This window comes from Corynebacterium sp. KPL1995, from assembly GCF_000477935.1.
Lineage (GTDB): Bacteria > Actinomycetota > Actinomycetes > Mycobacteriales > Mycobacteriaceae > Corynebacterium > Corynebacterium pseudodiphtheriticum.
The window spans coordinates 1414479-1529821 of the sequence record NZ_KI515715.1; the positions used below are offsets into that span (position 1 = coordinate 1414479).

Annotated in this window: 107 protein-coding genes and 1 pseudogene (2 of these 108 cut by a window edge); 84 read left to right on the forward strand and 24 right to left on the reverse strand. The window is 55.2% G+C overall.

Translation table 11 applies throughout. The features are described 5' to 3' along the window. A protein-coding gene (locus HMPREF1292_RS06245) for a leucyl aminopeptidase (RefSeq protein ID WP_023019202.1) crosses the window boundary here: on the reverse strand, positions 1-503 show its 5' end (the start). 1048 nt of this gene lie to the left of the window's left edge; only the first 503 of its 1551 coding nucleotides appear in the window; the start codon lies at positions 501-503; its stop codon lies beyond the left edge, outside the window. Between the two features lie 149 nt (positions 504-652). On the opposite strand from HMPREF1292_RS06245, the gene HMPREF1292_RS06250 reads away from it, so the two are divergent. Further along, complete coding sequence (locus HMPREF1292_RS06250; RefSeq protein ID WP_023019203.1) at positions 653-1741, forward strand: branched-chain amino acid aminotransferase; 1089 nt, start codon at positions 653-655, stop codon at positions 1739-1741. 3 nt (positions 1742-1744) lie between these two features. On the opposite strand, the gene HMPREF1292_RS06255 is transcribed toward HMPREF1292_RS06250, so the two are convergent. Then, entirely contained in the window at positions 1745-2872 is a 1128-nt protein-coding gene (locus tag HMPREF1292_RS06255) for a nicotinate-nucleotide--dimethylbenzimidazole phosphoribosyltransferase (protein WP_023019204.1), read from the reverse strand. 56 nt (positions 2873-2928) lie between these two features. Next, positions 2929-3684 carry a DUF3043 domain-containing protein gene (locus HMPREF1292_RS06260; protein WP_023019205.1) on the reverse strand — a complete coding sequence of 252 codons (756 nt, stop codon included), beginning with the start codon at positions 3682-3684 and terminating at the stop codon, positions 2929-2931. A gap of 195 nt (positions 3685-3879) precedes the next feature. Between HMPREF1292_RS06260 and HMPREF1292_RS06265 the strand changes: the two genes are divergently transcribed. Beyond that, positions 3880-4224 (forward strand): iron-sulfur cluster assembly accessory protein, encoded by a 345-nt coding sequence (locus tag HMPREF1292_RS06265; RefSeq protein WP_021353808.1) that lies wholly within the window; start codon positions 3880-3882, stop codon positions 4222-4224. Between the two features lie 145 nt (positions 4225-4369). On the opposite strand, the gene asnB is transcribed toward HMPREF1292_RS06265, so the two are convergent. Further along, complete coding sequence (gene asnB, locus HMPREF1292_RS06270) at positions 4370-6292, reverse strand: asparagine synthase (glutamine-hydrolyzing) (protein WP_023019206.1); 1923 nt, start codon at positions 6290-6292, stop codon at positions 4370-4372. Positions 6293-6715: 423 nt separating this feature from the next. Between asnB and HMPREF1292_RS06275 the strand changes: the two genes are divergently transcribed. From HMPREF1292_RS06275 to HMPREF1292_RS06335, 14 genes are all read left to right on the forward strand, one after another. After that, positions 6716-7807, forward strand: a complete 1092-nt coding sequence (locus HMPREF1292_RS06275) for a cytochrome c oxidase subunit II (protein ID WP_021353810.1) — start codon at positions 6716-6718, stop codon at positions 7805-7807. Between the two features lie 20 nt (positions 7808-7827). Further along, positions 7828-8259 (forward strand): cytochrome c oxidase subunit 4, encoded by a 432-nt coding sequence (locus HMPREF1292_RS06280; protein ID WP_021353811.1) that lies wholly within the window; start codon positions 7828-7830, stop codon positions 8257-8259. 525 nt (positions 8260-8784) lie between these two features. After that, entirely contained in the window at positions 8785-9405 is a 621-nt protein-coding gene (locus tag HMPREF1292_RS06285) for a heme-copper oxidase subunit III (protein WP_021353812.1), read from the forward strand. 64 nt (positions 9406-9469) lie between these two features. After that, positions 9470-10363, forward strand: coding sequence for a c-type cytochrome (locus HMPREF1292_RS06290; protein WP_024272904.1), 894 nt, complete (start codon positions 9470-9472; stop codon positions 10361-10363). After that, positions 10363-11583 (forward strand): ubiquinol-cytochrome c reductase iron-sulfur subunit, encoded by a 1221-nt coding sequence (locus tag HMPREF1292_RS06295; protein ID WP_023019207.1) that lies wholly within the window; start codon positions 10363-10365, stop codon positions 11581-11583. Before HMPREF1292_RS06290 ends, HMPREF1292_RS06295 begins: the two co-directional genes overlap by 1 nt. Further along, positions 11583-13208, forward strand: a complete 1626-nt coding sequence (locus tag HMPREF1292_RS06300; protein WP_023019208.1) for a cytochrome bc complex cytochrome b subunit — start codon at positions 11583-11585, stop codon at positions 13206-13208. The genes HMPREF1292_RS06295 and HMPREF1292_RS06300 overlap by 1 nt, the downstream gene beginning before the upstream one ends. A gap of 700 nt (positions 13209-13908) precedes the next feature. After that, positions 13909-14502, forward strand: a complete 594-nt coding sequence (locus tag HMPREF1292_RS06305; RefSeq protein WP_023019209.1) for a C40 family peptidase — start codon at positions 13909-13911, stop codon at positions 14500-14502. Between the two features lie 90 nt (positions 14503-14592). Continuing rightward, a complete protein-coding gene (locus tag HMPREF1292_RS06310; protein WP_023019210.1) occupies positions 14593-15630 on the forward strand; it encodes an NlpC/P60 family protein in 1038 nt (345 codons plus the stop codon). 175 nt (positions 15631-15805) lie between these two features. Then, a complete protein-coding gene (locus HMPREF1292_RS06315; RefSeq protein WP_021353818.1) occupies positions 15806-16762 on the forward strand; it encodes an ROK family protein in 957 nt (318 codons plus the stop codon). Positions 16763-16826: 64 nt separating this feature from the next. Then, complete coding sequence (locus HMPREF1292_RS06320; protein ID WP_034645965.1) at positions 16827-17567, forward strand: 1-acyl-sn-glycerol-3-phosphate acyltransferase; 741 nt, start codon at positions 16827-16829, stop codon at positions 17565-17567. 13 nt (positions 17568-17580) lie between these two features. Continuing rightward, the gene (locus HMPREF1292_RS06325) at positions 17581-18678 is read left to right on the forward strand and encodes an acyltransferase family protein (RefSeq protein ID WP_021353820.1); all 1098 of its coding nucleotides are present in this window, start codon (positions 17581-17583) and stop codon (positions 18676-18678) included. A gap of 45 nt (positions 18679-18723) precedes the next feature. Continuing rightward, positions 18724-18879: a hypothetical protein gene (locus tag HMPREF1292_RS11115; protein WP_021353821.1), complete on the forward strand. Its 156-nt coding sequence runs from the start codon at positions 18724-18726 to the stop codon at positions 18877-18879. A 43-nt stretch (positions 18880-18922) separates the two neighbouring features. Further along, entirely contained in the window at positions 18923-19438 is a 516-nt protein-coding gene (locus HMPREF1292_RS06330; RefSeq protein WP_021353822.1) for a polyadenylate-specific 3'-exoribonuclease AS, read from the forward strand. Between the two features lie 32 nt (positions 19439-19470). Beyond that, positions 19471-20859: a class II 3-deoxy-7-phosphoheptulonate synthase gene (locus HMPREF1292_RS06335; RefSeq protein ID WP_021353823.1), complete on the forward strand. Its 1389-nt coding sequence runs from the start codon at positions 19471-19473 to the stop codon at positions 20857-20859. A gap of 165 nt (positions 20860-21024) precedes the next feature. Here HMPREF1292_RS06335 and HMPREF1292_RS06340 read toward each other — a convergent pair whose 3' ends face one another. Beyond that, the gene (locus HMPREF1292_RS06340) at positions 21025-22365 is read right to left on the reverse strand and encodes a protein kinase (RefSeq protein ID WP_021353824.1); all 1341 of its coding nucleotides are present in this window, start codon (positions 22363-22365) and stop codon (positions 21025-21027) included. Between the two features lie 128 nt (positions 22366-22493). Between HMPREF1292_RS06340 and HMPREF1292_RS06345 the strand changes: the two genes are divergently transcribed. After that, positions 22494-22877: an Rv2175c family DNA-binding protein gene (locus HMPREF1292_RS06345; protein ID WP_021353825.1), complete on the forward strand. Its 384-nt coding sequence runs from the start codon at positions 22494-22496 to the stop codon at positions 22875-22877. On the opposite strand, the gene HMPREF1292_RS06350 is transcribed toward HMPREF1292_RS06345, so the two are convergent. The 3 genes from HMPREF1292_RS06350 to HMPREF1292_RS06360 are packed head-to-tail and all read right to left on the reverse strand — an operon-like array spanning position 22874 to position 26136. Continuing rightward, positions 22874-24406 carry an alpha-(1->6)-mannopyranosyltransferase A gene (locus HMPREF1292_RS06350; RefSeq protein WP_023019213.1) on the reverse strand — a complete coding sequence of 511 codons (1533 nt, stop codon included), beginning with the start codon at positions 24404-24406 and terminating at the stop codon, positions 22874-22876. The two genes, HMPREF1292_RS06345 and HMPREF1292_RS06350, sit on opposite strands and share 4 nt — an antisense overlap. After that, entirely contained in the window at positions 24406-25518 is a 1113-nt protein-coding gene (locus HMPREF1292_RS06355; protein ID WP_023019214.1) for a polyprenyl synthetase family protein, read from the reverse strand. Before HMPREF1292_RS06355 ends, HMPREF1292_RS06350 begins: the two co-directional genes overlap by 1 nt. Before the next feature lie 48 nt (positions 25519-25566). Beyond that, a complete protein-coding gene (locus HMPREF1292_RS06360) occupies positions 25567-26136 on the reverse strand; it encodes a GNAT family N-acetyltransferase (protein WP_023019215.1) in 570 nt (189 codons plus the stop codon). 213 nt (positions 26137-26349) lie between these two features. Between HMPREF1292_RS06360 and HMPREF1292_RS06365 the strand changes: the two genes are divergently transcribed. From HMPREF1292_RS06365 to HMPREF1292_RS06460, 20 genes are all read left to right on the forward strand, one after another. After that, on the forward strand, positions 26350-26793 hold the full coding sequence (locus HMPREF1292_RS06365; protein ID WP_034645179.1) for an SAV_6107 family HEPN domain-containing protein: 444 nt from the start codon (positions 26350-26352) through the stop codon (positions 26791-26793). Positions 26794-26993: 200 nt separating this feature from the next. Continuing rightward, a complete protein-coding gene (locus HMPREF1292_RS06370; RefSeq protein ID WP_023019828.1) occupies positions 26994-27449 on the forward strand; it encodes a DUF3040 domain-containing protein in 456 nt (151 codons plus the stop codon). Positions 27450-27910: 461 nt separating this feature from the next. Beyond that, positions 27911-28345: a division/cell wall cluster transcriptional repressor MraZ gene (mraZ, locus tag HMPREF1292_RS06375; RefSeq protein WP_021353831.1), complete on the forward strand. Its 435-nt coding sequence runs from the start codon at positions 27911-27913 to the stop codon at positions 28343-28345. A 144-nt stretch (positions 28346-28489) separates the two neighbouring features. After that, on the forward strand, positions 28490-29668 hold the full coding sequence (gene rsmH / locus HMPREF1292_RS06380) for a 16S rRNA (cytosine(1402)-N(4))-methyltransferase RsmH (RefSeq protein WP_023019218.1): 1179 nt from the start codon (positions 28490-28492) through the stop codon (positions 29666-29668). Between the two features lie 2 nt (positions 29669-29670). Next, positions 29671-30651: a hypothetical protein gene (locus tag HMPREF1292_RS10505; RefSeq protein WP_023019219.1), complete on the forward strand. Its 981-nt coding sequence runs from the start codon at positions 29671-29673 to the stop codon at positions 30649-30651. Positions 30652-30757: 106 nt separating this feature from the next. Next, positions 30758-32668 (forward strand): penicillin-binding protein 2, encoded by a 1911-nt coding sequence (locus tag HMPREF1292_RS06390; RefSeq protein ID WP_034645975.1) that lies wholly within the window; start codon positions 30758-30760, stop codon positions 32666-32668. 121 nt (positions 32669-32789) lie between these two features. Beyond that, positions 32790-34376 (forward strand): UDP-N-acetylmuramoyl-L-alanyl-D-glutamate--2,6-diaminopimelate ligase, encoded by a 1587-nt coding sequence (locus HMPREF1292_RS06395; protein WP_023019221.1) that lies wholly within the window; start codon positions 32790-32792, stop codon positions 34374-34376. After that, complete coding sequence (gene murF / locus HMPREF1292_RS06400) at positions 34376-35899, forward strand: UDP-N-acetylmuramoyl-tripeptide--D-alanyl-D-alanine ligase (RefSeq protein WP_023019222.1); 1524 nt, start codon at positions 34376-34378, stop codon at positions 35897-35899. The genes HMPREF1292_RS06395 and murF overlap by 1 nt, the downstream gene beginning before the upstream one ends. A gap of 74 nt (positions 35900-35973) precedes the next feature. After that, the gene (mraY, locus tag HMPREF1292_RS06405) at positions 35974-37071 is read left to right on the forward strand and encodes a phospho-N-acetylmuramoyl-pentapeptide-transferase (protein ID WP_021353838.1); all 1098 of its coding nucleotides are present in this window, start codon (positions 35974-35976) and stop codon (positions 37069-37071) included. 7 nt (positions 37072-37078) lie between these two features. Continuing rightward, entirely contained in the window at positions 37079-38596 is a 1518-nt protein-coding gene (gene murD, locus HMPREF1292_RS06410) for a UDP-N-acetylmuramoyl-L-alanine--D-glutamate ligase (RefSeq protein WP_023019223.1), read from the forward strand. Between the two features lie 2 nt (positions 38597-38598). Then, a complete protein-coding gene (locus HMPREF1292_RS06415; RefSeq protein WP_231892400.1) occupies positions 38599-40143 on the forward strand; it encodes an FtsW/RodA/SpoVE family cell cycle protein in 1545 nt (514 codons plus the stop codon). Next, complete coding sequence (murG, locus tag HMPREF1292_RS06420; protein ID WP_021353842.1) at positions 40116-41258, forward strand: undecaprenyldiphospho-muramoylpentapeptide beta-N-acetylglucosaminyltransferase; 1143 nt, start codon at positions 40116-40118, stop codon at positions 41256-41258. Before HMPREF1292_RS06415 ends, murG begins: the two co-directional genes overlap by 28 nt. Positions 41259-41369: 111 nt before the next feature. Continuing rightward, on the forward strand, positions 41370-42887 hold the full coding sequence (gene murC / locus HMPREF1292_RS06425) for a UDP-N-acetylmuramate--L-alanine ligase (RefSeq protein WP_232218040.1): 1518 nt from the start codon (positions 41370-41372) through the stop codon (positions 42885-42887). Between the two features lie 2 nt (positions 42888-42889). Next, complete coding sequence (locus tag HMPREF1292_RS06430; RefSeq protein ID WP_023019226.1) at positions 42890-43546, forward strand: cell division protein FtsQ/DivIB; 657 nt, start codon at positions 42890-42892, stop codon at positions 43544-43546. Positions 43547-43747: 201 nt separating this feature from the next. Beyond that, the gene (gene ftsZ, locus HMPREF1292_RS06435) at positions 43748-44998 is read left to right on the forward strand and encodes a cell division protein FtsZ (RefSeq protein WP_021353845.1); all 1251 of its coding nucleotides are present in this window, start codon (positions 43748-43750) and stop codon (positions 44996-44998) included. Between the two features lie 90 nt (positions 44999-45088). Next, entirely contained in the window at positions 45089-45778 is a 690-nt protein-coding gene (gene pgeF, locus HMPREF1292_RS06440; protein ID WP_034645981.1) for a peptidoglycan editing factor PgeF, read from the forward strand. 13 nt (positions 45779-45791) lie between these two features. Beyond that, a complete protein-coding gene (locus HMPREF1292_RS06445) occupies positions 45792-46598 on the forward strand; it encodes a YggS family pyridoxal phosphate-dependent enzyme (protein ID WP_021353848.1) in 807 nt (268 codons plus the stop codon). 56 nt (positions 46599-46654) lie between these two features. Continuing rightward, on the forward strand, positions 46655-47236 hold the full coding sequence (locus HMPREF1292_RS06450) for a cell division protein SepF (protein ID WP_021353849.1): 582 nt from the start codon (positions 46655-46657) through the stop codon (positions 47234-47236). Positions 47237-47270: 34 nt separating this feature from the next. Further along, positions 47271-47561 (forward strand): YggT family protein, encoded by a 291-nt coding sequence (locus HMPREF1292_RS06455; RefSeq protein WP_024272910.1) that lies wholly within the window; start codon positions 47271-47273, stop codon positions 47559-47561. Positions 47562-47767: 206 nt separating this feature from the next. Then, a complete protein-coding gene (locus HMPREF1292_RS06460; RefSeq protein WP_023019228.1) occupies positions 47768-48844 on the forward strand; it encodes a DivIVA domain-containing protein in 1077 nt (358 codons plus the stop codon). 305 nt (positions 48845-49149) lie between these two features. Here the strand turns inward: HMPREF1292_RS06460 and HMPREF1292_RS06465 are convergent, their stop codons facing one another. The 3 genes from HMPREF1292_RS06465 to HMPREF1292_RS06475 are packed head-to-tail and all read right to left on the reverse strand — an operon-like array spanning position 49150 to position 52063. Further along, positions 49150-49785 (reverse strand): LUD domain-containing protein, encoded by a 636-nt coding sequence (locus tag HMPREF1292_RS06465; protein ID WP_021353852.1) that lies wholly within the window; start codon positions 49783-49785, stop codon positions 49150-49152. Then, positions 49785-51260 (reverse strand): LutB/LldF family L-lactate oxidation iron-sulfur protein, encoded by a 1476-nt coding sequence (locus HMPREF1292_RS06470; protein ID WP_023019229.1) that lies wholly within the window; start codon positions 51258-51260, stop codon positions 49785-49787. The genes HMPREF1292_RS06465 and HMPREF1292_RS06470 overlap by 1 nt, the downstream gene beginning before the upstream one ends. Beyond that, positions 51260-52063: a (Fe-S)-binding protein gene (locus HMPREF1292_RS06475; protein ID WP_021352257.1), complete on the reverse strand. Its 804-nt coding sequence runs from the start codon at positions 52061-52063 to the stop codon at positions 51260-51262. Before HMPREF1292_RS06475 ends, HMPREF1292_RS06470 begins: the two co-directional genes overlap by 1 nt. A gap of 224 nt (positions 52064-52287) precedes the next feature. On the opposite strand from HMPREF1292_RS06475, the gene HMPREF1292_RS11120 reads away from it, so the two are divergent. The 13 genes from HMPREF1292_RS11120 (at position 52288) to HMPREF1292_RS06535 (ending at position 66441) form a co-directional block, all read left to right on the forward strand. Then, entirely contained in the window at positions 52288-52440 is a 153-nt protein-coding gene (locus HMPREF1292_RS11120; RefSeq protein ID WP_021352258.1) for a hypothetical protein, read from the forward strand. A 345-nt stretch (positions 52441-52785) separates the two neighbouring features. Next, a complete protein-coding gene (ileS, locus tag HMPREF1292_RS06480; RefSeq protein ID WP_051137456.1) occupies positions 52786-55935 on the forward strand; it encodes an isoleucine--tRNA ligase in 3150 nt (1049 codons plus the stop codon). Between the two features lie 461 nt (positions 55936-56396). Next, entirely contained in the window at positions 56397-57404 is a 1008-nt protein-coding gene (locus HMPREF1292_RS06485) for a hypothetical protein (protein ID WP_023019231.1), read from the forward strand. Positions 57405-57603: 199 nt separating this feature from the next. Continuing rightward, on the forward strand, positions 57604-58638 hold the full coding sequence (locus HMPREF1292_RS06490; RefSeq protein WP_023019232.1) for a hypothetical protein: 1035 nt from the start codon (positions 57604-57606) through the stop codon (positions 58636-58638). A 35-nt stretch (positions 58639-58673) separates the two neighbouring features. Then, entirely contained in the window at positions 58674-59276 is a 603-nt protein-coding gene (locus tag HMPREF1292_RS06495) for a hypothetical protein (RefSeq protein ID WP_023019233.1), read from the forward strand. 632 nt (positions 59277-59908) lie between these two features. Further along, positions 59909-61090, forward strand: a complete 1182-nt coding sequence (locus HMPREF1292_RS06500) for a DMT family transporter (protein ID WP_021352263.1) — start codon at positions 59909-59911, stop codon at positions 61088-61090. 100 nt (positions 61091-61190) lie between these two features. Further along, the gene (locus HMPREF1292_RS06505) at positions 61191-61493 is read left to right on the forward strand and encodes an urease subunit gamma (protein WP_021352264.1); all 303 of its coding nucleotides are present in this window, start codon (positions 61191-61193) and stop codon (positions 61491-61493) included. 45 nt (positions 61494-61538) lie between these two features. Then, positions 61539-61850, forward strand: coding sequence for an urease subunit beta (locus HMPREF1292_RS06510; RefSeq protein WP_021352265.1), 312 nt, complete (start codon positions 61539-61541; stop codon positions 61848-61850). 53 nt (positions 61851-61903) lie between these two features. Further along, entirely contained in the window at positions 61904-63616 is a 1713-nt protein-coding gene (ureC, locus tag HMPREF1292_RS06515) for an urease subunit alpha (protein ID WP_021352266.1), read from the forward strand. Between the two features lie 48 nt (positions 63617-63664). Next, a complete protein-coding gene (gene ureE, locus HMPREF1292_RS06520) occupies positions 63665-64138 on the forward strand; it encodes an urease accessory protein UreE (protein ID WP_023019234.1) in 474 nt (157 codons plus the stop codon). Next, positions 64119-64868, forward strand: coding sequence for an urease accessory protein UreF (locus HMPREF1292_RS06525; RefSeq protein ID WP_023019235.1), 750 nt, complete (start codon positions 64119-64121; stop codon positions 64866-64868). The genes ureE and HMPREF1292_RS06525 overlap by 20 nt, the downstream gene beginning before the upstream one ends. A gap of 81 nt (positions 64869-64949) precedes the next feature. Then, entirely contained in the window at positions 64950-65564 is a 615-nt protein-coding gene (ureG, locus tag HMPREF1292_RS06530) for an urease accessory protein UreG (RefSeq protein WP_021352269.1), read from the forward strand. 1 nt (position 65565) lies between these two features. After that, positions 65566-66441 (forward strand): urease accessory protein UreD, encoded by an 876-nt coding sequence (locus HMPREF1292_RS06535; protein ID WP_023019236.1) that lies wholly within the window; start codon positions 65566-65568, stop codon positions 66439-66441. A 69-nt stretch (positions 66442-66510) separates the two neighbouring features. Here the strand turns inward: HMPREF1292_RS06535 and HMPREF1292_RS06540 are convergent, their stop codons facing one another. Continuing rightward, a complete protein-coding gene (locus tag HMPREF1292_RS06540; protein WP_021352271.1) occupies positions 66511-66816 on the reverse strand; it encodes a helix-turn-helix transcriptional regulator in 306 nt (101 codons plus the stop codon). Between the two features lie 234 nt (positions 66817-67050). Between HMPREF1292_RS06540 and HMPREF1292_RS06545 the strand changes: the two are divergent. From HMPREF1292_RS06545 to HMPREF1292_RS06555, 3 genes and pseudogenes are all read left to right on the forward strand, one after another. Next, positions 67051-68074 (forward strand): annotated as a pseudogene (locus HMPREF1292_RS06545) (FecCD family ABC transporter permease). Then, positions 68071-68862, forward strand: coding sequence for an ABC transporter ATP-binding protein (locus HMPREF1292_RS06550; RefSeq protein ID WP_023019239.1), 792 nt, complete (start codon positions 68071-68073; stop codon positions 68860-68862). Before HMPREF1292_RS06545 ends, HMPREF1292_RS06550 begins: the two are co-directional and overlap by 4 nt. Next, on the forward strand, positions 68783-69436 hold the full coding sequence (locus HMPREF1292_RS06555) for an ABC transporter substrate-binding protein (RefSeq protein WP_051137381.1): 654 nt from the start codon (positions 68783-68785) through the stop codon (positions 69434-69436). The genes HMPREF1292_RS06550 and HMPREF1292_RS06555 overlap by 80 nt, the downstream gene beginning before the upstream one ends. A 71-nt stretch (positions 69437-69507) precedes the next feature. Here HMPREF1292_RS06555 and HMPREF1292_RS06560 read toward each other — a convergent pair whose 3' ends face one another. Then, complete coding sequence (locus HMPREF1292_RS06560) at positions 69508-70581, reverse strand: hypothetical protein (RefSeq protein ID WP_023019241.1); 1074 nt, start codon at positions 70579-70581, stop codon at positions 69508-69510. Positions 70582-70874: 293 nt separating this feature from the next. Between HMPREF1292_RS06560 and HMPREF1292_RS06565 the strand changes: the two genes are divergently transcribed. From HMPREF1292_RS06565 to HMPREF1292_RS06575, 3 genes are all read left to right on the forward strand, one after another. Further along, positions 70875-71198, forward strand: coding sequence for a hypothetical protein (locus HMPREF1292_RS06565; RefSeq protein ID WP_034654985.1), 324 nt, complete (start codon positions 70875-70877; stop codon positions 71196-71198). 213 nt (positions 71199-71411) lie between these two features. Then, positions 71412-71732, forward strand: a complete 321-nt coding sequence (locus HMPREF1292_RS06570; RefSeq protein WP_023019243.1) for a hypothetical protein — start codon at positions 71412-71414, stop codon at positions 71730-71732. A 79-nt stretch (positions 71733-71811) separates the two neighbouring features. Then, entirely contained in the window at positions 71812-73251 is a 1440-nt protein-coding gene (locus HMPREF1292_RS06575) for a DNA polymerase IV (protein ID WP_023019244.1), read from the forward strand. On the opposite strand, the gene HMPREF1292_RS06580 is transcribed toward HMPREF1292_RS06575, so the two are convergent. Then, entirely contained in the window at positions 73248-74204 is a 957-nt protein-coding gene (locus HMPREF1292_RS06580; RefSeq protein WP_023019245.1) for an asparaginase, read from the reverse strand. The two genes, HMPREF1292_RS06575 and HMPREF1292_RS06580, sit on opposite strands and share 4 nt — an antisense overlap. 107 nt (positions 74205-74311) lie before the next feature. Here HMPREF1292_RS06580 and HMPREF1292_RS06585 point away from each other — a divergent pair, with 107 nt between their 5' ends. Further along, positions 74312-74935 carry a hypothetical protein gene (locus tag HMPREF1292_RS06585; RefSeq protein WP_023019246.1) on the forward strand — a complete coding sequence of 208 codons (624 nt, stop codon included), beginning with the start codon at positions 74312-74314 and terminating at the stop codon, positions 74933-74935. Between the two features lie 120 nt (positions 74936-75055). Here HMPREF1292_RS06585 and HMPREF1292_RS06590 read toward each other — a convergent pair whose 3' ends face one another. Next, positions 75056-76717, reverse strand: coding sequence for an L-lactate permease (locus tag HMPREF1292_RS06590; RefSeq protein ID WP_275434889.1), 1662 nt, complete (start codon positions 76715-76717; stop codon positions 75056-75058). Between the two features lie 384 nt (positions 76718-77101). Next, positions 77102-78301 (reverse strand): hypothetical protein, encoded by a 1200-nt coding sequence (locus HMPREF1292_RS06595; protein WP_051137382.1) that lies wholly within the window; start codon positions 78299-78301, stop codon positions 77102-77104. Between the two features lie 64 nt (positions 78302-78365). Here HMPREF1292_RS06595 and lspA point away from each other — a divergent pair, with 64 nt between their 5' ends. From lspA to HMPREF1292_RS06640, 9 genes are all read left to right on the forward strand, one after another. Next, positions 78366-78947 carry a signal peptidase II gene (lspA, locus tag HMPREF1292_RS06600; protein ID WP_369707191.1) on the forward strand — a complete coding sequence of 194 codons (582 nt, stop codon included), beginning with the start codon at positions 78366-78368 and terminating at the stop codon, positions 78945-78947. Continuing rightward, complete coding sequence (locus tag HMPREF1292_RS06605; protein ID WP_023019250.1) at positions 78937-79872, forward strand: RluA family pseudouridine synthase; 936 nt, start codon at positions 78937-78939, stop codon at positions 79870-79872. Before lspA ends, HMPREF1292_RS06605 begins: the two co-directional genes overlap by 11 nt. 91 nt (positions 79873-79963) lie before the next feature. Beyond that, positions 79964-80596, forward strand: a complete 633-nt coding sequence (locus tag HMPREF1292_RS06610; protein ID WP_126925820.1) for a hypothetical protein — start codon at positions 79964-79966, stop codon at positions 80594-80596. A 10-nt stretch (positions 80597-80606) separates the two neighbouring features. Then, positions 80607-80798 (forward strand): hypothetical protein, encoded by a 192-nt coding sequence (locus tag HMPREF1292_RS06615; protein WP_021352291.1) that lies wholly within the window; start codon positions 80607-80609, stop codon positions 80796-80798. 23 nt (positions 80799-80821) lie between these two features. Next, positions 80822-84400: a DNA polymerase III subunit alpha gene (gene dnaE, locus HMPREF1292_RS06620; protein WP_023019252.1), complete on the forward strand. Its 3579-nt coding sequence runs from the start codon at positions 80822-80824 to the stop codon at positions 84398-84400. Between the two features lie 85 nt (positions 84401-84485). Next, the gene (gene ilvA, locus HMPREF1292_RS06625) at positions 84486-85787 is read left to right on the forward strand and encodes a threonine ammonia-lyase IlvA (protein WP_023019253.1); all 1302 of its coding nucleotides are present in this window, start codon (positions 84486-84488) and stop codon (positions 85785-85787) included. A gap of 13 nt (positions 85788-85800) precedes the next feature. After that, positions 85801-86448, forward strand: a complete 648-nt coding sequence (locus tag HMPREF1292_RS06630) for a YigZ family protein (RefSeq protein ID WP_023019254.1) — start codon at positions 85801-85803, stop codon at positions 86446-86448. Between the two features lie 6 nt (positions 86449-86454). After that, the gene (locus HMPREF1292_RS06635; RefSeq protein WP_023019255.1) at positions 86455-86691 is read left to right on the forward strand and encodes a hypothetical protein; all 237 of its coding nucleotides are present in this window, start codon (positions 86455-86457) and stop codon (positions 86689-86691) included. An 8-nt stretch (positions 86692-86699) separates the two neighbouring features. After that, a complete protein-coding gene (locus tag HMPREF1292_RS06640; RefSeq protein ID WP_023019256.1) occupies positions 86700-87098 on the forward strand; it encodes an RNA-binding S4 domain-containing protein in 399 nt (132 codons plus the stop codon). A 56-nt stretch (positions 87099-87154) separates the two neighbouring features. Here the strand turns inward: HMPREF1292_RS06640 and HMPREF1292_RS10510 are convergent, their stop codons facing one another. From HMPREF1292_RS10510 to HMPREF1292_RS06660, 4 genes are all read right to left on the reverse strand, one after another. Beyond that, complete coding sequence (locus HMPREF1292_RS10510; protein ID WP_023019257.1) at positions 87155-87838, reverse strand: hypothetical protein; 684 nt, start codon at positions 87836-87838, stop codon at positions 87155-87157. 152 nt (positions 87839-87990) lie between these two features. Further along, on the reverse strand, positions 87991-90912 hold the full coding sequence (locus tag HMPREF1292_RS06650) for an FAD-binding and (Fe-S)-binding domain-containing protein (protein WP_023019258.1): 2922 nt from the start codon (positions 90910-90912) through the stop codon (positions 87991-87993). Positions 90913-90966: 54 nt separating this feature from the next. Beyond that, positions 90967-91740 (reverse strand): glucosamine-6-phosphate deaminase, encoded by a 774-nt coding sequence (locus tag HMPREF1292_RS06655; RefSeq protein WP_023019259.1) that lies wholly within the window; start codon positions 91738-91740, stop codon positions 90967-90969. Positions 91741-91779: 39 nt separating this feature from the next. Then, positions 91780-92967, reverse strand: a complete 1188-nt coding sequence (locus HMPREF1292_RS06660; protein WP_232218015.1) for an N-acetylglucosamine-6-phosphate deacetylase — start codon at positions 92965-92967, stop codon at positions 91780-91782. A 150-nt stretch (positions 92968-93117) separates the two neighbouring features. On the opposite strand from HMPREF1292_RS06660, the gene HMPREF1292_RS06665 reads away from it, so the two are divergent. The 3 genes from HMPREF1292_RS06665 to HMPREF1292_RS06675 all read left to right on the forward strand — a co-directional run bounded on the left by HMPREF1292_RS06665 (position 93118) and on the right by HMPREF1292_RS06675 (position 95933). Then, positions 93118-94059, forward strand: a complete 942-nt coding sequence (locus HMPREF1292_RS06665) for a dihydrodipicolinate synthase family protein (RefSeq protein WP_023019261.1) — start codon at positions 93118-93120, stop codon at positions 94057-94059. Between the two features lie 2 nt (positions 94060-94061). Continuing rightward, on the forward strand, positions 94062-95066 hold the full coding sequence (locus HMPREF1292_RS06670) for an ROK family protein (protein WP_023019262.1): 1005 nt from the start codon (positions 94062-94064) through the stop codon (positions 95064-95066). Positions 95067-95201: 135 nt separating this feature from the next. Further along, positions 95202-95933: an N-acetylmannosamine-6-phosphate 2-epimerase gene (locus tag HMPREF1292_RS06675; protein ID WP_023019263.1), complete on the forward strand. Its 732-nt coding sequence runs from the start codon at positions 95202-95204 to the stop codon at positions 95931-95933. 46 nt (positions 95934-95979) lie between these two features. On the opposite strand, the gene HMPREF1292_RS06680 is transcribed toward HMPREF1292_RS06675, so the two are convergent. Then, on the reverse strand, positions 95980-96681 hold the full coding sequence (locus HMPREF1292_RS06680) for a FadR/GntR family transcriptional regulator (RefSeq protein WP_023019264.1): 702 nt from the start codon (positions 96679-96681) through the stop codon (positions 95980-95982). A 358-nt stretch (positions 96682-97039) separates the two neighbouring features. On the opposite strand from HMPREF1292_RS06680, the gene HMPREF1292_RS06685 reads away from it, so the two are divergent. The 5 genes from HMPREF1292_RS06685 to HMPREF1292_RS06705 all read left to right on the forward strand — a co-directional run bounded on the left by HMPREF1292_RS06685 (position 97040) and on the right by HMPREF1292_RS06705 (position 103338). Further along, positions 97040-98683, forward strand: coding sequence for an ABC transporter substrate-binding protein (locus HMPREF1292_RS06685; RefSeq protein ID WP_021352306.1), 1644 nt, complete (start codon positions 97040-97042; stop codon positions 98681-98683). Positions 98684-98694: 11 nt separating this feature from the next. Beyond that, positions 98695-99660, forward strand: coding sequence for an ABC transporter permease (locus HMPREF1292_RS06690; RefSeq protein WP_023019265.1), 966 nt, complete (start codon positions 98695-98697; stop codon positions 99658-99660). Next, complete coding sequence (locus HMPREF1292_RS06695; protein ID WP_023019266.1) at positions 99660-101711, forward strand: dipeptide/oligopeptide/nickel ABC transporter permease/ATP-binding protein; 2052 nt, start codon at positions 99660-99662, stop codon at positions 101709-101711. Before HMPREF1292_RS06690 ends, HMPREF1292_RS06695 begins: the two co-directional genes overlap by 1 nt. A 5-nt stretch (positions 101712-101716) precedes the next feature. Further along, on the forward strand, positions 101717-102550 hold the full coding sequence (locus tag HMPREF1292_RS06700) for an ABC transporter ATP-binding protein (RefSeq protein ID WP_023019267.1): 834 nt from the start codon (positions 101717-101719) through the stop codon (positions 102548-102550). 98 nt (positions 102551-102648) lie between these two features. Further along, on the forward strand, positions 102649-103338 hold the full coding sequence (locus HMPREF1292_RS06705; RefSeq protein WP_023019268.1) for a S1 family peptidase: 690 nt from the start codon (positions 102649-102651) through the stop codon (positions 103336-103338). Between the two features lie 36 nt (positions 103339-103374). Here HMPREF1292_RS06705 and HMPREF1292_RS06710 read toward each other — a convergent pair whose 3' ends face one another. The 3 genes from HMPREF1292_RS06710 to HMPREF1292_RS06720 form a co-directional block, all read right to left on the reverse strand. Beyond that, positions 103375-105120 carry a BCCT family transporter gene (locus HMPREF1292_RS06710; protein ID WP_023019269.1) on the reverse strand — a complete coding sequence of 582 codons (1746 nt, stop codon included), beginning with the start codon at positions 105118-105120 and terminating at the stop codon, positions 103375-103377. 99 nt (positions 105121-105219) lie between these two features. Next, positions 105220-106596, reverse strand: coding sequence for a hypothetical protein (locus HMPREF1292_RS06715; protein ID WP_023019270.1), 1377 nt, complete (start codon positions 106594-106596; stop codon positions 105220-105222). Between the two features lie 83 nt (positions 106597-106679). Next, positions 106680-107351, reverse strand: a complete 672-nt coding sequence (locus tag HMPREF1292_RS06720; RefSeq protein WP_034645992.1) for a TetR family transcriptional regulator — start codon at positions 107349-107351, stop codon at positions 106680-106682. 207 nt (positions 107352-107558) lie between these two features. On the opposite strand from HMPREF1292_RS06720, the gene HMPREF1292_RS06725 reads away from it, so the two are divergent. The 10 genes in view from HMPREF1292_RS06725 to HMPREF1292_RS06765 are tightly spaced (at most 56 nt apart) and all read left to right on the forward strand, a layout consistent with a single transcriptional unit that may run on beyond the window. Beyond that, a complete protein-coding gene (locus tag HMPREF1292_RS06725; RefSeq protein WP_023019272.1) occupies positions 107559-108266 on the forward strand; it encodes a hypothetical protein in 708 nt (235 codons plus the stop codon). Positions 108267-108269: 3 nt separating this feature from the next. Beyond that, positions 108270-108806, forward strand: coding sequence for a hypothetical protein (locus tag HMPREF1292_RS06730; protein ID WP_021352416.1), 537 nt, complete (start codon positions 108270-108272; stop codon positions 108804-108806). A 22-nt stretch (positions 108807-108828) separates the two neighbouring features. After that, positions 108829-110154: a histidinol dehydrogenase gene (gene hisD, locus HMPREF1292_RS06735; protein ID WP_021352415.1), complete on the forward strand. Its 1326-nt coding sequence runs from the start codon at positions 108829-108831 to the stop codon at positions 110152-110154. A 3-nt stretch (positions 110155-110157) separates the two neighbouring features. Then, positions 110158-111252: a histidinol-phosphate transaminase gene (locus HMPREF1292_RS06740; RefSeq protein ID WP_023019273.1), complete on the forward strand. Its 1095-nt coding sequence runs from the start codon at positions 110158-110160 to the stop codon at positions 111250-111252. Beyond that, the gene (gene hisB / locus HMPREF1292_RS06745; protein ID WP_023019274.1) at positions 111249-111854 is read left to right on the forward strand and encodes an imidazoleglycerol-phosphate dehydratase HisB; all 606 of its coding nucleotides are present in this window, start codon (positions 111249-111251) and stop codon (positions 111852-111854) included. Before HMPREF1292_RS06740 ends, hisB begins: the two co-directional genes overlap by 4 nt. Continuing rightward, positions 111854-112021, forward strand: coding sequence for a hypothetical protein (locus HMPREF1292_RS11270; RefSeq protein WP_021352412.1), 168 nt, complete (start codon positions 111854-111856; stop codon positions 112019-112021). Before hisB ends, HMPREF1292_RS11270 begins: the two co-directional genes overlap by 1 nt. 56 nt (positions 112022-112077) lie before the next feature. After that, complete coding sequence (locus HMPREF1292_RS06750) at positions 112078-113460, forward strand: MFS transporter (RefSeq protein WP_023019275.1); 1383 nt, start codon at positions 112078-112080, stop codon at positions 113458-113460. Positions 113461-113475: 15 nt separating this feature from the next. Next, positions 113476-114108, forward strand: coding sequence for an imidazole glycerol phosphate synthase subunit HisH (gene hisH, locus HMPREF1292_RS06755; RefSeq protein WP_021352409.1), 633 nt, complete (start codon positions 113476-113478; stop codon positions 114106-114108). Positions 114109-114149: 41 nt separating this feature from the next. Beyond that, positions 114150-114911, forward strand: a complete 762-nt coding sequence (gene priA, locus HMPREF1292_RS06760; RefSeq protein ID WP_023019276.1) for a bifunctional 1-(5-phosphoribosyl)-5-((5-phosphoribosylamino)methylideneamino)imidazole-4-carboxamide isomerase/phosphoribosylanthranilate isomerase PriA — start codon at positions 114150-114152, stop codon at positions 114909-114911. Between the two features lie 12 nt (positions 114912-114923). Then, positions 114924-115343: the 5' portion of an inositol monophosphatase family protein gene (locus HMPREF1292_RS06765; RefSeq protein ID WP_023019277.1), read on the forward strand. The gene runs 402 nt beyond the window's last position; 420 of the gene's 822 nt are visible here — the first part of the coding sequence; it begins with the start codon at positions 114924-114926; its stop codon lies off the right edge, out of view.

The window sequence follows — 115343 nt, forward strand, 5'->3', positions numbered from 1 at the left end:
TTTTTCTCGTCCGGCTGGGTGGCACCCTCGTCTTTGCTTCCACGGATGCCCGGGTAGGCATATCCGCCTAAGATCAAGCCTTCTACGATAGCGGCGAGGCGATCACGGTCACCGGAAAGAGCAACGGCGACCGAATTTAGATCCTTGACCGCGCGGGAAACAGTACCAGCCGCGCGACGCAGAACCTCGTCGTCAAGCTTGTCCTGCGCACCCAAACCCACCGCGATGACTACGTCGACGCCCAGCTTCTTTGGAGCCGGCAAGCGGGTGATTTCGTTTGCTTTGCCCGTGGCTTTGACTGTTTGCAAGCCCTCGACCACTTCGCGTAGTTGGCCACCGGAGAGCCAATCTGTGTCGAGGATTTCTATGCCGTTCTCGTTAGCTGAATCCTTCGTGCGGAACACGCTGACGACGAGAGCATCGGCGTTTTTAGGCAACTTTTTCTGCAACTCCACTGGGCTAATCTTGCCGCGGGCTGGAAGTTCGAACTTTGGGGCAGCCATAATATCCTTTCTTGTCACATGACAATGGTCGCGCAATTTAGTTGAAATTCGCTCTAGGCCTTCCCAGCCTAGCGAGATTTACCGCAGAACGCCGTGTAAGGGTGTGCCCTAAGTCTCTATTAAAAGGTGGAAAGGGTACATTAGCTACCATGAGCGACTTCAAATTTTCCGTGACCCGCAATGACACTCCGACGCCCGCAGCTGAACGCGAGGAAATCCTGGCGAATCCAGCTTTCGGTAAAAAATTCACGGATCACATGGTGGTTGCCGACTGGAATGCAGAACAAGGCTGGCACAATCTATCGGTGCAGCCATACGCGCCATTGACCTTAGATCCGGCGACGACCGTTTTTCATTACGGGCAAGCAATTTTTGAAGGCATCAAGGCATATAGGCAGAGTGATGATTCAATCGTTACTTTCCGTCCTGAGAAGAATGCGCAACGTATAGCGAGCTCCGCGCAGCGCATGGCAATGCCGGAAATCCCAGAACAATTATTTATCCAAGCATTGAAAGAATTAGTTGCTGTCGACAAGGATTGGGTCCCAGCAGCCGGGGGAGAGGGATCCTTGTATCTTCGTCCATTCCTGATTGCAACGGAAATAGGGCTCGGCGTCGCGCCATCGCAGTCTTATCGATTCTTGGTTATTGCCTCGCCAGTCGGTGCGTATTTTCAGGGTGGCGTGAAACCGGTATCTGTGTGGATTTCCGAAGACTATGTGCGCGCCGCTCCGGGCGGAACCGGGGCCGCCAAATTCGCCGGTAACTACGCTGCTTCGCTAGTTGCTCAGCAAGAATCCATCGCACATGGCTGCGACCAAGTGGTCTTTTTAGATGCTGCAAAACGCCAAAAAGTCGAAGAGATGGGCGGCATGAACGTCATGTTTGTCATCCAGGGCAAGCTGGTCACTCCCGAACTGACCGGCACTATTTTGCCTGGTGTGACGCGAAATTCACTGTTGCAACTAGCGCGTGAGATGGGCATTGAAGTGGTGGAAGAAAGCATCACTCTGGAGCAATGGCGGGAAGCCGCCGAATCCGGTGCCATGAGTGAGGCCTTTGCGTGCGGGACGGCAGCGGTAATCACGCCAATCGGCACCGTGAAAACTACCAGTGGCACGTTTAGCATCGGTGGCGGTCACCCCGGCGAAATCACGATGCAACTGCGTGAGAAACTAACCGGAATCCAACGGGGAGAAGTTGCCGACACGCACGGCTGGCTACAAAAGCTCGCCTGATGATCACGCGCCGTGGTTATGCGCGTTGATCGCATCAGTGATCGCATAAACCTCATCGGCTACTAGCTCAATCGCTGCGTTGAGTGCAGATAATGCTAGTACGCCACCGGTTCCTTGCCCGGTTGTGAGATCGAAGGCAAGTAGGGGCGTTAATCCCAATTGTTGGACGGCTTGGATATGCGCAGGCTCCGGGGACAGCTGTGCCGAGCGCAGCCATGGCTGGGTTCCTGGAACAATTTTTTCTGCTATCAGGCCACACACAGTGGCAAGGCAGCCGTCGACAAGCACTGGAGTGCGTCGGGAAGTTGCTTGCAGAATAAAACCAACCAATGACTGTACCGTCGGCATTTGGCATTCGCGCACAAGGTCCAACAAATTAGCGGGATATCGTCGGAAGCGGAACATGTGATCCCGGATAGCCGTGACGTCGGCTTGCCATTGTTTCGTCGTAAGCGAAGCTTCCAAGCTAGCTAGTGCTACCGGTTCTGTCTTCGTTATTGCGCCAAACAAGGCAGCAGCCTCGACGGAGAATCCCTCAGTGAGCTCGCCTGGGATCAGTAGATCTGCGCCAGCATCGATTTCAGAATCAGCGATAGAGCGGCCAAATTCTAGCGCGGCTCCGTCGGTAGGGATCTCCTCTAGGCGAACGCCAGCACCATGGGTACGGGCCAGTGTCGTCACGGGGGCAGAACCAGCGGCAATATCGTCGGCTGCAGTCTGGGACTCGGGCGTGCGCAAAGATGACGCACCATTGCTACTAGTTGCAGAGCTCCGGGGGACAGAAACGCTGGGGTCAGAACTGCCGGGGGCAGGGCTGGCGAGGGCAGAATGGAAAATGACGACTCGGGGCTGCCGCAACGGCTCCGCGGGAACTTTCCCTTGGCACGCGGCCATGAAAGCTGCTGCATCAGTAAGCCGACCAAAACTCCGGCCCCGCTGTGTCGACGACATAGCTGCAACCACCGCGGCGGCAGCCTCAGTATCAATCTCCGCGGGAGCCCCAAGATCAGCAAACTCAGCACTGTCGGCTTGGGCATTGGAATCCGCGTTAGCGGCAGCGTCAGCACTCTGCTTGGGTGCGGAATCAGGCTCGGGCTGAGGGAAGGATTCGGGCTCGTGCGGCATTGGCATTGTGAAAACCTAAACTGTAACTATCTAGGGCCTAGAAGAATGAAGAATAGGGGCGGTTAGACCTTGGCACCGCGTTGCACCTGGGGCTTTGGTGAACGCCACTTACGCGGCTGAGTGGCACGAGAATAAGCGTAAAAGCCCAAGCGGAATCCAGCTTCGGTGGAGTCTGGGAATTTCTTGCGCACCGCGTTATTGCAACGTTTGCCCAGGATAACCCCTTCGATTGCGAGAATAACAATAATCGCCATGCCGATGAGTGAAATGATATTCGCTGCGTGAGGGTTAATTCCGCCGAGCAAGGTAGCACCAAGAATCATAAGGGCAATAAGCATCACCCAGTTGGTCAAGAAAGCGCGGGAATCCACCCAGTCCCGTGCGTAGCGTCGCTCCGGTCCAATATCGCGAGCCAAGAGGTAGCGCTCATCGCCAGCATCCATGCGTTCTTGCTGTTCCTTACGGCGACGCATGTTTTCTTGGCGTTCTTCGCGTTTGTATTCTTTCCATTCTTGCTTGGACATGGATTTCTTGAGCTCTTTACGACGCTCCCGGGCCTGGGCGGGGGATGCACCGTTAGGATCGCGTCGTACACCGCGACGAATCTCTTGCTCTTTGCGCGAAGGAGTAGGTTTATTTTTCTTAGGGGTATAGCCCTTCGGTAAATCTGTTTGCTCTGGGGAAGCGGAATTGGCCTGTGCAGGGCTAGATTGTGCCGAGTTTGATGGTGCAGATGAGCTCTTATTGTCCGCACTGGTAGTGGAGTTGTCGGAATTATCTGCTTTGGTGTTTTGAGGTTTTTGCCACGGTAGTTTCACAGTTCTACAGGGTACAACTTTGTATGCCGGTAACAAGAATAAGTACTTGTCGGGTATGTCCGGCGTAGGTGGCGCAAACAGCCTTGGGGCGGTTAAATTAACTGTCGAACGGACTGCGGATCCAGGGGTTTCGTCTCGCACGAAAGGCGAGTACTCTGGACGCAAACGACGCGTTCACCACGAAGGAGAACTATTATGACCGCCCCAACTTCGTCGACCGGCGTAATTTTGACTGACGCTGCAGCTGAGAAAGCTAAGTCTTTGCTAGAGCAGGAAGGCCGTACGGACCTGTCTCTGCGTATTGCCGTTCAGCCAGGTGGTTGTGCAGGTTTGCGCTATCAACTGTACTTTGACGACCGCGAGCTCGATGGTGACAAAAGCGATGAGATCGGCGGCGTTACCTTGGTCGTCGACAAGATGTCGGTGCCGTACCTGATGGGTGCGAAGATTGACTTCGCTGACACCATTGAACAGCAAGGTTTTACTATCGATAATCCGAATGCCGGTGGATCCTGCGCTTGCGGCGATTCTTTCAACTAAAACTATAGTTAGGATTCCAAACAGCTCGACGGATATTAAAAGCCCCTGGTTCTCGTTACTAATCAGTACAGAGAGCCAGGGGCTTTCGCATTGCGTGCGGCCGGGCTACATCAATAGTGCTGTCCCCGGCCGTGTCAGTATGCAGTTATAGTCGGACTGGGTAATCCCGGTGCTCGATATTTGGGTCGATACGTTTCTCCACAAAAATTCCGTGCCAGACCATGAAGGCCAGCACTGTCCACAGACGACGTGAGTGATCTGATTGGCCTGCACGGTGTTCTTGCAACATCTCCAGGACAGCTTTCTTGTTGAAGATGTCTTCTGTTTGGGAGGCGTTAATTTGCTCTTGTGCCCATCCGTGTAGTTCATCTCCTGCTAACCAGTGCCGCATTGGTACTGGGAAGCCCAATTTCTTTCGGTGCAGCACATGTGGGGGAACGATTTGTTCCATAGCCTTACGTAAGGCATATTTCGTGGTTCCGTGGGAGATCTTCAGTTCGTGCGGGATGGTTTCGGCAACCCGGAAAACTTCCTTGTCGAGGAATGGCACGCGGAGTTCTAAGGAGTTCGCCATATTGATCTTGTCCGCTTTCACGAGGATGTCGCCGCGCATCCAGGTAAACAAGTCTAAATGCTGCATACGCGCAACGGGGTCCATGTCTTCAGAACGCGCATAAATATCTTTGGTCACATCACGGTGATCCCAATCTTTACGGGCCCAAGGGATCACGCGTTGCATTTGCTCGAAATTGAAAGAGCGAGCATTACCGTAATAGCGCTCTTCCATGGACATCGATCCGCGTTCGAGAAGAGATTTCCCCTTCATGCCATCAGGCAAGATACGGGAAAGAACGCCTAGGCCCCGACGTAAAGGGCTTGGAATTTTTTCGAATGGCGCGAGGGAGAGGGGCTCTTTGTAAATAGTGTAACCGCCAAAGAGCTCGTCGGCGCCCTCACCAGAAAGCACGACCTTGACGTGTTTCCGAGCTTCTGCTGCAACAAAATGCAGCGGAACGAGGGAGGGGTCTGCCACAGGGTCGTCCAGATACCACATGATTTTCGGAATGGCGTCGGCATATTCTTCTGGGCTGACAATCTTAACTATATGCTCAGCGCCAATCGCTTCTGCCGACTCTGCTGCGACGTCGACCTCAGAATAACCTTCGCGTTCGAAACCGGTGGTAAATGTTAAAAGATTTGGGTTGTGTCGTTTCGCCAATGCAGCGATCGCGGTGGAATCAATACCACCCGACAAGAATGACCCAACAGTGACGTCTGCGCGCATGTGCTTTTCGACGGAATCCTCGAGGGCATGGGCGATTCGGTCAAAAAGCTGTTGTTCCTGGCCTGCCGGAACGGCTTTGGTCCGAAAGCGAGGCTGGAAATAACGTTCCGCTTTGACCTGACCGCCTGGCGAAAGAATTGCAGTGCAACCCGATTCCAGGCGACGAATGTCTGCGTGTAAAGATTCCGGCTCTGGGACATATTGCAGGTCCACATAATGTTCGATGGCTCTGCGGTCAAGGCCTAGCCCTAGATCGATAGCGTCGGCAAGCTCGAGAATGGATTTTTTTTCGGATGCAAAAACGGTTCCTGCCGAGGTTGTGGCATAAAACAGCGGCTTGATCCCAAACTGATCGCGGGCGACGAACATCTGTTTCCGGCGGGTGTCCCAGATGGCGATGGCGAACATTCCACGAAGATGCTCGACGACGGAAGGTCCCCAATGGTGGAAACCGACAACAATTGGTTCACCATCGCCGGATGTCTGAAAGTGATATCCCGCCTCTTTGAGCTCGGCACGAAGTTCAACGTAGTTATAAATTTCCCCATTGAACGTCATCGCGTAGCGTTCAGGATCGTCCTCTGGACCCCAGCGTAAAGGCTGATGAGAATGCTCCAGGTCGATGATTGACAGCCGGTTGAATCCAAAAACTGCGTGTTCATCGTTCCAGGTGCCAGCGGCGTCAGGGCCACGATGGCGCATGCAAGGGAGCGCTTCTTCCATAGCGGTAACGTAAGAAGGGGCATCGCTTTGGGCGCTCAACATAGCGAGAAGTCCGCACATTGTTTATTTCTCCTCAGGGTGGTGATCTGCCACGACTACTTTACGGCCAAGTATTCGTCAGCGGTTAATCATTTAACGGAGAGTTTCGCGCAGATTGGACTTCAATCCCATGGGCTTATCCGTTTACCTCAATGTGAGTGAAACTTTGGGATGATAGGGTCGATATCCAGTGTGAGATGGCTAATACTTTTGGCATTTCGTGTGTGGTCAATTTTCGTCGGTGGGCCAAATGGTTGCCCATTGTCCAGCGCGTATCGGGGTGGCTGGAGCGTCGCGGTGCTTCTTAATGTGCAAGCCTTTATTTGCCTGGAAATAGGTTCATGCAACCCTGATAAGAAGATGGCGTATTTGAGTTATGCTGCTTGAATAGGAATGCTTATAAAAGTAGGCAGACAATTGTGTGCAAAGAAAGGCAGAACACACGTGGGACAGCGTAAAGAACGCAGCTTGAGCCGGAAGCTGGGCCTTGGTGGCGTCTTGGGCCTCGCAACGGTCGGTCTGGCCGCTTGTGAGGTCGAGCCACCAGCAGCGGCATCGAAATTCCTGCACATGGGTTGGCCTGAGGGAGTTACCCCTGAGGCGAACTCAATGTTTAATTTCTGGATCTGGATTTGGGTCCTTGCCTGGTTTATCGGCATTATCATGTGGGCGCTGTTCCTGACGGCCATTTTCCGCTGGAGTGCCAAGCGTGCAAAAAAGAATGGTCGAGGAGAATTCCCTCGTCAGCTCCAGTACAACGTGCCCGTTGAGTTGGTTTTGACGATTATTCCCGTCATTATCGTCATGGCGCTATTCTTCTTTACCGTTCAAGTCCAGCAGAAAGTTGTCGCGAACGACAAAGAGCCTGAGGTTGCCGTAGACGTCACTGCCTTCCAGTGGAACTGGAAGTTTGGTTACGCAGAGGTTGGCGGAAACTTCACCCCTAATGGTCAGGATTATCTAGGCGAAGACGAAGAGCGTACCGCTATCGCCGAGAAGTCCAAGCATGACCCTGAAGACGTTAAGAACGCTAACCCTGTTCACGGACGTTCCAGCGGTGACAACTCGTATTTGAATTACAACGAGATCGAGACGCTGGGAACCACAGATGAGATTCCTGTTTTGGTTCTGCCTACCAACACCGCAATCGAATTCCGTCTTGCTTCCGGCGACGTTTCTCACTCCTTCTGGGTCCCTGAATTCTTGTTCAAGCGTGACGTTTATTCTCACCCAGAAAACAACCAGCAGGAGCGCGCATTCCAGATCGAGGAAATCCAAGAAGAGGGTGCCTTTGTAGGTCGCTGTGCTGAAATGTGCGGTACTTACCACGCGATGATGAACTTTGAGATCCGCGCGGTTTCCCCGGAGAAGTTCGCTCAGTATATGGAATTCCGTATGGCTAACCCGGATGCCCCTAACTCAGAGGCACTGGCATCCATCGGTGAAGCCCCATATGCAACCTCCACCAAGCCATTCAACTCCGCTCGCGAGACCGCCGATGGCGATAACGCGGCAGATCCGAACACCGCTCTGTAAAGCCAAAGGAGAATACAGACATGCGCGCCAGTGCGAAACTCTTTTACGCAATCGCCGTCTTCCTCGGAATCTCCGGTGTTGTCTACGTCTTCGGTACCGTATGGATTGAAGATGACGGTTGGAAGTACCGCTACGACTGGGCTGGTGGCATCCCGTTGCTCTTGTCGTCCCTTATGGCGATTATGCTCGGTGCCTACCTGCATATAACCGAATCCCGATCCGATGTCCTTCCAGAGGACTGGGAGGAAGCGGAAATCTCTGACTCCGCGGGAGTCCTCGGATTTTTCTCCCCGGGATCCATGTGGCCATTCTGGATGTCGATCTCCATCTTTGTATTCGGCCTTGGTGTTATCTTCCTGTACTACTGGCTGATCCTGGTTGGTGGCGTAATGCTCATTTGGGCATGTACGATGCTGAGCCTGCAATACGGATTGCCTAAGGAAAAGCACTAGTTTCAATCCCTGATCTGGTTTCGACGCAACCTTCAACCCCTAATTGTTCTTTGTTTGAGCAATTGGGGGTTTTGTTGTGCCGCGGGGCGAGGGTGGGAAGGGTAAATGAGAGTGTAAAGACTCTGACCGAATATCGACTAGTGACGAAAAAAATGATTGAGTTCCAAGCTGTTCGAATCATGAATTAGTTGGCGCAATTTTAGGGGCAATCAAAAGTTGCAATCATCGGAAAATGGCAGTTTTGCCTTGTGAGTTAGGGCACTTTGGCGGGTGGGGTGCGAAAAGTAATACCCCCGATTTGAGTTAAGGCAGCAATCTACTCTCGCTAATGATCGAGGCTATCGGGGGTGTAATTGCCGGTTGACCTGCTAATTAAGTTAGTCGGAATTTGCGGCAAAAAGTTCCAAGGTAGGTATAGATACTTTAGCTACCCCCGTATGGTGTGAGTGTCGCTTTTGGCCTTATGGTGACCTGGGAAAACGGCTAAGAATTGAGATGAAATTCGAGAAAGGACGGTGCATACTTATGAGCGTGACGAGCGCAGTAACTAACCCAGGAATGACAGCACCACAACGTGTTGTGTCGCTGAACCGACCAAACATGGTCAGCGTAGGCACGATTGTGTTCCTGTCGCAGGAATTAATGTTCTTCGCCGGACTGTTCGCGATGTGGTTTACCTCGCGCGCAAACGGACAGGCAGGGGACTGGACTGAACAGACCGAGCACCTTAACGTGATCTACGGTCTCATCATTACAGCTATCCTTATTACTTCGTCTGTGACCTCGCAGTTCGGTGTTTTCGCGGCCGAGAAAGGTGACGTCTTCAAGCTTCGCTTGTGGTACGTAATCACTATTGCCCTTGGTGTTGTTTTCTTGGGCATGGTCGCATTCGAGTATTACGAGATGATCTCGCACGGCGTAACCATTCAAGCCAGTGTGTTTGGCTCGGTGTTCTTTATCATCACCGGCTTCCATATGCTGCACGTGACGGCGGGCCTTATCGCATTCGCCATCGTGCTTGGGCGAATTTGGAAGTCTAAATTCACCCCCGCACAGGCAACTGCTGCGATGGCAGTCTCGTATTACTGGCACTTCGTTGACGTCATCTGGATCGGCGTCTTCATTGTTATTTATCTCGTTCAGTAGGCCGTAGCTCGCCGTAATCCGGCCTACAGCCCTTCACTTTCCGTTCTCGACATATTTAAGGGAAATGATGGATTCCAACCCGAACACAGAGCCGCAGTCGGAGAACCCTACTGCTGCCAACGCGAGCGCTTCGCGCCGCAAACGCAAGATGCGCCGGACGCTCGCCGGTGCAGCTGCTTTGTCTGTGGGACTTACCGGTGCAGGCATCTTGGCCAGCGCATTGACTCCAGACGCTCAGGTAGCAACCGCACAGCGTGATGACCAAGCCCTTATTCAAGAGGGTAAGGACATTTATGAAGTTGCTTGCATTACTTGTCACGGCACAAACCTGCAAGGCGTACCTGACCGTGGGCCATCACTGATTGGTGTCGGTGAAGGTTCCGTTTACTTCCAGGTTCACTCTGGCCGCATGCCGATGATGTCTAACGACGCCCAGGCGGAACGTAAAACTCCTCGCTATACGGAACAACAAACTCTTGCGTTGGCTGCTTACGTTGCAGCCAACGGCGGGGGACCCGAACTGGTGTATAACGACGATGGCACCATCGCAATGGAAGAGCTGCGCGGTTCTTCCTACGATGGAAAAATCCATCCAGAAGATATCGCCCGTGGTTCGGAATTGTTCCGTATGAACTGTGCTTCTTGCCATAACTTCACCGGTCGTGGTGGCGCTCTGTCGTCAGGTAAGTATGCGCCTCCACTGGATCCGGCGAACGAGCAAGAGATTTATCAAGCCATGTTGACTGGCCCGCAGAACATGCCGAAGTTCTCTGAACGTCAACTTACCCACGACGAGAAAGCAGACATCATCGCGTTTATTAAGGACGCGAAAGAGTCTCCATCCTCAGGCGGTTGGTCTGTAGGCGGATTGGGCCCTGTCGCTGAAGGCTTGGCCATGTGGATCATCGGCATCACCGCTTTGGTTGGTGCAGCTATGTGGATTGGATCGCGTACCTAATGTCGAACGAGAAAAAAAATTACACGGAACAAGAGCTTCGGGGCATGAGCCAGGATGAATTGGCTCAACTTGGTACCGAGCTCGATGAAGTGACAGTTGCTTATCGGAAAGAGCGCTTCCCGGTAGAGAACGATCCTGCTGAAAAACGTGCCTCCATTTCCGTTGGCATCTTTTTTGCAATTGCAGTCGCCGCCGCCATCGCGTTTTTAGGCGTGTACCTTTTCTGGCCATGGGGCTATAAAGGGCATGGGGAAGACGGACAGTGGTTGCACGCGGTATACACCCCGTTATTAGGTCTTACCTCCGGTTTGGCCATCCTTTGCTTGGGCATCGGTGTGGTCATGATCGTCAAAAAGATGGTGCCGGAAGAAATTGCCGTACAGAATCGTCACGACGGACGTTCTGATGAGGTTGACCGCCAGACCGTTACCGCGTTGCTGAATGACGCTTGGCAGACTTCCACCCTCGGTCGTCGTAAAGCACTGCAGGGGCTGCTTGGCGGCGCGGGTATTCTTGCAGGTCTTGTAGTGATTGCACCACTGGGCGGAGCTATCCGCAATCCTTGGAAGCCACGCCACGAGCTCAACTACAACGGAGACGGAACTCTGTGGACATCAGGGTGGACGCTTCACGATAAAGGTGTAAAACTTTACCTTGCCCGGGATACCGGAGCGATTGCCGAATACCACGAAGGGCAGGCCGGGAACCACTGGGAGACTAAAGGCGTTACCCGCCTAGTCCGCGTTCGGCCCGAAGACCTGTCTGCAGCCGCGATGGAAACCGTTTTCCCATTGGCAGAAGACGATGTGAACGATGGAGATCGTTACGATCCACAGCGCGACGTATACGAAAACCATATGCACTCTATCCACGGACCACGTAACGCCGTTATGCTCATTCGCTTGCGCCATGACGATGCCAAAGCTGTCGTCGAGCGCGAAAACCAGGAAGATTTCCACTACGGCGATTACTACGCGTACTCCAAGATCTGTACGCACGTTGGTTGTCCAACCTCTCTATTTGAGGCACAGACTAACCGCATCCTGTGCCCGTGCCACCAATCGCAGTTCGACGCTATGCAATACGCAAAGCCTGTTTTCGGACCTGCGGCCCGTGCGTTGCCACAGTTGCCCATCACCGTTGACGAAGAGGGGTACCTCATCGCTCGCGGTAACTTCATCGAGCCAGTTGGCCCGGCTTTCTGGGAGCGTGAATCCTAATGAGCAATAAACTCGGACAAATAGCAGACAATGTTGATTCGCGTTACACCATCTCGGGGATGGTGCGCACCCAGATCAACAAAGTCTTCCCAACCCACTGGTCCTTCATGTTGGGTGAGATTGCCTTGTACAGCTTCATTATCTTGTTGCTTACAGGCGTGTACCTAACCCTGTTTTTCGACCCATCAATCACCAAAGTGATCTACGACGGCGGATATCTGCCGTTGAATGGCGTCGAGATGTCACGCGCATACGCAACCGCACTTGATATTTCTTTCGAGGTTCGCGGTGGCCTGTTCGTGCGTCAGATGCACCACTGGGCAGCGCTTATGTTCATGATGTCGATGGTTGCTCACATGCTCCGCGTGTTCTTCACTGGTGCATTCCGCCGCCCTCGTGAAGCTAACTGGATCATCGGTTGCGCATTGATCATGCTCGGCATGGTTGAAGGCTTCATGGGTTACTCTTTGCCGGATGACCTGCTCTCCGGTGTCGGGTTGCGCATTATGTCGGCCATCATCCTCGGTGTGCCTATCATCGGAACTTGGATCCACTGGGCCATCTTCGACGGGGACTTCCCATCGGACCTGATGCTAGACCGTTTCTACGTGCTGCACGTCCTAATCATCCCAGGAATTATTCTTGCGCTAATCGCTGCCCACCTGATGCTAGTTTGGTACCAAAAGCACACCCAATTACCTGGGCCGGCCCGCACTGAAAACAATGTTGTAGGCGTCCGCATTATGCCAGTATTCGCTACTAAGGCGATTGGCATGGGTTTGATCGTTGCCGGTGTTCTCGCATTGATGGCGGGGCTACTGACCATCAACGGTTTCTGGACTATTGGACCTTACAACCCATCTCAGGTGTCCGCAGGTTCGCAGCCTGACGTTTATATGTTGTGGACCGACGGCGTTGCCCGCATTATGCCAGCTTGGGAACTGTACATCGCTGGCTACACGATCCCATCAGCATTCTGGGTCGCGTTGATGTGTGGTGTGATGGTAATGCTGCTCTTCGCTTACCCTGCCTTGGAAAAGAAGGCAACTGGCGACGACGCGCACCATAACCTGCTGCAACGTCCACGCGACGTTCCAGCGCGAACCGCGATCGGCGCAATGGCGATCACGTTCTTCCTGCTGGTAACAATTTCCGGTGGTAACGACCACATCGCCCACTTCTTCAACATCTCGTTGAATGCCATGACCTGGTTCGGCCGCATCGGCTTGGTTGTGCTCCCACCGTTGGTTTACTTCTTGACCTACCGCATTTGTGTCTCGTTGCAGCGCTCTGACCGCGAGGTGCTGGAACACGGCATCGAAACCGGCACAATCAAGCAGCTGCCGAATGGTGCATTCATCGAAGTACACCAGCCACTTGGACCGGTCGACGATCATGGTCATCCTATTCCGCTGGAGTACGCCGGCGCGGCCGTGCCGAAACAGCTGAATAACTTGGGTTATGCCGATCAGAATGCGTCCGGCGTCTTTAGTCCGGATTCAGATGACGTAGCATCTCGTCGACGTCAGATCGAACATGACAACCATGCTGAAGAGGCTGAAATGCTGCGTCGCCTCAATGAGGCCAATCGCGAGGCTGACCGTCGCAAAGGCCACTTAGACTAAGGCAAAAGACACTTAGACCAAGTGAGCGCACAATCTGGCCTCGAAAGCTAGATGCGACGCCTTAATCAAGTAGCAAAGGCTCGGTATTGGATAAACCAGTACCGAGCCTTTGGCATTTCAAGGTGTAATCTTCTGGCCGCTAGGAGATCATTGGCTACGTAGGCCCAAGTCGATTTCTGGTTCCTGCCTATCATCGAGCACATCTAGAGTAGGTCCGTTGTCTAAGTGGGCCCCGATTAAGGATTCATGATCGTTTCTGTCCCGGCTTAGTTTTAGCGTTGAGCTTTCCCAGCCCTGTGGTTTATGGGCGGGAATTTAGCAACCACCTGGTTCCTGTGTTTGATTTCACATATGACTAGTTTTTTCAGTCTCTGCTCGACTCCTAGGCGCTTGCGCTTCCACTGTAACGGGCATCCTTCCCTATGAAACGCCAGGCAAGAGACGGTTTCTTGGGTGCTGTAGTGATCTTCATAGTGTCGGCGGCTTGCGAACAAGTCGTTGATGTATATCTGACAACAGCAAGATAACGGGTAGATAACGGAAGTAATCACAGGCCTTGATTCGACAACGTTTGTTGTCATTTCGTAACCTATTTGAGACATTGCGTCGCACCAGTTGCATGAGTTCAGGCGGACTCGATCGGTACGGGGCAAACTACGAAAACTGTAGTGCATACTCAATCTGATTTGGAGAAGATTTCGTGGCTAAACACCGTAAGCAGAATGTGTCCACCAAGCGCCGCGTCGCTGCAGCCTCCGCTGCTGTTGTTGGTTCGACGATGATGGCCCCGGGCATGGCGTCCGCAGCCCAATTCACAATTCCAAACACAAACTTCACCGTTGACGTTCCTGGCGTGGAAAACATCCCTGGGGCGGACCAACTACTCGGTAGCTCCCAGGCGCCCGCACCTCATGCAAACCCAGTACAGGTGGCTCACGCTCCCTTGGTATCGAAGGGACAGCAGATCGTAGATGCCGCTCGTTCAGCAATCGGCAGCCCTTACGCATGGGGAGCGGCAGGGCCAGGCTCTTTTGATTGCTCTGGTTTGACGAGTTGGGCTTACCAGCAGGCTGGCGTGAACATCCCGCGCACGTCACAAGCTCAGGCAGCTGGCGGTACGCGTGTGTCGCTCGACGCCTTGCAACCAGGCGATATTATTGCCTACTACGGCGGTGCATCTCACGTCGGAATCTACACTGGTCATGGCACTATCATTGACGCCCTAAACGCCGGTAGCCCTGTCGGTGAGCGCCCACTGCATTTCCAGCCAATCCATTCTGCAGTCCGTTTTTAGCTTTTTTGGGGCAGGACTAGCCAATTGACTGTGTAGGGCGCTAGTATTGCCGTTGGTCTACTCGCTTCATCCAGAAAGTCATTTCCACGCATGTCTTCCGCCGCTTTTCGGTCGCGCCACCGCTTCCTAGCTATCGTCACCTCCAGCGCACTTGTTTTTGGTGCGATTGGTGTCAACCCCTCCATTGCCTCGGCAGATGATGTTGAGATCGCTACTCAGCAGATTCAAGAGTCTGGCTTTGAGCTGTCCCGTAAACACGAAGAGCTGAAGAATATCGAGGAGAAGCTGAATAAACGCGCCCAGAACGTTGCGCATCTCGACGTCCTCAGCACTGATGCCAACCAGAAGGCTGCTAACGCAGCTGAAGCACGCGCGCAGCTGCAAGCCACCGTGGACCAATTAGCGAAAGCTCAGTACACCGGAACGGGCTTGGATAAAGCCGCCTCTGTCATGTCGTCGGGAAGCCCACAGGAGCTTATCGACCGGCAATCGTTCATGGGGGCGCTTTCTCGTGATGCCGAGGCTGATATCGCCCGTCTGCAGCAGGAGGTCCGCGAGTCCGCTCGTGCAGCCAGCAAGGCGAATGCGTCGTTGCAAGAGGCGATCTTCCACAAAACCGATTTGGAAATTCAGCGCACTAAACTGCAGGAAGAACGTGACGCACTTGAGGCAAAAATCGGCGACCTTGAAGCCCGCGTCGAAGCGCTAAGCGATGAGGAGCGCATTTCTTTGGCGGGCGGTGCTCCTGCGGACTTTGCTAAAATCGGCGATGCCTTGCTTAGCGCAGCGGGTTCAGGCGCTTCCGGTGCGGCCTTAACTCGGCTGGGTATGCCTTATAACTGGGGGGCTGCGGGGCCGGATTCCTTCGACTGCTCGGGTCTTATGCACTGGGCTTATCAGCAGCAAGGGAAGAGCATCCCTCGCACTTCACAAGCGCAGCTAGCCGGTGGCACTCCGGTTTCCCTGAATGCTTTGCAGCCCGGAGATATTATTGGTTATTACCCTGGCACCACTCACGTAGGTATGTACATCGGTGATGGCAAAGTAGTCCATGCTTCGACCTATGGCGTGCCCGTGCAGGTTGTCCCTTATGATTCGATGCCTATCACTGGTGCTTCTCGGTATTAAATAGCCGCCTACCACACGGAACCCAACCCGCGTCTCAATACGAGCCGCGGGTTTACTGGTGCCATGCCTAACAACCAAAGCGATATTTAGTTCGGCGACCATAATTCAGGTGGCGGTAAAGCATTTCGGAACGCACCGTAGCATAGGCGAGTGGATGGAGTATAGTAACTACGTTATGTCTATTGCCCCTAATGCCTTGACGATCGGTGTGGATATTGGCGGCACCAATATGCGTGCGGCGGTCGTTGACGCGCACGGTGAAATCCTCGATCGTGCAGCCACACTCACACCAAACAGTGAAGACGTTCTGGTCGACAAATTGGTCGCACTTGTCAACACTCTTCGGGACCGTCATGAAATTGCAGCTGTCGGACTGGCAGTCGCGGGCTTTTTGGACCCTGACTGCACTACCGTTCGCTTCGCACCGCATTTGCCTTGGCGCGATGCCCCTGTTCGAGAGATCATGACTGATCGTTTGCAACTTCCCGTGCGCTTAGAACACGATGCCAATTCTGCAGCATGGGGAGAGTACGTTTTCGGCCAAGCACGGGAAGCTGGAACCTGGGTGTATTTTTCGGTAGGTACCGGTATCGGGGCAACAATTATGCACCGCGGAGAAATCTTCCGTGGTTCTTTTGGTATGGCGCCAGAATTCGGTCACGTCACGGTAGTGCCTGGTGGTAGGCAATGCTCATGTGGAAAACGGGGATGTCTGGAGCGTTATGCGTCCGGTACGGCATTGGCGGACACAGTCCTGGAACTTGCTGACGACTGCCCGGAGTATCGCAGAAGTCCTTTGCTGCATACCGCGTCAACAGGCGAAGAGATCATGAACGCCGCGCGTGATGGTGATGCGCTTGGGCAGGCGGTGGTTGGTGAGTTTGCACGTTGGCTTGGGATCGGCCTGTCGTTCGTTGCGGATGTCATTGACCCGGAATTAATTGTCCTCGGAGGTGGGGTAGTTGGTAATCACGATTTATTTTTGCCAGCTGCAGACCGGGTGCTCAGACAATCAATGGTGGCTGCGACACATCGGCCACACCCAGAGGTTTCTGTCGCGAAACTAGGTTCTGCGGCAGGTATGGTCGGAGTTGCACATTTATCGCGTTATGCTGAGAATTTTCCTAATTAGGCGTCTCCATAAATCAAGCTAGGAAGGCTGGTTAAGGGCTGTGGCACACGTAGAAACCAAGAGCATGAACAACGGCTGGTACCACTTTTTCAAATACGTTTTGATTGGCCCATGGTTACGGTTGTGGAATCGCCCTTTTACGGAAGGTTTAGGCAATGTTCCGGAGCAAGGGGCTGCGATGATCGTCTCGAATCACCAAGCGGTGATGGATTCATTCTATTTGCCTTTGGTTTGCTCTCGACAATTTACATTTCCGGCGAAAAAAGAGTACTTCACAGGTAAAGGAATTGTCGGTTCTCTGCAGTGTTTCTTTTTCACCTCTGTCGGTCAGGTCCCTATTGACCGTAAGGCGAAAGGCGCGGGTGGAGCGCTCGTAGACACTGCAAAGAGCGTCTTCGCAAGGGGAGATCTACTAGGTATTTACCCAGAAGGTACCCGTAGTCCTGATGGCCGGGTTTACCGGGGCCGCACTGGCATGGCACGCATTGCTATGGAAACTGACGTGCCTGTTATCCCTGTCGCGATGATTAATGTCGCCAAAGCGAACCCCATCGGTACCTGGATTCCGCGCCCAGTTAAGGTCGGAGTTCGCTTTGGCACACCTGTTTCTCCCCACGAATGGGCGCGGAACCGTGGCTTAGACCCGAAAGAACACCAAACGATGCGTGAGTTTACGGACTTCATCATGCATGAGCTTGCGGAATTAACCGGAGTTGAATACGTCGATCATTATGCCTCTGAGGTGAAAGAGTCGCTAGCTGCCGGAAATGGATACCCGGAAGGTGCCGAGCCAAACCAGACATAATTGCAGGAGTATCGTGGCGCAGCAAAGACTCAAGTGGCCCGATATCGCCCGGGGTGTATCGATTCTAGGCGTGATCATTCTGCACGTATCGCTGGCAGTTCCTGAGGCACGTGATACCTGGCTTTCTCAAGCAAATGAATTTCTGGATCCACTGCGCATGCCGCTATTCTTTTTAGTCAGCGGGTTGTTCTCGGCGAAAGTATTCCGGTTTAGTTTTCAACAACTTTTCACGCGTAGACTGTGGTTTCTCCTGGTCCCTTATATCTTTTGGGTGCCACTCGAACTAGCGGCATACCAGGTCGTACTCGTTAATGATTATGGCGCGGAGTGGCCACCTGCACAATACTTTCTCAAACAGGTAATCACAGGTTCAACTTTGATCTGGTTTTTGTACGCGTTGGTGCTTTTTAACATCGCTTTGTGGGCACTTCGCGCATTGCCAGGCTGGGTAGCAGTTCTAGTGTCTTTCATCGTGCCGGTGTTATTGCTTCCGTTTCACGAGCACTGGCATATGATCGCTAAGTCGGTTATATATCTGCCGGTATTCGTTTTTGCCGCATATTTTGCATCCTCCATCCACCGCTTTACCGCTCATGCGAAGCGAATTCCGGTGGTAATCAGTGCTCTGGTGGCTTATTTGCTCGGTTATGCCGGGGCACAGTTGTGGGAAAGCGTACGCGGTGAACAGGCTTACTGGAGTGGTCCGGGGTCTATTGAGTTTGGACCTTTTGAGTTGGATTTATTCTTCCGCATTATCCAGCATGCGTTTTCTTTGCCTGCCGCGATAGTGTTGTCGGTATTACTGACCTATCTTCCGCGAGTTAGCACCGTGTTATTAAAACTTGGTCGGAATACTTTGCCACTGTATATCGGCCACCACTTCGGCATCATGGCGCTGTTTCACTATCAGCGCTTGTGGGTGGTGGATGTCGAATTGGAAGATATCACCCGCTTTGGCCGTTTTCCGTTTGAAAACTCCCTGTTCTGGGCATTTTGCGGTCTGCTCGGTGCTTTAGCTACGGGTGCGGTGCTGAAATATCTCACACGCGTCAAATCTTTGCGGTGGTTGTTATACCCGCCCCCGTTGTCAGCCCTAGGTAGGCGCGAGTAAGATCAGTGCCGAATGCGCAGGACGCTAAGCAGAAAGAAGCTTTTCGTGGATAAACTCACCATTTTTCGACTGGTTGCGGTCACTGCCAGTATCGTTGGCTACGTCGTTTTAGCATCGATTGGTGTAGACGCCACCATCGTCGGTCCCATCTCGGTGGTGTTGATTCTCCTGCTGTTGTTCGTTCCGCTACGCCGCCGTTGACTAGGCTGCCGTCGATATTGATTTAGGAAGAAGCAAGCATTTCGTGCGCTATTTTTATGACACCGAATTCATCGAAGACGGCACCACCATTCAGCTGGTCTCGATCGGCATTGTCTCAGAACGCGGTGAAGAATACTATGCCGTGTCTACAGATTTTGAACCGCAACGTGCAAATTCTTGGGTGCGTAAAAATGTTCTGAGTAAGTTGCCACCCCGCAACGCCAGTGTCTGGAAAACCAATTCGCAGATTCGTCGGGAGGTTCTTCAATTCCTTACCGCGGAGGGGCGCCCAGACCTTTGGGCGTGGGTCGGTGCGTATGACCATGTGGTGCTTGTGCAGTTATGGGGTGATATGAGTGGATTACCACAAGCAATTCCGAGGTTTACCCATGAGCTGAAACAGTTGTGGGAAATGGTCGGAAGGCCGAAATTACCGGATGTGCCGAAAGGTAACCATGACGCGCTTGTCGACGCCCGGCACAACCTGGAAAAATTCAAGGTTTGCCAAAAACTGGCCCGTTTAGACCGGGATAATCGAGGGCAAAGAATGCTATCTTAGCTCTCTTCAATTACTTCTGCTTTAATGGAAGTGTGAGTTGGACAGTAGATATCCCCAAAGACGCGCTACCTGATCTTCCACCGCTTCCGGATGGCATCCGTGAGCGGTTTGAAGATGTCATTGCTCGTCCAGCCTTTCAGCAGCCCACGTGGGACCGTGCGCAAGCCGATAACGTACGCAAAATTTTGGAATCGGTCCCACCGATTGTTCTGCCACCAGAGGTTTACAACCTGAAGTCGCAGTTGGCTCAGGTTGCTAACGGCGAAGCTTTCTTACTGCAGGGTGGAGACTGTGCGGAATCGTTTGAAACCAATACCGAACCGCATATCCGGGGCAATATCAAGACTTTGCTGCAAATGGCAGTGGTGCTGACTTATGGGGCCTCGACGCCCGTCGTCAAGCTTGCTCGTATAGCCGGCCAGTACGCCAAACCGCGTTCATCAGATCGAGACGGCAATGGTCTGCTGAATTATCGCGGTGACATCGTGAATGGCGTCGAGCCGACCGAAGAAGCTCGTAGGCACGACCCGGCTCGTATGATTCGCGCTTATGCTAACTCCTCAGCCGCGATGAACCTCGTTCGTTCACTTACTTCATCGGGGACCGCCGATCTGCACCGATTGAATGAATGGAACCGTAAGTTTGTCGCCACGTCTTCCGCCGGTGCACGTTACCAGGCTTTGGCAAACGAGATTTCGCGTGGTCTGCGTTTCATGGATGCGTGCGGCGTCAATGACAGTGTGCTGAAGACTGCCGATATCTACTGTTCGCACGAGGCTCTGCTTGTTGACTATGAACGTGGCATGCTGCGTTTGGGGCAAGACGAAAATGGCGAAACCAAGCTGTACGATTTATCGGCGCATCAGGTTTGGATCGGTGAGCGCACACGTGGCTTGGACGATTTCCACGTTAATTTCTGCTCGTTGATTGCGAACCCAGTGGGAATCAAGATCGGCCCATCGGTTACCCCAGAAGAGGCACTAGCTTATGCCGAGAAACTGGATCCGAATAAGGAACCAGGTCGGCTGACTTTCGTCGCACGCATGGGGCATGACAAGATTCGCAGCGTTTTGCCGGGTGTGATTAAGGCAGTGGAGGAAGCTGGACACAAGGTTGTTTGGCAGTCAGATCCGATGCATGGCAACACATTTACTTCTTCCAATGGCTATAAAACCCGCCATTTTGACAAAATCATTGACGAAGTGCAGGGATTTTTCGAAGTACACCGCGCGCTGGGGACTCACCCGGGCGGTATTCACATTGAGCTGACCGGCGAAGATGTCACCGAGTGTCTCGGTGGTGCAGAGGATATTACGGATGTCGATTTGCCTGGACGTTATGAATCAAAGGTTGATCCACGTCTGAATACGCAACAGTCTTTAGAGCTGGCGTTTCTGGTCGCTGAAATGCTTCGTAATTAGTACAAGCCGATCCCAACCAACATTAGATCTGGTTGGGATGTCTCCCTGCGTGCGTGCTGTAGGAGCGCGACGTGATACTGCTGCCGTGCTCCGTATTCGGCAGCTAAAAGCAGGAATGTGTGTATTTGAGCCTCCATGGCGGAGCACAGCGCACCACGCGGACCGTCAGAGCCATAATTGCGGCATATAACCGTAGCCACCCGAACCAAACCACCAGCTGGCTACAGCGACGGCTCCGGTTGCCAATGCCATCAAGAAAACCACCAGAAACAGCTTTACTCGAGAGCGGTTGCTGAGCGGTTTTTCCTTTGGTGCAGGGCTTGCCGACGCAGGTGGTTGCATCGCCGGGGCTGCGGGCGGTCTTGGCCCAGTAACTGGTGCAATAGGTGCTGAAGGCGCTGCTGGTGTAGGCAGTGCGATTGCTGGTTCAACGGCCCCCGGGTTAGCGGATGCAGACGGAATGGCGATGTCGGCGGAGTCAGCAATGGTGCCGTCGGCAAGTGTTTCCGGTGCTTCTTCGCGTTCGGAATCGCTAGCTGCCGGTGCCCCGGAAGCTTCGTCCATCACAGGTAAATGGGCAGTAGCTTCGGGGAGTGGAGATTCTGCGAATGGTGCTAGTACTGCAGCCCGGTGCGCGGCAGCATTCTCGGGCACGGGCACGGCGATGTGCGGCAGTAGGAGCTCACTGGCGACGTCGTCCAGAGCATCCAAAAATTCTTGTGCATCGCGGAAGCGCTCGTCGGGATTGCGGGTGGTTGCCGAGGCTACCAATGCATCAAATAGTGGCGGGATACCATCGATCAGATCTGATGGCGCTGGAACATCATTATGCAGGCGAGCGAGCGCCCGGCCGAGGGAAGTTTCCCCCTCAAAGGGAACCTTGCCGGTTAATAGCTCAAACAATACGATTCCGGCGGAGTACACGTCGGTTGCCGGTGTGATGCGGCCACCGTCGACTTGTTCTGGGGAAATATACGAGACAGTGCCGACGATTTGGTTAGAGGTTTTCTGTGGGTTGTTCATCGCCCGCACCAAACCAAAATCGGCGAGTTTGATGCCACCATCAGCGTCGATAAGCACGTTGTGGGGCTTGATATCACGATGCACCAAGCCTTTGTCGTGCGCCACCACCAGCCCCTGCAACACGGAGCGCAGCAAAACCGTGGCGGTGGCCGGATCCAGGGGGCCAGTTTCTGCTAAGAGCTCACCTAAAGTACCGCCGGTTATCAGCTCGGTGATTAAGAAGATGTGTTCGCCCGCGGACGAAAAATCATAAACGCCCAGGATATTGGGATGGCGCAGTTGTGCCATTGCGCGAGCTTCGCGGGTGAAACGTTCCCTGGAAATAGGATCGTCGAGGTAATCGCCATCCATGACTTTTGCTGCGACTGCGCGCCCAAGCCGGAGGTCTAGGCAGCGGTAGACGGTGGACATGCCGCCACGAGCAATCGTGCGGTCTATGCGGTAGCGGTCCTCAAGTACCTCACCTGGTTCCAGCCTAGTCATGGTTTCCAGTATGACTGATGACCCGGAATAAGTGTGTACAAGGCGCGGGAAAATCTTGTCAGTGAAACTCTCAACTGAAACTCTTAGCTACGCGCTTCGATCGTCGGCCTGGGTAGTAGAGTGGTGGCGTGTTGGATAATGAAGAACAGTTGAGTGAAAGAGCACTAGCCCAGTTGCTTGCCGACGATGAGCTGCTAACGCTACCGCAGGTTGCAGAAAAACTCGGGCTGCGCATCACGCGTGTGCATGACTTATTGTCTGCAAAGCAGATCATCGCGGTAGAGCTCGAAGGTCACCGCTATGTCCCAGCAGCCTTTTTTAATGACAAGGGCGCGATCAGCAAACACGTCTCTGGCGTGATTACCGTGCTTGCCGACGGAGGGTTTAGTAACAGCGAGATTTTCGCACACCTGTTTACCGCTGATGAGACTCTGCCGGGCCGTCCGATTGACGCGCTGCACGGGCACCTGGCGCGGGAGGTTATTCGCCGCGCGCAGGCTCTAGCGTTTTAGCACTGTGCTCGGGCTTTCTGGGGTGCGTTTTCGTTAGCGCTTGCCCCGCCGGGGGTATTACCAGGGTAGCTAACTCGGGTTCCGAGTGGGAATACCAGGATGGTCAGTGCCCAGGCAACAGCGCCCGTCGCCAATACCCATACCAGGTTGTAAAATTGGTGGTTTCCCCCTGCTGCAAAGCCGAGCGCGATAAACACCGAACCGCCCGTCGCTAGTTTCCATACCCACATTGGCGGGCGCCCCACCCCAACTAACGAGATGAGTGAGGCGTAGTACCAGGGCAGGGTGACTGAGTTCGCGACAAACGCGACGGAGTACGCCGCGGCAATTCCGTGTACAGCGGCTCGTTGTGTTTTTCGGAATACCAACCAGGTAACCGCCAACCCAGCCAGCATGAGCACTGAGCCAATTGTTCGAGTTAGTGTCAAAACTTGGTTATAGGTGAGGTCGATATCGGCGAGCCCCAAAACCCCACTGACGAGCACGTCGGTTACCAGCGTTGGCAATGCCAAAGGGTTTACCACCTTCGAATTGCCGGTTATCTCTGTCAGCCAGCCCCAGGAAGAGCCAGACGCTAGCGTGACCGCTGCAATCACTAGGATCGTTTCTGCAACCGCACTGATGCCCAGCACCAGCAAAGCCACCTGGCGCCGCCACACTGGATCGTGCAGCGCGGTGTAGTGACGCAGCATCATCCAAACAACGAATGGCAGCGCGATTCCCGCCGTTGCTTTTAGCGATACTGCGACCGCGATCAGGGCAATTCCAGAAACAAAGCGTTTGCGTAGAGACAACAGCAGGCCCAGCGAAACCAGGCCGACCATCACCGATTCGTTGTGCATGCCCCCAATCAGATGCAAAATCAACACCGGATTCGCGGCACTAATCCATAGCGCAAGTTCGGGGTTGCCACCCAGGTACTGAGCGATCCGCGGTACCGCATAGATGATGCCGGCGAAACCCAACACCGATAGCAACTTGTAAACAACGATGCCCGCTGTGACGTTATCGCCCACGAGACCAGTAATGATTTCCCCTGTCCATAAATGCAGCGGGCCATACGGGGTAGTGGTATTGCGCCAGTCATGGGAAACTTCCAGCAAATACGGTCCTGGGTTGACTGCCGCACCGTCGTTGTAAGGGTCGAAGCCATCGCGAAGCATCGCGCCCTGCATCAAATAGGAATACACATCCCGTGATGCCAGCGGCCCTGCGAATAACAGAGGCGCGGCCCAAACCACAATGTGCTTGCCGACGGAACTTCCGGTTTGTGAAAGATCACTCTTCTGCTTTTCGACGAGCTGACGCCCCAGAAGCGCCCAGGCTGTTACCAGCAAGAATAGCGCTATCCAGTAGATTACGCTTGCGAGTCCGCGTGCGTGGCCGAAGCTGAGAAAACTCAACCCGAGGTCATGTAATATTCCGCCGCGGTTTCGGACAGCACCCGCACCGAAGGACGAGAGAGTCAGTAGCACAGTTGCGGCTAGTCCGAGCCATAACGGGCGAGGGGCGTGCAGTTGAACCGTCATCAGCTATGACGCCTCGTGGCTTTGAGCGCAAGTGCTTCCAAACTGTTCCGCACGTCGTCGGCAAGGGGTACCGCATGGAGGTGTGCTAACCCAGACTCATACAGATTGTCGATGGTGCTTTCTATTTCTTCAACTGCACCAGACTTGGTGATTATTTCTCGCATGTGATTGATCTCGTCTGGGTCGGCAGTATTACCCAGCAGCTTCCGAAGATCGGCCGCTGCTGATTGATCATGTTTATCAGTGCGGGTGAGCGTAAGGGCGATAAGCTCGGTGCGTTTGCCTTCGCGGAGGTCGTCGCCAGCGGGTTTGCCTGTGATCGCCGGATCGCCGAAGACTCCGAGTAGATCGTCGCGCAACTGGAAAGCGATACCAATATCGTGTCCATATCCGCGGAAAGCTGAAATGAGTTCCTCGGAACCGCCACCGATAGCTGCCCCCAAATGCAGTGGACGCTCAATTGTATAGGCGGCAGTTTTGAAGCGGTTTACATTGGCGGCCAAAGCGCGGGATTCGTCGGCATGAGCTTCGATGGAAATATCAAGCATCTGTCCACCGATGACTTCTTGGCGCATATGGTGCCAAGGTTTTTGCGATCGTAGTAAAGCGTGCGTGCTGATTCCTGATTCGTGGAACATATCATCGGCCCAAGCCAATGCCATATCGCCCAGCAAAATCGCGACGGAAGTCCCGAAATGTTGCCCGTCGCCGAGCAAGTCCTGCACTTGGTGGCGTTGTGCGACCTGCCGGTGTACAGCAGGCTTGCCGCGTCGGGTTTCTGAAGCATCGAGAATGTCGTCGTGTATCAGAGCGCAGGCTTGGATGAGTTCCAAAGAGGCAGCGGCCCGAATGACGGCAGCATGATCTTCGAGGGAGGTTGATTCTGCGGTGGCCCCACAAAAACCTGCCCACAAGTAGAGCGGGCGGATGCGCTTGCCACCTTCGAGGACGAAGCGTTCCAGGTATTCGGCGGCTTCCGTCACGGGGGTGCCAATACTGTTGAGCTCACTACGTCGAGAAGCAAAAAATTCTTCTAGTGCACGCTGTACGGCGCCGGGAAGTTCCTCGAGGGGTAGCAATGGCTCGTTGTGATCACGCAATTCGAATGCCACGGAAAAGTCCTTGCATGGGTGGTTGGGAAGCTTGTAGTACCTGTGAGCCTACTGGGTTTCGGTTCCAGGTAGCGGTAGTGGGGCTGCCAAAATCGCATAATCGCGACGATCGCCAGGGTAGTGGACGTGCCTGGCGACATCGCGGAACCCTAAGGAACGGTACAGACCAAAAGCACGATTGGCTTCACCAGCAACTTCGGGGGTGGAAAGCAATAAATAATCAGCAGGTAGGTTCCATGCCAGTTGGGTGAGCAGATGCTTGCCGACGCCGTGTCCTTGCATCTGTGGCAAGACATGCAGTTCAGCCAGCTCTACATAGCTGGCGAGCTTTTCGTGATGTTCGGCAGTGGTTCCGGCCTGTTCTAGAAAAGCGCGTAAATGGTTGTCCCACCAATATCCGCGGTGCCCCAAAAAGCCGTACGCAACCCCAATGATGGTGTCTCCGACTACTGCAATGATAGCGCTGAAACCTGGATGAAAAATATCGCGTCGCCAGGAGTTTATTCGACTGTTGGCAATGTTCGCTGGGTAGTCCATAGCGCGCAAGTAGATGCTCACTAGATCGGGTGCCAAAAGGGAAAATTCCTGTGGCGATAGGCGTCGGTATTCGATCTTCATGCAGGTCACCGCCATTCTTTCGAACTAATTTTCGTTTGATCTGGAGTGGGTGTGAGTTTCCAGGCGTAGTTTCAAATTCCACACGCTGAATGCAGTGCTAAAAGCGGCGAAAACGCAAAGCGATGACAGTCCGCAAAGGTGCTGTGGGGCAGTGAGGTAATTGGATAAACGAGGCAATCGGAAACGAAACAATCGGAAACGAAAACGAGGTAGATGATGACGTCACAGGTTATTTCTGCAACAACTAAATTTAACCACACGGCTGATGTCTCGCGTGCGCGTCATCAGAAGCTGTTGGATAGTGCTGTGTTGCTTGTAGAGCAGGCGCGTGAACAATTCCGCACGGGGGAAGATGTGCGCGCTTTTGAGCTTGCTTATATGGCTGGTTTGCGTCTGGCTGGAGCTCGGGTGGCGCTTTCTCCCGTGGAGCGCAAGAGGCGTAAACCATCTAGTGCTTGGGGTCAGTTGGCGCTTGTTGATGCTGAGGCCGAGCGTTGGGCGCAGCGGTTTCAGCAATTTTCTGGAATCCGCCGAGATATAGACCTCGGTCAGGCAGTGGAGGTTTCCCAATTGCAGGTCATTTCTCTAATAAAACTAGTTTCGGAATTTTTGGCTGAAGTGTCTTCTGTTGCTCTGGTTGCGCGCAGTGCGGCTTAACTGCTCGCGCAGCGCGGCTTAACTGTTTCTGAGGGCTTACGTCTAGGGCGACTTGTTTGTTGGGCGAAGACAAAAGTAGAAATTCCGGGAACAATAGCGATACTCTGGGCGTTGATTAGATAGAAAACAAGTGAGAATTGTCCATGCGTGCTGTTGGCGGGCCGTGTGGGATGCCAATTGCCCCACCAGGAGGAATCACCGTGTCGCTGTCTGAGCAAGAGCAGCAAGCACTCCGTCAGATTGAGGAGTCGCTGCTTGCTGAAGACCCTAAGTTTGGCTCTTCAGTTTCCGAAGATGACTCGTCTTTCACTGGTTTCGGTGAAGGTGGGGGAATCACCTTGCGTGGAGTCGCGCTAGCAGTAGTTGGGTTGGTGGCGGTTATCGGCGGCGCCGCGGCTGCGCAATTCAGTCTTTGGTATATCGCTATCAGCATTGTCGGTTTCTTGGTTATGTTTGGCGCCGGTGTTTGGATGCTCCGGGGTGGTGGAAATTCCAGTGGTCAGCTTTCGTCGGCTTCGCTTACGAACACTGTTGCCTCACCCTCTGCACGCGGGAAATCTTCTAATGCTTTCAAGTCCTCTCGTGGTAACGATGGCAAGCGCACATTGGGGGACAAGATGGAGGAGCGATTCCGCTCGCGCTTCGATGAGAATTAGTCCTGGGGGTGTTCGCCCGTAAATAGCTCTATTAACCCCATGGTGGTCCTTGTGATCACCATGGGGTTTCTTGCATTGTGTATCCCCCACTTTGCCCCACCTTTGGGTGCAATCGCCTAGAAAGGTTAATTTTCCAGGTATTCCGATAGGCAAATTCGAGTTGAGGGCCGGGAAATAGGCTGGCAGGTAGTGGAATGACGTCACGATAGGTTGATTTTAGTGTTGGAAATCTGAGCTCTCTGGAAAAATCTCCCACCCGTTTTTATGTGTTTCACCTGCATGAATGTTCTATCTGTGGTGGTGTGTTGCTTTCTGGTGTGATGTTTGGGGTTGATTGTGGGGCAAAGTGGGGTAGAGTGGGCTTAGCCGACATGACAGGTCTTGTGTATCCGCAAGGCTGACGTGGTGGCACAGAGAAAACCCGTGTACCGGAGGAGTTGAGCGACAGGAGGTCACCGAGAATGTTTCTCGGCACGTACACTCCCAAGCTCGACGACAAAGGGCGCCTGACACTACCGGCGAAGTTTCGCGATGAACTTGCTGGTGGGTTGATGGTAACGAAGGGGCAGGATCACTCTTTGGCGGTCTATCCCCGGGAGGAGTTCGCTGCGCGCGCTCGCAAAGCGGCGGCGGTCTCACGTACCAATCCGGAAGCCCGTGCATTCATTCGCAACTTGGCAGCAAGTGCAGATGAGCAGCGGCCAGATGGTAACGGTCGTATTACCTTGTCAGTGGCGCACCGCGAGTACGCAAACCTTTCGAAGGAATGCGTCGTCGTTGGTTCCGTGGATTTTCTCGAAATCTGGGACAAAGAGTCCTGGGCCGCATACCAAGAACAGACCGAAGCTGCATACTCTGCAGCCGACGCTGATGAAGTGCTGGCTGGCCTTCTCTAAGGCAGCGCACGGAGTGTGCATAAGGACTCTGTTTGAGGCGGATGCCTCTGGTGTACTTCCCCGACATCAGAAACCTGCCTCAAACAGAGCCCTATATACACCCCATCACCACAGAGCTTTTTGCGCGAGGGGAGGACAGTCGCCATGGCAAACCCGACAGAACCAGTGGACGCAGCACAATCCACTTCGGAACAGTCGCAGCACGGGCACGTCCCAGTGATGCGCGATCGGATGGCTGAGCTTTTGGCGCCAGCTGTAGAAGCAGCGGGGGCACACGGAATTCTTGTCGACGGCACCCTGGGTGCTGGCGGGCACACCGAGTATTTTTTGCAACGCTTTCCTGACGTCCGCGTGATCGGTCTCGATCGAGATAGCAACGCACTGCGGTCCGCGACTAAACGTTTAGCCCCGTATCGAGATCGGTTTTGCGCAGTGCAGTGCCGGTTTGATGAATTCGCAGACAAACTGGCTACCAGTGTTGCAACTGCGGCAGTGTCTAGTGCGGATGCCGATGGTGTCGATGTCCCGAAGTCCCAACTTGTCGATGCTGAGACCTGGAATGCAGAATCCCAGACCGTTGCGTATTTTGGAAACACTGAGATTCTTGCCGACGCTTTTCATGCCGGTATAAGTGGCGCGTTGTTTGATCTTGGGGTGTCTTCGATGCAGCTGGACCAACTTGAGCGTGGTTTTGCGTACAAGGCAGATGCTCCGTTGGATATGCGCATGGATAGTGCAGCACCGATCACAGCGGCAGATATCCTGAACACCTATTCCCACGGGGATCTTGCGCGAGTTTTGAAGACTTATGGTGATGAGAAATTCGCTGGAAAAATTGCTTCGGCGGTGCTGCGCGAACGTGAAAAGCAACCTTTTTCTACTTCGCAGCGGTTAGTAGAGCTTTTGTATGCCACCATTCCGGCTCCAGCGCGTCGTAGTGGCGGACACCCAGCGAAGCGCACATTTCAAGCGCTGCGCATTGAGGTTAATCAAGAACTCGCTGCGATAGAGAATGCGTTGCCGATGATCACGAACATGCTGCGTGACGGTGGACGAGCGGTGTTCATGAGCTATCAGTCCTTGGAAGACCGGCTGGTAAAAAAGCACTTCCGCGATATTTCACAGTCGAAAACACCGGCGGGTCTGCCAATGGATTTGCCTGGTACTGCTGCCAAATTTCGCGTTATCACCCGTGGCGCGGAACAAGCGAGCGAAGAAGAGATCGTGGAAAATCCTCGTGCCGCATCGGTGCGAGTGCGCGCCGTTGAAAAGTTGCAAGAAGAAAAGACCGCATGTGCGGTGGACTCGGAAGGTCGTAGCTAGAGATGTACACCAGCACTGATGAGCGCCAGCGCCGTACCACGAATTTCAGCCAGGCCAACACCACCAGCAATGGCACCACAACGCTACCGCGGCGCGCCGAATACACCCGTTCGGGAAATCAACCGGGTGCCGGTGGTGGAGTACGGCAATCTTCTGTTCCCCATAACTTCCGTGAGCGCCAGCACCCAGGTGACGGTACCCACGGCTACGCTGCCCCCTCGCGGCGCAGTGGTGGCTACAAGGCAACACACGCTGGAAAAGGCCCGCACCGTTTGGGATCGCAACAGGTGGTCAGCGTGCGCGGTCGCCGGGTTAACCCGGTTAAGCGGGTGACAACCCGGGCACGATTGTCTGTTCTCGCGATCATGATGATGATTGGCGGTATCGTGTTTGCCATCTGGCTGTCGGGTATTGCTACCCAACAGACCTTTCGAGTACAGGTGCTGACGGCGGAAGAAAGCCAGTTGAATAATGAGCTGGAAACGCTACACCGCGATTTGGAAAACGTGCGCTCAGCTGCGGAAGTAGCAGGCCATGCGGTTGCTGAAGGTATGCAAATTCCGGTGGAACCGGGAATTCTTCGGCGTGAAGAAAATGGCGACATCGTGGAAGATCGCCCAGCTTCGTCAGAAACGCGGCCTATTATTGATGTGAACGGAGAGCCTGTTCGCCCGGGGCAGGCCTCCAGTGACCCAGATGGTATCGGTGAGCTGCGCCATCGTCTGGAATCGATTCCGGAAGGTCGCCGAGGTATTCCGTATCCGCATGCTGGCGGACCACAGGCTCCAGAAAGCGCAGCTTCTGAGGTCGGTGAACGACCTGCTTCGGCTCCGGAAGGTGCTGCGGGTAGCCCTGCACCGCACGCCGGCGAGCCAGGATTCGTGGACTCTGAACCAGCCGGTCCGGATGCCAACCCGGACGCGGTGGCCCCGCAAAATAACCAAGTCCCGTTACAGGCGCCGTACCAGCCCAATCTTCGCTAATTAGGAAGGTGACATTCCCACCGTGACATCTTCTGCTCAGCGCGGTCCACGTGGTTCGGCACGACCGCAGACTCCACGCACGCCACACCAGGAACAGCGAATGTTGATGCATAAACGCCTCCGGCTTATCGCTGCGCTGCTGCTAGTTTTTTCGGTGGTGCTCGCAGGACGGCTTGCATGGGTGCAAGTGGTGTGGGGGCCAGATCTCTCCGCACGTGCAGAAGACCAGCGCGCCCGCATTTATGTTGATCCAGCCCGGCGGGGCGGTGTAGTGGACCGTGAAGGCAAACAGATCGCCTACACGATGCAAGCACGATCGTTGACAGTATCGCCCACAACCCTACGAAAAGAACTTCGTGAACAGGCACAGCTGGAATCAGATGAACGGCTGGACGACGAGCAAAAAGACGAATACGTCGATGCCACATTGTTGAAGATGTCGCGAGAAATCCCGAAGATGATCGAGGAAGCTTCGGAAGACAAACAGGACCTAAAATCGAAGGATCTGCTAGATAAGCTACGTGCCGATACACAATACGAGGTGCTGGTGCGGAACGTCGATCCTGATATTGCCGCAGAAATTTCTGAACGGTTCCACGGCGTTGCAGCCGACCACCAGGACATCCGCCAATATCCCAACGGGGCGATCGGCGAAAATGTTGTTGGTCGCGTGTCGATGGATGGCACAGGGCAGTTCGGCCTGGAAGCTTCTCGCGACTCCACCCTTTCGGGAATCAATGGTCGCTCCACTGAAGATGTTTCTACTAATGGTCAAGTTATCCCTGGGACGTTGCGCGATGAAACCCCGGCTGTCGATGGCAAAGATATCCAGTTGACTCTGGATTTGGACTTGCAGACTTTCGTGCAGCAGCAACTTGAACAAGCCAAAAACAATTCGCGAGCAGAGTCTGCTGAGGCCGTAGTGCTCGACGCCACCACGGGGGAAGTGTTGGCTATGGCAAATACCGATACGATTGACCCAAACGGAGACATCGCAAAACAATTAGAGGACGGCAAACACTTTGACAACCGCTCCATCTCGTTTCCTTATGAACCAGGTTCTGTAGCCAAGATCATTACCGCAGCTGCGGCGATTGAAGAAGGCATTACCACCGCAGATGAGGTACATACAGTGCCTGGCAGCATTCAAATCGCTGATGTCACCGTTAATGATGCATGGCCGCACGGTCCGTTGCCGTATACCACTGCTGGTATTTTCGGCAAGTCTTCCAACGTCGGTACGCTGCAATTGGCGGAAAAACTGGGGCAAGACAAGTTTGACGAATATCTGAATAAATTCGGTATCGGCGCCACAACTGGAATCGAGTTGCCTAACGAATCTTCGGGGCTACGTCCGGCACGCTCGCAGTGGTCAGGCTCGACGTTTGCCAATCTGCCAATCGGGCAGGGCATGTCGTGGACGACGTTGCAGATGGCTTCAGTTTTCCAGACGCTGGCTAATGGTGGAGAGCGCGTAGAACCACGCATCATCAAATCCAGCGCGGAAGACGATGCGAAGAAGAACGCTGGTGAGGGTAACGGAGCCAACGACAATAAAGTCAAAGACAGCCACGACGCGGATGGGGCTGGAGCTAGCGACGATGAACCAGAAAAAACGCGGGTGGTAAGTAAAGAAACTGCCAAGACCGTCGTCGACATGTTCCGTGCCACCGTGCAAGCAGACCCGGTGGGAGTGAATAACGGTACCGCACCGGATGCGAACATCGAAGGCTACAACATCAGCGGTAAGACTGGCACCGCCCAGAAAGTGGATCCGAATACCGGGGCGTACTCCAATTCAGCGTATTGGATTACCTTCGCAGGTATCGCCCCCGTCGACGATCCACGTTTTGTCGTCGCCATTATGTTAGACGAACCAGAGCGTGGCGTCCTTGACGGTGGTGGCGGAGGCGGTAGCGCCGGGCCACTGTTCCACCAGATCGCATCGTGGTTGCTGGACCGGGATAATGTGCCGCCATCGCCGCCTGCACCTGAGCTAACTTTGCAAGCACCGTAACCATGGTGTCTGCCTTTTCGACGCCAACTACTGGTGCTGATTCTTTGCCGTAGACCCTTTGCCACCGACCATTAGCCGACCAACACTTTGCCACCGACCTTTAGACAAGGAGCATGTTCCTATGAGCACAACACTGGCCACACTGCTGGAAGAATTTGGTGGTGAGCTTGCTGGCGCTATGAGCAGCTCGACAAGCGGTATCACGATCTCCGGAATTGGGTTAGATTCTCAGCACATAAAGCCGGGAGAAATCTTTGCCGCATTGCCAGGCAATAGGGCGCATGGAGCGGAATTTGCCGAAAAGACTGTAGCCACAGCGATCCTGACGGATACCGCCGGTGCAAGCATTCTCAAGGACCGTGGCGAGCAGCGTCCCGTCTGGGTGATAGACAACTTGCGAAGCGTGTTGGGGCTGATTGCCGCAGAAATCTACGATCACCCTTCGCAGAAAATGCAGGTTATTGGCATAACTGGCACTTCCGGGAAAACTACGACGAGTTATATTTTAGAAGCTGGCCTGCGCGAAACCGGTGCCAAAGTCGGCATCATCGGTACCACCGGTACGCGGATCAACGGGACCAAGGTTCCCACCAGTTTGACCACCCCAGAAGCACCAAAGCTGCAAGAGCTTTTCGCGATGATGGTGGAACAAGGAGTCAGCCACGTCGTCATGGAAGTCTCCTCCCATGCTCTGGAACTAGGACGGGTTACAGGTACGCGTTTTGCGGTCGCAGGTTTTAGCAACTTATCCCAGGATCATTTGGACTTCCATCCGACCATGCAAGATTATTTCCAGGCGAAGGCACGGTTATTCCGGGGAGAGCTAGCTGCGCGCAATGCAGCAGTTGTTATCGATGATCACTGGGGCCAAGAGATGGCCGATATTGCAGAAGGTAATACGCAGGAATGCTGGCGAGTCCGTACGCATCTTGCCGACGTTGACAGCTCTTCCCAGCAAGCCAGCGCCGTGGATAAGGCCACTGACGCCGAAGTTGTCGTCACTGCTGCGCAACTTGCGCCGAGCGGTAACCAGCAGGTGAATGTGCAGATAACTGGAGAAAAAGTAGAGATAGATTTGCCGTTACCGGGCAGCTTCAATGTCGCAAACGCAGCCCTAGCCTGTGCAATGGCGAAGCTCGCTGGTGTGGAACTGAGCGCATTTATACGCGGCGTGGAAAAAGTTGCTGTGCCAGGCCGGATGGAATCGTTGGCACAAGGCCAGGATTTTGTGGCTGTGGTTGACTACGCGCACAAGCCTGGTGCGCTGGAGGCGGTACTCGCAACACTGCGTGGCCAGGTCAGCGGAAGAGTCGGTGTGGTCGTTGGCTGCGGCGGTGATCGTGATTCTTCGAAACGTGCCATTATGGGGCGGATTGCAGCCGAACAAGCCGATTATGTCGTCATCACGGATGACAACCCGCGTACGGAAGATCCAGCACCGATCCGCGCAGCAATGATGGAGGGTGCGCGTGCGGAGTTGCTAAAAGCAGCCGGGGAGGCTGGCCTAGCGGATGAATCTGCCCATTTGGTGGAGGAAGGTGATCGTGCGCAGGCTATCAAGCTTTTGGTCGAGTGGGCACGCCCTGGCGATGCCATCGTTGTGGCTGGAAAAGGGCATGAAACTGGGCAAATAGTAGGGGATACGGTGTACGAGTTTGATGACCGGAAAGTTCTTGCCGAAGCACTCGCTGGAAAAGGGGCGAAATAATGATTCAACTGACTATCGCAGAGATTGCTGAGATTGTCGGGGGGCGGCTAGACAACGTTGCAAACCCGCAAGCCAAGGTTATCGGCACCGTCGAATTTGATTCCCGACAGATTAGCCCTGGAAGTCTGTTTCTCGCGTTGCCGGGCGCCAAGGTCGATGGCCATGACTTTGCAGAAAAAGCCCATGCAGCAGGGGCAGTGGTTACACTTGCAGCCCGCCCGGTAGGGACCCCGGCGATTATCGTGCCTAGCCAGGCCAAAGCTGAAGCTGGTTCGCAAGCCTATGTGTTCGCGCACGACGAAGATGGTTCCGTACGTGCGCTGTTAACTGCGCTCGCGAAACTTGCACGCGCTGTGGTCACGAGGCTGACCAGCAGGTGGGGGCTCAGCGTGGTTGGGGTGACTGGTTCAGCCGGCAAGACCTCAACGAAGGATATGTTGGCGGCGCTTTTGTCGACGGCAGGGCCGACAGTTGCACCCCCGGGGTCGTTTAACAATGAAATTGGCCATCCTTACACCGCGCTTCGTTGCCACGAAGATACGCAATTCTTGGTGACCGAACTTTCAGCTCGCGGCCTTGGACATATCGCACAGTTGGCGGAGATCGCGCCTCCGCAAATCGGTGCGGTGCTTAACGTGGGCACTGCGCACCTGGGTGAGTTCGGCTCAAAAGACACCATCGCCCAAGCGAAAGGTGAGCTAATAGAAGCTGTGCCGGAAGCTAGCGCAGGTGGTGTCGCGGTGCTTAATGCCGATGACCCCGCTGTTGTGCAGATGGCCACGCGTACGCAGGGCAAGGTCGTGACGTTTTCGGCGAATGGGGACACTCAGGCTGATTATTATGCGACTGATGTCAGACTTGACGAGCTTGCACGCGCGTCATTCCTGCTCCATAGCCCGGAAGCGCAGCCAGTTCAGGTTCGGTTGCAGGTGGCGGGCAAACATCAGATCGCTAATGCCTTGGCTGCTGCAGCGGTGGCTGCTGCTGCCGGTGTGCCATTGGAAACCATTGGAACGACGCTTTGTGATTACGTTGCAGTGTCCGCGCATCGGATGGATATAAGGCAGCGTGGTGCGAATGTCACCATCATCAACGACGCGTATAACGCGAATCCAGAATCGATGCGCGCAGGTCTTGCGGCTTTAGCCGCGAGCGCCGGCACTACCACGCAGTTGGAAGACACGCAGCTGGAAGATTCCGGACAGGCCGTCGCGGTGCTAGGCGAGATGAGTGAATTAGGCACCGACGCTGTTGCTGCGCATCGGGAGTTGGGCACGCAATTGGCAGCCTATGGCGTACATACGCTTGTGGCCGTCGGCAAGACTGACAATATTGCTGCGCTCACGGAAGGTGCCCAGGAAGTAGGCGTTCTTACCCACCATGTTGCGGATGTGACTGGTGCGACGCGTACAGTGGAAGAGATCCTAGGTTCGGCACAGCGCCGCGTGGTTGTCTTGGTGAAAGCCTCGAACGCGTGGAGGCTGTGGCGAGTCGCTGATCAGCTCGTGAATTCTGAGCTGTAGTGTGCAGATGCTCGCAGTAAACCGAAGCGCTTTCGATTAAAAGTATTGAGAAAAAGCATAAGGAATAGTAACCAGTGACTCAGATTATTCTCTCCGGCGTTATCAGCTTCCTGGTCGCAATCTTCACGACTCCGGTGCTGGTTCGGTATTTCACCAACGTGGGCCGGGGCCAGGAGATCCGCGAAGATGGGCCACGTTCGCATATGCGTAAACGTGGTACGCCCACCATGGGCGGTATCGCGATCGTGCTGGGGATCACGATTGCTTATGTCTTGGTCAACATATACGGCTGGCTGACTAATGCGGGCTCCTTCACTGCATCCGGTTTATTAGTTCTTGGCTTGATGCTTGGCCTCGCCGGTCTTGGCTTTATGGACGACTCAATCAAGCTGTTTAAGTCGCGGAATTTAGGGCTAAATAAGACCGGCAAGCTCGTCGGGCAGTTATTTTTAGCGATCGCCTTCGCTGTTTTGGTGCTGCAGTTTCCGAACGATGAGGGGCTGACTCCAGGCACCACCAATCTGTCATTTATCCGCGATATTGAGACTTTCGACATCGCAGCCGGCGGGATCATCATCGGAACGATTGCTTTTGTGATCTTCATGTATATCCTGATCTCTGCGTGGTCCAACGCAGTGAACTTCACTGATGGTTTGGACGGGCTGGCTGCGGGTTCCACCGCACTGGTGATGGGCGGATACACGCTGATTACCTTCTGGCAATTCCGAAATTCTTGCGCCCATGCGGTCGACGCCGCTTGTTACCAGGTGCGTGATCCACTCGATATTGCGATTTTGGCCGCTGCAGGATTAGGCGCGAGTTTGGGCTTTTTGTGGTGGAATGCAGCCCCGGCGAAGATTTTCATGGGGGATACTGGATCGCTCGCCCTGGGTGGATTGGTGGCTGGCATTTCGGTCACCACGCGGACTGAATTGTTGATGATTATCATCGGTTCTATTTTCGTCATCGAAGCAGCATCGGTGGTTATCCAGATCGTGGTCTTCCGTACCACCGGCAAACGTTTCTTCCGTATGGCACCAATCCATCACCACTTCGAAAATGGTGGCTGGGCCGAAACCTCGGTGGTTATCCGATTCTGGTTGCTCTCCGCCATGGCAGTGATTTTTGGTACCTCGCTGTTCTACGGCGAATGGCTGCTTCTGACAGGTTAGGACGCTAATGAAAACGCAACTCAAGCGCGTGCTCGTCGCGGGTGCAGGTGTCTCGGGTGCTGGTTGTGCACGTGCCCTGGTGCAACTCGGCGCAGACGTGATCATCGCCGATAACAATCTGGCTGCAGCTTCTGCGCTTGCTGAGGAGTTGAAACAATTTCTCACCCCTGACAAAGGGGTACATGGCTCTGCAGACCGCGCACCACGGGTGATACCGGTTGCAGCTACTGCAGTAGATTTCGAAGATGATCGCGAACTTGCTGCTTTAGATCTCGTCGTCACTAGCCCTGGTTGGCCCCCACATGCGCCGCTATTGATTGCTGCGAAACGGGCGGGCTTAGAGGTCATTGGCGACGTCGAACTTGGTTTCCGGTTGGACCGAGCCGGAGTTTATGGGCCCTGCCGTGATTGGTTAGTGGTCACCGGGACCAATGGCAAGACAACTACTACTGGGATGCTGAGCTCCATCATGGATGCTCATGGTGCGCGCGTCGGTAAGCGCGCGATGGCCACCGGCAATATTGGTGCTTCTGTTTTCGAAGCACTGGCAGCTCGCCCGCGCGTAGACATCTTGGTGCTGGAAGCGTCTAGTTTCCAGCTCCATTGGGCGCCAACCCTGATTCCAGATGTGGGGGTGTTGCTGAATATTGCAGATGACCACATTGATTGGCATGGCAGTTTCGCCGCTTATGCTGCAGACAAAGCTACCGTTTTGCGTGCTGCCAAGCGCGTGGTGGGCATTGATGACACGGTAGCGCGCCGCATTTCCGATGAGCGAGATGCTGCAGCCGAGGACGGCGGGACTGGGACCACCCGTGGTTTCACCCAATATGCGCCGATAACTGGGCAGGTAGGAGTACGGGACCGCGCTTTAGTTCTGGCAGAAGAGGCTTTAGTCGGAGAAGGCCTAGATAGCGAGAACGCTCAAGAATCCACCATGACGGAATTAGCCCAAATCGAAGGTTTGCAACCACCAGGGGCTGCCGGAATCTTGGACGCTGGAGCTGCTGCAGCAGCGGCGTATGACTATGGAGTGGCACCGCACGATATTGCGGCTGGACTGGCACGATACCGGGTGGCTGCCCACCGCGGAGCTGTGGTCGCCACTATTGCAGGAGTCGACTATATCGATAACTCCAAAGCTACGAATCCGCATGCAGCCCAAGCTGCCATGGCTGGGTTGGAGTCTATTATCTGGGTTGCTGGCGGCCAGTTAAAAGGAGCCAGTGTGGAGGAGCTCGTGCGTGCAGAAGCGCACCGGCTGAAAGCAGTGGTGCTCATTGGTGTTGATAGGCACGCCATCGCTGAGACATTGCACAGGCAAGCGCCGGGTATTCCGGTAGAGCTAATTTCTGAGCAGGATCCGCAACGTTGTATGGATTTGGCTGTTGCCGCAGCGCATAAGCAGGCGAGTGCTGGGGATACTGTACTGCTTGCTCCAGCCGCAGCCTCCCTCGACATGTTTTCTGGGATGGCACAGCGTGGCGATCTGTTTGCTCGTGCCACATCCGACTACTCTGGTTAACTATGGCCACACAGACCCCGCAACGCCGTCGACGTTTATTGCGTAACTGGAAATTCAGCATGCCTAAGCATCCAGGCTTGGATTATTTAATGCTGCGTATTTCCATTTTCGTGTTGGTGGGCATCGGAGTCGTCATGGCGTTCTCTGCGACCATGACCTGGTCTGTCATTGAAGGCAATACTGTCTGGGCGCAAGCGATAAGGCAAACCTTTTATGTGGTGTTGGGGCTGGCGGTTTTCTGGGCTGCATTGCGCACGCCTTTTGCTAAGGTGAAGAAGCTCACGCCATGGTTTCTAGCTTTCGCAGCCATTTTGACCATGTTGGTCTTCGTTCCCGGCATTGGCGTTGGACGTAATGAGGTTGGCTCGCAGTCTTGGATCGTGTTGGGACCGATTCGCCTGCAACCGTCGGAGATTGCTCGTATTGCCGTAGCAATGTTTGGCGCGTTGAGTCTGGCGAACAAACGACCACCGCGCACTCTGAACGAAGTGAAGCTCACTAACCCGTTTGTGATTTACATCTTGGTCTCTGTGTTGTTTTTCGGGGCCATGCTTGCTGAAGGAAACCTGGGCGTAGCGATGACGTTCGCCGTCATCGTCGGTTTCACTCTGTTTTTTGCGGGAATTAACTGGCGGGTGATTGCTCTGGCGGTCCTCGGCCTTGTGGTTGGGCTAGTTTTCGTCTTCCTTGGTGGGGGCTACCGAAGTGATCGCTTTACGACGTTCTTCGGGGCATTCACGGGTAACTTCTCAGACACTCGGGGCTCAGCGTTTCAGACTTACCAGGGCTTCTTGTCGCTTGCCGACGGCTCTATGACAGGTGTTGGAATCGGCCAGTCGCGCGCTAAGTGGTTCTATTTGCCGGAAGCCAAAAATGACTTCGTGTTTGCCATTATCGGCGAAGAACTCGGATTGTTTGGCGGAGTTTTGGTCATCGTGATGTTCGTATTGCTGGGAATTTTTGGCCTGCGCACCGCCATGCGTGCCCAAAATCAGTTTCAGTCGCTGCTGGCAGCAACGTTGACGGCTACCGTCGTCTCACAGGCGTTTTATAACGTCTCCTATGTCATTGGCTTGATGCCGATGACTGGTGTGCAGCTGCCACTGATTTCTTCCGGCGGTACCTCAACCGTCGTTACGCTCGGTGCCATGGGGCTGCTTGCTTCTGTGGCGCGGCATGAGCCGGAAGCAGTGTCGTATATGCAAAGCTATGGGCGACCGTTGTTTGATCGCGTGTTTATGATTCCAGAACCAACTGTCGACGTTCGATCTTCTCGCGCCGCAGCTGGTGGCCAACGTTCGCGTGAGCGCGCCGGCCGGCGCCAGCCCGCACGCGGACCGGAAAAATCGCGCCCGGAACGTCGACGGACGGAGCAGCGTCGTACAGAACAGCGCTTCGGCGCTGCAGTAACGTCGCGTTCGCGGAGTGTGACACGTGCAGCGCACACGGCCGTAAGCTCGAAACACGGTATGCACGATAATCTAAATTCGTACCCGAACCAGAAAGGCCAATCAGGAACATGGCGTCAACCACCGATTCGGCACTGACCATTGTCCTCGCTGGAGGGGGAACCGCCGGGCACATTGAGCCGGCCTTGGCCGTTGGTGAGGTGTTGCGAAACCGTTACGGCGCGCAGGTTCTGGCATTAGGTACCTCGCGGGGGCTAGAAAGCGATATCATTCCGGCGCGCGGTTTTGATCTGGAATTGATTACGCCCGTGCCGGTGCCGCGCCGGATTAACGCCGACTTGTTTGCACTGCCGTTTAAGGTAGTGCGTTCCATCCGGCAAGCCCGAAAGATTTTGAAGAAAAACCGTGCGGATGCTGTGTTTGGCACTGGTGGTTACGTTTCTGCATCAGCTTATTTAGCTGCGAAATCGCTTGGTATTCCGTTTTATGTCCTAGAGACCAATGCTTTGGCGGGCATGGCCAACAAAATGGGGGTGCGGCTGGGCGGAACCGGTTTCAACGCGATTGCTGGGTCTGGGATGCCAGGCGATATCGTCGGTGTTCCCGTGCGTCCACAGCTGGCTGGGGGAGATCCGAGTGGCGAAAAAACCGCCCGGGCCCGGGAGATTTTTGGTCTTGTCGAAGACCGGCCGACCATTTTGGTTACCGGGGGCTCCCAGGGAGCTGCTTCGATAAATGCTGCGGTAGCTGGGAGCGTCGACAGGCTTGTCGACGCGGGCTACCAGATTTTGCACGCCTATGGAAAGAAAAACCAGCCACCGCATGAACACCCGCACTATGTGTCTCTGCCGTATATCGAAGACATGGCTGCTGCGTTGGCTGTAGCGGACTTGGTCGTATGTCGTTCTGGTGCGATGACCGTCGCCGAAGTCTCCGCTAGCGGTTTACCTGCTGTCTATGTTCCGCTGCCGCATGGTAATGGCGAACAAGGCTTGAATTGCGAAGCCGTGGTAGCAGAAGGTGCAGCGCGTAAGATTGACGACGCTAAATTCTCTCCAGATACGATGTACAACGAGGTGTCTTCCATTCTGGGTGATAGTGGCACCTACCAGCGGATGCGCACTGCGGCTGCTGCCAGCCAACAAGGTGATGCTGCGTGGCGACTAGCTGAGCGTATCATTTTCGATAATTCGGTTAATCCTTCTCCTTTTACCTCCGCGGAAGGTACTAGCCACGAAGCCAGCAGCACATAAGAATCTCAGAGCTAGGAGACTGTCGTGTCAGAACAGCACGCTGAATTGAATACTGATCCGGATACGGTTGATTTGTCGCGAGTGCACTTAGTCGGTATCGGCGGCGCGGGAATGTCGGGTGTGGCTCGAATCCTCTTGGCGCGTGGGGCGAAAGTGTCTGGTTCCGATGTGAAAGACTCGCGCCCAGTGCGTGCGCTGCGCTCAATGGGGGCTGAGATCGCAGTAGGCCACAAGGCCGAAAATTTACAGTTAACGGGTAGCTTGCCGACGGTGGTGGTTACCTCATTCGCTGCAATTCCGAAAGAAAACCCGGAGTTGCAGGCTGCATCCGAACATGGAATCCCAGTCATCCGGCGTTCAGATCTGCTAGCCGAGCTTATGGAAGGCTATACCCAGGTACTGATCGCGGGCACACACGGTAAGACTTCGACTACGTCGATGGCTGTTACTGCTTTGCAGGGTGCCGGTGCTGACCCTTCCTTTGCGATCGGTGGCCAGCTTAATCGTGCCGGCACCAACGCCCATCACGGTAGTGGAGACATTTTTGTCGCGGAAGCGGATGAATCCGACGCCTCGCTACTTCGTTACCGCCCGTCTATCGCGGTAGTAACCAACATAGAGCCGGATCATTTGGATTATTTTGGCAGCCCGGAAAATTATTTCCAGGTCTTTCAAGACTTTGCTGAGCTCATCGAAAACGACGGAGTGTTAGTGGCTTGCCTGGACGATAAGCACACCGCCGACCTGGCAGTAGCATGCGCGCGTCGTGGAATCACGGTTTTGGGGTACGGAACTTCCTCACAAACCAGAGCGCCAGAAGTGGCAGATTTGCTGGTGGCAGAGGTAACCGGAACACAAGTTTTGGCCGCCGGTACTCGCGTGTGGGTGCAGGTGCGTGTCCCCGACGCTGTAGCACTTCAGAACAACCAGTTTGTAGCAGCGCAACGGGATATTGTGTTGGATTATTTAGTGCAGACACCCGGATATCACATGGTGTTGAATTCGGTTGCAGCGGTGTTGGCTGGTGCCGCTGCAGGTGCGGACCCGCAAAAATTGGCAGAAGGCGTTGCTAGTTTCGCAGGCGTCCGTCGTCGTTTCGAATACCATGGCGATGTGTCTTCCGGTGCGTTGCATGGTGCGAAGGTGTACGACGATTATGCGCATCATCCGACCGAGGTTATGGCGGTGCTGACAGCTGCTCGTGAACAGGTCTTAGCGGAGGCTAATGGCGGGAAAGTTATTGCTTGTTTCCAGCCTCACTTGTATTCGCGTACTAAAGAGTTTTATCAAGAATTTGCACAGGCGCTCTCGCTGGCCGACGCATGCGTGGTTCTCGATATCTTCGGTGCGCGTGAAACTCCGGTGGAAGGGTTGACCTCAAGGATCATTACCAACGCCATGGAAGAATCGGTCACGGTGCGTTATGAACCAGACATGGCGGCTGCACCGGCGACAGTCGCATCGTTGGCTGGGCCTCATGATCTGGTGTTGACAATGGGTGCCGGTTCCGTGACCGTACTTGCTCCTGAGATTTTGCAGCATTTGCGGTTGGTTAACGCTGGCGAGGCTGTGGAACCTCATGGTGAAGAGCTCAAGCCCCACGCTGTCGAGGATCAGGCTGGGCGCTAACCGTGGCAAAGAAACCGATCACGATTACTACAGCCGCGATCGTCGTGGTACTCGCCCTCACGGCAGCTGTTTTTTGGTTTATTCCTGTACTGCGCGTCAGTTCGGTCGAAATTAGTGGTACCGAACGTGTTGCAGAGGCGAGTATCTTGGACGACAGTGCTATTCAGGAGGGCGACAACCTGTTACGAATAGACGCTTCTGGGGCCGCCGCTCGTATAGCGAAGCAGCCTTGGGTACGTGGGGTTACTGTTTCCCGGCATCTGCCGTCGACTGTGGAAATTGAGATCACGGAGCGGGAAGTTGTCGGCTTTATTGAGCATGATGATGGCCCACATTTGATTGATCACCAGGGGCATGCCTTTTTTATTGACACTCCGCCGGACGAAGCCGTAGAAATCTCCGGTGCAATCGAAGATGAAGGGGCTGTGAATGCAGCCGTATCGGCGATTGCGACCATACCTGCCGAAATGCGACGTGACATTGCATCCGTCGAGGTGAAAGCGTCTCATGCGATGGAGTTACACTTGCATGATGGGCGCACGATTTACTGGGGCGTTGACGAAATCAATGAACAGAAAGCTGCCGCGTTGGAGCATGTTCTCCACCGAGACGGGGAGCATTGGGATATTTCGAATCCAGGGCTGGTTACCGTCCGCTAACTCGGGGGTAATCCCGGGGGTGATCACCTGAACGTTTGGGTTAAAAGCCCAGTTCAATACCCTAAAGTAAAGGTTTAGGTGTTCGACACGCGCGCGGATATGCGCCAAAATTACACAAGTGTCACTCAAGATAGTCGAGTAACGCGCCCGCGAAAGTCGACAAGCAAAACAAGCAGAACCTGAAAGGCCGGAATTCCTCTTATGACCTCACCTAACAATCACCTTGCTGATATCAAGGTCGTTGGCGTTGGCGGCGGCGGCGTCAACGCAGTGAACCGCATGATCGAAGAGGGCCTTAAGGGGGTCCAATTCGTTGCGATTAACACGGACTCGCAGGCACTGCTGTTTTCGGACGCTGACGTCAAACATGACATCGGCCGTGAAGCGACCCGTGGCCTGGGTGCCGGAGCCAACCCGGAAGTTGGCCGCACTTCCGCCGAAGATTCCAAGTCAGAGTTGGAAGAAACCCTTCGTGGTGCCGACATGGTATTTGTCACCGCTGGAGAGGGCGGCGGGACAGGTACCGGGGCAGCTCCAGTGGTAGCCAATATCGCTAAAAAGATGGGTGCACTGACCGTCGGTGTTGTCACCCGTCCGTTCAAGTTCGAAGGCGCACGTCGCTCCCGCCAGGCAGAAGCAGGCATCGCAGAGCTGCGGGAAGTCTGCGATACCTTGATTGTCATTCCCAACGACCGTCTCTTGCAGCTGGGTGATGCAAATCTATCCATGATGGAGGCATTCCGGGCAGCCGACGAGGTTCTGCACAATGGTGTGCAGGGTATCACTAACCTGATCACCATTCCGGGCATGATCAATGTCGACTTTGCTGACGTTCGCTCGGTTATGGCAGAAGCGGGTTCAGCATTGATGGGCGTTGGCTCTGCGCGTGGCGATGACCGCGTCATGTCCGCTGCTGAGCAAGCCATAAATTCGCCATTGCTTGAATCGACGATGGAAGGCGCAAAGGGCGTGCTGTTGTCGATTGCCGGTGGTTCTGATCTTGGACTGCAAGAGGTTTACCAGGCTTCGACCATGGTGGAAGAAAAAGCTGATCCTGACGCCAACATCATCTTCGGCACGATCATCGACGACAACCTCGGTGATGAAGTGCGCGTGACTATCATTGCAACTGGTTTCGATGCGCAAGCTAACTTGCAAGACGAATACGGCTCACATGCCGCGCAAACCGAAGGGCAGGGGCAGTCTGCACAGTCAGCACAGCGCGGTCCTGCCGCAGAAAGTGCAGGGCGCACCCAGCGAGCTGAGCCTCGTGCCCCACGCACTGAACGCGGATCGTTGTTTAGCGAGCGCGAAAAACCTCGTACTCCTAGCAGTCGCTCTGGTGGTTTGTTTACTACCTCGGACAGGTTCCAGGAGGCACCAGAACCACGTCAGCCGCACCGCGATACGGATCCGGATGATGACCTCGACGTGCCAGATTTCATGCGCTAAGGCCTGAATATGGCTTCTACAGAATCTCCGCATTCATCGGTCGGGACCGGAGCTGCGGGCGGCAGCAACGTCGACAAGCGCCGTGTGCGCATGGTGTTTACCACGCGCAAAGGTGGGGAATCGCAAGCACCGTATGATTCCTTTAACTTGGCGAACCACGTTGGTGATGACTCGCTAGCGGTCGCGCACAACCGAGAGCGGTTGGAGCGCGTGTTGGGGTTGCAAAAAATTCAGTGGATGGAACAGCTCCATACGAATACGGTCACCGTAGTGACTGCCCCCAGCGAAAGTCCGGTTGAAGCTACCGATGCTTTAGTGACTACGTTGCCAGGCCTGGCACTAGGGGTCCTAGTGGCAGATTGCGTACCGGTTTTGTTAGCTGATACCAGTGCCGGGGTCTGTGCAGCGGTACACGCCGGCCGCATCGGGGCACGCAACGGGATCGTCTCGCGAACCGTCAAAGCCATGGTCGAACTCGGTGCGCAGCCTAATAAGATACAGGCACTGCTGGGGCCGGCAGCTAGTGGAAAAAATTATGAGGTACCTGACGCCATGGCGATGGACGTCGAGCGGCACCTTCCAGGTTCCCGAACCAAAACTGCGAATGGCACTGCGGGCCTGGATATTCGGGCCGGGCTAGTTCGCCAACTTATGGCGTTGGGAGTAACCGCAATTGAAGCCGACCCGCGGTGCACGATCGATGATGAAGAATTTTTTTCCTACCGCCGAGAAGGTACTACCGGACGTCAAGCAGGCGTTATCTGGTTGACCGGGCAATAACAGGGCAGGGAGTATGGCTGACAATAAACCTTCTGCGCACCAGGAGGATTCGCAAAAACTTCCTTCGCAGGCCGGGGTATCCAAACGCGATGGTTCCGGATTAAGCGAAGACGAGTCCGTGCATGTTTTGCGCCGGAATCTTCAGAAAACCACACAGCGTATAGCGACAGCTGCCAGGGCCGCTGGGCGTGATCCTGAAGAAATTACATTGCTCCCGGTGACCAAGTTTCATCCAGTAGAGTCGATCTCCAGCCTGGCCGACCTTGGTGTGACAGATGTGGCCGAAAATAGAGCACAGGAAGCACACGATAAAGCGGAGAAACTTCCGGGAATGCGGTTCCACATGATTGGGCAGGTGCAAACGAAGAAAGCCAACGCGGTAGCTCGTTGGGCATCGAGTGTGCATTCGGTGGATTCGCGTAAGCTTGCCGACGCCCTCGACCGAGGGATCGCACTGGCAATTGAGCGTGAACAACGAACCGAAGGCTATGCGCTGCCGGTGTTCCTGCAGTATTCCGCCGATGGAGATACCTCGCGTGGCGGAATCCAGGACGATGCACTGATGCAACTTGCCGATCACGTCGAAACGCTGAAGAACGTAACCTTGGCCGGGGTGATGGTTGTGCCTCCTTTGGATTCTGCAGCGGAGCCGGTGTTTCGGCATGCTCGTATGATGTGCGATTCCCTTGCCGAACGTGTAGGTAGACGGCTGCAGCTGTCGGCCGGAATGTCAGCTGACCTGGAGAAAGCCATCGCCGCAGGCAGTGATATCGTGCGTGTCGGTACCGATATAATGGGCCCGCGACCAGTAGCTTTTTAAACAACTACTTAGTGCTGAAGTTTTATACCAATTACAACTAATTCAAGGGGAAGCCAATGTCTATCATGCGTTCTGCCAGAGAATTTTTCTTTGGGCCAGATGACGAGGCATATTACGAATACGACGAGGCCTCGGACTACGACCGTCGCGAAGGTTACCGTGAACCAGGCGCGCGTGATGACGTTCGCGATGGGGGGTACCGGGATCTCCCGCCACGTCGCGAAGCTGTTGCGGCCCGCGATTACGGCTATGATCGTGAGCCACTGCGTGAGACTGGCGGAGCCCGTGGGCGTGAGTACGACGGCTATCAGGCTGCAGTCGCTCCACAGGTAGCCTCGGCACCTGCAGTGAACCCGAATCCTACGGTGGTAGCTTTGTCTCTGGTCAGCTATGACGAGGCCCGCAAAATGGGTGAGGCTTTCCGCGACGGCGATGTTGTGGTTTTTGAAATCACCGATGCAGAGCGGAGCGTGGCCAAGCGCATTATTGATTTCTCTGCGGGGCTGTGCTTTGCCCTTCGTGGGCAGATGAAAAATGTGACCGCTAAAATCGATACGGACCGTAAGATTTTCGCGATTGTTCCCGAACATGCTCAAGTTACTAGCATTGATCTGGAACGTGCAGCAGGTTTGCGCTAACCACGGTTGTGGGGATCAGGTAAGGTAGACGCCCGTGAGTATGCTCGGAGTAATTCTTCTCGTTGCCATTCGCTTGTACACTCTCGTACTTGTGGGGCGGATCATTATTGAGATGATTCAGTCCTTTGGCCGTACCTTCCAGCCTCCGCGGTGGTTCATCATGATCGCCGAAGTGCTGTTCATGTTGACAGATCCGCCAGTGAAAGCGCTGCGCCGGGTTATCCCGCCGCTGCGGACCGGCGGTGTGGCTGTTGATATGTCCGTACTGGTGCTGTTTTTGCTGCTCATGGTGGCCGGCATGTTGGTCCGTGCGGTTTTCCTATAGTCGCCGCTCCCATCGAAGCGACTGGCTCGCGGGGCTTAATCGCCCCCGAGGCTAATCGGTGGCTATAGGTGACTGTGGGCAAAGATTGATAGAAGACTGCAAGTCAGATAAATTTAATACCGTTAATACAACGCGTGAGATTTTCGTAACTAACAGGTCTCGCCCGCATACGCGGGGCCGTCACTTGACTAAGAAGGGGAGTGCCAATGCCACTTTCACCAGCAGACGTCCATAACGTCGCGTTTAACAAGCCTCCTATTGGTAAACGGGGCTATAACGAGGACGAGGTGGATCAGTTCCTCGACTTAGTTGAAGACACTCTTGCACAGCTGCAAGATGAAAACGATGAGTTGCGTGCTCTTCTAGATGAAGCCGAGACCCAGGGGTCTTCGGCGAACACCTCCAGCGCAACTGGTGCTTCCGCGCAGTCTGCTTCGGTGGATGAATCTAAGCTCCGTTCGGAAATCGAATCTGATCTGCGCGCGAAGATTGAAAAAGAAATTCGCGCAGAATACGACGAAAAGCTTAATGAGTCCCGCAAGGCCGCTTCCAAGGCACAGAGCGAGGCAAACCAGGCTAAAGCTGAGCACGAGTCGACCAAGAAAGAACTGGCACAGGCTCGTCAGTCTGCGGAATCGAGCGCGAAGAAGGCAGACACTAGCAAGTCCGCAGGCTCGGCAGCCGCCACGGCGGCTCCTGCTGCTAATGCTCCAGCTCAGGCCACCGCAGATGCCAGTGGCATGGCTACCCCTGCCACCCACATGCAAGCAGCTAAGGTCCTGGGCTTGGCCCAGGAGATGGCGGACCGTTTGACCGCCGACGCACAGGCAGAATCCAAGGCTATGTTGGATGATGCCCGGTCCACTTCGGAAAAGCAGCTTAGCGATGCACAATCCGAAGCTAAACGTCTGGTCGATGACGCTGAACAGAAGTCTTCGAAGCAATTGCAGGATGCTGAGACTCGTTCGCGCACCATGATTCAGGATGCAGAGAAGAAGGCTGCACAGACCACTTCGGATGCGGAATCCCGCGCGGAAGCTCAGGTGCGACAGGCCAACGAAAAGGCAGCTTCGCTGCGCGCTGACGCTGAGAAGAAGCACACCGAAGTTATGAACACCGTGAAGCAACAGCAGGCAGCGCTGGAAGCACGGATCGAAGATCTTCGTACTTACGAGCGTGAGTACCGTACCCGCTTGCGCACCATGCTGGAATCCCAGTTGGAAGAGCTGGAAGCACGTGGTTCCGCTGCCCCGAGCGGCGATATTAAAGGCACTAACAAATAGTTCGAAGGACACCATCTGCCGCGTTGTTTAGCGTTCTGCGCTGATGCAGCGCAGTGAAAGTTAAGTCCAGAAAACGCCTGCAGGAGTAGTTCCTGCAGGCGTTTTCGTCTTTGGACTGGTTTTCAGAGAGCGTGCTGTATTAGGGCTAGCAGGTGCTGGGGATTTTTCGTCTGAATCTGCCACACGAAAAAGGGGTTAGGCTGGTATGTGATCTACTAGCGATGCAGACCACATACCAGCCTAACCCGCAGTTAGGAAGCGCCTGTGAAGGGCTAATAATTGGTTGGGAAAGTTGTCTGCTGGGGTTATGTGGCGACGATGATGATGTCTAAACGCCGCGGTCCATGGACGCCTTCGACGCGCTCAAGCTCGATATCTGATGTCGCTGACGGGCCGGAGATCATGGTGATGGGCTGGGTACTTTCAATAGCTTCGAGCGCCTGCGGCACCAAATCCACAACGTCCTTTTCGAAGACGACGCACACGTGGTGGTCCGGGACCAATGTGATCGCGCGGCGGCCCTCGTTTGGTTGTGCAGATAGGAATATGGTTCCGGTATCTGCGCAAGCGACGGTGGAACCAGTAAGAACTGCATCGATGGAATCGAGGTCAGAGATGGTTAGGGGTTGATCATCGAGATCCACAATGAAGTCGCGATCCGGTAACCATTTTTCATAAAGCCCGGATGGGATAACACAGCTGCGCTCTTCCAACAGAGCGCCGATGCGTTCTGGCAAGGAGTCTAGGTTTTCACGGTAGACGTTGGCTTTGTAGTCTTCCAAGCGGTCAATCAGTACGTCAACGACTTCCGCTCCGGTTCGTCCGCCGACACGTCGGTATTCACGCGGCACGGCGGGCGGGGTGGGGTGGTCGCTCAATGAATTGCGCAGGCGTGCGAAGATTTCTGTCTTCGCGTCATCGTATTGATATTTCTGGTCCATTAGGAATCCGCCTTTGTAGTGTTTCCGCGGTTTTTCGCCCACCAATGACGGAAGGCTTGCTTCGGTGGTTTCGGAATATCGCGTTGTGAGGTCCATGCGCCCGCGATGCCTGGTAGCCAACCGATGGTTCCGGAACGGCCGGCGACAATCCGGCTCAGCGGCAATCCGCGCTCTACGAGCTTCATAACTTGACCCGACCCCATGACAAAGCTAGCGGCTTTCATCAGCGCGGCCATCTGTGAAGGCCCAGATTGTTCGTCTACAGCCTTGGAACGCAAATGCACCAAGATGTCAGGAATATTGATTTTCACAGGGCAGACGTCGTAGCAGGCGTTGCACAGGGAAGAAGCGAAAGGCAGGGTCGCGTTTTGTTCTGAAGTGATACCGGTGAGCTGTGGTGACAGGATGGCGCCAATAGGTCCTGGATAGACCGAGCCATAGGAGTGGCCGCCGGCTTGCTCGTAAACAGGGCAGACGTTCAAACAAGCAGAACAACGGATGCAGTGCAGCGCAGAACGGCCATCTTCGTCGTCTAATACCGCGGAGCGACCATTGTCTAGCAACACTACATGCACGTTTTTGGGCCCGTCGCCCTCAAATGCGCCGGTCCACAAAGAGGTGTACGGGTTCATGCGTTCTCCGGTGGAAGAACGGGGAAGCAATTGTAAAAAGACTTCGAGGTCGGAGAACGTCGGGATGAGTTTTTCGATACCCATCACGGTGATGAGAGTTTCCGGCAGGCTTAGGCACATGCGACCATTGCCTTCGGATTCTACGACAGACAGCGTCCCGGTATCGGCGACACCGAAGTTGGCGCCAGAGACCGCGACTTTGCGTGATAGGAAGCGCGTGCGCAGGTGACGACGGGCAGCTTCAGCTAGCACGGCTGGCTCAGAGGTGAGGTCATCGCCGGCTTCTGGCATAGTCTTTTTGAAAATCTCGCGAATCTCATCGCGGTTGCGGTGGATTGCAGGAACCAGAATGTGCGAAGGTTTGTCCTCGCCAAGCTGCACGATCAGTTCAGCTAAGTCGGTTTCTGTAGCGGTGATTCCTTGTTCTTCCAAGTACTCATCCAGGCCGATTTCCTGGGTAGCCATGGATTTGATCTTGTTTACTTCGGTTTCACCGGTCTCACGAATGAGCTCCGTGACTATTTTATTTGCTTCCTTAGCATCCCGTGCCCAGTGCACGTGGCCGCCCGCTGCTTCGAAGTTATGCGCAAATTGCTCCAGCAGTTCCGGAAGGTTCGCCATGACGTTGGATTTGATCGCGGAACCGGCGTTGCGCAGCTGTTCCCAATCTGGAACTTCGCCGACGACGTTATTGCGTTTGGCGCGAATCGCGTGGGTGGCATGGTGAATGTTTTTGCGCATCTGCTTGTTTTGCATTTGCTGCTTAGCAGAGGCCGGGAATGGGGTGGATAGGTTGATATTGCCCTGGCCATAGGCGGGCATTCCCAAAGCGACGGTGCTCATTATTTCGCCTCCTGCGGGATGGAAAGTTCGTCGGCAGTTTCTGGATTCCACGGATTTTCGCGGGTAGATGCCAGAATTTCCGCTAAGTGCAGCGTGCGAGTCTTCGAACCTTGGCGGTGCAAGATGCCACCGAGGTGCATGAGGCAAGATGCGTCGCCGCCGGTGCACATTTCCGCGCCAGTGGACTCGATATTGCGTACTTTTTGTTCACCCATGGCACCGGAAACACCGGGGTCTTTAATGGAGAATGTACCTCCGAAGCCGCAGCATTCTTCTTTATCCGGTAGCTCTACCATGTTGATGCCGCCGACGGTTTCGAGCAGGTCGGGTTGGCGGGTGCCCAAGCGTAGTAGGCGCATGCCGTGGCAAGACGGGTGGTAAGTCACGGTGTGTGGGAAATAGGAGCCGAGTTGTTCGGCAGCGTTGGTGATGCCTTCGATATCGCGTAGGAACTGCGAGAGCTCGTAAGTGTTGCCGGCGATTTCGCTAGCGTGCTTCGCGAGTTTCGGGTCACCATTTTTCTGCGCAACCATGGGCTGTTGGTGCCGCAGGGAGGCTACGCAGGAACCGGATGGAGCCACGGCGACGTCGTAGTCTGCCTTGCTGAACGCAGAGACGTGGTTACGGACCACGGGCAGAGCGTCTTTGAGATAGCCACTATTGACGTGCATCTGGGAGCAGCATGCTTGGCCTTCGGGGAAAATAACCTCGTGGCCGAGTCGTTCCAAGATGTTTGCCGTCGCTAGTGCCACTCGCGGATACATCGCGTCGACGATGCAAGTAGCAAATAATGCAATTTTCATGGGAATTGTCCTTAGTGACGCAGTGACGCAAAAATAAGATCGTATAAAATTATCGGACCGCCGGGGCGATTTCTGCAAAACTGCTGGTCTGGTCTAGAGCGCTGCGATGGTGCGCGTGTAATTACACGGTGCCATAACAACGTCTCGGTGGCATAATGGAGTTATTGCTAAAAAAGTCACACAGGTAATGCTTAGTAAGCAGGAAGGTCGGGGTTACAGACACCATGATGCTCGCGGTGCTTATATTGGCGTTTCTTGCTTTCCTGGGGCTCGTATTGTTTTTGTCGACGGGCGCGGCTGGCTGGTTGACATTGCTGTTTGGGGGAGCCGGTGTGGCGTTGGTGCTGTTGCTTGTCGACGTTGTCCGTAAAAAATAGTAGGCTTAGTTTTCGTTGCTATGATCCGGCCATCACCGGGGAGCTTTCCGGAAGAACGGCGCTTGTTTTTCTTATAGAAGATACGGGCGCTCATTAGAACCGGGCCACAAGGTGAAACCTTCACCACAATGAAGTGGGAAGCGTAGTTGGTGTTGATCAGCTCCGCCTCCAAGCAGGGTGGTACCGCGCTATCAGCGTCCCTGCGTCGCGAACATTCGTGTGTGAAGGAGATTAACCGTGGCTGCGAGAAACCAGGATGCAAAAGGCCGAGCTGTAGAGAGACAGACAGAGGCAATTCCTGCTAATGACCACACCGCTGTCGGTAGCGTCTACCCGAAGGTCGACATGACCGATGGCACTAATAGTTTCCCGGCGATGGAATCCATCGTTCAGGATTATTGGAATAAGGACCAGACTTTCCAGGCTTCGCTGGACCAGCGTAAAGACGCTCCGGAATATATTTTTTATGATGGTCCTCCGTTTGCCAATGGTCTACCGCATTACGGGCACCTGCTCACCGGCTATGTGAAAGATATCGTCCCGCGGTACCGCACCATGGCTGGTAATTATGTCCCTCGCGTTTTTGGCTGGGATTGCCATGGCTTGCCTGCCGAGCTGGAAGCTGAAAAGCAGTTGGGCATTAACCAGCGCCATGAGGTTGAGGAAATGGGGCTGGAGAAGTTCAATGAGGTTTGCGCTACGTCTGTGTTGAAATACGCCGATGAGTGGGAAGCCTACGTTAACCGGCAGGCTCGTTGGGTCGATTTCGAGAACGGCTACAAGACTATGGACATCGAGTTCATGGAATCTGTCATGTGGGCGTTCAAGGAACTGTATGACAAGGGCTTGATTTATCAGGGCTTCCGTGTCTTGCCGTATTCCTGGGCTGAGCACACTTCGTTGTCTAACCAAGAGACACGCTTGGATGATTCTTATAAGGAGCGCCAGGATCCGTCGTTGACGGTTTCTTTCCCGCTGACTGGTGCGCGCTCGGGCTCGGCTGCAGAAAAAACTCTGCAAGAAAACCCGCTCTTCGGCGATGTTGAGGCCGTTGCCTGGACGACGACGCCGTGGACGTTGCCCTCGAACTCGGCGTTAGCGGTAAACCCGAAGGTCACCTACACGGTTGTGCGGGTAGGAGAGAGTGGTGCTGATGGTTTTGCGGGCAAGCTGTTGTTGCTTGCCGACGACCTCCGCGATGCTTATCTCAAGGAGCTGGGCAAAGACCACGAGGTGGTGCTGTCTCTGCCGGGCGCTGACTTGGTGGGCTTCACCTATGAGCCAATCTTTGGCTACTTCCCGGAATTGAAAAACGGCTACCAGATCTTGGCTGCTGATTACGTCACCACCGACGGCGGTACTGGCGTGGTTCACCAAGCGCCTGCTTTTGGTGAAGACGATATGGCTACCTGCCAGGAAGCCGATATTGAGCTGGTTATTCCGGTGGATGCCGATGGTGAATTCACCGCGGATGTCCCGGATTATCAAGGCCAGTTGGTTTTTGATGCCAACAAGAACATCATCCGTGACCTGAAACAGACGGGCCGGGTTCTGCGGCACCAAGTTATTGTCCACTCCTATCCCCACTCTTGGCGTTCTGGCCAACCACTGATTTATCGCGCGATGCCAGCGTGGTTCGTCGCTGTGACCAAGATTCGTGATCGCATGGTGGAGCTGAACCACAACGAGATTGAGTGGATTCCTGAGCATATCCGTGATGGCCAGTTTGGCAAGTGGCTAGAAGGCGCTCGGGACTGGAATATTTCGCGGTCCCGTTACTGGGGTGCGCCGATTCCGGTGTGGATCTCTGACAATGAGGAATACCCGCGTATCGACGTCTACGGTTCGCTGGACGAGCTGGAGCGAGACTTCGGGGTGCGTCCTACCTCGCTGCACCGCCCGGATATTGACGAGTTGACGCGTCCGAACCCTGATGATCCAACTGGTCAGTCCACCATGCGTCGTGTTCCGGACGTGCTGGACTGCTGGTTTGAGTCCGGCTCCATGCCGTTTGCGCAGAAGCATTACCCATTCGAGAACAAGGACTGGTTTGAATCGCACAACCCAGCGGACTTCATCGTTGAGTATTCCGGCCAGACCCGTGGTTGGTTCTATCTGTTGCATGTACTGTCTACGGCGCTGTTTGATCGCCCGGCGTTTAAGAAGGTGGTTGCGCACGGCATCGTGCTGGGCGATGATGGGCTGAAGATGTCGAAGTCCAAGGGCAACTACCCGGACGTTAATGAGGTCTTTGACCGCGACGGCTCGGATGCGATGCGTTGGTTCTTGATGTCCAGCCCGATCCTGCGTGGCGGCAACCTCATTGTCACTGAGCAAGGCATTCGCGATGGTGTGCGGCAGGCAATCTTGCCAATCTGGAATGCGTATACCTTCTTGCAGCTGTATTCCAGCAAGCCAGCGCAGTGGTCGGTGGATTCTACCGATGTGCGGGACCGCTACATCTTGGCTAAGACCCACGATCTTGTCGACGCCGTCGACACGGCATTGGCTAATACCAACATTGCCGATGCCACCGAGGCCGTGCGTGTCTACGCCGATGCGCTGACCAACTGGTATGTGCGCCGTTCTCGCGAACGTTTTTGGGAGGGCGACGAGGCGAACCCGGAAGCTTTCAACACCTTGTACACGGTGTTGGAGATCGTTTCCCGCACGGTAGCCCCGCTTTTGCCGCATGTTGCGGAGGTCATTTACCGCGGTCTGACTGGTGAGCGTTCGGTGCACCTGGCTGATTTCCCGGCTGCCAGTGATCTGCCTGCCGACGACGAGCTGGTGCACGCCATGGACTACACCCGTGCGGTGTGTTCGGCTGCATCGTCGGTACGCAAGGCGAATAAGCTGCGTAACCGTTTGCCATTGCCGAAGCTGCTGGTGGCTATGCCGGAGTCTGCACAACTGGCAGATTTTGCGGACATCATTCGTGATGAGGTGAACGTCAACGAAGTTGAGCTGACAGATGATGTGGATTCTGTGGGGCGTTTCGAGGTCGTCGTCAACGCGAAGGTGGCAGGCCCTCGTTTGGGTAAGGACGTGCAACGCGCAATCAAGGCTGTGAAGTCCGGTAATTACGAGCGCTCAGGCGGCCTGGTGCTTGCCGACGGTGTCGAGCTGCGTGAAGGCGAATACACCGAACGTTTGGTCGCTGCGGATGCAGATTCCACTGCACAGATTGCTGGCCGAGAGGGCTTGGTAGTGCTGGATATGACGGTGACCGAGGAGCTGGAAGCCAAAGGCTGGGCAGCTGATGTGATCCGCGGTATCCAGGATGCGCGTAAGGCGGCTGATTTTGCGGTGAGTGATCGCATTACCGCCACGTTGTCGGTCCCCGCGGACAAAGAAGAGTGGGCGAAGCGCCATCGCGAACACATTGCAGCTGAGGTATTGGCAATGGACCTGCAGGTGGTCACCGAACCACAGGAAGGCGACAATGTCTACCGCGTACTCGATGGCGTGAGCGTTGCTGTCCAGCTTGCTTAGGTAAACAACGAGCTCGCAAAAGGTTGCCATACTGAGATAGTCCTGGTTACCTTCCCGGTAAATTGGGTCTGAGTGCTAGTGGTTTACCGTAGACGGTGAAACTTCCCGGAGCGCCTCATTGAATGGGGCGCTCCGGTTTTGTGTTTTTTGGGGAGGGTGCGCCGGGGTGTCCTATTTTGTATGGTTGCTTAACTTCTCCGACGGTTCAGTAAACCCCAAGCTTAACGATGGAGTTTTAATGAACCATTCAGATTATTTTTAGCAGCAAAAGCACTGGTGGTGACCTTGTTTTGACAACCAAACAAATAATGGACTAGTTTTCTGCGATCGATCAACCAAGTGATTCGATGACAATGCCTTCTGGCAGAAGCCTGGGAATATCTGAGTCCAGTGCTCGCGCTAGCGGAATCGAACTTTGACGATCAGTTTCCGTTTTGTTGTTTACTGTGAAAGGCCCTCTCATGCTTAACAAGCGCGTTCTGGCTACAGCTATCTTGTCCCTGTCCATCGTGGCACCCACTGTCTCCACTCTTTCGCCAATTGCCCAGGCAGCGCCGTCGCACCTGGGATGCGGCAAGCAGGTCGTCGAAGACGCAGGTTTCAAGGGGGACGTCTCGATTGTCGTCGCCAAGCATTTGAAGGTCTCGTGTGGGTTGTCGGTCCAGCAAATTGCTCAACTGTCGGATAGCGACTTGACGCAGGTTATCGAAGAATTAGGTATCTCCAAAGCCGGGCTCAACCTAGCTTTGGTGCGAGCTGCAGCTGGCACCATTGACCAAAACACTGATAAGCCAGGAAACGGTGGAGGAACGGGCGACCTGGATCGTAACTACCAGACCGGCGTGAGCGTAGACCGCATCAAAGCTGGGGCCCGGACCGTGACCGGTACGGTGTATCTCCAGGCAGACCAGGACGAGCAGAAAATTAGCGCAGCACTTCCGCGCCGTAACTTTGTCACGGTTACTGCGAAGAAGAAAAACCCGGGCAAAGCTGAATTGGTGAAATTCGAAATCCCGGTTCCGGACGGCCTGCAACTGCGGGAACACCACCAGGTGTTTGTATACACGGGGGAGGGCGCACCGACGCCACAGCGCATACGTAACGGTGGTGCTATGTTGCTGGTGGAAGCGGAAGGCTCAGGTGGCGGGGAAGGTAGCGCGGATGGCGCAGATAATGGTGCACAAACGCAGCAGACACAGATTCTTGTCGACGAGATTGCTGCTGGAGCTCAGACAATAACCGGGAAAGTGAAACTGCCCGAGGGTGTTTCGGAGCAGAAGATTGCAGCCTTCTTCCCCCGGTCGCTGTTTGCGCAGGTGAGTGTGCAGAACGCACAGAAAGATGCGCAAGGTTTTGTGAATTTCGAGATTGCGGTGCCGGAGAGCCTGAACCTACAGGTAGGCGAGCAAGTCAAGATCGGACCGGTCGGCAAGTTGGCGGAAGTCCAAACCGTCGTGGTGAAGGCTTAAGTTAAAAATTCGCCTGATTGTCGGAAGGCAAGGCCGTTGGCGGTGTCGGAGCAGTCAGCTAAGCACGCCAGCGGTCGAGAACCATATTGGGACGTTAACCCCAGAATTCTCCCACCCTTTTTCAAGCAGTTATTACAAATTTTGGTTAAAGATAAAACCAAGTATTTTGTTCCCGCCGTCTTCTGAAAGGCTTTTTACTATGCTTAACAAGCGCGTAGTCGTTGCTATTGCAGTCATGGGAACGCTGGCCGTTCCTGCCGTTTCCGTTATTACCCCAGTTGCTCAGGCGCAGGTCGTGCCGGCTGCGGCTGACGTCAACGACGCTTCGAAACAAATTGTCGTAGACCAGCCCAGAGTTGGTGATGCCAAGATCACGGGTAAAGTACTTATTGTAGACGGTGAGAATTCTCAAAAAGTTGCGGTTTTGTTTGTTTCAAATGTGCACCGTGACGAAATTCAAGTAACTCGAGACACCACCATGGGCGCAGATCTGGTTTCCTTTGAATATACTGTTCCGACGTCGCGCCCTCTGCAGGAAGGCGAGGCAATCACCGTAGGAATTCCTGGGAATCAAAACACCTTCCAAACCGTCACCGTGCAAAAAGCTCTGACACCAGAAACGAGCCCGGCACCAGTTCCGGATCCGGGGAATGAGCACAAGCCAGAAGTAGAGCAACCGACGCCACAACCGCAGGATAAAGAACAGCAGCCGGAGGGCGGGAACAAGCAAGGGGAGAACCAGCAGTCCCCGATGCCGGAAGATGAGAAAAAACCGGAAGGTGAGGCTAAGCCAGAACGCGAGCAGCCAGAGGGTGAGGCTAAGCCAGAGGGCGAACAGCAAGCCCCGAATCCTGAAACAGAGAAGAAACCAGAGGCTGATGAACAAAAGCCGACAGAGCCTAAGACTCCCGAAAACGAAGGCATGAAACCTGGCGACAAGAAGCCAGAAGGTCCAAAGCCTAGTGAAGAAAAGAAGCCAGAGGCTCCGAAGGCACCAGAAAAGAAACCAGAGAGTCCAAAACTTCCTGGTGAAGATAGTAAAAAACCAGAGATTGACAAAGGTGCGTTGCAGGGAAGCTCGAATATTGGTGACTTCTTCAGGACCCTCGCAGCCATCGGTGGAGTAGTTGGAGTTGTCTCTGGCGTCGTTAAGCTCTTCACCCAAGGTTTCAGTGGTGCACACTTCCTACAACCACTGCGTGGTTTCTTGGCGCAGTTCAACATCAAGTTTTAACTTCGGTTTCGCGATTCTCCAGAAAGGAATTCTGCATGATTAACCAGCGCGTATTCGCAGCGGCAGTAGTTTCAGTGTCTCTTGCTGTTCCGGTGGCGGCTTCGGTGACTGCCGAAGCACAGGCGCAACCTGTGGCATCTGTACAGAACCAGGCGTCTGATGCGACGAAGCAGGTCATTGTTAATCCGGTGAAAGTCGGAGACACGAAGCTCACTGGCAAGGTATTGCTGGAGGCGGGACGTAAAGCGCAGTACGTTTCTATTTTGTTTAACGACCGTGCCCACCAACAGACAGTGCTTGCTTCCCGCCAAGAAGCTTTTGGCTCGGATCTCGTATCTTTCGAGTACGCCATCCCGACGCTGTATCAGCTGCGTGTGGGCGAGACCATTACGGTGGGCATCGCCGGTAAGCCGGAGACATTCCAACAAATTCGGGTCGGAGAGGCTGATGCGCCCGCGCCGGGTGGTGCACCCGAGAAGATGCCAGATCACAAACCGGGTACTGAAGATGGCCGCAGGCCAGCCCCAGGCCAGAGTCCTGAGGATGCCAAACCGGACGAGGCCCCAAAGCCTCCGCAGCGCCCAGGCCTGGGCAACGGAGGATTGTTGAGTTCTAGTTCATCGAACCTGTTTGGTTAAAGCGCGGGGTGGGGCTGGGACCACTGAACTAAAATCCTGGGCAGGCTTGTATAGAGCGTAATTCCGTAAGACCGGAGCAAACCGAGTAAGCATGATTATTCATCGTGCGACCGGTTTGCTCCGGTCTTCTCGTCTCTAGGCAGAAAATATGAAAAATCAGAACCGGCCTGAGTTTTGGCAGCTGCTTTCGAGTTCTGAACAGTGCCACTGCAATGGCTCGTGTCCTAAGTCTCAAATTGTATAGAAACAAGGTTCGAAAAATCGCGATATTTCACCGATGGTGATGTTGGTCCCTTGCGGCGTTGTGGCAGGGTTGACAATATTTCGATGTCTTAGATGGATTTTTGTGGTCCAGGTTATTCCCAGGAATATGTTGATCTGTCATTATTCAAATCTGCAGTTGAACGTACTTTTTTGGGAAAATCTCAGCTATTTCCAGGATTTCTTATGGAATAAATTAAAGTTATTGCAATGTTTCTACCCCCGTTAGTGGTTAGCTAATGTGTGGGTGATATATAAGCCTGCTCTATAGATCCAGCTAGTTAGGTGCCAGTTATGGAGGAGTTAAATAGAAAATTTTTTCGGCAAGCTGTGAGTTAACAAAAACTTATTACTTGAATAGAATAGGCTTCATGAACGCGACACAGACGACAAAGGCTACAAGCCGGAAACATGCTCCGGTTAAGCCTGTAAAACAAGGCAAAGCCGTCCTGATTCTCGCCATTGGTACCGCCCTGTTGGCCTTCACCCCAATCTGGGTCAAGGCTTCCAATATGGACCCGGCAACTCAGGCATTCCTGCGTGTGTCCATCGGTTTCCTAGCTCTGCTGCCGATTGGTCTCCGCGAAATCAAAAATAAAGGTTCGTTGCCGCGGAAGGGCATCATCATGTCCGTTGTGGCGGGCCTGTTCCTGGGTGTGGACTTCACCGCATGGAACTACTCAATTTTCTACGTTGGTGCCGGTATTGCAGCAATTCTGCTGAACCTTCAGGTCATCATCGTTCCGATGCTGACAGCGATCTTCGATAAATATAAGATCCCACCGGTGTTCCTGATTCTGGTGCCGATCATGATCGTCGGTGTTGCGTTGACCGGTGGCGTCTTCGAGCCATCAGAATCCACAGGCCCATCCTCAATCTATGGCGTTAGTACCCCATTGTTGGGAACCCTGCTTGGCTTGACCTCCGGTATCTGCTACTCGTTCTACCTGTACTTCTCGCGTAAAGCTGGTACTACCGCTCCTCGTAAGGACCTGTATGTACAGCCAATGATGTACACCGCGGCCGCGCAGATGGTTGCTCCGTTCGTCTGGGCTCACACTGGTTCTTCTCGCGGTGGATTCGACTTCACCCATGGTGTGCTTGTCGACGGCCAGCTGCCTCTGGAAAACCCAGAAACCGCCTTGGGTGATCCACTGACCGCGACCAACTGGCTGATGCTGCTGATGCTGGCCACCCTTGGTCAAGCTGTTGCTTGGACGTTCGTTCAGTGGGGTTCGGTCTGGCTGGATCCAACTCTGTCCGCTGGTATCCTGCTGCTCTCGCCAGTGTCCTCGGTTGTCATTGCCTGGCCACTGTTCGGTGAAGTTCCATCCGCCTTGCAGTTCCTCGGTATCTTGATGATCCTCGGAACGGTGATGTATCAAAATGGGCTGTTCGATAAATTCATAGGCAAGAAGAATAAACCGCCGAAAGGTAAGGCAGGTAAAGATGATCCAAATGAGCTTGTCGACATCGGTATGGGCGGAAAAGGCCTGAAGGATGAGCCTGAGCCGGTGAAAGATCCGGGCGAAGGCCCGTGGCGACCAGCTTAACCACACACTCAGTGGCGCCGAAGGAGGCTGTTACCCTCGGCGCCCTCGACCATATCCGGTCTCAATGCCTTAATCACTAACTAGTTCTTGGAGGAAATCAATGCACTTGACAGAGCGTGAACAAGACAAACTGATGATTGTCGTCGCAGGCGACCTAGCTCGCCGACGTAAAGAACGCGGTCTCAAGCTGAATCGACCAGAAGCAGTCGCCTATATCACCGCCGAACTACTCGAGGGGGCACGCGACGGTAAATCCGTAGCGGACCTGATGAGTGAAGGTGTCACCTACCTCAGCCGCGAAGATGTCATGGAAGGCGTCCCGGAAATGATTTCCGATGTGCAGGTTGAAGCGACCTTCCGCGACGGAACCAAACTGGTCACCGTGCACCGCCCAATCCGCTAGACCATCGTCCCCGAACTGATTGCATAACTACAAAGGAGAAAAACCTTGATTCCTGGTGAATTCTTTATCTCAGAAGATGGTCCCATCACATTGAATGAAGGCCGTGAGGCGATAACTCTGGAAGTCACCAACTCCGGTGACCGTCCCGTCCAGGTTGGCTCGCACTTCCACTTCGCTGAAGCCAATGCAGAGCTGGACTTCGACCGTGAGGCTGCCCATGGTAAGCGCCTCGATATTCCGGCAGGAACCGCAATCCGTCTAGAACCCGGCGATTCCCGCACTGTTAACCTGATCGATTTCGCAGGCGACCGTGAGATTCACGGCTTCAACGGCAAAGTCAACGGCAAGCTCGACTAGTCCCAAACTCTCGTCGCAATACCTAAAACACCCAGCTAGAGGAGTAATACACCATGTCTTTTCAGATGGATCGACGCCAATATATTGAGCTTCATGGCCCAACGACAGGCGACGGCATTCGTCTCGCCGATACCAACCTTATTGCCCGTGTGGAAAAAGATTTCACTAAATACGGCGAGGAAGTATCCTTCGGCGGCGGCAAGGTAATTCGCGATGGTATGGGGCAGAACTCGCGCATGCGCGGTAACGATATGGTTCCGGACCTCGTCATTACCAACGGAACGGTCATTGACCACACAGGCATCTTCACCGCTGATATCGCGATAAAAGACGGCAAGATCATGAAGATCGGCAACGCCGGTAACCCAGACATCATGGATGATGTCGACGTCATGATCGGTGTGGGCACCGAAGTTATTGGCGGTGAAGGAAAGATCATTACCGCTGGTGCTATTGACACCCACGTGCACTTCATCTCACCAGAGCAGGTAGAAGCAGCTCTCGACAACGGCACCACCACGCTGATTGGCGGCGGAACCGGCCCGGTCGATTCCACGAACGCAACCACGGTTACCGCTGGCGCCGACAACATCACCCACATGATTCGTGCGACGGAAAACTTCTCCGTCAACGTGGGTTTCTTGGGTAAAGGCCACGCTTCGGATGCTAACCCGCTGCGTGAGCAAATCAAGGCCGGAGCCATTGGCCTGAAGATTCACGAGGACTGGGGCGCTACTGCCAACACCATCGACCAGGCACTTACGGTCGCCGATGAGATGGATATCCAAGTCGCTATCCATACAGACACTCTGAACGAAGGTGGCTTTGCCGATAACACCATCGCTGCTTTCAAGGACCGTGTAATCCATACTTTCCACACGGAAGGTGCTGGCGGTGGGCACGCCCCAGACATCTTGAAGGTCGCTGGCCTGGATAACGTTTTGCCTGCGTCTACCAACCCGACACTGCCTTATACCGTCAACACGATGGATGAGCACCTGGACATGATCATGGTGTGTCACCACTTGAACCCAGATCTTCCAGAAGACGTTGCGTTCGCTGATTCGCGTATCCGCAAAGAAACGATTGCCGCAGAAGATGTTTTGCATGACCGCGGAATTTTGTCCATCACGTCCTCTGACTCGCAGGCAATGGGCCGCGTCGGCGAAGTCGTTTTGCGTACCTGGCAGGTCGCACACCGTATGAAGGAACAATTTGGTTCTTTGGCTGGCGACTCGGAAAACAACGATAACGAGCGCATCAAGCGTTACATCGCGAAGTACACGATCAACCCAGCTATTGCTTCTGGTATCTCGCACTCCGTTGGATCGGTAGAAGAAGGCAAACTGGCGGACCTCGTCATCTGGGATCCGAAGAACTTTGGCGTGAAGCCAAGCATGGTTCTGAAGTCTGGCTACGTAGTACGTTCGATCATGGGTGATGCTAACGCGTCTATCCCGACTCCACAGCCTCGCACCATGCGCTATTCCTACGGTGCTTTGGGCCATGCATCACGCCGTAACTCGGTCACCTTCTTGTCGACGGCTGCCATGGAAGCTGGCGTGCCAGAAACATTGCGCATTGCTCGTCGTTTCGTCGAAGCCAAGAATATGCGCGAGATTTCGAAGAAGGACATGCGCCTGAACGACGCTACGCCAGAGATTAAGGTGGATCCAGAGACCTACGAGTTGTCCGTCGATGGTGAAATCATCACTGCAGAGCCAGCAACGGAACTGCCGATGACGCAGCGTTACTTCTTGTTCTAATCACAACAGGCCCCTGTTTTCAGCCCGACTACTGCAAGAAAGGTAGATATGATTATCACCGAAATTCCCGGGAACCTGGAGAATTTGCCAGATGGTGGCTCTGAGCGCACCATCGACTGGGTGGAATTCGACAACGAAACCCGCTTGAAGCGTGTACAGCGCGCTCGCGCTAATTCCGGTGCAGAAGTTGCCCTGCGTTTTTCCAGTGACTTCACGGAGCTGAAAGACGGGGACGTTCTTTACGACGACGGCGAGAAGCTGTTCGTCGTCAAGATCAAGCCGACTGATGTTTTGGTTATCACGCCAGCATCTGTGCAAGAAGCACTGCGAGTTGCACATACCCTCGGGAATCGTCACCTACAGGCACAGTTCTTCGGTACTGATAGCCAGTTCGGTGCCGAGGTGATGGTGGTGCGCTACGACCATACGGTTGAGCATCACCTGGACCATGTCGGTGTGTCCTACGAGCGCACCGAACACGTAATGCCGGAGGCGTTCCGCCATGCCGAACACACCCACTAAGGCCGTGAACTCTGCTGATATAAGCAACCGTGGCTATGCACAACTAGTGCTGTGGCACCTGACTGACTCCGCGTTACCCACCGGTGGCTTTGCCCACTCTGCGGGTATGGAGGTCTCGGTGCAATCCGGTGAGATCGATTCCCCGGACACCTACGGCAAGTGGCTCCACGGCTATCTGCGACAGGCAAGCTATTCTGAAGCTCTCGCTGTCCGCTTCGCTGTCGAACTGCAGCAAGCTGACCTCAGCGTCGAAGAGAAGCAAGAACAATTGCATTCTCTAGATCAGTTGGTGCATGCCTGTCAGACCCCCAAGCAGGTCCGTACTTCGATGAACTCGATGGGCAAGCGGATGTCCCGAGTCGCTGCAATCATCGCCCCGGAGGACGCGCTGGTATCGCACTATAAAAAGAGCCTCACCGACCGCAGCTTGCACGGAAATCCAGGGATCGCCGCGGGGCTCGTCCTTGGTTCCGTTGGGGTCGGCGCGCGGGAAGCTGTCACCGCCTACCTCATGCAGATGGCGAACTCAATGACGCAAAACGCGATCCGTGCTATCCCATTGGGACAAGATGCGGGCCAGCGCGTGCTTGTACAGGCGTACCCAGCGATCACGCAGGCTGCGGAAATGACGATGGAGCATGACGTCAGCGATCTTGGGGTCGTGGCACCACGTCTCGAGGTTGCGCAGATGGCTCACGAGAGCTTGATCTCTCGAATGTTCATGTCCTAGATCTCTAACTAATCTGTTGCCGAGAAGCGGTGTAGCGTGTAGCGCTACACCAGTAGTACACAAACGAAAGGAACTTGTTCCGTGAGCATTATTAAAATCGGAGTTGGTGGCCCAGTTGGTTCGGGTAAAACCGCGCTAATCGAACGCATTACCCGCGCCCTAGACGGCGAAGTGTCAATGGCTGCGATCACCAATGATATTTACACGACGGAAGATGCAAAGATCCTCGCTCGCGACGGTCTGCTACCCGTAGATCGCATCATTGGTGTGGAGACCGGTGGTTGCCCACATACCGCAATTCGTGAAGACACCTCCATGAACGAAGATGCCATCGAAGAACTAATGAACCGTCACTCGGATCTAGAGTTGGTGTTCGTGGAATCCGGCGGAGATAATCTCTCTGCGACGTTCTCGCCAGAACTGGTCGATTTCTCGATCTACATTATTGACGTGGCGCAAGGTGAGAAGATTCCTCGCAAGGCTGGCCAGGGCATGATTAAATCCGACATGTTCGTGATCAACAAGACTGACTTGGCCCCACACGTGGGCGCTGATCTGCAAGTGATGACGGATGATTCCAAGGTCTTCCGCGGCGATAAGCCATTTGTCCTGACGAACCTCAAATCTGACGAAGGCCTGGATAAGCTCGTCGAATGGATTCGCCATGACGTGTTGATGCAGGATCTGGCTGATTAGTATGTGGAAGCTCCCGCAAGACCGTTTTTTGCATGATCCGCCACGCAAAGAAATGGGCGAGCTGGAACTCGGCATAGCCTTAAGCGATGGCAAATCGGTAGCAACCAAGCAATACCACACCCGGGCTCTGAAAGTGATCCGCCCGCATTATCTAGATGATTCCGGGCAGGTTTATTACATCATCGTGAACCCGGGTGGAGGATACGTCGGTGGTGATGCGTACCGCATCGATCTGGATGTCGACAAGAATGCGTCTATGTTGATCACCGATCAGTCGGCGGCGAAGGTGTACCGCACACCTGATGAGTATGTGGTACAAAATATGTCCTTCTCCGTTGCAGAAGGCGCGGTATTGGAATACATTCCGGATCAGCTTATTCTGTACCGGGACGCGGATTTCCGCCAGCACATCACTGCTAAAGTGCACCCCACCGGCAGTTTGTTCATGTCGGATATCGTTACCCCTGGATGGTCGCCTGACGGGGGACAATTCCAGTACACCCAGGCACATCTGCGTAATGTCGTGGAAATTGACGGCGAGACCGCTCTGATCGATAACCTCAGGCTATGTCCGCAGGAAACAGAGTTTGACGAAAATCTCGATTTTGCCATGGGCGGGCGAACCCACGTTGCGACCGCCATTTGCTTCGACCCTGCCGTTGACGATGATTTACTGGCTGCCGTTCGTAAAGTGGTGGCAGAGCACGCCGACGCGGACGACTCCATGGAAGCAGCGATCACCGCCACTGAACGCCCGGGTTTTGTTTTGCGTGCAATCGGCAAACGAACAGAAGAGCTCTTGTCATTGGTTCTGGCGGTTGCTGGGGTAGTTCGCGCTACCCGCGGCCAAGGCCCGATTAATCTGCGTCAATACTAGTTGCTTGCTGAGCAGTGATCGCGAGGTCTTGCGCCAGCGATCGGTGCCCAGCAGTTTTCATGGGCGGGGTTAGCCTTCGTGCTCGCTGCCCATGAAATGCAGTAGCTTATGTGCATTTTCATCTTTGATCGCATAAAACATTGAACGTCCCTCGCGTCTGTAGGCGACTGTGCCGTTGAGCTCCATGGCGCGCAGTGCGGCAGAGCAGGTAGCTACGCGCACTCCTGTCGTTTCCGCAAGCTCACTGACGGTGAGAACATACGGTCCTGCGAAATGCAGGGCCGTTAGTATTTTCAAGCGTGTGATATCCCCGAGAATGCGGAAAGTGGTGCACCAGTTTTCGGCGCGGTCCAGGTTTTTTTCGAGTTCGGACATTCCTGCTCCTGAGAATATTTTGTGTACTCCGTATTTCAGCTTAGCGCTAACTGCAGATAATTTCTTATTCAATTGAATGGTTGATAGATCAAACCTGTGAAAACCGGTCATTCTGAAGCTCAGCTCGCTTCACAAGAAGAAGTGCAACGTGAGAATGCTGAACCTGACAGTACTAGCAGCGTAGGTAGTGCCGACTGAGACGTTCTCGGCTTCAGTGCACAGGCTCGCCGCACCATAATTTGGTCGATCCTGCTCGTGCTCCTGCTTATCGTTGTCTTTGCTTCCGGCATAATTATCGATCCGACACCAATTAGTCTGTCAGATGTGCGCATTGCCTTAGCGCACAATATCTTCGGTGCGGAAGCACCCGCCTCCGCATCTTCCGCGAATGCCGTGATTTGGGACATTCGTATTCCTCGTCTGATTTTGGGGGCAGCAGTAGGGGCGGGTCTCGCCGTCGCAGGTGCGATCTTGCAGGCGGTGGTGCGAAACGCTCTGGCAGACCCATATATTTTGGGTATTAACTCTGGTGCCAGTACCGGTGCAGCGCTGGCCATCCTCTTTGGTGTAAGCGCAGGCTTCGGTGAATACGCGTTGCAGGGCGCAGCCTTCATCGGCGCGCTCGCAGCGTCGGCCGTAATGTTCTTTATTGCGCGATCAGCGGGTCGGTTGACCTCCGTGCGACTTCTCATGGCAGGTATCGCCGTAGGCTATGCCTTGTCTGCTCTGACCTCATTTTTAATTTTTGCCTCCGATTCCGCGGAAGGCTCTCGCTCTGTGATGTTCTGGCTCCTCGGACCTCTCGGGCTTGGCGCCGTTGGGGGGGGGGGGGCTTTTGCTCCTCGGCAGCGCGCCGCTTGTGCTGGCTGTGACAATCGTTTTCTGGTCCATGGGGCGCCGCATTGATGCCTTGAGCGTTGGCGACGACGCAGCATTGACTATGGGCGTAACTCCAGACCGCATGCGCGTCATCCTGGTGGTGTTGACCTGTATTCTCGTCGGCTCTGTCGTGGCCATGGCTGGCTCGATTGGTTTCGTCGGTTTGGTGATTCCGCACGCTGCCCGCCGTTTGGTGGGTGGTTCACACCGCCACATGATTCCGGTCGCCGCATTACTGGGCGCTAGTTTGCTGATCGCCGCGGATATTGGGGCGCGCACGCTGCTGGCACCGCAAGAAATCCCCATCGGCATCTTGACCTCCCTGGTCGGCGCACCATTTTTGATTTTGCTGGTTCGCTGGATGGGAGTTTTGAAATGATTACTGCTGAGAGCGTTCTTTATCAGGAGATCATCAAGGATATTTCCTTCGAAATTCCCGACCACGGTGTTGTCGGCCTTGTGGGGCCGAATGGTTCGGGCAAAACCACGCTGCTGCGCACGCTCTTTGGTGCGCTGCAACCGACCGAAGGCAGGGTGCTCCTGAATGGGGCACCTCTGGCCTCGATGCGGGCGCGCAAAATCGCTCACGAGCTTTCCGTGGTGGCGCAAGACAGTGGGGAACCACCGCAAATGACCGTCGCAGAAGTAGTTCGTTTAGGCCGACTGCCGCATAAAGACAATTCTGACGACGGCATCATCGATGCTTTAAAAAGCGTCGGTATGTTGCACAAAGCACAAGCGCCTTTGACACATCGTTCCGGCGGTGAGCGGCAGCGTGTGATGATTGCCCGCGCCTTTATTCAGGACGCCTCGCATATCTTGCTCGACGAGCCGACGAACCACTTGGATATTCACTACCAGTTGGAGGTCTTCAAACTGATCAAGGACTACCGCGCCAATGCCACGGTCGTGTTGCACGACCTGAACATGGCGCTGGAGTACTGCGATTGGGTCCACTTGCTGGAAGAAGGCCGGCTGGTGGAATCAGGACCACCTGGCGAGGTACTGGTCCCGGAAATCCTCGAGCCCATTTATAACGTTCGCGTGGTGCGAGCAGAGCACCATTTACACTTCGAAAGGTTCGAAAATGAAAAACCAGCGCAAAAAAATCGCCCCGCTCCTGACCGTACCGCTCATCCTGGCAGGCTGCAGCAGCGCAGAAACTGAGGACACCGCGATCTCGCTGCAAAACTGCGGACGCACCGTCACTCTGGATGCCCCTCCAGAGCGCGTCGTTTTGCAAGGGCCCACTTCAGTACCAACTTTGCAACGCCTGGGCGTGCTTGACCGGGTTGTAGCAAAGGCCGGTGAATATCCGGACGAGTACTTTGACGACGAGACTAATGCGGCACTGGAGAAAATCCCGTCGCTGACTAGTCGCATGGATTCAAGCGGCCATCTGGAGCTGTCGAAAGAATCCATCATGGCCGAAGAACCAGACCTGATCATTGGCCAGAGTGAGACCGTGAACCCAGAAACCACCATCGAGACTGCACTCGTGCAAGAGCCAGGCTTCTGTGGTGAGGTGAAGAACGCGTCCTTCGACGATGTGTATGATCACATCGACCTGTACGGTACGCTGTTTGCCAAGGAAGACGAAGCCCAGAAAATCAAAGACGAGGTTGCTGCGGATCTGGAGAAGATCGGCTCGGACGCCGGAAAAGGCAAGACCGTGGCTGTGCTGTACCCAGGCATTGAGGGGGCAAGCACCTACGCTTATGGTAAAGACTCCATGCGCTGAACCACCATCACCACTGGCAATCGATGGTGTTGAACAGTTGCAGAAGTTCTTGTCTGAGAACTAGCCCAACGCTAGCCGCGTACCTGATCGGCGGCCTGGGCGGCAGTGATCAGCCCCAGTGGCACGCGCACCATTTCATCGGCACCCACATTATAAGAGCGTGAGATAAGCCCCGTAATCAGGTAGCTGCCGTCTGGCTGCGGTATAAGCCACGGATCGGCCACCGCGACCTCCGCCAGGGTAAAACGCGCGGTGGTGATCACGGTGCCTTTGTATTTGCGCACGCCATCGCCGTTTTCTGCGGCCGCATCTCGGGTGAATGCCACGCGGTGTGCATCTACCTTGGTGGCTCCATTCTTGGCGTTTACCCCGCCCTTGGTGATCTCCGCGAAACGGAAGGCCAGGTCGGCGTCGAGAAGAAGATCAGGTTGGGGTGGTGCAGGGGTGTTTGGGCCAGGTTCTGGCGAATAATTCAGTGGAATATAAAACTCCTCGGCCGCATTGATGGAACCTGCGCCGGGGTAGACGTATACACCCCAATTATCACCAGGGGTGGTTTCGGGTGGATCTACCACGATACGGGCGGTGAAAGAGCCGTCAGCATTCATTCGCTGCTCCTGCCTTGCGATGGAACGGCGCATGTCAATGGCTCCGGCAGGAATACTGTCCAAGGTGCCTTCTGGCATGACCCACGCCATGCGATCGTGTGGGTGGGTGCGGGTAGATGGATCTGCGCCCTCGCTGGGTTTCCAGTGTGCGGGGAAGGCTCCGTATAGGGCGTAGAGGCCATTGGGCACACCCGGCGGGACAGGGAGGGGAAAGCCACCTTGGTTAGCCTTGGGGGAGAATCCGATGCCATGCACGAGCAGCACGTCGCCGTGGTGGACGGTCGCGCCTTCGACGGGGGTGCCGTCTTCGAAAGTCACGGAAATCTGTGGATTTTCAGTAATTTTCGGGAAAATAGGTAGGTCGTCCGGAATCACCGGTGTGGCGGCGTGGGCGCTGGGAGTGATCTCGGGAGTGCCGGGAGCAAGCGTGCTAGCTGCAAGGGCGAGGGTGAGCACGGCGGCGGAAAGTGATGCTGTGCTCCGGGAGAAACCACCGTTGCGTATGCGGGGTGCGTGGAATAGAAAGTGAGAGTTCATATTATTCAGGTTAATCCATGACCAGGTTCGCCAATCTCAATTTTTTATGGTTTGCCTCACCTGGGTGATGATCTGATTGGGTTGTCACTGAATCGTGGACGTCATTCGCCGTTGTATTTCCTGGGGTGTCTGAGATCCACCGTTAGAAGTGGCTTTGCATAAGGGGAAAAGAGGCAGAGTCGAAACCGCTTTCCCAGTGCATGGACACGGAGTTAGAAAGCTGCCGGGGTAAAACGGTAAAGGTTACAAAACCTTGCTCAACAAGATCATTCTTTCACTCCAGTTAAGGAGAGATGATGGGCCTAAAGATATATGGAATCGATGTAGAAGAGACTCAATATGACGATGCGCTTTTTATACAGTTTCGGGAGGAATTTCTCACTGACCATCTACAACAATTCAGCCAGCCTGACATTATTGAATTAGCGCCAGAGGACGGTGAATATGAGCTGGCCTTTGAACGCGCGGTTCGTAGTTTGATTGATGAGGACATTTTCGTTAGTGAGCAATGGCTTAAAGCGATCGAATTGGCGGTTCATATCCCAGACTACTGGGAGTCGGATTTTATCGAATACGACAAGCGTGTACGCGCCCATCACGCAAAGGCAAGCGCCTAACTCGCAACATTTACCACCAACCCGGTTCGATCATCATCGCGCCGGGTTTTGTTATACCCACACCAAGAATTCCTGGGTGGAATCACCAATGGATACGGCAACCACCACCGCAGATAACTCGGATGCACATGCCGAGGACGACCTCGAAAACCACAAGCTTCAGCTGCGGGAAAGCGAGTCCAGAGCGCTCAAGCATTTGGCGTTGATGTCTCAATGCTCCGTTGCAGCAGCTCCGACGGGACTCAAAAGCATGTCGAGACGCTCAAGGAAGCATTCGACAAGCTGCAAGCACAGGTATTAGCTCTCCGCATTCGTGGAGAAGAGACATGCTTGACGTGTTCTACTGCCAGCGACTTGGCATTACCTCGCATGCGCGGAGAAGAGCATGGAAAAGTTTCGGTGAAGCTCTACCAACACGCACTGGGGCAGGCAGCCGCACCGGCACAGACCATGGTGCCTGCAGCACGAAGCCGTGCAGAATGGATGGACAAACTGCGCCCATTCGAGTTGGTCCGTCGGCAGACGCAGCGCTAGTTAGAAGCCACTAGTGAGAAGCTAGGAGAAATCCCCGCACGGTCAGCCGTACTCGAGCACAGCCACTAAACTGGAAGGCATGCAGCGCTGGGTCATTCACATCGACATGGACGCGTTTTTCGCTTCCGTCGAACAGCTGACCCGGCCCACTCTGCGTGGCCGCCCCGTCATCGTTGGCGGCATGAATGGCCGGGGAGTTGTCGCCGGGGCTTCCTATGAAGCCCGCAAATTCGGGGTGTCGTCTGCGATGCCTACGTACCGCGCGTTGCAACTCATCGGCTTTGGCGCGGTACAAATCCAGCCGCGTAAAGCTGTGTACTCGGCTGCCAGCAAACGCGTGTTTGAGCTGATTCACCAGCGCGTGGACCTGGTGGAACAACTCTCTATCGACGAAGCCTTCATGGAACCTGCCGAACTCATCGGAGCCACCGCGGCAGAGGTCAAGGACTGGGCGGATAACCTGCGCGCAGAGATCAAAGACATCACCGGTTTGCCGTCTTCGATTGGCGCGGGCTCTGGAAAACAATTTGCAAAAATCGGCTCGGGCCAGGCGAAACCGGATGGCTCCAAGATCATTCCTGTTGACGATGAACTGGAATTTCTGCACCCGTTGCCCGTCGGCAAGCTGTGGGGCGTGGGCCCAGTAACGGCGTCAAAGCTCCAGGCCATTGGCGTGACGACGATCGGTGATCTGGCGAATATGAGCGAGCGGGAGGTAAAAATCTCGTTGGGCGGCACCCTCGGCATGGATTTGTGGCACCTGGCGCGTGGCATCGATGAGCGGCCGGTGGCCCCGCGCGCAGAGGCGAAGTCACATTCGGCGGAACAAACCTTTGCTAAGGACCTGACCACCGCCGCAGAGGTGGATGAGGCGCTTGGCTGGGCTGCGGAATCCGCACATAAACGCTTGCTTGCCGACGGCCGGGGCGCGCGCACGGTCACAGTGAAGCTAAAAATGGCGGATTTTCGCACCGAAACCCGCTCAGCTACCCTGCCGTATGCCACCGATAACGCCGAAACCTTGCGTGCAGTCGCCGACACTATTGTCCGTTACCCAGCAGAAACCGGTCCCGTGCGGTTAGTCGGCGTCGGCTATTCCGGTTTGGAAACCGCCCGGCAAGACGTGTTGTTTCCGGAGTTGGACCGCGCAGCGCAGCGGCAGGTTGCCGCGAGTGCTAGCGGTGGGGTGAGCATGGAAGAACCAACGATGGTCACCGGTATTCCGGGCGCGGATGGGGTAGTGGTTCCGGGGCCTGTAGAAGACGCGGCGGCCGAACAGCCCAGTGCTCCTGAGCTTCCCGGCAGCCACTGGCGCGCAACCCAGGATGTGTTCCACCCAGATTTCGGTCACGGCTGGATCCAAGGCAGTGGGCACGGGGTGGTGTCTGTGCGATTCGAAACCCGAGCCACCGGGCCTGGCAAGACCCGGACTTTCCCTGCCGATGACTCGCAATTGGTGCCGGCGGACCCGCTGGATTCTTTGGCGTGGCAAGACTGGTTAGCCGAAAAGTTGCATTAATCGAAGCAGCGGAATAACTCTTCCGGGGCTGTGCCGGTGGCCAAGGCAATAATCAAGGCTAGCCGCGCTTGGCCTGGATGCACCGTGCGTGCGGAAATCGCACCGTGTTCAGCTAAGGTGGCCCCGCCGCCGCCACCACCGTAGGCCAGCTGCACTGCGCCGTGGGGCACACGTGTGGCCACGATAACTGGGATTCCGTGTCGTAGTGCACGCTGTGCGGCCTGCCCGAGTTCTGCGGACATATTCCCGGACCCCAGTGCTTCGATGACCACCCCGTCGACGCCTGTATCCACGGCGTAATCTAGCAAGTCCGCGGTGGCGCCGGGATATCCTGCGAGCACGGGCACCCGGAAGCCGGATAAAGATGGCAGCGTGGCGAATTTTGGTACCGTTGCCGCACTACCGTGTGCGATGAAAGCAGTGAGCTCTGCAGTGTGGCGTTTGTGTACCGCGGTAGCAGGCAGATTCTGCCCGCCGAAGTGCACTTCCACTGCGTTGGTTGGGAGCAATTCCACAGCGCGTCTGATTGCGCCCGCCAGGTTGCCCGGCCCGTCGGTCTCTGGATGATCGAAGGAGCGTTGTGCCCCTGTGAACACCACTGGCGCGCCGTGTACCAGCAGGGCAGTGGCGAAGGCAGATTCCTCCATAGAATCTGTGCCATGCGTGACGACGACCGCGTCCACCGCGGGATCGGTAGCTTGTTCGGTGATGGCAGCCAGCAGCGTGTCCAGCTCTGGTAGGCCGATCGAGGAGGAATCTAACTGCAGTGCGTCGTGGACGCAGAAGGTGAGCTCGTCGACAAGCCTGTTGTGCCCGGTTGGTTGCTGGCGAAGTTGTTGTTGCGCGGCGTCGACAAGCTGTTGGCCGCTGACCGTGGGCACGAGCGCGCCGGATTCATTGGTGGTACATGCGATGGTGCCTCCGGTGCAGATGACGGAAATCTGGCGAGTCATGAATTCAAGTATAAAAGGCACACGGGTAAGATTTCTTCGAGCGCTACGAGTATCAAAGCTGTGGCTTCGAATTTGCTTACGCAGATGTCTATTTTGGAGGATTAACCGTGAAATTCACGAAAACGAGCATCGCCGCCGCGACTGTCGGTTTGGCGCTGACCCTGGCGGCTTGCTCTGACGACGCCGACAACGCGGGTACCGCCGCCGAAAGCACGAAGAAAGCAGAATCGAGCACTTCGGCCAAGGCCGCGCCAGTTGAGCTGCCTACCAAAGAAGTGCTGAACGACGTTTTGCAGCGCGCTGCAGACCCGAACCTGCCTGCAGAAGAGCGTGTACTCACCGTCGAAGGCGGCGAGGAATTCCCAGAGCTGTTCGACACCATGGCTGCCGCAAAGATGGAATCGGGAGCTGAATTCAACGTCGTCGATCCCGTTTTGCCGGGTTACACCGAGGGATCAGCGTTGGCGACCGTCGCCTACTCTTTGCCAGAGCGTGAGGTGCAGCCTGCCGATAACGTCGAGTTCATCCACCAAGATGGCCACTGGAAGCTTTCACGTGAATGGGCCTGCGTCTTGGTTACCAATACTGTGGAACCAGAGCAGGTTCCAGCGGTCTGTATGGATGGCGGCGTTGAGGTACCACCGAACGAGGCTGAAGTTATCGACGAAGGCCACCAGGAATTGCCGGAGGCACACAACGAGCACGGAGAGCACCCGGCTCCTGCGCAGTAAATAATTCCTGCGCAGTAAATAATTATGGGCCACGAGTTCTTAGACTCGCGATAGACAAAGACCGCCTGCACCAGATGAGATTGGTGCAGGCGGTCTTTTGTTTGTATCGGGTGCTCGAACTTAGTTCACAACCGGAGCCATCCAGGACAGGATGTTTGTTTGCAAGAAGACTAAGGTGCAGAGCCCGATCAGCAGGATGATGGAGTAACCAACCACCGACTTGAAAATCGAGCTTTCCTTGCCTTCCATGCTGACGGCGGTGGCCGCAATAGCCAGCGATTGTGGTGAGATCATCTTGCCGACGACACCACCGGTGGTATTAGCTGCCAGCAACAGGTCTGGGTTGAGGCCGATGTTATTAGCGGCGGTGACTTGTAGGTTCGCGAACAGTGCGTTGGCGGATGTGTCGGAGCCAGTAATCGCGGTGCCGACCCAGCCCAGAACTGGTGCCAGGAAGCCGTAGACAGCACCGAGCGAGGCGACGTAGGTGCCCATGGCGACGGTTTGGCCGGAGTAGTTCATGACATAGGCCAGCGCCAGAACCATGACGATGGTCAATGCAGTCCAGCGCATCTTGTATGCGGTGCTGGTTAGCTCACTGACGACGTCGCTACCTTTGACGCGGAACTTACCGTTGTGGTTGTAGATTCCGTAGATAACCGCAACGATGATTCCGGAGATCAACAGCAGCGTACCTGGGTTATTGATGATCTTGAAGGTGTACGAAGTGTCGATGACATCGCCAGAGGCGTTAACCAGACGGTCGGTGAGTAACGGCCAGGCGAAAGAAATTTTTGCCTTATCTAGGATGCCCGGGATGGTTTCGCCGAGGTTTGCCAGACCAAAGATGACGGTAACGATGGCGTACGGCATCATGGCCATCCAGACACGAGACTTGGTCAATACCTCGCCATCGTCTTCGCGTTCTGGGATGTCAAGACGCTTACGCATGGCGGCAACGCCCTTGGGTTGCCACACACGCAAGAAGGCGAAAGCAGCGCCCAGGGAAGCCAGGCAGGCGACGATGTCGGTGAGCTGATAGGCGAAGAAGTTCGATGCCCACCATTGTGCGATTGCGAAGGAACCACCAATGATTGCTGCTGCCGGAGCGGCTTCGCGCACACCGCGGAATCCGTCGAGGATAAACAGCAAGATAAACGGCACTAAGAAGGCGAAAAATGGAGCCTGGTGTCCGACGATGGCTGCGATGTTTTCGGTCTGTTCGACGGTACGTCCGCCGACGTTACCTGCGGTGGTAATTGGGATTGCGACGGCGCCGAAGGCTACCGGGGCGGTATTAGCCAGCAAAACTGTGGTGGCGGCCTTCAGTGGCTTTACGCCCAGGGCCAGGATCATCGTTGCGGTAATTGCCACTGGTGCACCGAATCCAGCGAGTGCTTCCAGCAATCCACCGAAACAGAAGGCAATAAGGATGGCTTGAATACGAATATCGCCGTTACCGAGGGCATCGAATGTGCGGCGCAGGTCTTGGAATCGGCCGGAAACGACGGTGACCTGGTAGAACCAGATCGCCATCATGATGACCCAGACGATCGGCAATAGGCCGAATAGACCACCGCGGAAAGCTGACGAAAGCGCAGCGTCGACTGGCATGCTCATGCCGAAAATGGCAATCAGCAGTGCTGCTAGTAGGGCCGCGGCGCCTGAGGTGTGTGCGCGTGCTTTCACGAACAACAGCATGACGAAGAAGGTCACCAGTGGAACGGCGGAAATGAGGGCGGTGAGCCCGAGACTTCCTCCGATAGCTTCGGTATTAACCATAAATTGGTTCACGGGAGACTCCGAACTGTGAGGTGGATAAAAAGCTTCGTAATGAGGCGTTACGAGAAGATACTTAGCCGACTGCGTAGCATCCGCCGCGCTGGTGCTGGTGCATCCATCGCGCTGATGCATTGAGAATGCAGCACGTAGCTAAATCGATTCAGGCACCCGGAAAATTGGGGCACAAACCGGTAACATGAGTCACGAAAATGACGTTAACACAGCCCAATTCACGAAATTGAATTACCTGCAAAACACAGTTTCTGGAGGAGTCTTCGGTACGGGATTCTTAGAAGCAGCGGGCGTTTGCCGACGAAACCCGCGCCAATGCAGCGGTTGGTTAACCCGTCGACATTATGCAGAGAACCTTAGTGGCATGTGCTGCTATTGCGCGCTGCTAAAACGCATTCGCGTGGAAGAATCCTGCACGACGCTGGCTGCACCGTCGTCGTTGCCGTAGACCACGCGCGTGGTGAAATCGAGCTCGCCAGCAACCGGCAGTGGCTGTTTCATATCCACGGTCAAAGAACCACGCGAGCGAGTATCGGTGCTAGTCACATTCAAAGTGTCGTCGGCAAAACCTTCCGCGCCAGCATGCCCCTCTAAGGACAACGCTCCAAGTGCGGGACGTTGCTCGACGGAGATATCAAGTTTCACCTCATCGCCAGAAATATCTGTCACCGTAAACGTCGTGGTTTGCAGCATGGTTGCTTCGCCAGTGACACGAGAATCCACCGACCATTGCGCGCCAATGCCCACTGGCTCGTCCGGGAAAATCACGGGTGTGGACACCAACTTCGTCAGCGACTGTTCCACAACAGCACGCGCCTGATCGCTAGCCTGTTGCGGTGCGGCCAACAGCAACGTATTTAACTGGCCATTATTTTCAGCCAACCAACCAAAACCAAAACCGTCGGCAGAAGCGATCTCCTCTGCTAAACCTGCCGCATTTAAACCGGCATCATCAGCAGAGCCATTGCTAGTTTTGGTTCCGGAAATATGTGGGTCGCGCACCCGGAAATCGACATGTCGCGCAGAATCTGCACCGGGAGTCGAGTCAGTAAAACCTTCTGGAACCAGCACGGAACCAGCCACCGGCAGAGTAGTGGTCACCAAATCTCCCAGTTCCGGGGCCTCGGTCACCAGTTGATCATTTTTCATGACCAGCTGCTGGAACCCTTCTGATACTTGAATATCGACTGCTTGCTCGGAACTCACGTCGTTGTAGGACAGGAGCTTGCGCTCGCCCGTACCGGTAGACAGCACCTGGATGCGTGGTGGGTCTAGCGGAAGCCCGACGGCTTGCTCTGTAGCAGGGGCTTCGCCACGACGTTCACCCGCGCTACCGGCACTGGCGCCCGCGCTGTTGCTGGTCTCATCGCTTGCCGAGCCTTCTTCCCCACAGGCAGCTAGTAGCAGGGCCGACGTCGTTAAGAGCGAAGCCACAGCAAGGCGTCGGGATTTGGCGTCGCGCCGCGAACGGGCAGAGTGCCGCGAATTAGCTGAGCGGCGAGAATTGGCTGAGCGGCGAGAACCCGTCGAGCCACGAGAAGCAAAATGGGAAAAAGCAGCAGCAGAAATCACGCTTGCCAGTTTAGCCAGCGCGGCGATTTCACGTAAAACCCTACTTTCAGGAACAATAAAGGCCGTGACTAGGTTAAAAACGTTGCCAACTCGACGACGCGCACCCTACCTGCGGCTCATGTTGCTGGTAATCGCAGGCGTCGTAGGGTTCGACCAAGCCAGCAAAATCGCTATCGAGGCTGCACTGCAACCCGGTCAAGCCTTCCCAATTCTCGGTGACTGGTTCCGCTTTTTACTGGTCTACAACCCAGGAGCGGCGTTTTCCCTAGGTAGTGAATCTTCTACGTGGCTGTTTACTACCTTTCAGCTGGTTTTCCTCGTCGGGGTGCTGCTAGCGTCGCCACGCATCGACGACCGTTTCCAAGCAATCGCTCTGGCGATGGTTGCTGGTGGCGCAGGCGGAAATTTAGTGGATCGACTGTTCCGCGAGCCGGGTTTTTGGTTCGGCCACGTGGTGGATTTCATTTCGGTGGGCGATTTTGCCATTTTCAATGTCGCAGACTCGTTTATCACCGTCGGTGTCGTGTTGTTCCTGGCCGCGGTGTTCACGGAAGAGCATCGAGCACGCAAAGCAGTAACAGACACGCCACAAAACAGCATTGAGCAACCAGCACGCCCAGCCAAGGAGGTCGACGATGAGCACTAACCCACGTGAGACCCGTTCGTTGCCGGTGCCGGAAGGGCTGGCAGGTATGCGTGTCGATGCTGCGTTGGCGAAATTGCTGGGGCTGTCGCGCACAGTTGCGGCGAACCTGAGTGCGGACGGGGACGTGCTGGTTGACGGCACCGCCGTCGGCAAGTCGGAACGCTTACATGAAGGTGCCTGGTTGGAGGTCACACTGCCAGAACCTGCAAAGCCACTGGTGCCAAAAGAAGAACTCGTTGAAGGTATGGACATTTTGTACTTCGACGACGATTTGATCGCGGTGCACAAGCCTGTGGGCGTGGTCGCGCATCCTACTGTTGGTTGGGAAGGCCCCACTGTGGTGGGTGGTCTGGCTGCGGCTGGATTCCGCATCTCGACGTCTGGCCCGCCGGAGCGCAAGGGCATTGTGCAGCGCCTAGACGTCGGTACTTCGGGGGTGATGGTGGTGGCGGCTTCGGAGCGTGGTTATAGCAGCTTGAAAAACGCGTTTCGCGAGCGCAATGTGTCCAAAACCTACCATGCAGTGGTGCAGGGGTTGCCGGATCCTATCGAGGGCACCGTGGACGGTTCTATCGGGCGCCATCCCAGCGCCGGTTGGAAATTTGCAGTCACCGACGATGGTAAGCGCGCTATCACGCACTATCGTTTGTTGGAAGCTTTCCGCGAGGCTAGTTTGTTGGAGATTTCCCTGGAAACCGGGCGTACGCACCAGATTCGCGTGCACATGTCTGCGCTGGGGCACCCGTGCTGCGGGGACCCAATGTATGGTTCAGATCCGAATTTGGCGCAGCGGTTGGGCTTGCAGCGCCAGTGGTTACATGCGGTCAAGGTGGGATTCCACCATCCCGGTGACGGTCACTGGATGGAAATTGAAGCTCCGTACCCGGATGATCTTGCCGACGCCCTCGGCAAACTTCGGCAATAACAGAGTTGCCGAGGCAGAAACAGAGTTACCGAGGTAAAAGTTGCAGGGCAATCCCTCACAGAGAATACCTGGTCGCGGCGTGGGCGAGCGGGTGCTTCTCGTTGTTCTGGTTACAGCACTTGTGTGGTGGGCTGGCGGCGACGACAACGCGCGCCCGCGTCCTTTTGCTGGAGATCATCTGGGCCCACATGTTCAGCAGAGTCGTGCAGACTACACAGCGCTTGCCGACGCCTCCTTGGCAGCAGCTCTACAGCGAGCACCGGAACAGCCAGCGTTCGCGATGCTCTCTTTCGCTGCTCCGCTGTCTAGTGCTGACGCAGGTAGCTTGGTTGCTGATCTCCGTCGAGTAGGGAGCTTGATTACGCAAGATGCGCAGATTCTGGCCTTGCCAGAACCAGCCGCGATCCCAGAACCAACCGCGATCCCTGACCGAACTGGCATTCCCTCTGATAGTGAAATTGCGGCCGCGCGGACGCAGATTTTCACCAGCACCATAGCAGCTGCTTCTGGGATGAAGCCTTCGCAGATAGTGGAGTCTCCTAGGGAGACAGAATCGTCTGGCATCATTGCCGTCATCGCTTATGACACCCCACGGAAGCTGGAAGCTTTCACCCACGATCCACGTGTTGACGCTGTCGAAGTGCTGCCCCCGGATGCGGTGTGGGGACAGTTTGGCATCAGTCCACCGCAGGTTGCCCGCGGCGAGAACCCGCGCTTCCGCTAGAATTCTGGCTATGAAGAAGCGAGAATCGATCACTTTTACCGCCGCGCTTTTGGCGATTTTTGTGGGCTGTTTCAGCTTGGTCATTGGCGTATTCAATGGTTCTTTCGCCTGGCCAGGATTGTTTGCTGCGATCGTGGGTGCCTTCGTAGCGTTTTATGTTTTGCGTGCTCATGCGCGTGCACAAGAGGCACTGGAGTCTTAGCCGCCAGGCGCTAGAATAACTCCATGGCTAAAAAATCCTCTTTCGTTCATCTGCATAACCACACCGAATTTTCCATGTTGGATGGTATGGCCAAGGTGGATCTGCTTTCGGAAGAGGTGAACCGGCAAGAAATGCCTGCCGTCGGCATGACTGACCACGGCAATATGTTTGGTGCGGATGCGTTTTATCGTCGCATGACGTCGAAAGGCATCAAACCGATCATTGGTATCGAGGCCTATATGGCCCCGGAATCTCGCTTCAATAAAAACCGCGTGCGCTGGGGTACACCGGACCAAAAACGGGACGACGTCTCAGCCTCGGGTGCGTACTTGCACCAGACGATGCTCGCGGAAAATGCTACGGGTTTGAAAAATCTGTTTAAGCTTTCATCGCTGGCATCCTACGAAGGCCAGCTTGGTAAGTGGCCGCGCATGGACGCTGAGCTGATCGCCGAGCATGCCGACGGCATCATCGCAACTACTGGTTGTCCGTCGGGAGATGTACAGACGCGTCTGCGGTTGGGGCAATTCAACCAGGCTTTAGAAGCCGCAGCCATGTGGCAAGACATCTACGGCAAGGAAAATTATTTCCTGGAGTTGATGGACCATGGGCTGGACATCGAAAAGCGCACCAGGGATCAATTGCTAGAGATCGGCAAGCGCCTGGACTTGCCGCCGCTGGTGACCAACGACTGCCATTACGTGTTGCAATCGCAAGCTAAAGCCCACGAGGCAATGCTGTGCGTGCAGACGGGCAAAACTTTCCAAGACCCGGATCGCTTTAAGTTTGATGGCGACGGCTACTACATCAAATCTGCAGCGGAAATGCGTGAGAACTGGGACCACACCGTTCCAGATGGTTGCGATAACACGTTATGGATTGCCGAGCGCGTTGGTGATTATTCCTCCATGTGGGAAGAACACTCGCATGATCGCATGCCGGTTGCGGATGTGCCAGAGGGGTATACGCCGACGACGTGGCTGCACCACGAGGTGATGGAGGGCCTGGCAGAACGTTTCCCCGGCCAGGAAGTTCCCCGCGAATATATCGAGCGTGCGGAATACGAAATCGAGGTCATTGATGGCAAAGGGTATCCGTCGTACTTTCTGATCGTCGCGGAGATCATTAAATATGCTCGTTCGGTGGGCATTTGGGTCGGTCCGGGGCGCGGATCAGCCGCGGGCGCACTGGTGGCATATGCGTTGACGATTACCAATATCGACCCGATTGAGCACGGCCTGTTGTTCGAGCGTTTCTTGAACCCAGAACGCCCGTCGGCGCCTGATATCGATATTGACTTCGATGACCGTCGGCGTGGTGAAATGATCACTTATGCCGCAGAACGCTGGGGCGAGGACAAGATCGCGCAGGTGATCACTTTCGGCACAGTGAAGACTAAACAGGCGATTAAAGATGCGGCGAAGGTGCATTTCGGCCAACCCGGTTTCCAGATGGCTGACCGCATCAATGGCGCGCTGCCAGCGCCGATTATGGCCAAAGACATTCCGCTTTCCGGCATCATGGACCCGGAACACGAGCGCTATTCCGAGGCCACCGAGGTGCGTAACCTCATCGAATCTGACCCGGACGTGAAAAAGATTTACGACACCGCCCGCGGTTTGGAAGGCGTGGTGCGCCAACCGGGCGTGCATGCGTGTGCGGTGATTATGGCTTCGGTGCCGCTGATGGAGCACATTCCGATGTGGAAGCGCAACGCCGACGGTGCGATCATTACCGGTTGGGATTACCCCGCTTGTGAGGCCATAGGCCTGCTGAAGATGGACTTTCTGGGCCTGCGTAACCTGACGGTGATCGGTGATGCGTTACGCAATATCCGGCAAAACCGCGGCGAAGAAATTGATCTGGAAACACTCACGCCTGACGACGAATCGGTTTCCGAGGTGTACCGGCTGTTGTCGCGTGGCGAAACCTTGGGTGTGTTCCAGCTGGACTCCACGGGTATGCAGGAGTTGCTGAAACGCATGAACCCGACTGGGTTCAAAGACATCGTCGCCGCGCTTGCGCTGTATCGGCCAGGCCCGATGGGCGTGAATGCCCACTTGGATTATGCCGATCGCAAAAACGGGCGGAAACCGATTACTCCGATCCACCCGGAGCTGGCAGAGCCGTTGGAAGAGATCCTGGCGGAAACCTATGGTCTGATCGTGTACCAGGAGCAGATCATGCGTATTTCGCAGAAGCTCGCGAACTATACCGCTGGTGAGGCGGATGGTTTCCGAAAAGCCATGGGTAAGAAGAAACCGGAAGTGTTGGCCCAGCAATACGAGAAGTTCTCTTCGGGCATGGCAGAAAATGGCTATTCCAAGGAAGCTTGCGATACCTTGTGGGGCGTTATCGAGCCGTTTGCGTCTTATGCGTTCAACAAATCACACGCGGCGGGGTACGGGCTGGTGTCTTTCTGGACTGGGTACCTGAAGGCCTATTACACCGCGGAATATATGGCCGCCTTGCTGACCTCGGTGGGAGATAAAAAAGATAAGTCTGCGATCTATCTGGCTGACTGCCGACACCTGGGCATCAAGGTGATGCCGCCAGATGTCAACGAGTCGGATGTCGAGTTCATGGCTGTCGGCAAAGACATTCGTTACGGCATGGGGGCTGTGCGCAACGTCGGTACTGAAGTTGTCAATTCGATTATTAAAACGCGCAAGCAAAAAGGTGCCTACCGTTCGTTCGGCGATTACCTAGACAAGATCGAGCTGTTGCCGTGCTCAAAGCGGATTACGGAAGCCTTGATTAAAGCCGGCGCTTTCGATTCGCTGGGGCATCCGCGCAAGGGTTTGATGCTGATCCAGGAAGATGCCGTTGACTCGGTACAATCAACGAAGAAGGCCGCGGATAAGGGCCAATTCGACTTGTTTGCCGGCATGGGCGGTGATGATTCCGAACAAAACGCATTCACCATCACTGTTCCGGATGAATCCTGGGAGCGGAAACACGAGTTGGCTCTTGAACGCGAAATGCTTGGGCTGTATGTTTCTGGCCACCCACTGGACGGATACGAACAAGCGCTGGCTTCGTATATCGATACCGCACTGACGACGGTGGTTTCCGGTGAGTTAAAGCCGAAGCAAAATGTGGTCATCGGCGGCATTATTTCGAACGTAGACCGGCGCTTTTCCAAAAAGGATGGTTCGCCGTGGGCGATCGTCACCATTGAGGACCATCATGGTGCGCAGGTCGACGTATGGGTCTTCAGCAAGGCTTATTCGCTGGTGGCGGAAGATATTGTGGAAGATAATATCGTGCTGTTTAAAGCCCAGATCCAAGTCTGGGGTGACGGCGATCAGAAGGTTATTGGTAGTGACATGCGCGTTCCCGAGTTAGGGCGCGGCGGGGGAGCAGGGCTGCCGTTGCGTTTGCACTTGACGACGCAACAGTGCTCGATGGAAGCCATCGCCGCGCTGAAATCCGTGTTATTGGACCACCCAGGCGATACAGAAGTCTACCTAACCCTTAGCCACGGCGAGGCTGAAGAAGTGCTCGTGCTCGGTGATCATCTGACGGTCGATCGTTCAAATAGCTTGATGGGGGACTTGAAAGCCACGATGGGCCCGGGCATCGTCATGGCGCAGACCTAAGCCAGCATGGCGACGGATAATTTTTGGGAATTATCCGTGATAGCTAGCTATGTGATCTGCACTGGGGTGGTTACAATGAGTTGCTATGACTACCCCGCAGATTGCGCCAGCGTCCCCAGACAATTTCGAGCCCGTACGGGCCGCCGATATTCAGCTTGCGCAGTCGCGAATTTCCAGTGTAATTGCGCCTACCCCATTGCAGTATTGCCCTCGGCTTTCCCAGGAAACCGGTGCCGAAATCTTCTTGAAACGCGAGGACCTGCAAGACGTCCGCTCCTATAAAATTCGTGGGGCGTACTATTCCATCGCGAAGCTCAGCCAAGAAGAACGTGAAGCTGGAATCGTCGCTGCTTCGGCGGGCAACCACGCACAGGGTGTGGCTTATGCTTGCCGCACCATGGGCATCAAAGGTCGGATTTTTGTGCCGACGAAAACCCCGAAACAAAAACGTAACCGCATCAAAGTCCACGGCGGAGATGCCATCGAACTCGTGGTCACCGGTTCCAACTTCGACGAGGCAGCAGCTGCCGCCCGGGAAGAAGCCACGAAGCACGGATCGACCGTTATCGAACCTTTCGATGCTCGCGATACCATCGTCGGCCAAGGCACCGTAGCCGCCGAGATTCTGTCGCAGTTATCCGCGCGCGGACACAGCTTGGATACTGTTGTGGTTCCCGTCGGTGGCGGTGGTCTGTTGTCAGGCATCACAAGTTATTTTGCAGACATGGCACCAAACGCTGCTCTGGTGGCTGCAGAACCACTCGGTGCAGCCTCGCTCGATGCTGCGCTGACAGCCGGTGAACCGGTGACTCTGGAGACTGTGGATGCTTTCGTTGACGGGGCCGCGGTCAAACGCATCGGAGCTAAACCGTTTCACATCATCAATGCCAACCGGGAACGTATTCAGAACCTGCAGGTAGCCGAAGGCGCTGTATGTACTGCCCAGCTGAGCCTTTACCAAGATGAAGGCATCATTGCTGAACCCGCAGGTGCACTTTCAGTGGCTGCTCTGGAAAAAATAGATATCGCGCCGGGTTCAGTAGTGGTGTGCATTATTTCTGGTGGCAACAACGATGTGCTGCGTTATGCAGAAATCATGGAACGCAGCTTGGTTGATCGTGGGCTGAAACACTATTTTCTTGTGAATTTCTTGCAAGAACCAGGCCAGCTGCGTCATTTCTTGATGGAAATATTAGGCCCAGACGATGACATCACGCTGTTTGAATATCTCAAGCGAAACAACCGGGAAACCGGGGCTGCACTAGTGGGCTTGGAATTGGGTTCGGCTACAGACTTAGATCCTTTGCTTGAGCGTATGGCTGCGTCGTCGATTGAATGTCAGCGTTTGTTGCCGGGAACTCCGGAATATGACTATCTGGTGAAGTAGAACTGAGCGGGGAATGGAGCATTGTTATCAACTGCCTGTGGCGGGCGAATCGTTTCGTGCAGAGATTGAGATAAAACGCTCGCGGTTCATTGGAATCATCGAGCGCGTGTCCGACGACGAACAAGCACGCGGGTTTATTGATCGGGTGCGTGCAGAATTTCCCGATGCACGGCATCACTGTTCGGCATATGTTTACCGGGTGGATCAGGCTAACCCTGTGGAACGTTCTTCAGATGATGGTGAGCCGGGTGGAACTGCAGGCAAACCGATATTGGATGTGCTGAATGGCTCCGGAATGCAGGATCTTGCGTGCGTGGTAGTGCGTTATTTTGGTGGTATCAAACTCGGCGCAGGTGGTTTGGTGCATGCGTATTCGCAGACGGCAGGGGATGCTTTAGCGCAGGTACAGCGACGGTTGCGGTGCATGCGTAATTTGTATGAGGTGAGTTTCTCGCATGCTGCGGCACAGAAATACGAGGCCGAGCTGCGTGCGAAAAACATCATGATCACAGATACCCAGTACGGAGCGGATGTCACCTACACCTTGGCGGTGGATCCCGACGCGGTGGAGCAGCTTGAATCGCAATTGGCTGCGCTTACTTCTGGAACGGCGCAGCTAGTGGAAGCTGGTACGGCGTGGGTGGAAAAGCCGGTAGACTAGACGTCCATGAGCATGCAACCAACTTCGCATAACCCTATTGACAGGCGCAAGGCGGCTGTACGCAAGTACTCCAAGAACGGACTGATTAGCGTCGGTGCCGGAATTGGTGGTGGCGTATTGTTCGCGTTCTTGTTTTCTAGCTCGTCATTTTGGTTGATTTTGGGCTTTATCGTTGCTGTGGTCGGTGGCGTGTACAACTACAACAAGGTGCGCAAGATCGTTAACCATAAGGACCATTACTAGAGTTTTTTATGACTGCGAAGGCGAATGAACCCTCGGCGGCACCAGTGCGTATTGACGCCTGGCTGTGGTCGACACGCTTTTTTAAAACGCGGGCAGAAGCCACCAAAGCTGTGAAAGCAGGCCATGTGCTGATCGGCGACAAGGTAGCTAAACCCTCCACACCGGTGGTTCCAGGTTTGCGGATCACGGTGTGGAAAGACGATCGTGAATTCCGTTTGGAGATTAACGCGACCGTATCCAAACGCGTCGGGGCGAAGATTGCGGAGCATTGTTATATCGATTATTCACCGCCGGCGCCACCGAAGCCGCTGCAGCCCAGCGTGCCTAAGCGGGACCCAGGTGCTGGGCGCCCGACGAAAAAAGACCGCCGTGAGATGGAGAAATTCACCGGGAAACGTCGAGGCTAATCAGCACAACTTAATGAGCACAAGTTAATCAGCACAACCAAATCGGCGAAACCTAGTCAGCACAACTCTGTGGGGAACCCGTGCGCTGCCACCAGTGGCGAAGCGCAGAGCAAATCTGTGGAGCCGAAAAATTGCGATGCGGGCTGGGTATGTTCGGCTGCAACCCGCAACCAGGAAGTTGCTGTAGAAATCGAGCAACCGGTGAGCGCAACCAGCGTATCGGTGTTGGGAGCCAGGAAAATCAAAGCGCTGCTTCCCAACAACCGTGCTACGTGGTCGTGCATCACGGACAGCAAAAGCGGGTGAGCCAACCAGCTGGTAGCTGGAACGGGGGAGGAGCGAAGCTGTAGCCCTGGTGGGGCGCTGCCACCTAAGAGTCGTGTGGCAGGACGGGTCCAGAACTGGGTGCCTTCCGGTGTGTGGGCGGCTCGCAAGACGTTGTCCGCGGCTAAATCCCACGCCTGACGCATTGGCAGGTTGAATTCAGATAACGCTCGGTGGCTCAAGGTCATATCATCGACGCTGAGTGTCACTGCAGTGGTGCGGGACAAAGGTAGGTGGGCTAGAGAATCACAGAACCCATCGTCGCTTAAACCGCGCTGGTCCAGCCAGGTACCCGGTCGCATAATAGGAACGCATTTGGCTAGCGCTTGTGGGGTCCTGGCCGCAGTGGTGCCGGTCTCGGTGGTGCCGATTGTGGTGGTTAAAGGCGCTGCTGGGGCAATAGTTGGTGCCGTCACGGGAATCCTTTCGCTGGCTTGCTGCGTTAATTGGCAGCATCTGCGTTTCATGGTTACAGCAACATTGGACTGTCGCAGGCCAGCGGTGGTTCCCTGTCTTTTCCGGCGTCGTCAATCAGTCTGGTTGGTACCAGCGCCAGAACGACAGAAAGTTACGGCGTAACCACCGGACGGGAAGCTTTTTCGAGCAGTACGGCAACGGAATCGAACTGATAGCCGGCGACTACATCCAAGCCCATCTCACACGTGCGGTTTGAGGATACAAACGCGTCATAATGCCGGGCATCCAGCCCAGTGCGTTCCTCGCGGGTGGCGGATTCCACCAATTCAGGGTGCAACAGGCCACGGTCACCGGCGGTGCCGCAACACATTGCACCAAACGGTACGCTGGCTTGGCCGGCGTGATTAGCCACAGCTACCAGTGCCTCCGTCTGGCCCATGTGTTGCGTGGAACAGGCCGGATGAACTGCGATGGTGCCCATGTCGTGATGGATTGGAAGGTAGTCGATGACGTCTTTATGCAACCATTCCACGATGTCGATGATGTGTAGTTCGTCGTAAAGCTGTTGCGTGTTTGCGTCTAGTACTTCGGGCACACCAGAAAGCAAGCCGTGGGTGCAGCTCGAGGCATCGATGATGATCGGCAACCTGCCCCCATCGGACCATTCGTGGAACTTGCGCACGATTGCATGCGCCTGGTGGCTGAAGCCATCCTGGTAACCCTTCGACGACCACGGTGTGCCGCAGCAGAAACCGGTGACGTCGTCTGGAATCCACAACGACTGGCCGCTGCGGCGGGCAAGCTCCACCATGGCACGTGGCAAATCGACGGCATCTGGGTCTGAGCCAGCTGGGCGCCCAAAAATTCGGTTCACACATGCCGGGAAATACACCGCGTTGGCAGCGGCTCGTTCGGTCGCGGGCAAACGGCTAGCTGCCTGGGGCAATGCGCCCGGTACCGCAGGCACTAAGTCTGGGTTGATCACCGTGCGGGCCATGTTTGCTGCCCAACCAGCGGCTTTTTCCCCAACCTTATTAGCACTGATAATTCCAGCGCGTGCGAGCTTTTCCACGACATCCCATTTTTCTGCGGTAGTGAGCGCCACTTTTTCTGCACGCGGAGTGACTTGTCGCGCGCGCAGGTTTTTCATCACTGCACCGGTATCAATGCTGATGGGGCAGGGGATAGCACAGGTGCCGTCGGCAGCGCACATATCGACGGCATCATACTGGTATTCTTTCTGCAACTGCTGCAGCACCGGGGCCCCTGGAGCTTGCCGGGCCATCTCTCGGCGCAGTACGATGCGCTGGCGTGGAGTAACTGTTGCGTGCCGTGATGGACACACAGGCTCGCAGAAACCGCATTCCACGCATGGGTTGATCTCTGCTTCCACGCGTGGGAAAGATTTGAAGTTATGCAGGTGGTTATCCGTGCGGTGGGTTAGCTTCACATCTGGGGCCAGCATCGCGGTGGGGTCGATCAGTTGTTTGGCCTCCCACATCAGATTCCAGGCGGCATCGCCCCATTCTTGGCGCACGAACGGTGCCATGTTGATGCCCGTGCCGTGCTCGGCTTTCAGCGAACCGTTGTATTTATCGATGACTAGATCCGCGAGCTCGCGCAGGAATTCGGCGTATTTCTCTTTTTCTTTCGGATCATCAAATTCCGGGATGAGGAAGAAATGCAGGTTACCGAAGGCGGCATGGCCCATGACCATCTCCGGGTAACCGTAGCGGGAGAGTAAATGCAGCAAATCAGCTGCAGCCGCACCGATTTGTGCTGGTGGGAAACAAACATCCTCGGTGATCAGTGCGGATCCTTGCGGCCGGTCGGCACCTAGTAGCCCGAACAGCCCATTACGGATAGCCCAGGCACCGCGAATGTCTGAATCACTGGTGAGGAATTCCAGTTCAGCGCCCAGCTCGGCGTCGGCAAGCACATCTTTGACACGATCCATGGCATCGGCCAGCTCGGCGTCATCGGCGCCACCGACTTCGAGCAGCAGGGCGGCGGATTCGTCGGAGATATCGGCCCGGCCAGCTGGCGCTTGGTCGAAGTTCTCCACGGATTTTTTCATCACCGGCGCGACCATCAATTCGCAGGCCCAGGCGCCAGTTTCCATGAGCGGTGCCACGTAATTAGCGGCCTGGTAAAGGTCCGGAAGTTGGACCCAGGAGACAGCTTTCTTCTTCGGTAAGGCAACAGTGTCGAGCTCACATTCGGTAAAAGCACCGAAAATGCCTTCGGAACCAACTAATAAACGCATCAGGATGCGAACTGGTTCATCCTCATCCAAGAAAGCATCAAGGCGCAGACCGTTGGTATTGCGGATGGAGAATTTCTCGCGCAAGTGTGTAACCAACTGCTCGTCGCTGCGGATCTTGTCACGCAGTTGTAACAGGCCAGCGTGTAGTTCTGGTTCTTGGGAGCGGAATTTCGCGTCACCGGCGCGCGTGTTCACGATTGTGCCGGATGGTAACACGAATTCCGCCTGCCGGATGCTGTGGTAGCTGTCGTTTTCCAACCGACAGCGCATGCCACCGGCGTTGTTGGCGAGCACACCACCGATGGTGCACACCGACGTTGACCCTGGGTCTGGCCCGAGCATAAAACCATCGCGGCCGAGTACTGCCTGGGCATCTCCCAAAACCACGCCTGGGCGCGACCACAACACCTTGCCGCCTTCGCGAACTTCCATGCCAGTGAAGTGGGTTTTTAGATCCACCAACAGATCATCGCCCTGAGCCTGGCCGTTGAGTGAAGTGCCAGCAGAGCGGAAAGTGATATTTCGGCCATGATCGGTGGCATAGCGCATCACGCGCGAGAGATCCTTCGTATTGCGCGGTGCGACGATGACCTGCGGGAGCAAGCGGTACGGGCCGCCGTCGGAAGCAAAGCGGACTATGTCGCTAATACGTGCGTGCACGTTTTCCGGACCGACGATCGCGCGCAAGTCGTCGACAAGCTGCTGTTTATCGGTGTGCAGATGGCTGGCGGGCATGGCATCACTCTGCGGCGCCGAATTCTCGGGCTGACCGTAACTTTGTGGATTGGGCGTGAGGAGCTTTTTCATAGCTCATACCTTATATGGTTGCGTTCGGTGATGTGTGCGCAATCACGGTGGGGTTTAATATCCCTGGAACGCCGGCTTATTTTGGTCTGCGTACTGGTAATACTCGCGGAAGGTCAACTGTGCGGCAGCTTCTTCGTCGATCAGCACTGTCGCGTGCGGGTGTAGCTGCAACGTGGAGGCCGGGCACATCGACGACAGTGGTCCTTCCACTGTTGCCGCAACCGCGGCTGCCTTGCTAGCGCCGGTAGCAACCAACAATAGGTGCCCGGCGCGGCGGATAGTGGCCAAACCTTGGGTAAGCACGTGGGTGGGTACTTCTTCGGCGTCATCGAAAAAACGTGCGTTGTCTTGAATGGTTTGTGGGTGCAGGGTTTTCATTCGGGTCACGGAATTCAGTGACGACGTGGGCTCGTTAAAACCAATGTGTCCGTTGGTGCCGATGCCGAGGAGTTGGATGGCCACGTGCTCACTGGTGATGTGCTGCTCGTATGCGGCAGCGGCGGCTAGTGGGTCTTCGCTGTTGCCGGATGGGGAGAAGACGTCGGCATCGTTGATGTCGATGTGCTCGGTGAACTCGCGGCGGATAGTACGGGCATAGGATTGCTCGTGTTGTGGATCGAGGCCCAAGTATTCATCGAGCATGAAAACTTTGCAGCCAGCGAAGCTTAGCCCTTCGCGTTGGTGTCGGCGGATGAGTTCTTGGTAGGTCGCGATTGGTGTAGATCCGGTTGCTAGGCCTAGCACCGAACCATTCCGGGCATAGCCTGCGATGATGTCAGCTGCTTGTTTGGCAACAGCGTCTGGGGTGGCGCGAATGAGTATTTCCATGATGGGGTTCCTGGCAGTCTTTCGTTATAAGCAGTAAATTCAGCGGGCTGAATGCACCGCATGGATGGTGTGGTTTGGGGCGATTCCGACGAGGTCGATTGGCTTGCCGACGATCGCTGTGGGGTCTTCGGGCTTGGTGGAGTCTTGCAGAGTTGTGGGTTGGCCCAGGACCGCGTGGGCATTGCTCGAAGTAAAAGCCACAGCTTCTGGCAGGCTGTGACGCGCGGCGAAGCGGGTGAACTGTTCCAGCAAAGTGGTGGTGCCGCCAGCAATGCTGCCGGTGCTGCCATCTGTGGTGGTCAGACGGGCTACTGCAGCCTTGACTGTCACGTCAAGTCCGCCGAGCTTATAGCTGCCGTCGGCAAGTCCGGCTGCTTCCATGGCATCGGTGATGGCAAAGGCAGAGGGATTACCACCGGCCATGATCATGTCGACGGTTCCATCGGCTAAGTGCACTCCGTCACCGATGATTTCCAGGTGCGCCTGCCCGTGTCGTGCAGCGGTGATGCAGGCGGCTGCCGCACCAGGCTCGCGGTGGTGAATCGGAGGCATCGCATTAAACAGGTGGGTGGCGGTAACGGTTACGCCAAGTTCTCTAGCTCGAGTTATTACGGCAGAGGTGGTGGCGTAATCCGCGTTGGTGTGCCCCAAGGAGGCGATGATGTTGTGGTTTGCGCACAGCTGGAGCAGTTCGTCGACGTGATCGGTTTCTGGCGCAAAGGTGATTGACCGGACTGCGTTGTTTGAGGCATCGATGACGCGGGCGAAGACATCAGGATTACCAGGCATGATTTTGGCTGGGTTTTGGGCGCCGCATTTACCCGGATTGACGAACGGGCCTTCCATGTGGATGCCGTGAATCAGGCCTTCTCCCACTAGTGGGTGGAGGCGGTGTGCTTGCCGGGCCAATTCATCGCCGGTGGCAGAAACCAAGCTGGCCAGCAATGTCGTGGTGCCGTGTGTGCGGTGGTACCGTGCTGCGCGACGGCAATCTTCGGTGGTTCCAGAAGGGAAAGCGCCGGAATCTCCGCCGTGATTGTGCAAATCGACAAAGCCCGGCACCCAGGTGATGTCGCCAATGCCCGGTGTTTGTTCGACAGTGCTGACGACGCCGGCTTCATCGATAGTAATGCGGGTGTTATCCCAGACAGCGTGTGCGGTGACAAGGCGACCTTCTAGGTGGCGCGGAAAGCCGTGGTCGGCGGCGGTGGGAGAGGGGGGCATCATTCTCCTGAGTATTCTCTTTAGCTAGTGACCGGTTGAGATATTGACCGGAGAAACGTTTAATTGTGAATTCTACCCCATGCAGACATAAGACGTATGATGTTTACTGAAAAGATTGTGCACCAATTGTCTGGATTGTCAGGAGCAGAAGAAATGTCAGAATCCATCGCGCCATTTCACGGCGTAGTGCCCCCAATCGTCACCCCGTTTAATGAGGATTTCTCCATTGATACGGATTCGCTGCGCGCACAAGTAGAGCGGATGATCAAAGCCGGCATTCATGGCTTGTTTGCACTCGGCTCTTCGGCCGAGGTCGCTTTTTTGACCCGAGAAAACCGGCAGATCGTCCTGGACACCATCATCGACCAAAACGCTGGTCGCCTGCCCGTCGCTGCTGGCGTCATCGACATGACCACCCCACGCTGCCTGGAACATGTCGCTGATGCGCGCGAACGAGGCGTCGACGCCCTGGTAGCTACCGCACCGTTTTACGTACGCACCCACGCAAACGAAATCGAAGAACACTTCCGCCAGCTACACGCTGCAGCACCTGACTTGAAGCTATTCGCCTACAACCTGCCGGTCTCCGTCAATGTGGTGCTGGAGATTCCTATGCTGATTCGTCTGGCCCAAGAAGGAGTGCTGGCAGGCATCAAAGACTCCGGCGGTAAGGATGACTACACCCGCGCCGTTGTTGCCGCGCGCAAAACAGCCCAGCTAGAAAACTTCGTCGTACTCACCGGCTCGGAAATGACCGTGGACTACGCCTACTTGGGCGGCTGCGATGGCGTCGTGCCAGGCCTGGGCAACGTTGACCCCTACGCCTACGTACAACTGCACGAGACGTGCCGGGCGAAAAACTGGGAACAAGCCGTCGAAATCCAAGAACGCATCAACAAGCTCATGGCCGTAGCATTTGTCGGCGACGGCTCGCGGATGGGCGGCTCGGCGGCAGGGCTGGGTGGATTCAAATCTGCACTGCACCATCTGGGTATCTTTGCTTCCCCCCGCATGGCACCTACGCACATGCCGCTTAACGACGACGAACATGCGCGGGTCGCAGCCATCGTTGATGAATTCAGCCACGGTGTGTAACGGTGCAGGTGCAAAACAGCATCCCGACACAGAGCGCACTGAGTGCGCCGAGCGCACCGAGCACTCTGTGCTTCGATATCGGTGGTACGAAAATCGCCTACGGCATCGTCCACGACAACAGCCCAACTGAAACCATTGCTGCCGGATCCGTACCTGCACAACCACAAGGTTCTTCGCTAGCAGCGGAGTTCGACAAAGCTGTCGGCATCGCATTGGCAGCAGCTCGTGAAGCGGGGATCGAGCCAGACCGCATCGGCGTCGGCGCGCCGGGCATTGTTCGCGGGCCGAGTGGAACCATACTCCGTTCCGGCCCCACGGTTCCTGGTTGGCAAGGAACCATCATCGAAGACATTATCGCTCGTCACACGAATGTGCCCGTAGCATGTCACAACGACGTGCGCATTTGGGCGTTCGGTGAGCACAACTTCGGTGCCGGGCGCGGTATTACTGGCCGCGTGATCTATCTTTCGCTGGGCACAGGCGTCGGCGGAGCCATCGTCGACAACGGAGAATTACAAACCGGAACCTCCGGTTCCACCGGTGAATTTTCGGAGTTGCTCGTGGCAGATCTGCGGGGCATGGCCGAAAGGGTAGAAAACACTTGCTCCGGAAACTCCCTAGCGCGCTATTACAACGTGCTCGCGGCTGATGCAGACTATGCCGGGCGTATCGCTTGGGACCACCCTGCTGGGCCCGATGACCTGAGCCTTCCAGAGATCATGAAGCGCTATCATGCCGGAGATCGCCTGGCATTTGACGTGATTGATGGCAATATGCGCGGTTTTGGGCGTGCGCTGGCCGGGCTCGCTTTTGCGCTCGATATCGATGGCATCATCATCGGCGGCGGGGTTGGTGGGCTCGGTGAACCGATTTTAGGGGCGCTGCGCGCTGGGTTCGCGCAATGGACGGTGGATTCTGCGCAACGACTACCAATCGTGGATTCTGAGCTAGGCAGACTCGCACCATTGATAGGTGCAGCTGCTTATGCCCGCGAGTATGCGGAATAGTTGTGATGAGAAGACCGTTTGGTTTTCTCACAGGAGCAGTTTTCACCGGCTCAGTTACCCCAACGCTTGAGTCACCTCAAGACCTTAGTTACCCCACAGACCTAAACACCTCACACCAGAAAGGGTGCAAAAGCTATGCCTTTTAATTTTCAGGCCAGTGATATCGCCGGTCGTCGGCAAGAAATCATTACCGCCGTGCGTGGCAAACTCGTGGTTTCGGTACAAGCTCCTGATGGGCATGCGATGCGCGATACTCATACGCTGACTCACGTGGCGCGTGCCTGCGTCGATGGTGGAGCACCAGCGATTCGCTGCGGTGGATATGGTGGGGTAGAAGACATTGCGTCTATCGCCAGTGCAGTCGACGTGCCTGTGTTTGGCTTGACCAAAGAAGGCGATACTGGCGTCTACATCACGCCAACGCGTGAGTCTGTGCGCAATGTGGTTGCTGCGGGGGCAGCGGTGGTTTGCGCCGATGCCACCTTGCGTGAGCGTCCTGACGGTTCTAGTTTTGCTGAGTTGGTGAAATTAGCGCACGAACTGGGTGCGGTGATTATGGCCGATTGCGCGACCCCAGAAGAAATGGCGGCGGCGCATAGCGATGGTGCGGATATCATCTCGACGACGCTGGCTGGTTACACCGAACACCGGGAGAAAACTGTGGGTCCGGATTTCGCCTGCCTTGCACAAGGGCGTGCACTGGTGGGGGCAGATGCATTCGTGATTGGGGAAGGGCGGTTCCATAGCCCAGCGGCAGTCGCGCAAGGTATTGAGCGGGGCGCTGATGCGATCATTGCCGGAACCGCGATTACCGATCCGGGCTGGATTACCGCGGCTTTTTCTGCCCCCTTGCGAGAGCTAGATTAGTTTTCGCCTGCACGGTGGCCTCCGTGCAGGCGGCCACCGTGCCCCATTAGCGTGTTTGTACTGCGGCGATCGCGCGCTGCAATGGGGCATAATGCGCAAGCACTTTTTCACGGTAGAGTTGCGCGTCACCGGCTGCTAAAGCGTGCACTATCGCCGCGTGGGCCTCGATGGTTTTTTCAATGTCACCGGGCATCTGCACTTTCATTAATGGCAATACGTCCATATGAATTTGCCAAAAAGCATCGGACAGCTCTCGGATCAGGTTATTGGCAATTAACGAATGCAGACGACGGTGGTAGGCGTGGTCTTCTTCCGCAAAAGATTGTCCGGCCGAGTGTTTTTCGTGCATGGCCTGAACCAATTCCAATAGGTGGGTGGCGTCGTCGGCAGTAAAGGCTGCGCACAATTCATCGGCCATGGATAAATCAAGCCCGATACGCACCTCCACGACATCGCGTAGATGTTGGAAAGAATTTTCGGAATCAATGATGGTGCGCAGGACTAAGCCTTGGATTAAGGGGGAAAGGGATAGCGAGCCCACAAAAGTGCCGTGTCCGTGGCGTACCTCCACGATGTCCAAGCTGGACAGCGTGCGTACTGCCTCGCGGACAGAGGAGCGAGAAAGATTCAGCGCCTCACACAAATTGGCTTCTGTGGGCAAAGGGTCGCCTGGGCGCAGCTGGTTGCGTTTGATGTACTCGGTGATCCCGTTGGCGGCAAGTGTCGCGGCGTTAGTGCGTTGGCTCACAATTGGTCCTTTCGGGCCGGGCTGAAAATTCGGGGACGGGGCCTTTGCTGGCGGCGATGTGTCGTTGTCAGTCTCATCGTCAGCCTCGTTTGTCGACCTCGTTGTCAGGCTCGTTGGCCGAGGTGTTGGGAGCGGTTACCCCCGGTCGCCTGGCGACGATAGTTGGTGACCTTGGAAAATGACAATTGTGACTGCTTTGTATGGCATGTTTAGTGCCAGCTTGCTTGTCGGAAGTCAGATGTCTGACATATTATATGATCACATTCACACCATTGGGTCGCAACGTGACGTGTCACGTACTCGCCGGGGTGCACCGTGCACTGGGTGAGCAGGCCTGACAAGGAAGGATCAAGACCACATGTCTATGAATATCTCCATTATCCGCCGGATTGGCATGGTTGCTGCCGCGGCCAGTATGAGCATTGCGCTTGCGGCGTGTGCTCCTGACAACAGCTCGTCCAATGGTGCACAAGACACCAACGCGAATGGCTCTAGTGCTTCTGATTCTTCTGATTCTGCATCCTCTGGTGAGGTGAACGAAGAAGGTACCATCCGGGCTGCTATTTCCTATGAGCTTGGCACCAATGGTTATGACCCAATGACCACCACCGCTGCACTGACTGTGGCTGCTAACTGGCACACCCTGGAAGGTCTGACCGAACTAGACCAGACCGACGGCACCACCTATGCAGCCCTGGCGTCGGAGTTGCCGGATTCTGGCGATAGCACCGAAGCTACAGTGCAGCTGCGTGAAGGCGCGAAATTCTCTAATGGCTCGGACATTACAGCCGACGACGTTGTTTTCTCCTTTGAGCGCGTCATGGATGAATCCAATGAGTCGCTCTACGCTTCCTTCATCGACTTCATCGACTCAGTAGAAAAAGTCGACGATACTAGCGTGAAATTCACGCTGAAGCACCCAACTGGCGTCTTGGCCGAGCGCTTGTCGACGGTAAAGATCGTTCCGAAGGATGTTGTGGAGGAAGATCCAAAGGCTTTCGATAACAACCCGGTTGGTTCTGGTCCATACGTTATGACCGACAACGGTGGCGCCACGAACACCATCAAGTTCGAACGCAACGAGCACTATAATGGTGATCGTCCGGCGCGGTCCGCAAAGATGGAATGGGACATCATTCCGGATGCCTCGACGCGCATTAACGCCTTGCAATCTCAGCAAGTACAGGCGATTGACGCCGTGCCATATCTGAACGTAGATACGGTTGCTGCCACTAACGAGCTTGAATCTGAGCAGGGATTCGGCCTGTTGTTCTCCATGTTCAACAACGACCCGTCAAACCAATTCTCGAACAAGGACGCTCGCCAGGCATTCTTGTACGCGATTGATATGGACAAGGTCATCGAAAACGCGATGCAGGGGCAGGCCACCGCCGCGAAGTCCTTCCTGGATACTGAGCACCCGAACTTCCATGAAGCTGCAAACGTCTATGAACACGACACGGCCAAGGCGAAAGAACTGTTCGAAAAAGCAGGCGTGTCTAAGCTGCGTCTGTTGGCTACCGACCACGACTGGGTAAAGCTGGTCTCGCCGATCGTGCAGGAAAGCCTGAAAGAAGCTGGCGTGGAAGTTGAATTCACGGAGAAGAAATCTTCCGATGTTTACAACACCATCGATGGTAAGCCCGAAGCTTACGACGTCGTTCTGGCCCCAGGCGACCCATCGGTCTTTGGTAATGATCCAAACTTGCTGATGCGTTGGTGGTACGGCAACGACACCTGGACCCAGACTCGTATGCACTGGAATGACGAAGGCTACGAGAAGATCCAGGACTTGTTGGATAAGGGTCTGCAAGAAACCGATGAAGCCAAGCAGCAAGAAATCTGGAACGAAACCTTCGACGTGCTTTCCGATGAGGTTCCGCTGTACCCACTGTTCCACCGGAAGTCGCCAAGCGCTTGGGATAACAACACCCTCGTCGACTTTGAGCCAATTCCGGTCACCGGACTGTACTTCTTGGGTGCAGGAACCACCGAAAAATAAGGCAAGACTGAATGTCTAATCTGATCCGCCTCGTCGGACGCAGGCTGCTGGCGCTGCCGATCATGGTCCTGGGCGTAACGTTCTTGGTGTTTTTCATCATGTCGTTCTCGCCAGCGGACCCGGCACGCCTCGCCCTCGGCGAGACTGCTTCGCCCGCTGCCCTGGAGGCTTACCGCGAAGAACACGGTCTGAATGATCCATTACTCGTGCGCTATGGCCAGTTTCTGGTCAACATGGTGCAAGGCGACCTGGGCTTGTCATCCGGCGGCGTGCCGGTTACCGAGCGCATCGCGCACGCGTTTCCCATCACGCTGCAGTTGACTTTTACAGGGTTGCTGTTAGCGGTCATCGTTTCCGTGATCTTGGGTGTATTAGCTGCTATCTACCGAGAAAAATGGGTAGACCAGGTTATTCGTGTGCTTTCGATTGCCGCGCTAGCGACCCCGTCGTTCTGGTTGGCTATTTTGCTGATCCAGTGGCTGGGAACCATTCCTGGTGGTTGGGGAGCGTTCCCAGCCGTCGTGGCCCGGTGGGTGCCGTTTAGCCAAGATCCTGCGACCTGGGCGAATAATATTTTCCTCCCTGCTGTGGCACTTGCTGTGCCGGTGGCAGGTTCGTTAACCCGTGTCGTGCGTACCTCGATGGTGGAAGAACTCGACAAAGATTACGTCCGCATGGCCATCGGTGCAGGTGTGCCGCGTGGCACCGTCATCGGACGAAATGTCTTGCGTAATGCTTTGATTACCCCCATTACAGTGCTTGGTCTTCGGGTGGGCTACCTCATGGGTGGTGCGGCCGTCATTGAGATCATCTTTAATATCCAGGCGATGGGCCAGCTAATTCTCGATGGCGTTGTGCGTAACGACGTTTACTTGGTCCAAGGCGTGACATTGGTGGTCGCGATCGCGTTCATCGTTATCAACATCATCGTCGATATTCTCTACGTGCTGGTGAATCCACGGATTAGGAGCATCTAATGCTACGAGCAAAAACCACGCAAAAGCTGGAGAATAAAGCTGGCGCACGATTTACTGGCCTAAAAAACCTGCCGTTGAAATCAAAGATTTCCATGGTGGTCCTCGGCCTCGTGGTGCTGGCCGCTGTCTTTGCGCCGCTTATCGCACCGCATGACCCATTGTCTACGGGAACTCCGATTCAGGCACCGTCTGGTGAGCACTTATTCGGCACGGATTCCGTTGGTCGTGACATTTTATCGCGGGTTATTTACGGTGCACGTTCCTCGCTGCTCATTGGTTTGTTGGCAACAGGGCTGGCTTTGCTGGCCGCGGCTGTGTTGGGCTCAATCGCCGCGACATCGAATAAAGTCGTTTCAGAAATTTTGATGCGTATTTTGGACATCGTCATGTCCTTCCCCGCCATCGCGCTGGCCGCGGTCTTCGTTGCGGTGTGGGGTAATAACGTAGCTATTTTGATCATCGCGATCGGTTTCGTTTATACCCCGCAGCTGTCCCGTATTATTCGTGCGAATGTTTTGGGGCAGTTCGGTGAAGACTACGTATCAGCCTCCCGGGTCATGGGTGCATCAACAGCGCATATCTTGCTCAAACAGGTTGCGCGCAACTGCATTGCGCCGGTATTAGTTTTTGCCACGGTTTTGGTTGCTGACGCGATTGTGCTGGAAGCCTCGTTGTCCTTCATCAACGCCGGTGTTGCGCCGCCGAACCCATCGTGGGGCAATATTCTGTCCGATGGACAGGGCATTTTGCTCACCGGTGCCTGGTGGCCTACTTTCTTCGCTGGTTTGATGCTGTTGATTACCGTGTTGTGTTTGAACATCATGTCCGAGGGCATGACCGACGCACTGGCTTCGCCGCCTGCACGCAAGCCAATCGCCGATGATGCGAAAGCTGCCGAGCAAGCTGAGAAAGCTGCTGTGAAGACTCTCGGTGCGACTTCCCGGGAGGAATCCCAGGCTGCGCTGGAACAATCGCTGAATGCTCTGCGTGGTTCGTCCATGGTGACTCAACGACGCGAGGCTGGGAAGGCAGAGGCCGGGGCTTCTGCAAAGAAAACCCCGCTGCTGGAAGTCAAAAATCTCCGCATTAGCTTTCCGGATGCACATGGGTCGGTCGATATTATCGACGGCGTAAACTTTTCTGTCGCCCCCGGAGAAACCTTGGGATTGGTGGGTGAGTCTGGCTGTGGCAAGTCCATTTCGGCCATGTCCATCATGGGCTTGTTGCCGAATTCGGCGGTGAAAACGGGCGAAGTTCTTTACGACGGAAAGAACGTGCTGGATCTGAGCGAAAAACAGCACAACGCATTGCGCGGGCATGAAATCGCGATGATTTATCAGGATGCTTTGTCCTCACTGAATCCCTCGATGCTCATCAAGGCGCAGATGACGCAATTGATTAAGCGAGGCGGAAAGCGCGGAGCTCGGGAACTCCTAGAGCTGGTTGGTTTGGATCCAGATCGCACGCTGAAGTCCTACCCGCATGAGCTTTCGGGAGGTCAGCGTCAACGCGTGCTGATTGCAATGGCGCTGACACGGAATCCGCGCTTGTTGATTGCCGATGAACCGACTACTGCACTGGATGTGACGGTGCAAAAGCAAGTCGTCGAATTGCTTAATGATCTGCAAAAGAAACTTGGCTTCGCGATGATCTTTGTCTCGCATGACCTGGCCTTGGTGGCTCGCATGGCGGATAAAATTACCGTGATGTACGCGGGGCAGGTGGTCGAGCAAGGCAGCACTGCCGAGATCCTGCATGCTCCGACTCACGAATACACCCGTGGGTTGCTCGGTGCGGTTTTGTCTGTCGAAGCTAACGCACAACGTTTGTACCAGATTCCAGGAACAGTGCCGTCACCGACGGAATTCGTCAACGGGGATCGTTTCGCGCCGCGCTCGTCATACCCAGAGCTGGGGTTGGAGGAAAAACCAACGCTGCGTTTGCTCGGCGATGAAGCAACCTCTACCCACTATTACGCGAGCACCGATGAGCTAGAGGCAGTTCGCCGTGGCGCTAACGCGGCAGCTGATAGTTCGAAGCAGGAAGGCTAGTCGCCATGACCGAATTGGATAAAAGCCTGTCGGCTAAGAAATCAGACCTAGGCCAGCCTGTGCTGGAGCTGCGGGATACCAGCGTGGTGTTCAAAACCCGTACCGGTAGTCTGTTTAGCCCGAATAAGGTGCAAGCGAATAAAGGCATTAACTTCCAGATCTACCGCAACGACATTGTCGGCATTGTTGGCGAATCTGGCTGCGGTAAATCTACCCTGGCCAAAGTCATGGTGGGGCTGCAGAAACCTACCTCTGGCGAGGTGCTGTTTAAAGGCGAGCAGTTGGGTTGGGGGAGATCTGCACGCAAACAAATGGGGAAGTCAGTTTCTGTGGTCTTCCAGGATCCAGCCACCTCATTGAACCCACGCATGAGCGTGCAGCAGCAATTGCTGGATCCGTTGAATGTGCATGGGGTGGGCTCGCATAACGATCGTCTCAGTCGTGTCCGTGAGCTGTTGTCACTAGTTGGCCTGCCACAATCAGCACTCAACGTGTTACCGCGGCAGATTTCTGGTGGTCAACGTCAGCGTGTCGCTATTGCTCGTGCACTCGTGCTCGAGCCGGACGTGATCATTGCCGATGAACCTACCTCTGCACTTGATGTGTCAGTGCGTGCGCAGGTGCTTAACTTGTTATTGGACCTCAAACGTGAAATGGGCTTGGGCTTGGTGTTCATTTCTCACGACATCAATACTGTGCGTTACGTATCCGACCGGATTTGCGTGATGCTCGGTGGGGAAATCGTGGAAGAAAACACGACCGAGGAAATTTTCGGCAACCCGCAGCATGAATACACGCGCGAATTACTAAGCGCAGTGCCGTCGCTACTAGGGGATTAGCCCGGAGAATCTCAGCAGGCTCTGCGGGTTTTGTGCGAAAAATGAGTGATAGTTAACACTATTTGGGATCATAAAAGAATCTTGTTAGTCTCTTGGGTATGAGATTGAAGAAGATTGCGTTCCTTCTGAGCGCCATTGCTGTTGCTGTCACCGGCGCGGTAGCGCCGCAAGCCAATGCCGTTCGGGGAGGCCATGACGTCTCTCCCGATGACAAAAAGGCACAGAATATCGTCATTGTCGGCGGCTGCACGGGTACGGTCATCAGCCCACACTGGGTCCTCGCCGCAAAACACTGCTTCCGAGAAGGTAACCACCCGATGCCGATCACTACTGGCATCGACAAAAAGGGCGGCCGCAAAGGCTCGCAGGAAACTTTCTATGCCCCAAGCGGTGACATTTCGCTTGTGCGGATGTCCATGTATTCTGCCTTCGATTTCGACAGCTACCCACAATTGGCTTCCGAATCGCCTCAGGCTGGACAGACCGGAACCTTCTACGGTTGGGATAATCGCGCACATAATTACTTGCAGCAATCGACCGCTGAGGTGCAAGGTAGCTACCAAGACGGCAGTTATAGCAACGGCAAGATGTTTGTTGTGCACCATCAAGATGGTGCCTATTCCAAACCAGGTGATTCTGGCGGGCCGCTCTTTATTGATGGAAAGCTAGCGGGTGTGGCCTCGGCAATCTCTGGCAACGGCGTGCCACTGAACCTCGCTGATATTGCGGCGCAAAAAGAATGGATCGCGGAGAAACTGGCGACTACAGGAGACACTGCGAATTTCTAACACAGTTCTCTTGCCTGCTGCCTGACGGTTTTTCGTCTATTTTTTGTCGTCCGTTTCGACCGTGACATTACCGGTGAGCTTCCACCCGTCGCCTTCTTCGTATTCGAATTCCGGGGCTTCGACTTCGTTGCCATCTTTGTCATAACCTGGCGCTGGCTTGTTTTCGGCTTTCTCCAGTTTTTCCGGAGTATCAGTCTTTTCCCAGCGCCGGGTGCGCACGCGTGTCGAAGCCGCGTAGTCGTCGCCCATACCCTTCAGCAATGAGATCATGATGAACCCTTGCATGATGAAGAATGGCAGCGCGACGATGGTCACCACTTCCTGGATCGCTTGGATTCCGGATTCGTTGATGAACAATAAGGCAGCGGTTACTACACCGACAGCAATCGCCCACGCGACGCGGTAGTAGGTAGGGGATTTGGCCTCTTCACCGGTGGCGAATGTATCCATCACCAGGGCAGCGGAGTCAATTGAGGTGATGAAGAAAATCGTGATGACAGCCAAGGCCAGCGTGCCGGATACGGCATACAGCGGGTATTGCCCCAGGAGCGCGAACAAGGCAACCGGGGTGTTGCCTTCTTCAACGACTGGTCCGGTCAGCACACCGGGATCTTCCAGCTCCATTTCGATGGCGGAGCGGCCAAAGATGGAGAACCATACGATGACGAAAATCGTCGGCAAGGCGAGCACACCACCGATGAATTCACGTACGGTGCGCCCACGTGAGATACGTGCGATGAACATGCCGACGAACGGCGACCAGCATATTGTCCACGCCCAGTAGAAGGCCGTCCAGGAATTTAGCCACCCTGGGTTTTCGTTGTAGGAGTCTACCCAAAACATCAGTTCTGGCAGGCTGCTGGCATAAATTCCGAACGCTTCCGTCGTGTGGTTAATAACTTTCAGCGTTGGACCCATGACGGCCACGAAGATCATCAGTAGTACGGCACCGAGAATGTTCAGGTTGGATAGGATTTTCACGCCCTTATCCAGGCCGGTGGCCACAGAAATAGAAGCAGTCACGGTAATCCCGACGATGATCAGCACTTCCACCCAGCCGACTAGCGGCACACCCCACATGATGTTTAGTCCGGCGTTGATTTGTAGTACGCCCAAGCCGACAGAAACCGCAAGACCAAAGATGGTGCCGATGATGGCCATTGCATCAATTAGTTTGCCCGGCCAGCGGTAGACCATTCCGCCCAGAAATGGTGAGAATACCGAAGAGATGCGTGCAGGCATTTTGCGCTTGTAAATGAAATAGCCCATTGCCAAGCCCGGCAGCACGAAAATTACCCACATGTGGGCAGCGAAGTGGTAGTAGGTGTATTCGAATGCCTGGGTGATGGCCTCTTGGCTCATCGGTTCCAGCTCGCCACGTGGTGGATTGTACGCGTGGTGGATTGGTTCAGCGGCACCCCAAAACAGCAGGGTAGCGCCTAGCCCGGCCGCGAAAAGCATAGCGAACCAAACGGGCAAGGAAAATTCAGGTTCGTCTTCGTCGTCGCCCAAGCGCAGTTTTCCGAATTTGGAGACGAAGATTCCGATCAGGAACACGAAGATGACGGAAAAACCACCGATATAAAGCCATGCGAAATTCCGCAGCAGTGTGTCGGAAGCATCGCTGTAGAGATCGCGAGCCCGGGAACCGAAGGCGATCGTTCCGGCCACGAAAACCGCCACGAAAATGGTGGCGGTGAAAAAGACGAAGGGGTCAGTTTGGAGCCGGAATCTGCGCTTAGTGGGTGCGGACCCGGTTGATGATGTAGAAGGTGGCGTCATATTTTTCCTGCCAGCTAGGTTACAAAGTTCTAGCAGGGATTATACTGAGCCTGACCTTGGCTGGGGAGATTTTTGTCCCGGCACTGGGGCGGAGGATTCCTAGAACGGAGGCTCTTCGTCTGGCCCCAAGACGTGCAGGAGCTTGGATGCCGGCCAAATGGCGATCCCTTGACCTTTTTCGTTGAGTTCCTCCGCTCGCTTTTCTTTCGAGGTCTTTTTCGCCCATTCGCCAACCACCAAAATGGTGGTTTTCTTCGTGACATTTTTGCCGATTTGCGCGCCGCGTTCCGCAATGTCTGACCACAACCGACCTTTGTCGTAAGGCTCGAATTCCCCGGTTAGCGTGACGTGTTCGCCGAATAACGGATGGTCTGAGTCTGCATTGTGGTTCGCTTCCGGCACGGTATCTGGGGTGGCGACGGCTTGCCACGGGGCGGGCTGGCCACTACCGGATTTCGCCGAGGATTTCCCGGCTTTTTCGCTTGTCGACGCCTGCTGGCTGCTTTGGCCGGCTTGCGCGTTGCTGCCGGTGCTTTGTGCTCCGCCACCGGCTAATTCGCTGAGATCAGTGCGCAGTACGGGAAGGTGGGTGTCGCCGTGAACTTTGCCCAGTGCAAAATTACTGGCGGCATATAACTCGGCAACGCTGCCGCGGTGATGTTCGCGCAAGGCTAGCTCTACGAGTATCTCACCGGTGACGTAGGCGGCAGCGGCCGCGCTTTCTGTGGAAGCGGGTTTGTCTGTTGCGACTTCCAGTGCTTGGGCGATCGTGTCTAATTCATGGTCGCGAACTTTGATGGTGGCGTGCGTGCTGGCGTTGCGGGCTAGGGCTAGTGTGCACGCGTAGGTGAATGTAGCGTGAGTGGCAGCCAGCGCCCGATGCAGCTGTGCTGCCTGATAAAAACCGTTGTGGGCGACGATCGGGGTCGAGCCGTCGACAAGCGCTGGCGAATTCTGCAAATGGTGCGCGAATTCTTCTATGCTCCACGTTTTTTCTGTGTTGGCCTGGCCGTCGGTGTACTCCACGGTGTGGATGCGCAGTACGTTGTTGTATGAGGCTGTGCCGTTGGTATTGACCTTTGCTTTGCCTTCGCCGTCTGTGTTGTCTTCTGTATTCTTCTCGACGTTTCCCGTTGACTCGATAGCAATGGCTAGGAAATTTAGTCCAGCTACCGCACCTTCGGCTGGAGCTTTTCCTTGTTGGGCGTCACGAATATCGGTGATGAATGCTTGTAGTGCTTTGGTGCTCGCTTGGCCAGGTGGGAAGGTGACTGACATATCAGTGCCGTGGAGCACAACGGAGCCGCACTCTAGCGCGGTGGGTTCAGTGGCGGAAATGCCGGTGATGTCAGCAATATTGATGGTTGAGACCGTGCGTGATTCGTCGCCGCGGTATAGCGCTGCGGATAATTCGCTACGCATCATGGTGATCGTGTCATTGGAGACGGTCAGCGTGGCGTTATGGGCTTGCGTCACGGCAGTGATCCTTCCTGGTTGGGCGGCTGTGGGGCTGGCAGTTCTGTTAATGGCACCGGGATAACCCTGCTCATGACGCTGGGTTAACTCTGCTCATGGCACCGGGATTGCAGCCCTGCTAGTAACACGGTAATGCCTCGCTCGACATCGGTGTTGCCAGCCCCGTTGCAATCGTTTGCGTTAGAACCATCGGTATTAGAGCTAGCGGATTTAGTGGCAGCCGATTTACTGGCAGCGAGCAATTGCTGAGCTGATTGTTCCATTATGCTTGCGCCGAACACTAGGTGTAGAGCCGAGGTCGCGGTAGCGATGACGTCGGCCTCGGCGTGGTCTGCGGCGTGGATGGCCGCAACGTGACCTTTTTTCGGAGCATTGTGTCCAAGCTCGTGGTGAATGCTAGCCACAAGGCTGTCACATAGGTGAGACCACAAGGGAGAATATGGTTGTGAGACCGCTGCGTGCACTAGCTCGGCTCCATCACGGTGGGCAAGCAGTGTGGAGTGCAGCGTGGTGCAAAAATCCTGGGGGCTAGCGTACGTACTGCCCGGTGGTGCGTCGACAAGCGCAAAAACCGGCTGCAGAATCTTTTTTGCTACCGCTGTAATCAATTCTTGTTTGTTGGCGATATGCCAATAGAGGGCTCCTGCGGCAACGCCGAGGGAGTTTGCTACCCGTCGCATCGTCATATCCGCCAGCCCATAGGTGTCAAGAAGCTCCAGGGCCTGGGAGATGATGGTTTCGCGGTGTAGCTGCACAATTGCATAGTTTACGGCAGTCTGTTTTGTGTGTAGTACGTGATGGCAAGCACCGCGATTCGCAGCGCCTAGCCTGAAGCTCACAGCAAGTTCCGAGGAAGTTTTCATGTTCGCACGCGGGGCAGGCTGTTAGGATTACGTGACGTTACGCCAAAGAGTTCAAGTATTCGCCTCCGTGGCGCTACCCCAAATATTCAAGGAGCATCCATGTCTTTGTCCCTGACACCCAAAAAAGCCATTGTGGCTCTCGCTGCACTGGCCCCACTGATTGTGGCTGGGTGCTCGTCGGCTGACGAGGAAACCGCTGCGAAAAACACTTCCACTGTCACCAGCACGTCGGAAACCCCTTCGGCAAGCCCAACCGAAGACCCAGAGCATAAGGACGAGCACGACAAGAAAGAAGAGGATCAGCACCCTGAGGGGCAGCAGCCGAAGCCTGGTAACCAAGCGGCAGCGGGCGGTGCCCCAGCACAGGGTGGCCACAATGGTCAGCCTGTCAACCCATTCGATCAGCAGCTCGACCAACAGCGTTTGAACGTGGCTCCTGTCGAGGGCGGTCAGCCTGCCGACGAGCAAACCATCGGTGAGATTCGTCAGTTGTTGGATGGCGCGTACCAGCAGGAGACCCTGACGAAATTCATGCAGTACATCCCGAATAACACTTGCCGCGCGGCTTTGGATGAAATTGGTGGCGCTAATGCCTTCAATATGGATGAATTAGATCCGGCAACTCGTGCGCAATTCGACCGGGCATATGAACTTATGCCAAACCGCTCGTACATTGAGTCTGTCACCAACGTGCAGCGCAACGGCGACCGTGCTTCGGCAACCGTTACGGTGAACACCCCGCAGGGCAAGGATGAATCCATCCAGCGCTACCAGATCGAAGACGGCCAGTGGAAGTTCTGTAAGTAATTTATGGCTCGCAGTATTCCGCGCTGGCTGGGGGACCGGGCTGGGCTGATTGGTCTCTGGCTGATCGTGTATTCCGTTGGCGGCGCAATTTGGGGGTTGTTGCGCCCGACGTTTTCAGCGCAGGTTGTCAGTACCGAGAGTCTGATCCCAGATTATTCTGATTCCAGCCATTTCATAGCGTTTGCGACGTATGTGATCGCCACTGCCGCGATGTCCGTGGCATTGGCGATTTTCGCCTATCTTCTGCAAGGTTCCCGCAAATTCGTGGATTTGTTGTGGATTGGCGTGGTTGCTTTAGCAGGGGCAGTGTCATTTCTGGCCATTGGCGACGTCGTTGGCATGAGTGTGCATGGCATAGGGGCTGCTGATCAGCTTGCGCCGGGGACTACGATCACGACGATAGCTGCCGCCAAACCCGGTATTTCGGGTTACCTGGTCTCGCCATTCGTGGCTATGCTGGTGTATTGGTCGTTACAGGTTCTTAGTCCTGCGACGGAAACCACGAAAAACCCTGTCGTGAAACAAACAGAAGACGCCTAGCCAGCATTAAGGAGCCACTACGGTGTTAAGCACGATCGACCTGCGAGGCCAAGTGCCCACCACTGCCCAATTGCGCCGTAGCCTGCCACGGGGCGGTACAGATATTACGTCGGTTTTGCCGACGGTCACGCCCATTATTGAAGCGGTGAAAACGGGTGGGGCGCAAGCGGCATTGGAATTTGGTGCACGTTTCGATCGCGTGCGGCCGGACTCTGTGCGCGTGCCAGCAGAAATTATGGACCGTGCCGTCGGTGAGTTGCAGCCGGATGTGCGCGCGGCGATTGAGGAAGCCATTGCTCGGACCCGCAAGGTACATAGTGAGCAAAAACCACAATCGCATACGACCGAGCTTGCCGACGGCGCCCGCGTGACTGAGGTTTTCCGTCCGGTGGAACGCGTCGGCTTGTATGTACCTGGTGGACAGGCGGTGTATCCGTCGTCGGTAATCATGAATGCCGTGCCGGCACAGGAGGCCGGCACAGAATCACTCGTAGTCGCGAGCCCGCCACAGGAAGATTGTGGTGGTTGGCCGCATCCGACTATTTTGGCTGTTTGCCGTTTGCTCGGTGTTGATGAAGTCTGGGCGGTTGGCGGCGCGCAAGCGGTGGCGCTGCTGGCTTATGGCGATGACGAGTTGTGTGAGCCGGTGGATATGGTCACCGGCCCGGGCAATATTTATGTCGCTGCCGCCAAGCGTTTGGTACAAGGCGTGGTTGGTATTGATTCGGAGGCCGGCCCCACGGAGATTGCGATTATCGCCGATCACACTGCGAACCCGATTTGGGTCGCGTATGACCTGATCTCCCAGGCAGAACACGATGAGATGGCAGCGAGTGTCCTGATCACTGCTGATGAAGAGTTTGCCACTCGTGTGAACCATGAGGTTGCAAAGCGCTATGGCGTGACTGCCAACCACGCTCGTGTCGAACAAGCCTTGCGCGGTCAACAGTCCGGCATTGTGCTTGTCGACGACCTTGAGCAAGCCGTACGTGTGGCAGATGCCTATGCGGCTGAACATTTGGAAGTGCATACGGAAAATGCCCGCGAGATTGCCGAACGCGTTCGCCATGCGGGAGCGATTTTTGTGGGGGAATATTCTCCCGTGCCGTTGGGTGATTACGTGGCCGGTTCTAACCACGTGTTGCCTACGGGAGGCACAGCTCGCTTCTCGGCAGGGTTGTCGACGCATACCTTCCTGCGTCCGGTGAACTTGATTGACTATGATCGTGTAGGTTTGCGTTCGGTCGCAGAGCACGTGATTGCATTTTCGCAGGCCGAACAGCTGCCTGCCCACGGTGAGGCGATCCGGGCGCGTTTTGCTGAGCGTGCGGAAAACGCGGAGGGCTAGCGCATGGTCGATATTTCCCATTTGCCTTTGCGCGAGGAGCTGCGTGGCCAACGCGCTTATGGAGCCCCACAGCTTGCGGTACCAGTTGCGCTGAATACTAACGAAAATCCATACCCGCCGTCACCGGCACTAGTGGAAACGTTGTTGGAGGAGATCAGGCAATTGTCTTCCCAACTTAACCGGTATCCGGACCGCGATGCGGTGCAGTTACGTGCGGACTTGGCGGACTATGTGACACGTCGGACCGGGGTAGAGGTTACTGGGGAAAACGTGTGGGCAGCCAACGGATCGAATGAGATTTTGCAGCAATTGTTGCAGGCATTTGGTGGTCCTGGCCGTAGCGTGTTGGGTTTCCAGCCGTCGTATTCTATGCATCCAATTTTGGCTGCTGGTACACACACAGAATTTCTTAACGTCCCGCGGCGGGCAGATTTCACCGTCGATATTGATTCCGCACTGGCTACAATCGCCGAACACCGACCGTCGGTCGTGTTTATTACGACGCCCAATAACCCGACTGGTACGCCCACTAGTTTGGACGAAATTGAGCAGCTGTGTCAGGCTGCCCATGCTGCCAACGGCATTGTGATTGTCGACGAAGCTTACGCAGAATTTTCTGCCAGCCCGTCGGCCACAACGCTGATCGCGAAGTATCCTGCCACACTGGTGGTCTCGCGCACCATGTCCAAAGCCTTCGATTTTGCGGGGGTGCGGCTGGGCTATTTTGTTGCCGATCCCGCCTTCGTGGAGGCCGTGCAGTTAGTACGTTTGCCGTATCACCTTTCGGTGTTGACACAAGCTGCTGCCCGCGCTGCTTTGCGCCATGCTGATGAGACGCTGGCCGACGTCGGCAAGCTAATCGAAGGGCGCAATCATGTGGTTGCCGGGCTGGAGAAATTCGGTTATACCGTGATGCCTAGCGAATCCAATTTTGTGTTTTTCGGAAAATTCGCTGAACAACACGAAGTCTGGCAGCAGTTTTTGGATCGTGGGGTGTTGATCCGTGACGTCGGCGTTGCCGGATATTTGCGGGCGACGATCGGTACACCAGAAGAAAACGAATCCTTTTTGCAAGCAGCACGGGAGGTGCAGCGATGAGCGCACGCATTGGCACGCATCAACGGGTCACGAGTGAATCTGATATCTCGGTAGAAATCAACGTGGACGGCCCAGCAACATCCGATATTTCCACTGGTCTGCCGTTTTTTGACCATATGCTTACTGCTTTTGCCGTGCACGGTGGCTTTGGGTTGCAGGTTGCGGCTCGTGGCGATATTGAAGTCGACGCTCATCACACTGTGGAAGATACCGCGATTGTTTTAGGCGAAGCTTTTGCGAAGGCGCTCGGAGATAAAGCCGGAATTACCCGTTTTGGCCAGCAACAGTTGCCAATGGATGAAGCGCTGGTAGAAGCCGTGGTGGATATTTCCGGTAGGCCGTATTGCGTGTTTCGGGGAGAACCGGAGCACTTGGTGCACCAGATCATTGGCGGCCACTACGCAACGGTTATGAACGAGCATTTTTTTGATACTTTTGCCAAGCACGCAGGGCTGACTTTGCATGTTCGCTGCCATTATGGTCGCGACCCGCATCACATCACCGAAGCAGAATTCAAGGCGGTGGCCCGAGCCTTGCGTGCCGCGGTGCAGATTGATCCGAAGCAAGCTGGCCATATCCCATCTACTAAAGGTGCGCTGTAATGGCGAATCTATCGGTATTAATCACATTTTTGTTCGCCGGTTTGCTCGCTGGTGGCGCCGTCAGTGCCTATCGTGCCGGTGCCAAAGCCTGGACGATTATTGCTGCCGTTGCTGCGGTGTCAGTGATAGTGCTGGCCATATGGATGATGACTATGCAGATGCCGTAAGCTGCGAAAAGTAGGTGAGCGACAGCACTGCGTAAAGCGAGGAGGCGATGCCGACGATGAGTCAGCAGCATGGTGGTGACAACAAGGACCAGCGTGAGCAGGCTACTGGTGATGAGCAACCGCGGGTAGTCCAGTCGCCGGCGGGCTCGATCTGGAAAGTTCCTGGTTTTAGCTCCACAATGGTGGCGATCGGCGCTGCTTTCGGCGCGTTTTCTTTGCTGCTACCCGTGTTGCCCCTGGCAGTGCTTGATTCGGGAGGTTCTGCCACTCTTGCCGGTGGTGCTACCGGTTCGTTCATGGCTGCGACCGTCGCCATCCAGATCTTTACCCCGCAGTTGGTGCGCAAGTTTGGCTATAACCCGGTGATGATGGTTGCTGCCTTCATGCTGGGAGTACCCGCACTGGGGCATTTGTTAGGGATGGAACCGTGGGTGGTGCTGCTGTTTTCTGCTTTGCGCGGTACCGGATTCGGTGCCTTGACCGTTGCGCAGTCCGCCTTGATCGCAGAATTAGTGCCTATTCGCCTGTTGGGTAAAGCCACTGGAATTTTGGGCGTATTCGTTGGTGGTGCGCAAATGGTGTTCATGCCTGTGGGCTTGATGATGGGCGACGCCTGGGGTTATCACACGGTGTATTACCTGGCAGCGATCACCGCTTTGATTGCGGTTGCCATGATTGTTCGGTTGCCGAAGCTATTCCCAGCCACCGCGGATGAAGACAACACCGGTGTTGTGCACGTATCTATGTGGAAATTAGTGCTTGTGCCTGCGCTGGCGATGACTAGTATCTCGATGAGCTATGGTGTGGTCTCGTCGTTCTTGCCAGCTTCGGTTCGTGAAGCGGACCCGGCTACTGGTGCTGTACTGGCTGGTTTCATGCTCTCGTTAATCGGGGCGATGACCTTCATCTTCCGTTTGGTTTCCGGTACGGTTGCCGACCGCACCGGAAAGCCGGGCATGTTGATGATCCCCATGCAGATTCTTGGATTGTTCAGCATGTTGTTGATGGCCATTGCGACGTATGCCGGCTGGTCGATCTGGTGGCTGGTTTTGGCCGCACTGCTTTTCGGCGCCGCCTTCGGTGCTATGCAAAACGACGCGTTGCTGTCTATGTTTGATCGCCTACCGCGACACAAATTCTCCGAGGCTTCGGCCGTCTGGAATATTTTTTATGACGCTGGCACTGGGCTAGGCTCTTTGGCTCTCGGTGCTCTGGTTGCAGGTTATGGTTATGCCGGAACTTACCTTGCCGCTGCGGGAATCGTTTTCTTATTAATGATTCTGACCAGCCTGGATGCTTTCATCGGTAAGCATCGGACCACCGAATATCACCATATCCGTGGGCGTTTGCGGCAGGTGCCGGGAGCTCGCACGGCGGGTCGTGCGTGGCGTGTCTCCCGCAGGGGGGCTTCCCGTTTGCGGTTTGGTAAGAAGTCATAGCCTAAACTGTCAGGCATGAGCCCGACTGTTGCCCTGCTTGATTATGGTTCCGGAAATATCCGTAGTGCTTACCGCGCCCTTGAGCACGTCGGTGCGGACGTAGAAATTACCAAAGATCCGCAAATTTGTCTGAATGCAGATGGCCTACTCGTGCCGGGGGTGGGCGCGTTTGCTGCGTGCATGCGTGGGCTACGTGAGGTTCACGGCCCCCGGATCATCGGCCAGCGCCTAGCCGGTGAGCGTCCGGTGTTGGGGATTTGCGTGGGCATGCAGGTGTTGTTTGAACACGGTGTGGAACATGACGAAGCCGCCGATGGTTGCGGTGAATGGCCGGGCACTGTTGAACGATTGCAGGCGCGGGTATTGCCGCACATGGGGTGGAATACCGTGCAGCAGCCTGATTCGCCCATGTTTGCTGAGCTTTCCGACGACGAACGCTTCTATTTCGTGCACTCTTATGGGGTGCGCACCTGGCAATTAGATGGCACTGATTTTGCAGCCCCGCCGCGCGTTGCTTGGTCCGAGCATGATGGCGATCGTTTTGTGGCTGCAGTCGACAACGGTGCGTTGTGGGCGACACAATTCCATCCAGAAAAATCTGGTGCGGCTGGTTCGCAGTTGCTGCGGAACTGGATTAACACGCTATAACAGGCTGCACACCGTGCTAAAGGAACAAGAAAGAAGCTGTCATGAATTTTAGTCTTCTCCCCGCTGTTGATGTTGTCGATGGCCAAGCTGTTCGCTTGGATCAAGGCGCTGCTGGCACAGAAAAATCATATGGTGATCCGATTGCTGCTGCTCGCCGATGGCAACAGCAGGGTGCACAGTGGATCCACTGCGTTGATTTGGATGCGGCCTTCGGGCGTGGTTCCAACCACGAGCTGTTGGCGCAGATTGTGGCCGAGGTGGGGGTTAACATTGAGCTAACCGGTGGTATTCGTGATGATGCATCTTTGCAGCGAGCTCTAGCTACCGGTGCGCGTCGCGTGAATATTGGTACTGCCGCGCTGGAGAAACCGGCATGGATCGAGCGAGTTTTGGCCGAACATGCCGATGTCGTCGCGGTGGACCTCGCGGTGTTGCGCGATGAATCGGGCGGATGGCGTACTCGCGGTCGCGGTTGGGAAACCGACGGCGGGGACTTGTGGGAGGCGCTGGAACGTCTAGACGCGGCTGGCTGCCGGCGCTTCGTTGTCACCGATGTGTCGAAAGACGGCACGCTGACCGGCCCCAATATCGATCTGTTGCGGGAAGTTAGTGCAGCTACTGAAGCAAATATTACGGCTTCGGGTGGGATTTCTAGCTTGGACGATGTGGCCGCCGTCGCCAAGCATGCCAATGAAGGAATCGATTCCGTGATTATTGGGAAAGCGTTGTATGAGGACCGTTTTAGTTTGTCAGCGGCACTCGAATTGGTGGATGGACTAGTAAGCAAGACCACACGTGGCTAAGATCGGGTTTTAATGGATGCATCCGAGAGCACTGCACGTGAGTCGAGAGCATATGAGACGAGTACGCAAGAATCGCTGCAGTACCTAGCACAGTTGGAAGAACTCCTAGGCAAGGCCGAGGAGATGTTTCGTGCTGGCTTCGGCACTGCGCCCGCTCGCAGGAAGTCCGGGGGATCGCCGGTGACCACTGTCGATTTCAGTATTGAAGAATATTTGCGGGACACATTGCGGGGCATCGCTGGCGCTACGGTCTGTGGTGAGGAGCACGGCGGGGAGATTGGCGCAGAACCTGCGTGGGTAATTGATCCGATTGATGGCACCGCGAACTTCGCGGCGGGTAATCCGATGTGTGCGATTAATGTTGCCTTGGTGGCGAATTACCGGCCGGTGGTCGGCATGATTGCATTGCCGTTGCTGCACAAGCGCATTAGC

Bases quoted from the DNA above. Each gene is read 5' to 3' on its own strand.
- HMPREF1292_RS06250 (WP_023019203.1), top strand. From the start codon at position 653: ATGAGCGACTTCAAATTTTCCGTGACCCGCAATGACACTCCGACGCCC.
- HMPREF1292_RS06255 (WP_023019204.1), bottom strand. From the start codon at position 2,872: ATGCCAATGCCGCACGAGCCCGAATCCTTCCCTCAGCCCGAGCCTGAT.
- HMPREF1292_RS06265 (WP_021353808.1), top strand. From the start codon at position 3,880: ATGACCGCCCCAACTTCGTCGACCGGCGTAATTTTGACTGACGCTGCA.
- asnB (WP_023019206.1), bottom strand. From the start codon at position 6,292: ATGTGCGGACTTCTCGCTATGTTGAGCGCCCAAAGCGATGCCCCTTCT.
- HMPREF1292_RS06280 (WP_021353811.1), top strand. From the start codon at position 7,828: ATGCGCGCCAGTGCGAAACTCTTTTACGCAATCGCCGTCTTCCTCGGA.
- HMPREF1292_RS06285 (WP_021353812.1), top strand. From the start codon at position 8,785: ATGAGCGTGACGAGCGCAGTAACTAACCCAGGAATGACAGCACCACAA.
- HMPREF1292_RS06290 (WP_024272904.1), top strand. From the start codon at position 9,470: ATGATGGATTCCAACCCGAACACAGAGCCGCAGTCGGAGAACCCTACT.
- HMPREF1292_RS06295 (WP_023019207.1), top strand. From the start codon at position 10,363: ATGTCGAACGAGAAAAAAAATTACACGGAACAAGAGCTTCGGGGCATG.
- HMPREF1292_RS06300 (WP_023019208.1), top strand. From the start codon at position 11,583: ATGAGCAATAAACTCGGACAAATAGCAGACAATGTTGATTCGCGTTAC.
- HMPREF1292_RS06310 (WP_023019210.1), top strand. From the start codon at position 14,593: ATGTCTTCCGCCGCTTTTCGGTCGCGCCACCGCTTCCTAGCTATCGTC.
- HMPREF1292_RS06315 (WP_021353818.1), top strand. From the start codon at position 15,806: ATGTCTATTGCCCCTAATGCCTTGACGATCGGTGTGGATATTGGCGGC.
- HMPREF1292_RS06320 (WP_034645965.1), top strand. From the start codon at position 16,827: ATGAACAACGGCTGGTACCACTTTTTCAAATACGTTTTGATTGGCCCA.
- HMPREF1292_RS06340 (WP_021353824.1), bottom strand. From the start codon at position 22,365: ATGACTAGGCTGGAACCAGGTGAGGTACTTGAGGACCGCTACCGCATA.
- HMPREF1292_RS06350 (WP_023019213.1), bottom strand. From the start codon at position 24,406: ATGACGGTTCAACTGCACGCCCCTCGCCCGTTATGGCTCGGACTAGCC.
- HMPREF1292_RS06360 (WP_023019215.1), bottom strand. From the start codon at position 26,136: ATGAAGATCGAATACCGACGCCTATCGCCACAGGAATTTTCCCTTTTG.
- HMPREF1292_RS06365 (WP_034645179.1), top strand. From the start codon at position 26,350: ATGATGACGTCACAGGTTATTTCTGCAACAACTAAATTTAACCACACG.
- mraZ (WP_021353831.1), top strand. From the start codon at position 27,911: ATGTTTCTCGGCACGTACACTCCCAAGCTCGACGACAAAGGGCGCCTG.
- rsmH (WP_023019218.1), top strand. From the start codon at position 28,490: ATGGCAAACCCGACAGAACCAGTGGACGCAGCACAATCCACTTCGGAA.
- HMPREF1292_RS10505 (WP_023019219.1), top strand. From the start codon at position 29,671: ATGTACACCAGCACTGATGAGCGCCAGCGCCGTACCACGAATTTCAGC.
- HMPREF1292_RS06390 (WP_034645975.1), top strand. From the start codon at position 30,758: ATGCATAAACGCCTCCGGCTTATCGCTGCGCTGCTGCTAGTTTTTTCG.
- HMPREF1292_RS06395 (WP_023019221.1), top strand. From the start codon at position 32,790: ATGAGCACAACACTGGCCACACTGCTGGAAGAATTTGGTGGTGAGCTT.
- murF (WP_023019222.1), top strand. From the start codon at position 34,376: ATGATTCAACTGACTATCGCAGAGATTGCTGAGATTGTCGGGGGGCGG.
- murD (WP_023019223.1), top strand. From the start codon at position 37,079: ATGAAAACGCAACTCAAGCGCGTGCTCGTCGCGGGTGCAGGTGTCTCG.
- HMPREF1292_RS06415 (WP_231892400.1), top strand. From the start codon at position 38,599: ATGGCCACACAGACCCCGCAACGCCGTCGACGTTTATTGCGTAACTGG.
- murG (WP_021353842.1), top strand. From the start codon at position 40,116: ATGGCGTCAACCACCGATTCGGCACTGACCATTGTCCTCGCTGGAGGG.
- murC (WP_232218040.1), top strand. From the start codon at position 41,370: ATGTCGGGTGTGGCTCGAATCCTCTTGGCGCGTGGGGCGAAAGTGTCT.
- ftsZ (WP_021353845.1), top strand. From the start codon at position 43,748: ATGACCTCACCTAACAATCACCTTGCTGATATCAAGGTCGTTGGCGTT.
- pgeF (WP_034645981.1), top strand. From the start codon at position 45,089: ATGGTGTTTACCACGCGCAAAGGTGGGGAATCGCAAGCACCGTATGAT.
- HMPREF1292_RS06445 (WP_021353848.1), top strand. From the start codon at position 45,792: ATGGCTGACAATAAACCTTCTGCGCACCAGGAGGATTCGCAAAAACTT.
- HMPREF1292_RS06450 (WP_021353849.1), top strand. From the start codon at position 46,655: ATGTCTATCATGCGTTCTGCCAGAGAATTTTTCTTTGGGCCAGATGAC.
- HMPREF1292_RS06460 (WP_023019228.1), top strand. From the start codon at position 47,768: ATGCCACTTTCACCAGCAGACGTCCATAACGTCGCGTTTAACAAGCCT.
- HMPREF1292_RS06465 (WP_021353852.1), bottom strand. From the start codon at position 49,785: ATGGACCAGAAATATCAATACGATGACGCGAAGACAGAAATCTTCGCA.
- HMPREF1292_RS06470 (WP_023019229.1), bottom strand. From the start codon at position 51,260: ATGAGCACCGTCGCTTTGGGAATGCCCGCCTATGGCCAGGGCAATATC.
- HMPREF1292_RS06475 (WP_021352257.1), bottom strand. From the start codon at position 52,063: ATGAAAATTGCATTATTTGCTACTTGCATCGTCGACGCGATGTATCCG.
- HMPREF1292_RS11120 (WP_021352258.1), top strand. From the start codon at position 52,288: ATGATGCTCGCGGTGCTTATATTGGCGTTTCTTGCTTTCCTGGGGCTC.
- ileS (WP_051137456.1), top strand. From the start codon at position 52,786: ATGACCGATGGCACTAATAGTTTCCCGGCGATGGAATCCATCGTTCAG.
- HMPREF1292_RS06485 (WP_023019231.1), top strand. From the start codon at position 56,397: ATGCTTAACAAGCGCGTTCTGGCTACAGCTATCTTGTCCCTGTCCATC.
- HMPREF1292_RS06490 (WP_023019232.1), top strand. From the start codon at position 57,604: ATGCTTAACAAGCGCGTAGTCGTTGCTATTGCAGTCATGGGAACGCTG.
- HMPREF1292_RS06495 (WP_023019233.1), top strand. From the start codon at position 58,674: ATGATTAACCAGCGCGTATTCGCAGCGGCAGTAGTTTCAGTGTCTCTT.
- HMPREF1292_RS06500 (WP_021352263.1), top strand. From the start codon at position 59,909: ATGAACGCGACACAGACGACAAAGGCTACAAGCCGGAAACATGCTCCG.
- HMPREF1292_RS06505 (WP_021352264.1), top strand. From the start codon at position 61,191: ATGCACTTGACAGAGCGTGAACAAGACAAACTGATGATTGTCGTCGCA.
- ureC (WP_021352266.1), top strand. From the start codon at position 61,904: ATGTCTTTTCAGATGGATCGACGCCAATATATTGAGCTTCATGGCCCA.
- ureE (WP_023019234.1), top strand. From the start codon at position 63,665: ATGATTATCACCGAAATTCCCGGGAACCTGGAGAATTTGCCAGATGGT.
- HMPREF1292_RS06525 (WP_023019235.1), top strand. From the start codon at position 64,119: ATGCCGAACACACCCACTAAGGCCGTGAACTCTGCTGATATAAGCAAC.
- HMPREF1292_RS06535 (WP_023019236.1), top strand. From the start codon at position 65,566: ATGTGGAAGCTCCCGCAAGACCGTTTTTTGCATGATCCGCCACGCAAA.
- HMPREF1292_RS06540 (WP_021352271.1), bottom strand. From the start codon at position 66,816: ATGTCCGAACTCGAAAAAAACCTGGACCGCGCCGAAAACTGGTGCACC.
- HMPREF1292_RS06550 (WP_023019239.1), top strand. From the start codon at position 68,071: ATGATTACTGCTGAGAGCGTTCTTTATCAGGAGATCATCAAGGATATT.
- HMPREF1292_RS06555 (WP_051137381.1), top strand. From the start codon at position 68,783: ATGAAAAACCAGCGCAAAAAAATCGCCCCGCTCCTGACCGTACCGCTC.
- HMPREF1292_RS06560 (WP_023019241.1), bottom strand. From the start codon at position 70,581: ATGAACTCTCACTTTCTATTCCACGCACCCCGCATACGCAACGGTGGT.
- HMPREF1292_RS06565 (WP_034654985.1), top strand. From the start codon at position 70,875: ATGATGGGCCTAAAGATATATGGAATCGATGTAGAAGAGACTCAATAT.
- HMPREF1292_RS06570 (WP_023019243.1), top strand. From the start codon at position 71,412: ATGCTCCGTTGCAGCAGCTCCGACGGGACTCAAAAGCATGTCGAGACG.
- HMPREF1292_RS06575 (WP_023019244.1), top strand. From the start codon at position 71,812: ATGCAGCGCTGGGTCATTCACATCGACATGGACGCGTTTTTCGCTTCC.
- HMPREF1292_RS06580 (WP_023019245.1), bottom strand. From the start codon at position 74,204: ATGACTCGCCAGATTTCCGTCATCTGCACCGGAGGCACCATCGCATGT.
- HMPREF1292_RS06590 (WP_275434889.1), bottom strand. From the start codon at position 76,717: ATGGTTAATACCGAAGCTATCGGAGGAAGTCTCGGGCTCACCGCCCTC.
- HMPREF1292_RS06605 (WP_023019250.1), top strand. From the start codon at position 78,937: ATGAGCACTAACCCACGTGAGACCCGTTCGTTGCCGGTGCCGGAAGGG.
- HMPREF1292_RS06615 (WP_021352291.1), top strand. From the start codon at position 80,607: ATGAAGAAGCGAGAATCGATCACTTTTACCGCCGCGCTTTTGGCGATT.
- dnaE (WP_023019252.1), top strand. From the start codon at position 80,822: ATGGCTAAAAAATCCTCTTTCGTTCATCTGCATAACCACACCGAATTT.
- ilvA (WP_023019253.1), top strand. From the start codon at position 84,486: ATGACTACCCCGCAGATTGCGCCAGCGTCCCCAGACAATTTCGAGCCC.
- HMPREF1292_RS06630 (WP_023019254.1), top strand. From the start codon at position 85,801: ATGGAGCATTGTTATCAACTGCCTGTGGCGGGCGAATCGTTTCGTGCA.
- HMPREF1292_RS06635 (WP_023019255.1), top strand. From the start codon at position 86,455: ATGAGCATGCAACCAACTTCGCATAACCCTATTGACAGGCGCAAGGCG.
- HMPREF1292_RS06640 (WP_023019256.1), top strand. From the start codon at position 86,700: ATGACTGCGAAGGCGAATGAACCCTCGGCGGCACCAGTGCGTATTGAC.
- HMPREF1292_RS06650 (WP_023019258.1), bottom strand. From the start codon at position 90,912: ATGAAAAAGCTCCTCACGCCCAATCCACAAAGTTACGGTCAGCCCGAG.
- HMPREF1292_RS06655 (WP_023019259.1), bottom strand. From the start codon at position 91,740: ATGGAAATACTCATTCGCGCCACCCCAGACGCTGTTGCCAAACAAGCA.
- HMPREF1292_RS06660 (WP_232218015.1), bottom strand. From the start codon at position 92,967: ATGATGCCCCCCTCTCCCACCGCCGCCGACCACGGCTTTCCGCGCCAC.
- HMPREF1292_RS06665 (WP_023019261.1), top strand. From the start codon at position 93,118: ATGTCAGAATCCATCGCGCCATTTCACGGCGTAGTGCCCCCAATCGTC.
- HMPREF1292_RS06675 (WP_023019263.1), top strand. From the start codon at position 95,202: ATGCCTTTTAATTTTCAGGCCAGTGATATCGCCGGTCGTCGGCAAGAA.
- HMPREF1292_RS06685 (WP_021352306.1), top strand. From the start codon at position 97,040: ATGTCTATGAATATCTCCATTATCCGCCGGATTGGCATGGTTGCTGCC.
- HMPREF1292_RS06690 (WP_023019265.1), top strand. From the start codon at position 98,695: ATGTCTAATCTGATCCGCCTCGTCGGACGCAGGCTGCTGGCGCTGCCG.
- HMPREF1292_RS06695 (WP_023019266.1), top strand. From the start codon at position 99,660: ATGCTACGAGCAAAAACCACGCAAAAGCTGGAGAATAAAGCTGGCGCA.
- HMPREF1292_RS06700 (WP_023019267.1), top strand. From the start codon at position 101,717: ATGACCGAATTGGATAAAAGCCTGTCGGCTAAGAAATCAGACCTAGGC.
- HMPREF1292_RS06705 (WP_023019268.1), top strand. From the start codon at position 102,649: ATGAGATTGAAGAAGATTGCGTTCCTTCTGAGCGCCATTGCTGTTGCT.
- HMPREF1292_RS06710 (WP_023019269.1), bottom strand. From the start codon at position 105,120: ATGACGCCACCTTCTACATCATCAACCGGGTCCGCACCCACTAAGCGC.
- HMPREF1292_RS06725 (WP_023019272.1), top strand. From the start codon at position 107,559: ATGTCTTTGTCCCTGACACCCAAAAAAGCCATTGTGGCTCTCGCTGCA.
- HMPREF1292_RS06730 (WP_021352416.1), top strand. From the start codon at position 108,270: ATGGCTCGCAGTATTCCGCGCTGGCTGGGGGACCGGGCTGGGCTGATT.
- HMPREF1292_RS06740 (WP_023019273.1), top strand. From the start codon at position 110,158: ATGGTCGATATTTCCCATTTGCCTTTGCGCGAGGAGCTGCGTGGCCAA.
- hisB (WP_023019274.1), top strand. From the start codon at position 111,249: ATGAGCGCACGCATTGGCACGCATCAACGGGTCACGAGTGAATCTGAT.
- HMPREF1292_RS11270 (WP_021352412.1), top strand. From the start codon at position 111,854: ATGGCGAATCTATCGGTATTAATCACATTTTTGTTCGCCGGTTTGCTC.
- HMPREF1292_RS06750 (WP_023019275.1), top strand. From the start codon at position 112,078: ATGAGTCAGCAGCATGGTGGTGACAACAAGGACCAGCGTGAGCAGGCT.
- hisH (WP_021352409.1), top strand. From the start codon at position 113,476: ATGAGCCCGACTGTTGCCCTGCTTGATTATGGTTCCGGAAATATCCGT.
- priA (WP_023019276.1), top strand. From the start codon at position 114,150: ATGAATTTTAGTCTTCTCCCCGCTGTTGATGTTGTCGATGGCCAAGCT.